The following is a 115,343-nucleotide window of genomic DNA, read 5'->3' on the forward strand; positions in this document are numbered from 1 at the left end:
CGGGAAACACCGCGCTGTCTTTGATGGCACGAATATCCGCCAAACTACACTCCAAGCTTGGACCGGCGTCAAAAATATCGACATACCCTTGGTAACGAAAGCCTTCCGACTCCAGCAAAGCGCGTGCCGGTTCAGTGGCCGGGTGCACATGCCCCAAAGCGGCTCTGGCCTCATCGGATAAAAAGCAGGTATAGATCGGATGCTTAGGCATCAATTCTGCAATAAACGATTTACTACCGACGTAAGAGAGAAAATCTGCTTTAGCAAAATCCATCGTAAAGAAATGCCGACCTAAGCTTTCCCAAAATGGCGAACGACCGGTTTCATCCGAAACTCCGCGCATTTCAGCAATCACGCGCTCAGAAAATCGATCGGGAAACTCAGCCATAAACAAAAACCGACTTTTCGACAGCAAAGCACCATTACCATTGCGGCGATAGCTTGGCTTTAAAAACAAAGAGCACAGCTCGCTTGAGCCGGTTAAATCGGAAGTTAAAAATAGCGTCGGCAGTTGCTTATAGATTTGCATTTCACGCGAAGCGTGCACCGAAAGCCCTACTCGGTAGTTGTACCAAGTGTCATGCATCCCCAAAGCAGCTTCTACGCCACAAATACCGACGATTTGTTGGCAATCATCGTCTTCAAGCACGAATAAATAGCTGGCATCGGCCAAGTCAAGTTGGCCATCAAGGCTTAAATTACTGGTTTGAATGCGCGCACTTAAGCGCTCAGGATTGGGCTGTAACGTTGTAACGCCTACACCCGCGGTCGCTGCCAAAGCAAGGAGCGCCTCTAGATCTGCGGGGACGATCGGGCGTATTAACATGGTCTTCAACTAAAAATGGAATATAACCAATGTAGCAAAGTGTAGAAAAACCGCGTATCGGTACTATCCCCATTGAATACTTAGGCAGAGTAAGCACTCACTGATTGGCCAACATCAAGGTACGCGCGCCTTCAAAGCGCGGTGCAAAGTAAACATTTTTTAGTGATTCAATCCGAACCCGACCATTACTCGATGGCGCATGGATAAATTTTTCATCGCCAAGGTAAATACCAACGTGTGAATACGAGCGGTCGGTGGTTTTAAAAAACACCAAATCACCCGCCCGCATTTCAGACTGACTCACCGGCCTAGCCGCTGCAGCCATTGCCGCGGCAGTGCGCGGCAAGGTAACGCCTAAAGCATTTTTATACACCAGCAAGACCAATCCGCTGCAATCTAAACCCGCTTCGGGATTGGTGCCGCCAAACTGGTATTGTGTTTCGAGTAAACCCAAGGCATACATCACCACTTCGCGCCCGGCCCCTTCCACTTGAATATTAGCCAGCGAGGGTATTGGCTTGGCGGGCTTATTTTTTGCTGGTTTGGTGGAGGTACACCCAGTCAGTATTAAAAAACCACACAGCAAAGTAATCGCATATTTAATCATCCACAAGCACTCGAACATGCTCGGTCACACTGCGCGCCAACGCCGACAAATCATAGCCACCTTCGAGCATCGACACGATGCGCTGCTCACTGTAGCGCGCGGCGACTTTCATTAACTGCTGCGTTACCCATGCATAATCGGCCTCAACCAAACCCATCAAGCCCATTTCATCTTCCAGATGCGCATCAAACCCCGCTGAAATCAAAATCAATTGCGGCTTAAATTCGTTCAACAAAGGTAGCCATTGCTGGGAGACCACTTCACGAAACTCGGCGCTTTTGGTCGCTCTTGGCATCGCAATATTGTGCATATTCTCCGCCATCGGCACATCGCCTGAGTACGGAAAAAACGGATGCTGAAAAATACTCACCATCAAAGCGCGAGGCTCATCCCATAAGCAATCTTCAGTACCATTGCCGTGGTGCACATCAAAATCCACAATCGCCACCCGCTCCAAACCATACACGGCCATTGCATGCTTGGCGGCAATCGCGACATTACTTAAAAAGCAAAACCCAAAGGCTTTTTCTTTTTCTGCATGATGTCCCGGTGGACGAATCGCACAAAATACATTTTGCGCCTTACCTTGCATCACCAAGTCAACCGCCTGAATCCCCGCCCCCGCGCCATGATAAGCGGCGTTCAAGGTATAGGGATTTAACACCGTATCGGGTTCTAAATGCACATGGCCTTGCGCTGGGCTGGCTACGGCTAAACGATCTAAATACGCCGCCGGATGCACCCGCAACAACTGCTCACGCGTCGCCGCTTGCGCGGTCACATGCAATAAATAATCCCAAATTCCCGCCGCGATTAAGCGATCTTGAATCGCCGCCAAACGCTCAGGACATTCAGGATGACCTTGCCCCATTTCATGCATCACACACGATGGATGACTAATATATGCAGTTGCACCACAGGAACCGACCACAGTAATTGCCTCTTGCTCAATAGACATGTTTATTGTTAAGTTTACGCTGCACAGCATAAGAGGGAAAGAATGTCGCCACCAACACCGCACCGCCTGTTGCAACAGCTCCACGCCGCAGAACAGCAATTGAATCAAATTATCGTTGGCAAACCCCAAGCGATTCGACTCGCATTAGCGTGTATTTTGGCCCAAGGGCACTTATTAATTGAAGACATTCCTGGCGTAGGGAAAACCACATTAGCCCATGCTTTAGCACAGGTTTTGGGCTTGGCATTTGCGCGAATTCAATTTACCAGTGACTTACTACCGGCCGATTTACTCGGCGTCTCAGTGTACGAGCGCAATGAAGCGCGCTTTCATTTTCATCCCGGCCCGATTTTTACTCAAATCTTGTTAGCCGATGAAATCAACCGCGCCACCGCCAAAACGCAATCGGCCTTACTCGAAGCCATGGCCGAACGCCAAGTTACGCTCGATGGGCAAACGCATTTACTCCCCACGCCTTTCTTTGTGATTGCAACACAAAATCCACAACAGCAAATCGGTACTTTCCCTTTACCTGAATCGCAACTCGATCGATTTTTGTTACGTATTGAGCTGGGCTACCCTAGCCCCGCCGCCGAGCGAGCCCTTCTCGAAGGGATTGACCGACAAGTTTTACTCCAACAAACAACCGCATTACTCGACGCAGAACAACTCATCGCCGCACAAGCCGCAATACTGCAAGTCACCGTTTCATCAGCACTGCTCGATTATATTCAGGCCCTGATTGCCCACACCCGACGCGACACGCAATTTGTATACGGTCTATCGCCGCGCGCCGCTTTAGGCTTGGTTCACGCCAGCAAAGCTTGGGCATGGCTCAATGGGCGCAGCATGGTGCTACCCGATGATGTGCAATCTGTTTTTGTCGCCGTGGCTGGCCATCGTTTAATCTCCAAACAAAGCCATCGCAATGACTTTATTGCGGCGCAGCAAATTTTGACGCAGGTCGCCATTCCTTGATTAAGTCCACGATCAATCGGCCATGGCAACGCTGGATGAATCGCCGCCACCCGGCACGCAGCGGTCCACAAGCTATTCGCCATCAGCAACTCTATATCTTGCCGACGCGCTATGGCTTCGCTTACAGCATCATGGTGCTGACACTGCTCGTTGGGGCGTTAAACTACCAATTAAACTTAGGTTTACTGTTTGCCTTTTTGCTGATTGGCATTGGCCAAACCGTCATGTTTAAATCGTACGCCAATCTACTTGGCCTGCGATTGGAAGTACTTCCAATATCTGCCGTTTTTGCCGGTGAACACGCGGCGGTGTTAATTCGTATTGAAAATACAAAAAATATCTCGCGCAGCCAATTGCAAGTCTCTTGCCGCCACAGCCCCATCGCTTGGCTGGCCAACCTGCCACCTTGGGAGACACAAGACGTCACTTTACGGCTGTCATGCCCGCAGCGCGGCCTAGTCACGTTGCCGCGTTTACGGCTGGAATCAACGCAACCGCTGGCCTTGTTTTGTTGCTGGAGCTACCTAAACAGCCCGCAATCGCTGTGGGTTTATCCCGCACCAGAACAAAATCCACCGCCACCACCGTCCCCCATCGGACGTGATCCATCGATTGGACCAACGCTGTCTAACACCAACGGCCAAGATGAATTTAATGGTTTGCGTTTATTTCAACGCGGCGACGCCAAACATGCCATTGCGTGGAAACACAGCGCACATGGTGAGCAACTACTGGTGAAACAGTTTCAATCCCCGGCCGGGCAAAGCATTTATTTTCACTGGGAGGATGTGCGAGATTTAGCGCTTGAACCGGCTTTAAGTCGATTGTGTGCGTGGATTTTAGCCGCCCACGAACGAGACCAAGACTATGGACTTGAGCTGCCCAATGCACACTTTGCCCCAGCATCTGGCGCAATCCATCAGCAACACTGCTTGATGGCACTCGCGCAATTTAGCCCCACACAATGAGTATGAGCCGTCAACTGAGCCCTCAAGAACAACAGCAACTCGGTGTGCTGATGCTTTTAGTTTGCCTGCCGCATCTGATTATGCAAACCCCTTGGTTATCCGGTCTGCTAGGCTTGCTACTATTAACTTATTGTGGCTTAAGCCCCCAATGGCGCACGCAAATCCCCCGTCACTTGAGTTTATTACTGGCCATCCTTAGCTTGCTACTCGTGAATCAAGCCTATCAAACCCTGATCGGGCGCGAAGGTGGGGTGGCCGTATTGATTGCGCTATGCATCAGTAAATTGTATGAAACACGCTCAATTCGCGATGCACATGCCATGCTATTGCTGGCATTTTTCACCACAGGGATCAGCTTTTTACACGGACAAGCGCCTTGGCAAGCGGCGCTGGCGGGCTTGGCATTACTTGCCACGGTGAGCATTGCACTGCGTTTAGAACACAAGGTACTAACCCTAGGTATATCCATCAAGGCAGCATTCATAATTTGCTTGCAAGCAATACCCCTTGCTATTTTATTGTTTGTTTTATTCCCTCGACTACCGGCCCCACTCTGGAGTTTGCCCAACGAAAAGGCGGCTCGCACCGGTCTATCTGGGGACAAAATGTCGCCAGGCAGCTTAAATCAATTAATCCAAGATGATCGCATCGCCTTTCGGGCTGAATTTAACGGCACCGCGCCAGCGCAAAGTCAACTGTACTGGCGCGGCCCAGTGTTCAATCAATTCGATGGCCAATCCTGGTTACCTGCCACGGCAAACTCAAGCACCCCACCGCCAATCATCGCACGCGGCCCGCAAGTCAACTACAGCATTACCTTAGAGCCACATCAACAAAACTGGTTACTGGCACTGGATCTACCCACTCAGTTCCCACAATCGGCGATACTAAATTCGCAATTGCAATTAATCTATCGCAACCCGATCAATCAAAGGCTGCGTTACACCGCCAGCAGCACCTTGCACTGGCAAACCTTGGGGGATACTGGCATTGCAGCGGACCTACAACTGCCACCGTCACTGAACCCAAAAACAATCTCTCTCGCGCAAAGCTGGCGACAGCAATCCCCAGCACACCGCGTTCAATCGGGCTTGCAATGGCTAAAAACCCAGCATTTCAGTTACACACTAACCCCGCCCTTGCTACAAAAACCAGACCGAATTGATGAATTTTTATTTGAATCAAAACAAGGCTATTGCGAGCATTACGCCAGTGCGTTCGCCGTGCTCATGCGCGCCGCCAACGTGCCAGCACGCATCGTGACTGGCTATCAAGGTGGGCAGTTCAATCCCAATGGCAACTACTACATGATTCGACAAGCGGATGCCCACGCTTGGGTTGAGGTTTGGCTGCCAGAGCAAGGCTGGCAGCGCGTCGATCCGACCTTTGTGGTGGCACCATCACGCATCGAAAATGGCTTTGACAATAGTTTTGCCTATCGCGGGCAAAATGATGCGCTGCCAAGTCTATTGAGTCGCAACGCAACATTCATCAAAGCCATGCGACTGCGTCTTGATGCGTGGGTGAATCATTGGAATCAGTGGGTCATTGCTTACGATAGTCAGCGTCAACTGAATTTACTCCAGCGCCTAGGCATTAATGACTTTCTGTCTTGGACCTTTTTGCTCTATTTCGGTGGCGGATTACTCATCATCCTTGGTGGATTTTTACTTTATTTTTTAAGCAACAATCGCGCGCCGCCCACCGACATGGCCAGTCAATTATTTGCGCGTTATTGCAAAAAATTACACCGCTATCAACTTTATAAAGCACCGCATGAAACCGCCAGCCAGTTTGCCGCACGCTGCCAAATAGCGCGCCCCGAATTGGCGGCCAGCATGATTGAGATCACCAATCTCTATTTGGCGGCACGTTATGCGCAAGACAGCAGTGCATTAGCGCAATTAAAAATCGCCATTAAACGTTTTGCTTAATTCAAACAGATCGATTTATGATGACCGAACCCTCTTTCACTCTTTTCCATTTAAAACTATGGCTCGCTATTTAACTGAACCGCAATTCGCACATCAAAATCCAGCCAAAATTGGCGTACTTTTAATCAACCTAGGCACACCAGAAGCACCCACCGCCCAAGCGGTACGCCCTTACTTAAGACAGTTTCTATCTGATCCCCGCGTGGTTGAGATTCCCAAAGCCATTTGGTGGCTCATACTCAACGGCATTATTTTGACGGTACGGCCAAAAAAAAGTGCCGAAAAATACGCCAGCATTTGGACCAAAGAAGGCTCACCACTCAAAGTCTGGACCATCAAACAAGCCAAGCTCCTTAAGGGTCAACTGGGCGAAGCATTTCCAGGGCAATTGGTGGTTGACTATGCCATGCGCTACGGCTCGCCTTCCATCGAAAGTCAAATCAGCCAATTAAAGGCACTCAATTGCAATAAAATTATTATTGTGCCGATGTATCCACAATATGCCGCCAGCACCACCGCCAGTGTGAATGATGAGGTTTACCGTGTATTACAAAAAACACGTTTTCAACCGGCCATCCGCACCGTGGCACCTTATTACGACCATCCTCACTATATCGCCGCCTTGGCTGCGCAAGTTCGCCAGCACTGGCAAGCCAATGGCAAAGGCGAGCACTTACTGATGAGCTTTCACGGCGTGCCGCGTTATACGCTGGAAAAAGGCGACCCATATCATTGCCATGCACTTAAAACCGGCCGTCTTTTGGCCGAAGCGCTTGATCTGACCCCCGCCCAATATACCGTTTCATTTCAATCTCGCTTTGGCAAAGCTGAATGGCTTAAACCTTATACCAGTCAGGTATTGCAACAGCTTGGCCAACAGCAACTATCACAGCTGGATGTGATCTGCCCCGGTTTTGTTGCCGACTGCTTAGAAACACTGGAAGAAATTGCCATTGAAGGCCAGCATGATTACTTAAAAGCTGGCGGAAAAAGCTATCAGTTTATTCCTTGCCTGAACGACCATGCCAAGTGGATTTCTGCGCTCGAAGAATTGGTTCGTACCGAGCTGACAGGCTGGCTGACAAACGGCAAAGCTGAAAAAAGAAATATAGACGAATTAAATCAATCACTTAATCGATGTAAGACCATAAACGCAACAAATTGAACTTGGGGATTTTAGAAATTAACGCTACACTCTGCGGTAAGCTTAATCTTACAAAAGGGGATATACCCAATGGCCACTAAACTATTCTTAGCTGAAGACGACCTGATCTTAGCCGACGCGCTAAAATCAAGTCTTTCGCAAGCAGACTTTCAATGCGATTGCGTCAATGATGGCGCATTAGCATTACAAATTTTACTCCACAACGACTACGATGCCGTTGTTTTGGATATCGGCCTACCAAATATGGACGGCCTGACTGTATTGCGTAATGTTCGTCAGCATAAGCCTTCTTTGCCGATTTTGATTCTAACCGCATTGGATGGTTTGGATGAACGCGTCGCAGGTTTGGATGCGGGTGCGGATGATTATTTGGCAAAACCATTTGAATTCTCTGAACTCGAAGCGCGTTTGCGTGCCCTGTTACGCCGCAGCCAAATCTTGCCACAATCAGTACAGCAGCTTGGCAATTTACGTCTTGACCGCGCCGGTCAACGTGCATGGTGCAATGACACACCGCTGGACCTATCGGCTCGTGAATTGACTGTACTCGAAATTTTGATGTCAAACATCGATCGCGTTGTCACTAAAGAGCAAATCGTCAGCGAATTAGGCAATGAGAACGCTGAAGTTGGCCTGAATGCAATTGAAGTGTACGTGCATCGCTTACGTAAAAAATTAGATCCAGCAGGCGTGGTGATTCGTACCATTCGTGGTTTGGGTTATTTACTTGAAAAGCAGCAAGTCATTCCTACTGATGCGACTAACTAAAACTTCGCTACGACAACAATTATTGTTGTGGCTTTTACTGCCCCAGCTGGTCTTTTGCCTTGCTGGGGCAGCACTTTTTTTATCAATTACTTTGCATTATGCCGACAATGCCATTGATAAACGTCTAATCAAATCGGCCAATGCCGTCTCCAAACTCGTTCAACACCAAACGCAGATTAGCCCAGAACTCAACAGCAAAATTATCGCAACGATTGATTCGCTGGACGATCTTGAAATTTTTTCTATCCACGATAACAATCAGCGCTTAATCGCCGGCAGAGCTGATTTAGTTATGCCTCAACTATATCAACCGCAAAGCGATCCATTTTTTTATTACCAAAAAATTGACGGTCAAGAATATCGTGTATTGATGCAAAGTGACGTAGCGCAATCAAACAAAATCATACAAATCGCCTTCAATCTGCATGAACGTGACATTTACACCCGCAATATTTTTCTATCTACCGCAATCCCCTTACTCTTACTCATCATCATCACCATTTTCTTTGTTTGGTGGGGTATAGGGCGTGGTCTACGGCCGTTAGCCCAATTGCAATCCATGATGGAATTACGTAAGCCACAAGATTTATCGCCACTGGCCTTACAAGATGCACCTCGTGAACTGAATGCACTCTCGGCAGCACTGAATCATTTATTGGCGACCACCGAAGCCAGTATTGACCGGCAACGTCGATTTATTGCCGATGCAGCACACCAATTACGTACACCACTCGCAGGACTAAAATCGCAAACTGAATTGGCCATGCGAGAAAACTCACCTGAAGGGCTGCGCGAACGGCTCAATATGGTGCATACCAGTGCCACGCGAAGTATCCATTTGGTCAATCAACTATTGACCTTGGCCCGCTCTGAACCGGGTAGCCAAACCAGCATCCCTAAAGTACATATGGATTTGGCCAAAATCATTCGCGACTTAACCGCTGAACTCGTGCCAAGGGCTTTAGCAGCGCGGATCGATCTGGGTTGCGATTGCTTTGTGCAAGATGCGCCACTGCATGGTAACTCAGCACTCCTGAGAGAAATGTTTATTAACTTGGTTGAAAACGCCATTAAATACATTCCTCGTGATGGCAGCGTGACCGTTCGACTGACAGAAGACGAAAAAAACTACATTGTCGACGTTGAAGACAATGGCCCGGGCATTCCGGATAGTGATAAAGATCGGGTATTTGAGCGTTTTTATCGCCGCGAGCAAACTGGTAATGGCTGCGGTCTAGGAATGGCCATTGTGCGTGAAATTGCAGAACGTCACGCCGGGAGCGTGCAATTACGCGATGCCGACCCGCATGGCTTAATTGTGCATGTGGTATTGCCAAAAACAGAACTAAATAGCTAGGCCCTGTTGACGTTGAGTTTGCCGCCGCGCGGGCGTGATGTTCGCGACGAATCAAGGCGTAGTCAGCAATAAAAAAGTCCCGCTTTTAGATGCGGGACTTTTTTTGCCTAAAACACAAGCAACAAACACAAGCAATATGCAGTCATCAATCAAAAATAACCGTTTTATTTGAATACACCAAAACACGATGTTGTAAATGCCAACGCACTGCACGCGACAAGACCACGCGCTCTAAATCACGACCTTGTTGAATCAATGCTTCAACATCATCTCGATGCGAAATTCGGTTCACATCTTGTTCAATAATTGGGCCATCATCGAGTACTTCGGTCACATAATGGCTGGTTGCACCAATTAATTTAACCCCGCGGGCAAACGCACGATGGTAAGGCTTAGCGCCATCAAAAGCGGGCAAAAAGCTATGATGAATATTGATAATGCGCTGCGGGAATTGCGCAGTAAATTCATGGCTTAACACTTGCATATATCGCGCCAACACAATCAAATCGATTTCTTTTTCATGCAGCAATGCCGTTTGCGCTGCCTCTGCAGCCGCTTTATTGTCTTTACCGACAGTAATAACGTGATATTCAATCCCATAAAAATCGGCCAATGCACGGCAATCTTCGTGATTAGAAATAATTAACGGAATTTCACAATTAAACTCGCCACTTTTATGTCGATGCAATAAATCAACTAAGCAATGATCATATTTCGAAACAAAAATAGCGACTTTTTGTGGCCGATTCGACAAGGAGACTTTCCATGTCATTTGAAAACGATCCGCAATCGGCTGAAAAGCCGCAGCAAATGCGTTCATATCCAAAGTAAAATCAGCCAAATCCCATTCGATACGCATCAAAAACAAGCTATCGGCATTGTCTTGGTGTTGATCGGAATGAACGATATTGGCGTTATAGGTATACAAAAAATTAGCAATCGCGGCAGACAAGCCTTTTCGATCTGGGCAACTGATCAGTAGTGTCGCGGTATGAGTCATTCGGCATCATCTTGAATAAAGTTATAATCTTATTCTAACAGCACCCAACATCAGATAACAGTCGCGCTGTTACAAGTATTGCTCTTAATCCGCCGCGAAGCGTACTTTTCACCTTCATACCCCACATCAGCGATGGTGAGCGCCCTCAGCCAAAATAAATCAGCAGATCAAAATACAATCTTGGGTTTTGAATGCATGAAAAAACCAAACGACAAAACCATCCGCGATTCAAGTGATAAACTAGCTACTTTTGTTATTCATTCATCAGCGACATCATGTTCAATATCGTTTTATTCCAACCTGAAATCCCGCCCAATACGGGCAATGTCATTCGATTGGCCGCCAACACCGGTTGCATTTTGCATCTGGTCAAACCGCTGGGCTTTCCTTTGGATGACACCAAAATGAAACGCGCCGGACTCGACTACCATGAATATGCCAATATGTTGGTCCATGAAGACTGGGATGCCTGTGTCGCGCACTTAGCGGGTCAGCGTTTTTTTGCTGCCACCACCAAAGGCTCGCAACGCTTTGACTTATTACAGTACGAACCGGGCGATGTGTTTGTATTTGGACCAGAAACGCGGGGCTTGCCCGCCGATTTATTGCAAACTTTTGCCGCCGATCGGCGCATCCGCGTCCCGATGCAGCCTGATAATCGCAGCTTAAATTTATCCAATACGGTGGCAATCACCATTTATGAAGCATGGCGTCAAAACGACTTTATGGGTGGTACATAAAGTAATACCACTTAAAACAGCACACGCATGAACTGGGCTTGTTCGCGATCGAGAATCGTCATTCGACACCACCGCGGACAAGCGCTGATTGACCCACCAAAAATCCATTTTTCTTTTTAAATCAGCATGGCAACCCCAAATCAGCCCACTCAAACACCCCCACACCAATGACCGGCCGAAATAGTCGCCCCCTCTCAAGTCTAATACCACTAGCCCTAAATCTGAGTTAAGCCCAAGGGGATTTACCTAGTGCTGTTGTACCCAATACGGATTTCCCCAGCTTTCATCAATAGGATCGCGGGTCTATTCTTGCATCGCCTAAGGGTGAACTCGACATTCAGGCCCCTACCCCGACTAGCGATATTGGCTTAACCGTGCAGATGCATTCAGTTGAACGCCTCTAGCATCGAATTGGTCGCTGATAACAGAAACAATCAATGACGAGCCCATCCCTCTGATTGATGCCCCGAAGGAGTCCGATATGCTTTGGAATACCGCACCACACAACCGCCAAAAATTAACCCTTGCGCGCCGTAATAAACTCGTCGTCGCCAACTGGAAAATGCATGGCAGTCTTGCGCTGTGTCGAGAAACCATCAATCAACTCAATCACATCGTCCAGCCTGGCGCCGACCTGATTATCAGCCCGCCAGCGCCGTATTTAAGTGAACTGGGGCGCCTCGCGCAACAAACCGGCATTCATTGCTGCGGACAAGACGTTGCCGCACAGCAAAATGGCGCGCGCACGGGCGAATGGTCTGCCACCATGCTGGCAGAACTGGGCTGCCATCATGCGATTGTCGGCCACTCCGAGCGTCGCCAGCATCACCGCGAAGACAACTTACTGATTGCGGCAAAAGCTCAAGCCTGTATTGATGCGGGCATTACACCGATTGTCTGTATTGGTGAAACCTTGGACGAGCGCAACGCTGGGCAACTCGAGCATATTCTCGGCCAGCAACTGGACGCACTACTGGCCACATCAGGCTGGCGACAAGCCATTATTGCCTATGAGCCGGTTTGGGCAATTGGCACTGGCAAAGTCGCCACCCCGGCGATTGCCCAAGCAGCGCATCAATTTATCCGTGAATACCTCGCCAAAACCGATGCCGATGCCGCCGATGAAATGATGTTACTGTATGGTGGCAGCGTCAAAGCCGACAATGCCACCGCTTTATTTGCCATGCCCGATATTGACGGCGGCTTAATTGGCAGCGCCTCATTAGAAGTTCATTCTTTAGTCCGCATTTATCAAGCGGCCAGTTTCACTAGCCGTGCCGCAGCACAAATGACTTTATAAGGAATCCCCATGACCGTGCCACTCTCCACTTGCTTGCAAACACAGCCTAGCGACATGCGCCAGATGCTTGATCATATTGCTAGTGCTTGTAAAGTGATTAGCAATGCGGTCGCCCGCGCGGCTTTATCTGGCACGCAAGGCGATGCGGGCAGTGGCAATATCCAAGGGGAAGAACAAAAAAAACTCGACATTATCAGCAATGACATCATGCTCAACTGGGCAGGCGCTTGCGGACATTTTGCCGCCATGGCCTCCGAAGAGCTCGACAGCATCGTGCAATGCAATCCACAGGGCCGATATTTGCTGGTATTTGATCCGCTGGACGGCTCATCCAATGTCGACGTCAATATTTCAGTTGGCAGCATTTTCTCTATTTTACTCGCGCCCGAGCAAACCCCAACCGAGTCTGATTTTTTGCAAGCGGGTCGCCAACAAATCGCCGCAGGCTACGCCTTATATGGTTCGTCCACCATGCTGGTCATTACCACAGGTACGGGTGTGCAAGGGTTTACTTTAGACCGTGAGATTGGCGAGTTTGTTTTAACCCATCCTGAATTAACCATTCCCAACGACACCCGAGAATTTGCCATTAACGCCTCCAATTCACGTTTTTGGGAAGCGCCCATCGCGCGGTATATTGATGAGTGTGTTGCTGGCAAATCAGGGCCGCGTGGCGAAAACTTCAATATGCGCTGGGTGGCCTCAATGGCCGCCGAAGTGCATCGCATTTTGATTCGTGGCGGGGTATTTTTATACCCGAAAGACAGCGCCAAACCGAACGGAAAACTACGCCTACTTTACGAAGCCAACCCCATGGCGATGATTGTTGAGCAAGCGGGTGGTGCCAGTAGCACCGGACAACAACTGACCTTAGACGTGCAACCGAGCCAGCTGCATCAACGCGTGCCGGTGATGCTCGGTTCTAAAAATGAAGTAGCCCGCTTAATTCGATACCACGAATAAACAAGGCAAGGGTATTTAACTGCAGAGCATATAAAATAAAGGCCGCAGTTAAATACCCGCAAAACTTACTGATTACGCATAAAATCAGCGGTTTTCATAAATGCCTCTTCCAAATGTTCGCGTAAATCGTTACTCATCGGCACCTCGGCCAAAGCTTGCAACATACACAGCATCCATTGATCGCGCTCGGCCTCACCAATGGCAAACGGCATATGCCGCCCACGCAAACGTGGGTGGCCATATTTTTCAATAAATAATTGCGGCCCACCGAGCCAGCCCGACAAAAAATCATAAAATCGTTCACGAATCTGCGTGGTATCGGCATGATGCATCGCATGCACTCCCGCCGCACGAGGATCGCTCGCCATAATGTCGTAAAACCGATCAACCAGTTGCCGCAAAATTGCCGAACCACCAAGTAACTCATACGGCGTCATCGCCTGCACTGCTGCGCTGTCAGTCATGATTCACCTCAACTGGCTGCACACAACTAGCGGCTAATTTAGCGCGCTGCCGCGCTTGCGCAACATCCACGCCACTGGCCAGCGCCACGCCCATTCTGCGGCGGACAAAGGCTTCAGGCTTGCCAAACAAACGCACATCAGCGGTCGGTACGGCCATAGCCTGCGCCACACCATCAAACGCAACGCCAACCGCATCTACGCCACCGTAGATCACGGCACTCGCGGCTGGCGAGCGCAAACTCACATCCACTGGCAGGCCTAAAATCGCCCGCGCGTGCAATTCAAATTCTGAATATTGCTGGCTTTGTAACGTCACTAAGCCGGTATCATGCGGTCGCGGGCTGACTTCACTGAACCACACCGCATCGCCTTTCACAAAAAGCTCAACCCCAAACACCCCGCGCCCACCCAAGGCGGTGGTTACTTTTTCGGCGATGTCTTGCGCTCGAGACAGCGCCAAAGCCGACATCGCTTGTGGCTGCCAGCTTTCAACATAATCACCACTCACTTGCACATGGCCAATCGGCTGGCAAAACTGCGTTTCAATCTCGCCATTAACGGCGATTGCGCGCACCGTCAACAGCGTAATTTCATAATCAAAGTCCACAAAGCCCTCAACAATCACGCGGCCATTTTTAACTCGCCCCCCACTGGCGGCATAATCCCAAGCCGTCACGATATCTGCTGGCGTTTTGAGTAACGACTGCCCTTTACCACTGGACGACATAACGGGTTTAACCAAGCAAGGAAAGCCAATTTCAGCCACTGCGATTTGCAACTGCGCCAAGCTGTCGGCAAATCGGTATGACGACGTCGCCAAGCCTAAATCTTCTGCCGCCAAGCGGCGAATGCCTTCGCGATTCATCGTCAGATGCGTCGCCCGCGCCGTTGGAATCACCGTCGCCAAACCTTCCGCCTCAATCGCCAACAAAGCGTCCGTCGCAATCGCTTCGATTTCCGGCACAATCCAGTGCGGCCGCTCTAACGCCACCACGGCACGCAGCGCTTGGCCATCGGTCATATCGATCACATGACTGCGATGCGCCACTTGCATGCCGGGTGCATTGGCATAGCGATCCACCGCAATGACTTCAACCCCTAAGCGCTGAAATGCAATAATCACTTCCTTACCCAATTCACCCGCACCCAATAACATGACCTTGCTGGCGCTAGGCGTTAATGCCGTACCCATTCTCATCTCATTCCCTTTTTTTGCTGCGCGAACAGATCGCTAGATTAAATTCAGTTTTTTGCTGGCGACTCACCCTGCGAGCTTACCATCACCGCGACATTCGGTTTTAACCAAGCACACTATTTACGTTCATTCCCCAAGCCCACTCGCTATCGGCAACTGTGCTACACCAGACCTGCTAAGCATAGGTATCGATCTCTAGCCTAATCAATTAAAGGCTTACCGATCAATACCTACTGGCAATAAAAAATCCCAGCCGTAGCTGGGATTGATTCAAAACTCATTCAACACATTATTCACCAAGATACGCTTGCTGAACTTTTTCATTGGCGAGTAAAGCGGCGGCATCATCGCTAAAAGTCACTTTACCCGATTCCATCACATAGCCACGATTGGCGGTTTGCAATGCCAACTTGGCATTTTGTTCCACCAGCAACATCGTCACGCCTTCAGCCGCTACCATGCGAATAATCTCAAAGATCTTTTGCACAATAATCGGCGCCAAACCCATCGACGGCTCATCGAGCAACAACAACTTAGGTCGGCTCATTAAAGCGCGCCCCATCGCGACCATTTGCTGCTCACCACCAGAAAGCGTGCCTGCCAGCTGCTTATAACGCTCTTTCACCCGTGGAAACAATTGATACACGCGGGCTAAATCATTGGCTATTTCCGCCTTATCATCGCGCCAATACGCCCCCATCAACAGGTTTTCTTCAACCGTCAAGCGGCCAAAAATACCTCGCCCTTCTGGCACCATCACCAAGCCATGCCGCACATAATCATGCGCTTCGATTTTAGCTGTCGATTGATTTTTAAATAAAATCTCACCTGCGGCCGGCTTAACCATGCCCATTAAAGTTTTTAAGGTGGTGGTTTTACCCGCGCCATTAGCGCCAATTAAAGCCACCAATTCGCCTTCTTTAACTTCAAGATTAATGCCTTTAACCGCATGAATCCCACCATAAGCGACCTTTAAATCTTTAACTTGTAATAATGTGTTCGCTGACGCTGTCATTCTGGTGCCACCCCTAAATACGCTTCGATCACTTTTGGATCGTTTTTAACTAACTCAGGAATCCCCTCAGCAATTTTTTTGCCGTAATCGAGCACCGCAATCCGATCGCACAAGCCCATCATTAATTTCACATCATGCTCAATCAATAAAATGGTCACGCCATCATCACGGATTTTTTCCATGAGTTTTTTTAAATCATCGGTCTCTTTCGGATTCATCCCCGCCGCTGGCTCATCGAGCGCCAACAACTGCGGATTGGTCGCCAAGGCGCGTGCAATCTCCAATCGACGTTGATCGCCATACGACAAATTACGCGCCAACTCCTCGGCTCTATCGGCAATACCAACATAAGCGAGCAAGGTTTCGGCTTTAAGCGTAATCGCCGCCTCTTCAGCACGCGCTTTGGGTGGCCGAAACACCGCGCCAATCACGCCGGTATGGGTTCGAACATGTTGACCCACCATAACGTTTTCTAAGGCGGTCATATTGGCAAACAAACGAATATTCTGGAAAGTCCGCGCAATCCCAGCCTCAACCACGACATTGGGTTTTTTGCGAAATAAATCCTTGCCGTTAAAAGTGAACTGCCCTTCATCAGGCTGATACAAACCCGTTAGCACATTAAATAGCGTAGTTTTACCCGCGCCATTGGGGCCAATCAAACCGTAAATCTCACCTTTATTAATCGACAAAGCAACGCCAGATAATGCATGCAATCCACCAAAGCGCTTATTGATGCCACTGATACTTAATAAAACCTCAGTCATGATTGCGCTCCGCGTCTTGCAAACTGTCTTTTTCTTGTTGCGAAATGGTTTTCGTTTTTGGGGCCAACTCAGCTCGGCGCTGCTTAGATGGCCACAGGCCAGCGGGTCTCACCAGCATAATCACAATCATGGCCAAACCAAAAATCAACATCCGTAAGTTTTCTGGGTCAACCACCTTGCGTCCCACCAAAGCGTGCTGCAATGGATTAATCACGTCACGCAAAATTTCTGGCGTAATCGAAACAATCACCGCGCCTAAAATCACCCCAGGAATATTGCCCATCCCGCCCAATACCACCATCGCCAACACCATGATCGATTCCATCAAGGTAAATGACTCGGGGGACACAAAACCTTGGAAGCTGGCAAATAAAGCACCCGCTACACCACCAAAGCTAGCACCCATGGCAAACGCCAAGAGTTTGACATTGCGGGTATTAATGCCCATCGCATTCGCCGCAATTTCATCTTCACGAATCGCCACCCATGCACGGCCAATACGCGAGCGCTGCAGACGCATCGAAACAAAAATAATAAAAAAGCACATTGCGAGAATCAGGTAGTAATACAAATGAATTTTCTCAAAACTAATACCAAAAAATTCAATTGGCCGACCCAAATCGTAACCGGCAAATTGCACGGCAGGAATATTATTAATCCCTTGTGGGCCATTGGTGATATTGATCGGACGATCTAAGTTATTCATGAAAATCCGAATAATCTCACCAAAACCCAAAGTCACAATGGCTAAATAATCACCGCGTAATTTCAATGTTGGCGAACCCAACATCACGCCAAATATCCCCGCAACCAACGCCGCAATCAGCATCATGACAAAGAAATTAGGTTGAAATAGCCATTCTGGGATCACCGCCTGCAAATGCGGTGAATTAAGTAAGGCGAAGGTATAAGCGCCTACAGCATAAAACGCGATATAACCCAGATCCAGTAAGCCAGCGTAGCCCACCACAATATTGAGCCCTAAAGCCAACATAATGTAGAGCAAAGCAAAGTCCACAGCCCTGAGCCATGAATTGCCACTTTCAAAAAAGTGGCCCAATACCCAAGGCAAAATGGCTAACACCACGGCCAGAACGCCCAGCACCAGCGTGGTTTTTAAATTATTGGCACGAAATTCGGCGCTATTTATTGTATTTGTCATATTCACCTCGGCTTAAGCACGTTCTGCAACGCGTTCACCCATCAAACCCGAAGGACGGAACACCAAGACGAGAATCAACACCACAAAAGCTAAAATATCTTTGTAATTACTGCCGAGCACGCCGCCAGTTAAATCGCCCAGATAACCAGCACCCAAGCTTTCAATCACACCCAGCAATAAGCCACCCAATACCGCGCCGCCCAAATTACCAATCCCACCGAGCACTGCCGCGGTAAAGGCTTTCAAGCCGATCATAAAGCCCATATACGCATGCGCTTGATCATAATTGGCCGCAACCATCACGCCCGCCATTGCGCCCAAAGCCGAACCAATTACGAATGTCATTGAAATAATATGATTGACATTCACCCCCATTAATTTGGCTACTTCGGGGTTTTGTGCTGTGGCACGCATCGCGCGGCCCATTTTGGTTTTTTCAATCAGAAAATACATGCCCGCCATCAGCAGCAACGTCAAAACCACAATCGCCACTTGCACTTGCGTAATCGAAGCGCCACCAATGCTATACACCTCGGTTGGCAAAATCGCAGGGAACGGCCGGTAATTACGGCCCCAAATCAGCATCGCCAATTGTTGCAACACAATCGACACACCAATCGCAGTAATCAACGGCGCCAGACGGGGGGCACGGCGTAAAGGCCGATAGGCTACTTTTTCAATGGTATAACCGAGCACCATCGACACCGGTATCGCCATGAGTAAGCCCACCAACAACAGGGCAGGCCCAGATAAATTAAAATGATGACCCAATAAGAAATTGATGCAGGTGATCGTGACCATTGCGCCGATCATCACCACTTCACCATGCGCGAAATTAATCAACTGCATGATGCCGTACACCATGGTGTACCCCAAAGCGATCAGCGCATAAATGCTGCCGATCACCAACCCATTAATAATTTGTTGGAGAAAAATATCCACTGCAGACCCGTCCCTAAAAAGACTATTCGTACAACGAAACCATTGTTTCGCCGTTTTATTTATCCATGCTACGTATCAGTAACTACCAAATTCTACCGTAACAGTTTAGATAACGTGAAAATTACCTGTTTGTGGTGATGCGGAATACTGCGGTTTTCCCTAGCTCGCCACACTTACAAATTATTACATATTCGTTATTAATGACGTCATCATCTCAATAGGATATGCATTCACAACGTCTAAGGGGTATATTCATCTAGCCCAATACTCATATGATCTACAGCGACATACATCGTCAATAGCCCCAGCACCAATCACAATCAATCCGCATAAAAAAACCGCCCATCGGGCGGTTGCGTATTGATCTAGCGATGGCGTGCTATGCAACAAACTGTGCAATCGCCATTTCAAGTCGAGACAAGCCGGTTGCAATCTCTTCATCACTCACCACCAATGAAGGCGCAAAGCGAATCACATTCGGCCCTGCCATTAACACCATCACGCCATGTTGCGCAGCGATATTCAAAATCTCTTTCGCCCGATCTTGATAGGCGGCAGATAAAACCGCGCCAATTAATAAGCCAAGACCACGCACTTGACTAAACACGGGGTACTTCGCATTGATCGCGTGAATGCCGTCAACAAACTGTGCGTGCTTGGTTTTAACGCCAGCGAGGACTTCAGGCGTGTTAATTACATCAATCACCGCGCCTGCAACAGCACAAGCCAATGGATTACCACCATAAGTGGTGCCGTGTGTGCCGGCAACGAGGTATTTGGCAATCTCGGCCGTAGTCAGCATTGCACCAATTGGAAAGCCGCCACCTAAGCTTTTCGCGCTACTCAAAATATCGGGCACGACGCCGTATTCTTGATACGCAAACAAACTCCCCGAACGCCCCATTCCTGACTGCACTTCATCAAAAATCAAATACGCGTTGTGCTGAGTACATAAATCACGCACGCCTTGCAAAAAGGCCGCATCGGCAGGCACCACACCGCCCTCGCCTTGAATTGGCTCTAAAATCACGCAAGCGGTATCGTCGTCAATCAAGGCTTTGAATGCTTCTAAATTATTGTATTCAAAGTATTCAATGCCAGCAGGCTTAGGGCCAAAACCGTCCGAATATTTAGGCTGACCGCCAACACACACGGTAAAAAAGGTTCGGCCGTGAAAGCTGCTGAGCGCCGAAATCACTTTATGTTTTTGCTCACCAAATTGCTCAATTGCGGCGCGGCGCGCTAATTTAAGCGCCGCCTCATTGGCCTCGGCACCCGAATTGCAAAAAAACACTTTATCGGCAAATGTGGCATCGACTAATTTTTGCGCCAATGCCAGCGCCGGCTCATTGGTAAACACGTTCGAGACATGCCACAGTTGATTGGCCTGCTTGGTTAAAGCACCAACTAATGCCGGGTGACAATGGCCCAAAGAGTTCACGGCAATACCACCAGCAAAGTCGATGTATTCTTTACCCGATTGATCCCAAACACGGCTGGCCTCGCCACGAACAGGTATAAATGCAGCAGGCGCATAATTGGGCACCATGTACTGATCAAATGCAGCGCGGGTCAAAGCCATAGCAGTCTTCCTCTAAAAATCAAATCAACGATGGCTCGATAATAAACTAAGACGATGGCAGCAGCCTATTCGGGGTAAACACTTAATCAGAAATACTGTGTTTTTATCTGAGTACAATCACACTGAATGCGTCATTCATCAATGGCCTCGCGTTTTAATCACGATGGTAGGGTCCGTGCAATGGCTCACTTTTGCACCCCGTATTCGGGATGCCAAACAATGACTCGCTCAATTGATTCAACGAAAAATACACCGCCGGAGAGGCCCCCGTTGCCGCACACCAAACGACTTTTCTTTTTTGAATTTCAGACAAGAGCGCAGGACAAAAACGCTGCGCTTTAGGGCTATTTTTCTCGGTAAACACTTCTAAAATACCGCTCCACTGTTGCCGTGGCAGCGCAGCATTCACCGCCTTTAAATAAGCCGCAGTCGCCGGTTGCGGTTTACGCAATACGCCTTGCCCCCCTTGCACCATCCATTGAATCCCGGTTTGCTGCTGCAATGAGCGCAGCATTGCAGCGTATTCTTTTGGCGTGCTAAATCCGCCAAAAAAAGAACTCGCATACACCGGCAAATCGGGACGCAAAACCTTTAAATCACGCGAAATGGCTTGATAATGCCGTACCAACATCGCTTGTCTTTCGGGTGTTCGCCAATTTAAATCATCAATTTCTTCGGGCAAATACCAGCCAACGATTGTCACCTTCGATTGCGTAATGATTTTTTTGGCCTCAGCAAGGCTAAATTCACGCAAAACCGACAAATAAGCATCTAACTCATTGTCGGGTAAGTGAAGCGCTTTAAAAAAACCAGGGTCGGAGTATAAGCCCATGATGTAGCTGCGACGCCCATCTCGTAGCAAGCGATTTTGCAACCAGCCCGAGCCATCACTAGGCCAAAACTCAGCCTGACCATTACGACTCCATTGCAAAAGCACAATCCCAAAACCCTGCGCATCCAACTGCCGATTAATTCGGCGGGCATTGGCCGGCGTGACTTCGGACTGACTTTGCCAAGGTTGCAAAATAATGGTTTTAAGCTGCGGTTCTTGGCAAACGCTCGCCAATAGCCCTGTTGAGCTCAAGACAAAAACTAATCCAGCGACTGACCATTTCAATGTGAGATGCTCCAATGAAATAAAACAGAAAAACGGTCATCGCTATTGCCACCAATAGCCTGCCGAACCTCAAGTGCAATTCTTTGCTGTAAATCAGGGGCTCGCCATGGATCTCCCCCCAACCAACTCACCAAAGCCAAGCCAACGCCGATATCGAATCGACTCACCGTCGCATGCTGCTCATTATCAGTATTCATCGCGACCATACTATTGATGTAGGGCATTAAAGTTGTTTTCCCTGCATCGGCCAATCGATAATGCTCACCCACCTCGGCCAAAGCGGTCAAATAATAGCTATTGGCACGAATCAACCCGGCCGCATCACCATACACTGTCACAGAAGTCCATTGTGACTTGGCCGGTTGCCAATCGGTATTGATCGAGTGCGAACCCGACAATCGCAACATCACATCTTGGGTATAAGGCGCGCCCTGCCGGTAAATCCACTCCGCCGAGCCCATTAAAACATAGTCGGTTAATAAACGCTGCCGAACGCCAACGCCAAAATTAGCATGGTGATTTAGCAAGCGGACCGATTGATCTTGCAAACTGGCATCAGTACGGGCAAACACGGTCGTTGGTCTGGCTATATCCAACAAGGGATCCAGTTGATAGGCCACCTCTGCGTTTAATGCACCACCATATTGCGCAAATTGCACTGGGCTACTCAGTAGACGAGCATCAGGCCCCTGATTTAACCGAACCTGACTACTCAACGACCAATGCCATCGGTCTTCTAAGGTTTGCACATTGCGTTGCCAGCCAAACAGCTGCGTTTGCATCGCCGCCGCATCCAAGCCCCAACGAGTTTGAATCTCGGCCTGATGATCAATACTTAGGCGTAAATCGGCAATGGCCAATTCAGTTTTCCCCAAAGCCATTTCAAGCTGCGCAATTTCTGGGTTTAATTCTTTCCGGTTAGCATCCTGCGCTAAAGCCGCACGAAACAAGCCCAAAGCTTGCTCAACTTTGCCTTGACCTTTCAACCAAAAACCATATTCGGCCAAAATCTGCGGGTTGTTCGGCGCCAGTTGGGCCGCTTGCGCCAATGCCGCACCTTGTTGTTCATGGCGCTGCAATTGCTGCAAAAACCCAGCATATTCATACCACAACAAACCACTAGAATTTGCGGCTAAGGCTTGCTGATAAGCCGTATCCGCCGCTGCGCTATCACCATCTTGCTTGGCTTTGCGTGCCGCTTGTAACGCCAACTCGCCAGCCGGAAAATAATCAGGATAATGCGCCGCAACATCCGCACTGACCGCCAAATCAAGATGCTGCAAAGCCAGCTTGGCCAAAGCGCGCGCTTGTGTTTCATCCATTTCCAACTGCAGCCTTTGGTCTAAGCGCTGCATGCCACGCTCGGTTTCCCCCATCGCCAATAACGCTTCGCCTTCACCTTGCAAGGCTTGAACGGAAGCGTGTCCTTTACGCTGACTCAACTGATTGGCCGCGGCAAAATAAGCCGCAGCGCGTTGGTAATTTTCTCGGCTGCAATAAGCCGCCGCCATTTGGCTGCGCTCGGTCGTTTGACTGGGCAAGTCAGACACCGGCGTCACTTTCACTAACAAAGGACAGTTTTTCCCTTGCAAGAGGTTGCTCACCAGCTCACCCAGCGCGGGGGTCCATAAATTCGCTTGCCTTAACTGGGCAAGCTTACGCTGGAGTTCCACGTATTGATGCGTGGCAATTAAAGCCGAAAATTCAGCACTGATTTGCGCTTCGCGCTGCGCGGCAGGTAATTCTGCGTAAGGAAAAAGCACTACCGCTTGCAATGCACTCGACGGGGTCGGTAGATCGCGCTGAACGACGTGCGGCGATTTTTTAGGCTTGATCGTTGCAGCGATCGACGACATTGCCGAAGGTAATAATTTGGCGGAGAAAGTCGGATTAGACTTGGCCGACTGCAGCACTGCTTCCACCTGAGCCAACAAGGCATGGGGCAAAACAATTCGATATTGCGCGATTTGGGCCAAAGTCTTTTGAATTTGCGTCACGCTACCTTGTCGTATCGCGGCATTCATCCAAACATCCGCCACTTTAGTGCGCGCCAAAGGCGTTAAGCCCGAACGCGTTAAGGCTTCAGGTGCAAGCTGCAAGACACGGGCATCATCGTGACTTAAATAAGCGCTCCACGCTTGCAATAAGTAGCCCATGCCATCATTGGGCGCGCGGTGCAGCCAATCTTTCCCCAAACGACTCAAGCACTGCGCATCTTGTTGCCGCGAACACACCTCGGCCAATGCCAACGTCGCCTTCCTTTGGCGAGGATCAATGTTATAAGCCTCTTCAAGCCATTGCCGAGCACCCGCGTAATCACCTTTATCTAAGCGCTGATAGGCTTTTTCCATGCGCGGATACGTTCTAAACTCACGCCACTCATCCCCCAGCCAACTGGCCTTTACGGGCGAACTCAAACCCAATGCCACGCATACAAAGGACACATAGTTGATTGGTTTATTTTTTCTCATCCGGTTCTCCCGCGTGCAAATCAGGAAAGTCATGGCTGGTTTTATCCCACTGCACCGCTCGGCCCGTTTTATTACTATTTCTTACCTGAGAAAACGCCCGAAAAAATGCGAAAATATTAATCACATTACCGACAATCATTCGCGGCACCGATTGCAATCCCTGCCAAAAACCAAAATAACGCCGAGTAAAAATAAACCGTTGCATTACGCGATTTAACATAAACGCAAAATTAATCGCCACCAAAACCCACAGACTACTATTGGCCCCAATCAGCTCAGGAAAAGTCCACCACTCGGGATTGACTACATGGTGTAGCCATGCTTGCAAAACCGTCAGCACAATCACATAGCCCATGAGTAAAGAAGGAAAAGCGACCACGCTTTTTCGATCTCGCGCCAACATATATTTCATTAGGGGTTTACCGCTCCAGCCTAAGTTTTTTGTGCCTTGGAAGACAATACCCACAATCCATCTGGATTTTTGCCGCACCGCCGGCCAAAAGTGATTTGGAAAAAATTCTTGCACACAAATCATATCGTGCACACCACGACGACCAAACCACGCAGGCGCTTCGCCTTTAAATTGGACGTGATAATGCAGCATCATTTCCCGCGCACCCACTTCATGCAATCGAAAACCGATCTCATAATCTTCGGTTAACGTGCCGGTATCAAACACCACCCCGCCATTGATTTCGGACAGCAAACCCAAGGCTTTACGGCTAAATGCAGTCCCCACGCCCGCGCTAGGCACTTGCCCTGTGAGCAGCTCACGAACCCAGATATCTTTGCCGTGGCATTCAGCAAATTCATCCACATAATGATTGCCAACGACGTTTTGCCAAGGGCGCGCCAATGGCATTACCGGCAACTGAACCAAGTCAAATTGAGGTACTAAACGATTAAACGCGCGCAATTCCAAGGGGTGAATCATGTCTTCGGCATCGTGATAGGCCAAGCACGTGAAGTGAATTCCTTCTCGCTGTTCCATTGCGGCAATAAAAGCAACCACATGATTTAAGCAATCGGCCTTGGTCGTGGGCCCTGGATCGCGAGTAACGACTTTATGCACATTGGGGTATTTTTTGGCGACTCGATCCACCTCGGCCTGCGTCTCTGGATCATTGGGATAGGTGCCAACAAAAATATGATAATTGTCGTAGTCAAACGTACTCGCCGCATAATCGGCCATCCGCTGTATCACCGGCGCTTCATGCCAAGCTGGAATCATAATGGCAATGGCTTGCTGCTCATCTTGATACAAATCGTCGGCAAACTCAGGGAGGTATTGACTTCTACGCCATGATTTTCTTTGCTTAAAGCGCCATACCCAATAGCGACAATCAATAAAAAAATCATCGAGCGAGCTCAAAAAAATCACCACAATCCCCAACTTCAACAGCAAGGAGATCAAAAACCAATACGCCGCCAACACATCAAGCCAACTCACTGCGCCACCTGCCAAGCACAAATTAAATCAACAATCCGCTTGGCCGCATGACCATCACCATACGGATTGCCGGCCTGAGCCATCGCCCGATACACCGCAGGATCGTCAAGCAACTGACTGACGGCCTGCACGATACGCTCGCCATCGGTACCGACAAGTTTGGCAGTGCCGGCAGCAACCGCTTCTGGGCGCTCGGTGGTTTCACGCATCACCAACACCGGCTTACCTAAAGTTGGCGCTTCTTCTTGAATGCCACCACTATCGGTGAGCACCAAAAAACAACGCTTTAATAAATACACAAAGGGTAAATAGGTCTGCGGCGCAATCAAGTGCACGTTGGTGCATGATTGCAGAATCTCATTCACCGGCGCTTGCACCTGTGGATTTAAATGCACTGGATACACGATTTGCACATCATCACGCATGGCTAACTGGCGCAATGCTTGGCAGATGTGTACAAAACCATCGCCAAAATTTTCGCGCCGATGGCCGGTGACTAAAATCAGTTTTTTGCTTGGGTCTAAAAAAGGAAACGCAGCGGCAAGCGACAAAGCCAAATCGGCATCAGTATCAATCTGCTGACTCACTTGCAACAAAGCATCGAGCACCGTATTGCCGGTCACAAACACCGACTCTGGCGCAACACCCGCTCGCAATAAATTATTGGCTGCCGTTGCTGTCGGCGCAAAATGCAGCGCGGCAAATAAACCCACCACCGAGCGATTGAGCTCTTCAGGCCACGGCGCATATAAATTACCCGTTCTCAGGCCTGCTTCAACATGGCCAACGGGAATATGCTGATAAAACGCGGCAAGACCCGCCGCCAATGTGGTCGTGGTATCGCCATGCACCAACACTAAATCCGGCTGATAAGCCACCAACACATCGCGCACGGCCTGCAAGGCCCGCGCGGTTAAGTCGGTCAAATTTTGCCCGGGCTGCATTAAGTTCAAATCATAATCGGCCTCCAGGCCAAACAAACGCATGACTTGGTCGAGCATTTCACGATGCTGTGCGGTCACACACACTCGGCATTCAATCTCGACGTTAGCCTGCAAAGCCAAAACCAGCGGCGCCATTTTAATCGCCTCAGGCCGAGTGCCAAAAACACACAGCACTTTTTTCTGCGGTTTGGCTGGCGCAATCGATAAGCTCATACTTAAATCACTTCAATAAATTAAACTTATTTATTTTAGTTCAAGCAATGCTTGTAATTTAATTAAATTCACCAAAACAATTAACAATCTCCGCAAACCTTAAAACAAAAAAATACCGGCAGTCTATACCGGTATTTTTCTGCTGTAGAACTACAAAAACGCTAAGCTTTACCGCCATTAGCCAAGAAGAGCCAAGTTTCAATCACGGTGTCCGGATTAAGTGAAATCGTTTCAATCCCTTCTTCAACCAACCATTGGGCAAAGTCAGGATGATCTGACGGGCCTTGGCCACAAATCCCAACGTATTTACCCAATTTACGGCAAGCTTTAATCGACATCGACAACATCGCTTTCACCGCCTCATTGCGCTCGTCAAAGCTAGTTGAAACTGGGCCACCTGAATCGCGATCAATCCCTAAGGTCAATTGCGTCATATCGTTAGAACCAATCGAGAAGCCATCAAAGTACTGCAAAAATTGCTCAGCTAAGACGGCATTGGCCGGAATTTCACACATCATAATCACGCGTAAACCGTTTTCGCCGCGTTTCAAACCATTGCGTTCCAGCAACTCAATCACACACTCGGCTTCGTTTAGCGTGCGCACGAATGGAATCATCACTTCAACATTGGTCAGCCCCATCACATCGCGGACTTTTTTCACCGCGCGGCATTCCAATTCAAAACAATCACGGAACGATTTATCGACATAACGGGCTGCACCGCGAAAGCCAATCATTGGATTTTCTTCGTGTGGCTCATACTCAGTACCGCCGAGCAAATTGGCATATTCATTTGATTTAAAATCAGACAAGCGCACAATGACTTTTTTCGGATAAAACGCCGCACCTAAAGTTGCAATCCCTTCAGCAATCTTATCGATATAAAAATCAATCGCCGAGCGATAGCCTGCGATGCGCTCTTCAACCTGTGATTTCAGCGGTTCGGCCAAATTAGGGTAAGCCAGCAACGCTTTGGGATGAATCCCGATCATGCGATTAATAATGAATTCCAAACGCGCTAAACCCACACCTTCATTTGGCAGCTGGCAAAAATCAAATGCCAGCTCAGGATTACCCACATTCATCATGATTTTAACCGGCGCTTCAGGCAAGCTTTGTAGCGCCACGTCTAGTCGTTCAAACTTCAATAAGCCTTCATACACAAAACCGGCATCGCCTTCCGAGCAAGAGACGGTCACTTCATCGCCTTCTTTAAGCATGTGCGTGGCGTCACCACAACCCACCACCGCCGGAATACCCAACTCACGCGCAATAATGGCCGCGTGGCAAGTGCGGCCACCCCGGTTGGTCACAATCGCCGCCGCCCGCTTCATCACCGGCTCCCAATCCGGATCGGTCATATCCGACACCAACACGTCGCCAGCCTGCACCCGATCCATCTCGGACACATCGCGAATAATCCGCACTTTGCCTTGGCCGATTTTTTGACCAATAGCCCGACCCTCGGTCATGATGCGGCTGGTTTCTAGCATCCGAAACTTGGTGAGCTTATCTGAGCTCGACTCTTGAGATTTAACGGTCTCTGGACGTGCTTGCAAGATATACAGCTGGCCATCAATTCCATCACGGCCCCATTCCACATCCATTGGCCGACCGTAATGCTGCTCGATTATCACTGCGTAACGCGCTAATTCTTCCACTTCGGCATCGGTAATTGAGAATTGATGGCGCAGCTCTTTAGATACCGGCACAGTGCGCACGGACTTGCCCGCCACCGATTCGGTATCAAATTCCATTTTGAGTGCCTTGCCGCCCAAATGACGGCGCACAATCGCCGGGCGACCAGCCGCTAAGGTCGGTTTATGCACAAAAAACTCATCGGGATTAACTGCGCCTTGCACCACGGTTTCACCCAAACCATACGACGCGGTAACAAACACCACTTGATCAAAACCCGATTCGGTATCAATGGTAAACAGCACCCCTGCCGCGCCTTTATCCGAGCGCACCATGCGCTGAATACCCGCCGATAGCGCCACAATTTTGTGATCAAAGCCTTTATGCACCCGATACGCAATCGCTCTATCGTTATATAAAGAAGCAAACACATGCTTCATCGCATCCACTACATTTTGGTAGCCGACGATATTTAAAAAGGTTTCTTGCTGACCGGCAAAAGACGCATCCGGTAAATCTTCGGCCGTGGCCGACGAGCGCACTGCGACGGTGACATTGTCACCCAAACGCGCGTAATGCTCGGCCATTTCAGCTTCAAGTTGGGCTGGCAACGGGGTCGCCATAATCCACTCCCGGATTTGCTTACCCACCACGGCCAATTGCTTGACATCATCCACGTCTAGCGTACTGAGGATTTCATCAATCTGTTCAGCCAAACCGTTTTGCGCCAGAAAGACCCGATAAGCTTCGGCTGAGGTGGCAAACCCGCCGGGAACGCGTACGCCTTTTTCGCTAAGCTGCGAAATCATTTCGCCCAACGAGGCGTTTTTCCCACCCACTTTTTCTACGTCATTCATGCGTAGCTGAGCAAAATCGAGTACGTATTTTTCAGTCATCTGGCGTGGCCCTTAACAATTAAAGAATGCTGCATTGCAAAAATCCCCTCAAGTTTAGCTTTTTAGTCGCGAAAGCCAAGTCAGGAAATACCTTTACTGGTTTTCCTGATGATTGCACGTTATCCTGCTGCAAAGGGGGGTATATGCGCCGAACAGCTTTTTTTGTCTCTGATCGAACAGGGATTACTGCCGAAATTTTAGGGCATTCATTGCTATCACAGTTTGAAGATGTTGACTTCAACCGAATCACCTTGCCATTTGTTGACACCATGGCCAAAGCCGAGCAAGTGGCCTTGGACATCCGCCGCCACGCGGTAGTTGATGGCTGTCGACCTTTGGTTTTTAGCACCATTGTCGACCCGATCTTACGCGAAAAAATCCACGTCGAAGACGCTTTAACCGTTGATTTTTTAGAACAATTTATCGGCCCACTCGAAGAAGAGCTGGGTATTGAATCCACCCACACCATCGGCCGCTCGCATTCAATCGGCAATTTTGAAGAGTATAAAAATCGAATAGACGCGGTTAATTTTTCAATTAATCACGATGACGGCATCATGCCGCGCGACTTAGCCGAAGCCGATTTAATTTTGGTTGGCGTCTCTCGCTCTGGCAAAACCCCCACTTGCCTATATCTGGCCTTACAGTTCGGCATCAAGGCGGCCAACTATCCACTCACACCAGAAGACTTCGGCCAACACACTTTGCCGCGCCTTTTGTTGCCATATCGACACAAATTATTCGGCCTTACAATTGAGCCAGAACGCTTACAACAGATTCGCGAAGAAAGAAAACCCGATAGTCGTTACTGTTCAATTGAAACTTGTCAGTTTGAAGTCGCCGAAGCCGAAGCACTCTTGCGTCACGTGGGCGTTCCCTATCTCAATACCACGCGCATGTCGATTGAAGAGCTGTCAACCACCATCATGCACCGCACGGGCATCAAGCGTCGAACCTTCTAAAACCACATCAATGCACCTCAGATTCAGCTTAAAATCAGCTTTTTTCCTGAATTTGCGGTGCATTGATTACAGAAGTCGCAAACTGAGCTTCCTTGTGTTGCACTGAAACGGTAAACTGCGATCTTTCGCTGTTGTGACCCTAGCACCATGACCAGTTTTGCTTACGCCGATGATCCGGCGCCTGTCTTTGAGTTTAAAAGCACCACCACCAAACTCACCGCGTTTGTGCCCAGCACGCTCGAGCCAGAAAAATTAATTCTCGCCCTCCAAGAGCAGCTCGGTGACGGCGAACATTTTCTATCCAACGAGCAAATCGCCGTTGACTTTAGTCAGCTCAAATCGATTCCATCGGCAATAGAGATCGCGGCATTGGTCAATGTGTTACGCCAATTCCAGCTCAAGCCGATTGCAGCCCAAGGCGGCTCAATCGATCAACAAGTCGCCGCCCAAGAAGCCGGGCTGGTCGTACTGCAAGACAGCAGCATCACGCACACGACGCCCGTTGTTGAGCCCATCGCAACACCATCAGCAATGATTATTCATCGCCCGGTCAGAACCGGACAACAGGTGTACGCCAAAGGCTGCGACTTAATCGTATTGGCCTTGGTGTCTCACGGCGCGGAGGTCATTGCTGATGGCAATATCCATGTTTACGCGCCACTGCGTGGCCGCGCTTTAGCTGGTGCGCGAGGCGACACGCAGGCGAGAATTTTCACCACCTGCATGGAAGCTGAATTGGTTTCTATTGCCGGTATTTATCGCTCACTGGACGCAGACCTGCCGGACGCCATTGCAGGCAAACCGAGCCAAATCTACCTCGATCAAGACAAGCTCTCGATCGAAGCACTCACTCAAACCAATTAAACTTATTTTATTTGCAGGGGATTTCCGTGGCAAAAATCGTAGTAATAACATCCGGCAAAGGTGGCGTTGGCAAAACAACAACCAGCGCTAGCTTCGCCTCGGGCCTCGCCTTACGTGGTTTTAAAACCGCTGTCATCGACTTTGATGTAGGCTTACGCAACCTAGACCTGATCATGGGTTGCGAGCGACGTGTGGTGTACGACTTTGTTAACGTTGTTCAAGGCGAAGCCAATCTGCGCCAAGCGCTGATTAAAGACAAAAACTGCGACAATCTGTATGTATTACCCGCTTCACAAACGCGTGACAAAGACGCGCTTTCCAAAGAAGGCGTCGAAAAGGTCCTCAAAGAACTCGAGCATGATGGTTTTGATTACATCATTTGCGATAGCCCCGCTGGCATCGAAACCGGCGCGTTTTTGGCCTTGTACTTTGCCGACGAAGCGATTGTGGTGACCAATCCAGAAGTATCCTCGGTGCGTGACTCGGATCGGATTATTGGTATTTTGGATGCCAAATCAAAGCGCGCTGAAGACGGCGGCTCAGTCAAAACGCATTTACTGATTACCCGCTACAGCCCCGCTCGCGTAGAAAGCGGCGAAATGCTGTCGCTGGACGACGTGCAGCATCTATTGCGCATTCCATTAATCGGCATCGTGCCAGAATCTGAAACCGTGTTACAAGCTTCCAACTCGGGCACGCCAGCGATTCACAACACCGGCTCGGATGTATCAGAAGCGTATAAAGACGTGGTGGCCCGCTTTCTGGGTGAAACCAAGCCGATGCGTTTTGTTGAAGTACCGAAGGCGCCGTTCTGGAAACGGTTGTTTGGGGGTTAATTGATGTCTATTTTGAGTTATTTTTTTGGCGAAAAGAAAAAAACCGCCAGCGTTGCCCGTGAACGTTTACAAATTATTCTGGCGCACGAGCGCAGCAGCACCAACAGTACGCCAGATTATTTGCCGCAATTGCAGCGCGAACTATTAGAAGTCATTTCTAAATACGTGGCGATCAATCCAGAAGACATTCAAATTCAACTCGAACGCAAAGATGATTTTGAAGTGCTTGAATTGAACATCGTATTGCCTGAGCACAAAGTAAAATAACGGCTTGGATCAAAACGCGGCGAGCAGTCCACGGCCAGCCCATACCAAGCCCAGCGTATTTTTCTGCACCCTATCAAACCCAGCCTGCGCTGGGTTTTTTTATCCTTGCTGCGCCAATGCCGAGCTTGAGCGGCGCGGCACGGCGGGTCTTCAATCCGCTACGGCGCGGGCAATGTTATACTTGCGTTAAATCAAACTCATCGCGCGCGGCGTTAGCGGCGCGCAGCAACTCAAGGCTTGTATGACAATTACCATTAAAACTGCCGAAGAAATAGAAAAAATGCGCATTGCGGGCCGTCTTGGCAGCGAAGTGCTCGACTACATCACCCCGTTTATTCAACCGGGCGTTACCACCGAAGAAATTGATCGTTTATGCTATGAATACATGGTCAATGTGCAGGGTACTATCCCCGCGCCTTTAAATTACTGCCCGCCTGGCTATATACCCTACCCGAAATCAATTTGCACTTCGGTGAATAATGTCATCTGCCACGGCATTCCAAACAGCAAGCCACTTAAAAATGGCGACGTGGTCAATCTAGACATTACCGTGATCAAAGACGGCTACCACGGCGACAATAGCCGCATGTATATGGTCGGCGACAATGTCGCTACGCATGCTAAGCGTTTGTCACAAATTACTTTTGACTGCATGTGGATTGGCATTGATCAAGTCAAACCCGGCGCGCGCTTAGGCGACATTGGCGCGGCGATTCAAAAATACGCTGAAAAAGCCGGTTATTCGGTAGTACGTGAATTTTGTGGCCACGGCATTGGCGCGGTGTTTCATGAAGAGCCGCAAGTATTGCATTACGGCAAGGCTGGCACCGGCGTTGAACTCAAAGCCGGTATGATTTTCACCATCGAACCGATGATTAACGCGGGAAAACGTGAAATCAAACAAATGAGCGATGGCTGGACGATTGTGACTAAAGATCGTAGCTTGTCCGCGCAATGGGAACACACCGTATTGGTTACCGAAACCGGTTACGAGGTATTGACCGTATCGGCAGGCACCCCGCCGCGCCCAGAGAAATACCTACTCGCTTAACACTAAACGCCCTCGATTGAGGGCGTTTTTAAATCAAAAAACATCCTGATTCAACGCCAACACCGGCCCACAGCGGTTGACGTTGAACTTGCCCGCCGTACTGATGCAGATTGGAATCTAAGGCAAGACACGAAGCGTACGCAGGATTTGAATGTCTACGCCCACCTGTCACGCCGCCCAGCTCCATCCTCGCAACACGGCAGTCTGGCGAGCACAGGCTTACAGCTTATTGTCGTTTGGAGTTATCGTCATGCGTTCGGTCAGTGCGATTCGTGAATCTTATGCCCTTGCTAAACTCGCGCTGCGCGAGCGTTTTTCTGAACCTAGCAAAGCCGCACCCTTACTCAATTCCTTATCGAACCTCACCGATGCCACCTTGATCGAACTGTGGGATAGGCATGAATTCACTAGCGATGTATTGCTCTGCGCCGTAGGTGGTTACGGGCGTGGCGAGCTATACCCTTATTCAGACATCGATTTATTGATTTTACTGCCTGAGCAGCCCAGCGCTGGCCTACTGGAAAAACTCGAAGTCTTGGTTGGCGAGCTATGGGATATTGGCATCGAGGTCGGCCATTCGGTACGCACCACCACCGACTGCCTGTATGAAGCCGAGCGCGACATCACCGTACAAACCGCCCTACTTGAAACTCGGCCACTCACAGGCGATCTGCAGCGTTTTCATGATTTTATGGATACGGTGCATCGCCACATCGACCCAAAAGAATTTTTTGAAGCCAAACTGATCGAACAACAAGCGCGCTACGGCCGCTTTCAAAACGCCACTTACAAACTCGAACCGAACATCAAAGAAGCCCCTGGCGGCCTGCGTGATTTACACCTAATTGGCTGGATTGCCGCCAGCCAACGCCTTGGCCGCGACTGGCATGCCTTGGCGGCGCTCAGCATGCTCACGCCTGAAGAAAACCGCAAACTATGCGAAGCCGAGCGCGTGCTACGCACCTATCGCATTGCCCTGCACTGGCGCGCCAAACGCCGCGAAGATCGGATTTTATTTGATTACCAGCATGCGCTGGCCAAAGACTTTGGCTTTGATGACGTCTCCACCGCCGGCCGAATCACTCAGCGCGCCAGCGAAGCCTTTATGGCCGAATACTATTTGGCGGCCCGCATCATCACCCAGTTAGTGCCGGTATTGGTGCATGCTTTACGGCAAAGAATCTATTCCTACCTCAGTAATACCACGCCGATCAATGCGGATTTTTATATTCGCGATGGCTTGCTGGCGATTTACGACCCCGAATTATTTAGCAAAAATCCATCGGCAATTTTGGCGCTATTTTTGCATCTAGAACAACGCCGCGAAGCAAGCGATATTGCGCCAGAAACCTTGCGCGCACTGTGGCATGCACGCGACTTGATTAACGATAATTTTTTGTGCAATCCGCACAATAAGCAACTATTTATCGCGCTATTTAGAGAACCGCGCGGCTTAACCCGCGTACTGCGGCGCATGAATCAATACGGCGTTTTGGGCCGCTATATTCCCGAATTTGGCGATATTGTTGGCCGCATGCAACATGATTTATTTCATGTGTATACCGTCGACGAGCATATTTTGATGGTGCTGCGTAATATGCGCCGTTTTGCCGTTCCGGCTTTTACCCACGAATACCCGCTGTGCTCGCGGCTGATCGAAGAATTTGCCCACCCTGAAGTGCTGTATTTAGCCGCGCTATTTCATGATATTGGCAAAGGCCGTGGGGGCGACCATTCGCAACTGGGCGAAACCATTACCCGCGAATGGTGCGAGCGCCACCCCTTGCCCGCCGCCGACACCGATTTGATTGTGTGGCTGGTGCGACACCACCTAACCATGTCGTCAGTCGCGCAAAAACAAGACGTGTACGACCCTGACGTGATCACCGAATTTGCCGCCTTAGTCGGCAACGAGCGCTATCTAAATGCACTGTATTTGCTGACGGTGGCTGATATTCGCGGCACCAGCCCTAAAGTTTGGAACGCATGGAAAGCCAAATTACTCGAAGATTTATTTAAAGGCACGCAGCGCTTTTTAAACCAGCAAAGTGGCCATTCATGGCTCAGCGAGCGGCAAGAAGAAGCATTGCGGCTGTTGCGACTATATGGTTTACGCAATGACGCGCACGATCCATTCTGGCGCTTACTCGACACGGTGTATTTCTTACGCCACGACGCACGCGATATTGCTTGGCACACCCGCATGCTGTTTGCGCGAACGCATTGCGATGACATTCAAGTGCGCGCCAAACTCTCCGAATCGGGCGAAGGCTTGCAAGTCTTGGTCTACGGTCCCGACCAAGCCGATTTATTTGTGCATATTTGCAGCTTTTTTGAACGCGCTGGCTATTCGATTTTTGACGCACAAATCCACACCACACATCACGGCTATGCACTTGATACGTTCTACGTGTTCATTCCCGATAGTCAGCATATTTCGTATCGCGATTTAATTAATTATGTTGAGTTTGAACTCAGCGAAGTGCTCAACCGACGCAAGCCCGCGCCGGCTCAACTGAGCGGCCGGATTTCACGCCAGCAAAAACACTTTCCGGTGAAAACGCATGTGCAAATTCGCCCCGATGAAAAAGGCAAATACTCGATTTTGTCGGTGGTGGCTGGTGATCGACCGGGCCTGCTCTCGACCATTGCGCGCATTTTGGCGGCCAATCGCATCGAGATTCAATCAGCCAAAATCATGACCTTGGGCGAGCGCGCCGAAGATAATTTTTTAATCTCCGGCCGCGTGCTTAACGATGCTAAGTTTGTGTTGCAGCTAGAAAGTGAACTACTACAAACGCTGAACGAAAAATAAGGGTATTGCCACGCAATCAACATAAAATATTGATTACGTGGCAATACCCATTAATTTTGGCTTTGTTTGGATTTGGTGTTGATATTTTAAATTGCACGTATTTAAACAGATCGACTGCAGCCCCTTCCCCCTTGATGGGGGAAGGTTGGGATGGGGGTGTTGAGCTTAAAATACACTCCGTAGTATCACCCTAACCCTCTCCCATCAAGGGAGAGGGAATGCCGCGAAACTTTCATCATGAACAACACGCAATCTGAACATCGCCAAGCTTAACCGTCTGTTGCTACGCCAGATCGCTCATCAGCAAGCTAGCGACTTACGCCGCATGGCAATTAACGTGACGGGGTCTTTTTAATGACTCGGCCCAATGGATTGGGTTGATTGCGTTTTTTTGCCAACTCAATTTGCTTTTGCCGCTCTTGCGCGCCGCTGCGGGTTTTTTCGCTGAGATTATCAAAGCAATGTGGGCAGCTCACGCCAGCCACATAATGCGGCGATAGGCGCTCTTCTTTCGACACCGGCTGACGGCAAGCGTGGCACAACTCAAAATCACCCTCGCTCAAATCGTGGCGCACCGTCACACGGTTGTCGAACACAAAGCAATCGCCTTTCCATAGTGTTTCTTCCTGCGGTACTTCTTCGAGGTATTTCAAAATCCCACCTTTTAAGTGGTATACCTCTGCAAAACCCTCACCCAGCATATAGCTCGATGCTTTCTCGCAGCGAATGCCGCCAGTGCAAAACATCGCCACTTTTTTATGGACTGCCGGATCAAAATGCTCTTTCACGTAATCAGGAAACTCGCGGAATGTTTCGGTTTTCGGATCAATCGCCCGCTCGAACGTGCCAATCGCCACTTCGTAATCATTACGTGTATCAATCACCAGCACTTCGGGATCGGAAATAATGGCATTCCAATCTTTGGGCTCAATATACGTGCCGACGGCTTTGTTTGGATCAACACCCGGCACGCCCAACGTGACGATTTCTTTTTTTAGTTTTACTTTGGTACGCAAAAAGGGCTGCTCAGCGCAGAACGATTCTTTGTGATCCACAGCCACCAAGCGCGGATCAGAGCGCAACCACGCCAGCAAGCCATCAATCCCCGCGCGCGTACCCGCCACCGTGCCGTTAATCCCTTCATCGGCCAGCAGCAGCGTACCGTGCACGTTTAAATCGAGCATCGTTTGCAACAGTGGCTCGCGCAATTGAACGTAATCGCTGAGCGTGACAAATTGATACAGCGCCGCAACAACAATCGCGCCTTCGGTTTGATTCGACATGTTTTCTCCAAGTGGTCACCCGCGTAAAGGGCGGACCGGATTTTTATTCTGGGAGCGGATTTTACCTGAGGCGTAACATCATAAACCGCTGAATAAGAGATATTTTTTTCAAAATTACACGATACATTTACTGTCGGCATCAGTTATTGATCGTTACATTTAAGCGGCAAACCCCTAAATGATTTGAGCCATCACTCGTTTGACCGCAAACTGCGAGTTACTGACAACGTTATTCCTCGCCAGCGAGGGCAACCCAGAAAAGGAAATAAAGATGAGCGAAGTAAAAATGGGTTATACCGCTATGGCGTCAACAGTACTGTTGGTTGTTACAGTCAGCGTCTGGGCTGGATTTAACATGGGAAAAACTGAAGCATTGCGAGTCCAAGAGCAAACTCATCCGCAAAAAGCCCCTGAGCCCTCAGAGTCCATGCATCGAGCAATGGTGGGTGGTTGCCGCGCAAACCTTATTGCAATTGAATCCGCGGACCAAGGGATAACTCCCGGAGCTTACGTTGAGATTCCTAGTTCTCTTGAGCGACTTCGTCTTACAAAACTTTATCCACTCTGCGAGAGCAATCCAGGGCAAACTCAGGAGCTATTAGCAGACATTTACGCGCAATATATTAAAGAAATCCACAAAGAAAATACAAAACTCGGGCGCGAACGCTAGCCCCCCTCCCACACACCAGCCAAATATTTATCGCGATTGTTGGGCTTCGCAGACTCACCACGTACGGCGCAATGCTGTAGGGTGCTGATGAGCGTAGCGAATCGCGCCGCTGTGATGTTTATTTGCGGCTGATTCGGCGCAATTCGCTACGCTCATTGTCGCCCTACGGCAGATTTAACTCGGCGTAATCCAGCGTAATCGGAGGAATGGCATGAGTGCGATTACGCTGCGCTAATCGCACCTACGACGTTTTGGCATGGGGTATTTCCATCAAGAAATTAAAATCAAACACCCCAAAAGCAATACCCCGTAGGGTGTGAAAATGCCGCCGGCGTTTGCGCACCGAGTCGCGATGCGAGCCATCACAACGCACCTATCCGCGTGCGCAAATGCGCACCAACAAAAAAGCCGCTTTTCAGCGGCTTTTTAACAATCAAAATCCCAACAATTAAAACAAGCGTGCCAGCAAAGCATTGGCGTATTTGGCATCGAGCGGGATGGCGGCTTTGGCGCCGCTGCCGAGAGCGGATTCCACCAAAGCGCCGTTTTTACCACGGATTTGCTCGAGTTTAACGATGATATTGCCGCTTGGATGAATGATTTCCAGCGAATCGCCAACTGAGAATTTGTTTTTCACTTCAATCTCAGCCCAGCCGTCTTGGATATTGAGCACTTCGCCGACGTATTGGCTGCGGTGTGCTTTGGAATGACCATCTAGGTAGTTTTGCGCTTCGTGCGTGGTGTGACGCTGGTAAAAGCCGTCGGTATAGCCGCGATTAGCCAAACCATCCAAATCAGCAAGCAAGGCGGGGTTAAATGGCCGGCCAGCCACCGCGTCGTCAATCGCTTGACGATACACTTGGGCGGTGCGCGCCACGTAATACAGCGATTTGGTACGGCCTTCGATTTTGAGTGAATCGATACCCATTTTCACCAGACGCTCGATATGCTGCACCGCGCGCAAGTCTTTGCTGTTCATGATGTACGTGCCGTGTTCGTCTTCGACAATTGGCATTAGCTCGCCCGGACGATTGGCTTCTTCGATCAAATAGGTTTTGTCGGCCAATGGATGGCGCTCTTGGCCACCACAGGCGGAGAACACTTGATTGGCGTCGTTCATGGCTTTATTAAAATCAAACTGAATGACTTGTTCTTTCAGCTGAACATCACCGGCGTCATCTGGATTGGTGTCGTGCGTTTTGTAGTCCCAACGGCAGGCATTGGTACAGGTACCTTGATTTGGGTCGCGGTGGTTGAAATACCCCGACAATAGGCAACGGCCTGAGTAGGCAATACACAGCGCGCCGTGGACAAACACTTCGATTTCCATATCTGGGCACAGCTGGCGAATTTCTTCGATTTCATCCAAGGACAATTCACGCGACAAAATCACGCGCTCTAAGCCCATTGATTTCCAGAATTTCACGCCGGCGTAATTCACCGTATTGGCCTGTACCGACAAATGAATCACTTGTTCTGGCCATTTTTCACGCACCATCATAATCAAGCCCGGATCAGCCATGATCAGCGCATCTGGTTTCATCGCAATCACCGGTTCCATGTCGGCCAAATAGGTTTTTACTTTGGCGTTGTGCGGCAAGATATTGCTGGCAACAAAGAATTTTTTGCCACGGGCGTGGGCTTCTTCAATCCCTTGACCAATTTGCTCCAATTTAAAATCATTATTGCGCGCGCGCAGGCTGTAGCGCGGTTGACCGGCGTAGACCGCGTCGGCACCAAAGTCATAAGCGGCACTCATTTTTTCGAGTGTACCGGCGGGCAATAAGAGTTCAGGTGCTTTTAAGGTCATGGTGGGGGCGTGTGTTCAAACTAAGAAAGGCGCGCATTATACCGCAAATACGCTGCACAAAAAACAGGCAATATTAAATAAACGAACCAAATCAGTAGCTTGCCGATATTACCCACAGCTAACTCACACGCTATGCTTTTTTTACGGGGATAAACTGGCAAATAGCGGGATAAGTGCTAAATACAACAAAATTTGCCGAATTCAAGCTGTGATTTGAATTTTTTTGCCTATTTTTTAATCGGCAAACAAAATCAGCAACAAAACAGTCACTTAGACCCGCTATCCACAGCCTGTGCACATGACTATCCATTCAGCCTGTGAATGAGTAGCCCAGACTGATTAAAATTTAATCATCCAGTATTTTCCCTATGCTTTCAAACACCTAAGCCACTTACTCACAGCTAGCACACAGGCTGAGCCCAGCAGCATGGGGAAAACCACGATGGCCGCCGTGGATAACAAAAAACCGAGCTTTTAGCTCGGTTTAGTCAAGGTGGCTTTGCTGAACGGGGATGGCTTTATGCAAAGCCCAAACCCGACAACGGCACATGTTGCTGCTCGGCCTGTTCAGCAAGTGCTTCTTTTAACACTTGTTTGGCGCAGCGCGCACATTTGCCGCAACAGGTAGCGACATCGGTCACCTGCCGCAATTGGATAAAGGTGCGAACCCCTTGCTGCGCGACAGCGCGATTAATCGCTTTATCACTCACATTGTTGCAGACACAAACAATCATAATGAGAACCTTATCAATAACTATTCTCATTATCATAAAAATTTTTCCCTCTGCCAAGTGTTTTTTTCAGTCATGACCAATTTCACGGTTTGAGCAGCAATCAGAGCCCGCTTCCACCATAAAAAAAGCCGCCCATTCGGGCGGCAATTCATTGAAACAACGACTTTTGGCACTTAAAGCGTAGCCAGTCGCCGCTCAATACTGGCCAAAATACCAGCACAATCCAAGCCACAGTCCGCCAGAATTTGTTTTTGCTCGCCATGCTCTACATAGCTATCGGGCAAGCCCAATTGCAATACGGCACGTGAAACGCCTTGCGCGGCCAAGCACTCTAACACCGCACTACCCGCGCCGCCCATAATGGCATTGTCTTCCACCGTTACCAGCAGATCATGCGACGCGGCCAGCGCCAGAAGCAACTCGGTATCGAGCGGTTTAATAAAGCGCATATTGGCCACCGTTGCATCCAATGCTTCAGCGGCAGCCAGCGCAGGCTGCAGCACTGCACCAAACGCCAAAATGGCCACTCGGCGACCCGTTACTACTGGCTCACGCGCCGTGCAGCGAATTTCGCCCTTACCCCAAGGCAGCAAGCTCATTTCAGCCGCGATTGTCGCCCCCAAACCACTGCCGCGCGGATAGCGCACGGCGGCTGGGCCAGCATATTGATACGCGGTATAGAGCATTTGCCGACATTCGTTTTCATCGCCGGGCGCTAAAATCGCCAGATTTGGAATGCAGCGCATAAATGACAAATCAAAACTACCGGCATGCGTTGGTCCATCGGCCCCGACTAAACCGGCGCGATCAATCGCAAAAGTAACATCTAAATTTTGCAATGCCACATCATGAATCAATTGATCATAAGCGCGCTGCAAAAAGGTCGAATAAATCGCCACCACCGGCTTTAAGCCCTCACAGGCTAAACCCGCGGCAAAAGTAACGGCGTGTTGCTCAGCAATACCCACATCAAAATAGCGACTTGGATACTCAGCATGAAAGCGAACCATGCCCGAGCCTTCGCGCATTGCCGGTGTAATCCCCACCAGTTGCTCGTCTTGCGCCGCCATATCGCACAGCCAGTCGCCAAACACTTGGGTAAACGTGGGTTGACTTACCTTGCTGCTACAAACGCCATCTTGCTGATTAAACGGCGCCACGGCGTGATATTTCACCGGATCGGCCACTGCCAATTTGTAACCATTGCCTTTTTTGGTCACCACATGCAAAAACTGCGGGCCTTTAAGCTGCTTGATGTTGGACAAGGTGGCAACCAGCGTTTCCATATCATGGCCATCAATTGGGCCGATATAATTAAAGCCAATTTCCTCAAATAAAGTGCCGGGCGTTAAAAAGCCCTTGACGCTTTCTTCGCCTTTTTTGGCAAATTCTTTCAGCGGCGGCACGGCATCGAGCACTTTGCCAGACGCATTGCGAATGCCGTTATAAAACTTACCCGACAATAATTTGGCTAAATAATTATTAAACGCGCCCACATTGGGTGAAATCGACATTTCGTTGTCATTTAAAATCACCAATAAATCGACGTCGTCGCGATGACCCGCATTAAACAAGGCCTCAATCGCCTGCCCAGCCGTCATCGAACCGTCGCCAATGACCGCAATCGCTTTGCGTTTTTCGCCTTTAATCAACGCCGCTTCGGCCATGCCCAGCGCAGCACCAATCGAGGTTGAAGAATGCCCAACACCAAATGTGTCGTATTCGCTTTCTTCGCGCTTAGGAAACCCTGCCAAGCCGCCTTTTTGCCGCATGGTGAGCATGCGGTTTTTGCGCCCAGTCAAGATTTTATGCGGATAGCTTTGGTGACCAACGTCCCACACCAAACGATCATGCGGGGTGTCAAACACATAATGCAGCGCAACGGTTAACTCCACCGCGCCTAAATTGGATGCAAAATGCCCACCGGTATGGCTAACCGAATCGAGTAAATAGCTGCGCAATTGCTGAGCGAGCGCAGGCAACTCTTTGCGATCAAGTTGGCGTAAGTCTGCGGGTATTTCTATGGTATCAAGCAAAGGATAATTCATGTGTACCTTGCTTTGCAGGGGTATCCCCCTACAAGCCCTGTTAGTATTTTCTATCAACAATATACCCAGCAAGGGCACTTAATATATTGGCTCTTTCCCCAAAGGGTGCTAATGCGGCCAAGGCCGAAGCTTTGAGCTCACTGGCTTTTTCTTTTGCGCCTTTTAGTCCCAGCAAAGCCACATAAGTGGGCTTATTATTGGCGGCGTCTTTCCCTGCGGTTTTACCCAGGGTGGCCGAGTCCGCTTCACAATCCAAAATATCGTCAACCACTTGAAATGCCAAGCCGATGCATTTGGCATAATGATCGAGCGCTTCGCGCTGCTCGCTCGTCAATGGCGTACCGCAGTAAGCGCCCAACAACACCGCCGCGCGAATCAAAGCGCCGGTTTTCAAAATATGCATCAGCTCCAGCTGCGGCAAAGTCAACGTTTGGCCAACACTATACAAATCAATCCCTTGCCCACCACACATTCCCAAACTACCCGATGCACTGGCCAAGATTCGAATCATTTGTAACTGATCCGCCGGATTATCGGCCAAGGGATGATTGGCTAACACTTCAAACGCCGCGGCTTGCAAGGCGTCGCCCGCCAATAGCGCAGTAGCCTCACCGTAAGCCACGTGCACCGTTGGCTTACCTCGGCGCAACACGTCGTTATCCATTGCCGGCATATCGTCATGCACTAAAGAATATGCATGAATAAACTCCAAGGCACAGCCCGCATACTGCAAACGTTCAGCCGGCGCATCAACCAGCGAACCGGCGGCAAAAACCAATAAAGGCCGCACCCGCTTGCCGCCGTCAAGCACACTGTAACGCATCGCGTCGTGTAAGCGTTCGGGCAAATGATTGCTCGATGGCAATACTTGCGATAGCGCGCGCTCCATTTGCGCCTGAACGTCTTCCATCCAGAGTTTAAAATCAGTCGCTGGCGTTTTGCTCATTATTCTGCCCCCATCTTTGGCATCGACTTGAGCTCGCCACCTTCTAAGAGGCGAACTTGCTGCTCTGCCGCGCTTAATTTGCTTTCGCAAAAGCGCAATAATTCAGTGCCACGGCTAAACGCCAATAAACTGGCGTCCAGCGCTTGTCCTCCCGCTTCCATTTGGGCAATGAGAGCCTCTAACTCGGCCAAGCCTTGTTCAAAGTTGTCGGGTAAATTCGCCGATTTCGCTGCTGCTTTTGCCATAAAGTTTGCGCCCAAAATAAAAGTTCTTCACAAAAACACACCAATGAGCGCAGCCCTCTGCCCCATTCGCGCAAGGGGCTTATTGTACCCTTGCCATCGCACTGAAAACAGTCATTAAAGCCGCAAAACCGCAGTCAGCAGCGCCCAACAGGCCAAGACTGTTAGAATAGAGACACTTTAAACCGTGTTTTTGCGTAAAAAATGACCACCATTGCTTACTTTATTCTGGCCCACGCCCATCCCGAACAAATTTCACGCTTGGTTCAGCAGCTCCACACCCCGCATTCACGGTTTTATATTCACATCGACGCCAATACCCCAGATGCAACATTCACGGCATTGCAAAGCCAACTCTCGGCGCTAGAGAATATTCACTTTATTGAACGCCAAGCCTGCCGCTGGGGGGGCTTTTCATTGGTCGAGGCCAGCCTAAAACTGATGGCGGCTGCCAGCAAAGACGGTTTTGACTGGGGGGTATTGCTCTCTGGGCAAGACTACCCAATTCATAGCAATCAATACATCGAAGAAACCTTAGCACGTAGCCCCTACCTTGGCTTGATTGATATCAAGCCGGCGCCAGAGTTTGACATTGCTTACCGCTATCGCGCTTGGCACTTTGAAACCCTCAACGGCACGCGGCTCAATAAAGCACTGCAAAAATTACAGCGTTTGACTCGCACAATGGGGATTGAACGCGCTTTGCCGGCACCGATTTCGCAAATTTATGCCGGTTCGCAATGGTGGACACTCAGCCATACCGCCTGCCAAACCGTGCTCGACTTTGTGGCAAAGCAGCCGCAGGTGGTGGATTTTTTCCGCCAAACGCTAATCCCTGACGAGATGTTTTTCCAAACCATTTTGATGAATAGCCCACTGGCCGAGCAGCTATCTAGCGATGCGCGGCGTTATTTAGAATGGGATGAAGGGGCATGGTCGCCCCGCCTACTCAAGCCTGAAAATATCAGCCAACTTCGGCACAGCAACGCCTTATTCGCCCGCAAATTTGCCGCAGATGCCGCCAGCACCCAAGCACTGATTGCGCTGCACCACCAATAAGACACACCAATGATCGGTGCGTTCACTAAGATAAAGACTCCAGTACCGCACAAAGTACGCCATGCCGATCACCACCCGCGATTTAAATCAGCCTCACCACTACACCGCTGAGCGCAACTGGATCTACCAAGCCATTAACGATCAAGCCGCGCTCTGCGCCAATCTGATTGCAAGCGCCAAAGCCAAAACCCTCGCGCCTTGGCTACACGAACCTGAGCGCTTTGCTGACATCCAAGCGGTTTTGCTGATTGCCAGCGGCTCGAGTTTTCATGCCGCACAAGTCGCTCGATTTTGGATAGAAAGCCTCGCTAGGCTTCCCGCGCAAGTTGAATTAGCCAGCGAATTTTGCCATCAACCGTTACACGTTCATACCAACACGCTGGTGATTATCCTAGCCGAATCGGGCGAAGCCCCCGACACCTTAGCCGCGCTCACACACGCACAGCAACTGGCGCATCGCTCGATTGCCATTGGCCACCATGCCGACAGCACGCTGATGCAGCGAGTCCAATGGCCACTGGTACTGGATGTCGGCGAGCAACACGGCCGCATTGCCACCAAAACATTTTGCGCTCAGCTACTGGGCTTATTTTTAATCACGCAAACACTCGCCCAATCGCAAAATCAACCGAGTAATTTCGACACCGAGCTTGCCGCGCTGCCTGACGCAATCGCGCAAATTTTAAACCTCGCGCCACAGTTCAAACAATGGGCGCAATGCTTGCACGCCGAAGCCGCTATTTTCATCACCGCACGGCAGATCTACAGCCCCATTGCCAGCGAAGGCGCGCTTAAATTCAAAGCCATTGCGCATCGCTTTGCCGAGGCCTGCCCTTGCAGCGAGTTAAAACACGGCATTGAGCACCTCGCAAAACAAAAAATCGCCCTCATTACTTGCCTACCTTGGGATGCCTTGACCGAAAAGACCTTAGCCGACTTGCGTCAGTTCCATCACCACGACTGCGCTATTTTTGTTTTAAGCGACGCCCCGCTCGCCAAAATTAGCGGCCTTAACACCATCCAAATGCCTGACAAACTCAAGCACCTCAATCCACTGCTGTACGCCATCGCCTTACAAGGACTCGCCTACTACACCAGCACGATGCGGACTCATTGAACACAGCATAAAAAAAGCCACATCAAAAGATGTGGCTTGATCGGCAGAGTTCAGCTAATTATTTTGACGCATTGATCATATACAAAGCAGCAGCATTAAATTCAGCATCTGAACCGCTATAACCGCCCTTCGGTGGCATCGCACCCAAACCCTTGGTGGCAATGGCAATTGCATTATCAATGCCATCTTTCAAACGGGGCGCCCAAGCGGCTTTATCGCCAAATTTAGGCGCGCCCGCCACACCCGTGTCATGGCAAGCCATACAAACACTCGCGTAAATTTCTTTGCCTTTGACGTTTGGATCAATCGTTGCTGCAGCACCCGCAGCGACTTTCGGTTCTTCAAACTTAGCGCCACCAGCATTTGCCATAAAGGCCACGGCACGCGCCACTTCTTCATCGGTTAACGCCGGATCACCACCCTTCGCTGGCATGGCATTAAACCCACCCACTGCATGCTTGACCAAAGTCGCAAAACCTTGACCAATTCGCGTAGACCAAGCGGCGGCATCTGCAAATTTAGGTGCGCCAGCCAAGCCAGCGCCATGACAGGAAATACAAACGGCCTCATAAACAGCCTTGCCTGAGCGAGAACCAATCGGCGTACTATCGACAATCTTGACAACGCCGACAGGTTGTAAGCGTGCGGCAACAGCCTCATTGGTCATCGTTGAGCTTGCCATATTCATCGCCATACCCGAAGTAAACAGCTTGATTACCAAGTAAACAAACAGAGGTACGCCAATTAAAGCCGCCAGAATCATTCCGACAACGCTTTTAGACGCAGATGCGTTGGAACCGCTCATGCTGTCATCCCTTTCTTGAAATTGTTAAATTAATTGGCTGTATCGCCTTTATGGCTGACAATTATACCGACAACATCGAAACAACAAAACACTATTCACCAACTGACTAGACGCGAACGCAAATAGCCGTTATCATCGCTCCCCTAATCAAAGCGCCCGTAGCTCAGTTGGATAGAGTATCAGTTTCCGAAACTGAGGGTCACAGGTTCGATTCCTGTCGGGCGCACCAATAAAATCAACGACTTAGCCAAAAACAAGCAACAAAAACACCACACTAAGTCCGTCCACAGCACCCGCTTAAAACCAATCTTAAAGTTTTTTTTCAGCGCACCAAAAAGAGACAACCACGCTCAATAAGCAGTTACTATTGGCTTTTTGAGCTGTTTTCTAGCCACTTAGACTCAAATACAACAACATCCAATCGGCATCACGCACGATTTAGCGCCGGGTTCTTCCGCAGCAATCGATTTACTTCGCACAGATAAAACCGCCTTAATCGCTCTTTTCTGGCGTTTTTTGCGCCAAATACAGCCCCAGCAGCATCATGGCAAAGCCCAACACCACGCTTAATACTAAATACGCGCAGGCCAGCAGCCACTCTCCCGGCGTTTTGAGCATAGTGACTGAGCCATAGATATAGCTAGAAAACGTCGACATTCCGCCCATAATGCCGGTGCCGACCATGGTATGTACGTGATGGTGAATCATGACGCGGCGATGAAAACTAGTAGAAAGCCCAAGCAAAAAACTGGCCAACATATTGGCGATAAAAATATCTAAAGGAAAGCCGCCAGCGACCGGCGGGATCAGCAACATAATAAATTCTCGGCACATTGCGCCAAAAGCGCCGCCGACAAAAATCAAAATAATCCAATTGGCCACGGTCACACTCCTAGCGGGACAACAGCGCCAGCCAAGCGCCCAATATGGCGGCCAACAACCCAGCCAATACCGATAACATCAAATAAAAAACCGCCATTTTGCCTCGGCCCGAGTCGGTCAACTTCGCCGCATCCAATTGCATGCTACTGAACGTGGTAAACCCACCCAAAGCGCCCGTCAGCACCCCCGCATTGAGTGGCGTACCAAAACGCTCACGCCAATCAATCGAGAACAAAATCGACAAGTAAGCAATCACAAAAGCGCCGCTGACATTAATCAACAAAGTCCCCAAAGGAAAATCGCCGTGATAGCGCTCACCCACCCAGAGCCCGACACGCCAACGCGCTAGCGAGCCCAAACCGCCACCCAAGCCCACCCACATCACATCCAATGCCGAGACCATCGCCCACCTCCCGATTCGCATTTCGCGTAGGCTTTAACATAGCCGATATTACTCACGCCCTTAACGGCCATTAACGCGGGCAGAGATAAAACCCGCGCACAAAAAAACAGCACTTCAAGTCAAAGCCTAGCGACTCCAACTTAAAATGCTGTCTATTGGTTTACTTATATAGCTACATCAATCAACAAGGGCACTTGTTGACATTGCCCGCACTCGGAAAACGCGCATCAAGGCAATAGCGATAAAAAGCGTCTCGACTTAATGGTTCAGCCCCCGGATGCTGGCGGCGCATATGATCATAATAATATTCATAATCATGAATCCCTACCATCAACCGGCAGGTTTGCACCACTTTTTGTGCGGTATCTTTCAACCCTGTCAACCAGTTAGAGCCCAAACTAAAGCGGCGAAAATCTTCTGCCGACATCAACACACCGTAGGGATTGGTTAACCGCTGTTCGGCCACGTAGCGGTCATACTCATCCTGAAGCACCTCATCACTCACCAGCGGTGTTTTGGCACTGGGCAATAAAAAACTGAGGTCAAGCACGACCGGCCTCGACACTAACATCAGCACCAATTTCATTCACCGTCGGTTTAGCCTGGCCAAGTGCTTTGCGAGCGTGAATAATCGTTGAAACCAGCATCGTCAACGCCACCAACATAAAGAAGGCACACAAACCGGCGTTAATTTGGTTATTGAAAATAATGCGTTCCATATCGGCGATGCTTTTTGCTGGGGCCAATAAGGTACCGTCAGCAATCGCCCCTTTAAAGCGGTTGGCTTGTGCCAAGAAACCGATTTTTGGGTTTTCATGGAATATTTTTTGCCAACCTGCCGTCATCGACGTAATAAACAACCACGTTGTCGGTAGCAAAGTCACCCAGATATAGCGCTCTTTTTTCATCTTAAACAGCACCACTGTCCCCAATAACAAGGCCATCGACGCGAGCATTTGATTACCAATCCCAAACAATGGCCAGAGGGTATTAATCCCACCCAATGGATCCGTCACCCCTTGGTAGACAAAAAAGCCCCAGCCGGACACTGCAACCGCCGTACCCAACACATTGCCAACCCAAGAGTTGCTTTTTGCTACGCCCGGAATAAACACGCCAACGGTGTCTTGCACCATAAAACGACAAGCCCGCGTACCGGCATCCACGGCAGTCAAAATAAACAGCGCTTCAAACAAGATGGCGAAGTGATACCAGAACGACATCATGGCTTTACTGCCAAAAATATCGGAAATAATGTGCGCCATCCCAACCGCAAACGTCGGTGCCCCACCCGCACGTGACAAGATGGAATGCTCGCCCACATCTTTGGCGATTTGCGTCAAAACCTCGGGCGTAATCAAAAAGCCCCAGCTATTAATCGCCGTTGATGCCGACTCCACCGTCGTACCAATTAAGGCCGCCGGTGAATTCAGCGCAAAATACACCCCAGGCTCTAGCACCGAAGCGCAAATCAACGCCATCATCGCCACGAACGACTCGCACAACATTGAGCCATAACCAATCACGCGCATATGGCTTTCTTTTTCGATCAACTTGGGCGTCGTGCCCGATGCGACCAAGGCGTGAAAACCCGAAATCGCCCCGCAAGCAATGGTAATAAACAAGAACGGGAACAAAGAACCCGAGAACACCGGACCTGAACCATCAATAAACTGAGTCACCGCCGGCATTTTTAGCTCAGGCGCAGCAAAAATAATCCCCACGGCCAAACCGGCAATCACACCAATTTTTAAGAACGTCGACAAATAATCGCGTGGTGCTAACAGCAACCAAACTGGCAATGCCGACGCCACAAAACCATAAATCACTAAGGCAACCGTCAGTTGCGGGCCAGTCATGGTAAAAAATGGACCCCAGAAAGCATGCGCGGCAATATTTTCACCGAACACAATCGCCGCCATCATCAACACAAAACCCACCACCGAAATCTCACCAATACGCCCCGGACGTAGATAGCGCATATACACGCCCATAAACAAGGCGATCGGAATCGTTGCCGCGATTGAGAACACCCCCCATGGGCTTTCTGCTAGAGCTTTAATCACCACCAAGGCCAAAGCCGACAAGATGATAATCATCACGCCCAAAGCGCCGACCATCACAATAAAGCCTGGCACTACACCCAGCTCTTGCTTCGCCATTTCGCCCAGCGAGCGGCCATCGCGGCGCGTTGAAATAAACAAAATCAAGAAGTCTTGCACTGCACCCGCCAGCATCACCCCGACCAAGATCCAAATCGTACCCGGCAAGAAGCCCATTTGCGCCGCCAAAATAGGCCCCACCAAAGGCCCCGCGCCCGCGATCGCGGCAAAATGGTGACCAAACAGCACCCATTTATTGGTTGGCACATAATCCAAACCATCGTTATGCCGCACCGCCGGCGTTAAACGACGATCATCCAACTCAAAAACCTGCTCGGCGATGAATTTAGAATAAAACCGATAGGCAATGCTGTAACAAGAGATAGCGACCAGCACCAGCCAAACTGCGTTGACGTGCTCTCCGCGTGATAAGGCCAACATGGCAAAAGAGAATGCGCCCACCAGCGCAACCGCCACCCATACCCCCCACTGCTTGATTGAGTTCATTTCGATCTCATTAATTGGTTTATGACACGCCAATGCTAAAACAGCCCTTACCGCCAGTGGCACTCAAACTCAGCGAGTGGTCACTGGCAGAATTAAGCGGCGTAAATATTTACTTTAGTGGCGGCATGGTGATGGTGATGGTGATGGTGATGGGGATTGGGGATTGGGGATTGGGGATTGGGGATTGGGGATTGGGAGGTATATCGCCAAGCGTTTTGTTTATCAAGGCTTAGCGATATATACCCATAAAACAGCTATTGATACCGTGCCGCGCCCGCCGGTCTTCAAGCTAAAACAAAACGCCCAGCTGCGCTTTCAGTGGTTTTAAAAACCGTCGGCTCACTGGCACATTGAGTCCGGCACGCGTAATGACCTCGCCACCACCCGTTTCGCCCAACACAATTTGCGCGACTTTTTCGGGATGCACCAGATATTGCCGATGGCAACGCAGCAAGCCGGTTTTTTCTTCCAGCACTTTCAACGTCAGCTCAGTAAAATGCTCTGTGCCGTCTTGCGTCACCAAATACACACCAGACAACCGCGCCACCACGTAATCAACCTCATCGAGCGGCAATAATAAAATCCGATCATGCCGATGACACGGCAACTGCCTGAGTGCTTGGCGCGGGGCAATTAATTGGTAATCGGGTACCGCGCCATTTTGCTTACTCAAGCGCACCAAGGTTTTATTCAAGCGGCTAGCTAGCACCGGTTTCAGCAAATAATCAAAAGCGTGCTCTTCAAATGCTTTCACGGCATGTTCATCAAACGCCGTCACAAACACGATCTGCGGTATTTTATCGGGATCGAGCATGCCGACCAATTCCAAGCCAGAAATCCGCGGCATTTGAATATCCAAAAACACCACCTCCGGGCGCAAACGATAAATCATTTGCATCGCCTCGATGGCATTACTCGCCTCACCCACCACATCAATGCCAGCGTCCTCAAGTAAACAGCGCAATTCATCGCGCGCCAACGGTTCATCATCCACCAATAAAGCCTGCATCACGACTCCTCCACCAACAGTTCCTCAACCACCCACGGCAGACTTAAACTAATGCGGGTAAATTGCTCGGGCTCATGCGCTACGCTCAAGCCATACTCTGGACCAAACTGCGCTTTTAAGCGCCGATCGACCAAGCTCATCCCCATGCCATCACTACTTTTTCGCAAGGCATTAAACAGGCCCGCATTGTCCTCAACGTGTAGCAGCAAGGTGTTGCTCTTACTCGCGGGTTCAGCATACAGCCGTATTTTCCCGGTACCCAGCAATTGCGAAGTGCCGTGTTTAATCGCATTCTCGACCAAGGGTTGCAATGAAAACGCCGGCAAGCCCACTTGACTAAATTGCGGGGCGATATCGACCTCAACCTGCAAACGCTCGGCAAAGCGCGCCAATTCAATTTGCAGATAGGCATTCACATGTTCGATTTCATCGGCCAATGTGGCAGTACCATCGGGGCGTTTGAGATTTTTGCGAAAAAAAGTCGATAAATGCTGCACCAAAATTCGCGCGCGCGCTGGGTCAATCCGAATCACTGCATTTAAGGTGTTGAGGGCATTAAATAAAAAATGCGGATTGACTTGCGCATGCAGTAGTTTAATTTCGGTCTGCGCCAGCAAAGCGCGCTGCGCCTCGATCCGGCCAGTGAGAATCTGCCGCGACAATAGCTTGGCAATGCCCTCGCCCAAGGTTCGATTGAGCTTGGCAAATAAACGCCCCTTGGGCTCATACAACTTAATCGTACCGATGACTTGATCATCCGCATCTTGCAATGGAATCACCAAGGTCGAGCCTAAGCGGCATTCGGGATGAATCGAGCATTTATACGCAACCTCATTGCCATCGGCGTACACCACCCGATTATCACGAATCGCATCTTGCGTATGTTTGGAAGTAATAGGCGTGCCGGGCAAATGATGGTCAGAGCCGGTACCAGTAAACGCCAGCAATTTTTCTCTATCGGTAATCGCCACCGCGCCCACGCCGGTTTCCTCCGAGATAATCTGCGCCACGCGCATTGAATTGGCTTCATTAAAGCTGGTCCGAAATAAACCCTCAGTTCTGGCCGCAATGCGCAGAGCACGCGCTGAAAAAGCGCTCGAATACTGCTCGGCCATCGCCCGCCGATCGAGCAATAAGCGCATAAACATCGCCGCACCCACGCTATTGGCAATCAGCATCGGCAAAGCCACGCTATTGACCACGCCATACGCCACCGAATACGGCCTTGTTGCCGCGAGGATCACCCCCATCTGCAGCATTTCAGCCAGCAAAGTCACAATCCCGACCAGCATGGGCTGAAACAACAAATCCACTCGCCCACGACGGATCAAGGCGCGATGCACCAAGCCGCCGAACAAGCCTTCGCAAATCGTTGAAATCATACAAGCTACATCCGTCGGCCCACCGAGGGAGTAGCGATGCAGCCCACCGGTAAAGCCCACCGCCAAACCCACTGAAGGCCCGCCCAACAAGCCACCCAACACGGCACCGATGGCGCGAATATTGGCAATCGAGTCATCCACCTTGAGTCCCAAATACGTGCCAAGGACACAAAACCCAGAAAAAACCAAATAACACGTCAGTTTATGCGGCAAGCGAATGGTCACTTGCATCAAAGGCGTAAACAAGGGCGTGCGCGCCAATAGCCAAGCGATAACCATGAAAATGCAAGTTTGCTGCAGTAATTGCAAAACCAAAGAAAGTTGCTGCGTCAGCATGGCGGCGTAAAAAACCAAGGGGAGATTGCTGCTTATAACGGATTGAATGCGCGGTGCCTATTGAAGCTTTCCCGATCTAGGCAACACCAACAACACTCGCTAGTTTGTCAGCGACGGCGATAAAATCCGCCAGTCAACCGATATACACGCGCCAAGCAAAGAGAAAACCATGCCCATCTACGCCTATCGCTGTGCCGCCTGCGCGCACTATGGTGAACACTTACAAAAACTCAGCGACCCCGCGCTCACCCAATGTCCCGCGTGTGCCGCAACCGAATATCAAAAGCAACTCAGCGCCGTTGGCGTACACATTAAAGGCGCAGCGGCAACCCACTCCGTCGCCCCCACGCCACATCACTGCGGGCCGGACTGCCAGCACTAAACACGCACCACGGCATCTCGGCACTGCCAGCACGCCAAGCCGACTTTATTACTTTTAATGCCCGATGCGCTGCACTACCATGCCGATTCTTGCCAAATTGACTGAATCGGATTCACACACATGCCTGCCCGCCTAGCTATTCGCGCCACCCTTTGGGGCGTGAAATTACGCCGCCAAAGTGCCGCGCATTTTGCCGCCTTGGTGGCGGCTTTGACTTTGTGTACTGGGCTCGCGCAAGCGCAAACCTTGATCACGCCACAAGCATCGGGCTTTGAAGAAAACAGCCAAATCGCCGCCATCTTTGCCAAACAGCAAATCCAAGGCAGCATCGTCATTTTTGATGTCAGTCAGCAGCGACGCATTGGCCACAATTATGCGCGGGCCGCAACGCGCTTTTTTCCGGCATCCACCTTTAAAATCGCCAATAGCTTAATTGGCCTGAGTCGCAAAGCGGTCAGCAGTGTGGATGAGGTGTTTTACCATTACGATGGCCAGCCCGTGTATTTAGCCAGTTGGGCGCACGATATGGGTTTACGCGAAGCGCTGCGCGTGTCCAACGTGCCAGCCTACCAACAACTGGCCAAAAAAATCGGCCTGAGCGCCATGCAAAGTGACGTGGGTAAGCTCAACTACGGCAATGCCGATATTGGTTCACAAGTTGAGCAATTTTGGCTCAAAGGGCCACTCAAAATCAGCCCGATAGAGCAAAGCCAATTTTTAGCTCGTCTGGCACAAACCCAGCTCCCGCTACCTCAATCAGCCCAAATCGCGGTGCGCGACATTATGCAACTTGAATCGGGCAAAGGCTGGACGCTCTACGGTAAAACTGGGCTCTACCGCGCCAGCCCAGCAGACATTGGCTGGTTTGTCGGCTGGTTAGAACAAGACGGTAAAATCTATAGCTTTGCGCTCAATATGGATCAAGCCAAAGAAACACCGCTCAGCCAGCGCATTCAATTAAGTAAAGACAGCTTACAGGCGCTAGGGTTAATGAAAAATTAAGTTTTACGCCATTTCGCAGCAGGGTCATACACTGCAATGCCCCTGCTTAATCCCACTAACCACCCTGCAAAGCGAAATTAAGCCCTTGTGCCAAACGCATAAAATTGACTTTGTCATAGCAAACTATGGCAAAATCGCCCCCGGCATGCATTAAACCCATCCCATACTGCGCCTTACTTTTAGTCTTGATTCTCTGGTTTACCTCGTCATGCTCTCGCCCTACTGGTCCATTCAAATCCATCTTTCACGCCTTAGTAGTTGGCATGAAACGCGCAACGACAAACCCAAGCTGGACTTCATTGCACCGCTGCAACGCCGCCGCTTATCGCCGCTAGCGCGAATTAATTTGCAATTGGCACACGACACCCATCCAGAACAAACCGCGCTGCGCTGTGTTTTTGCCTCACGCCATGGCGAAATCGCACAAACAACGCAGATGCTGCAAGCCTTAGCCAACCATGAGTTATTGTCGCCCGCGCGCTTTAGCCACTCAGTGCACAATGCCATTCAAGGTTTATGGAGCATTCAAGCGCAACAAACCGCAGAATGCAGCGCCATCAGCGCCGGTATCGATACGCTAGCGATGGGCGTGCTCGAGGCGGCCACACTGCTAGCCGATCAGGCCAACCCCGCCGTATTACTGATGTGCACCGATGAAGCTGTGCCTGCGATCTTTCGGCCCGATGCATCAGAAAGCACGATTCCTTTTGCGCTGGCCATGCTAATCGATGGCCAAGCGGCGAATTTAAAATTAAGCGCCATCCCCCAAAGCCATGCGCTCACGGCGGACCCCACGCATTTAGATTTTTTGCAATGGTGGCATAGCCATGCGCCGCAACTGATTACCGCCGGAGCCCGATGCAATTGGCTATGGACTCGCTTATGAGTCTGGCGCAAAAAATAAACACCCTTTGGCGACAAATAGCGACCGTAATCGCCTTTAGCTGCTTTGGTATTGGCGGTGCACTATTGGGCTTGTTGTTTCCCGTACTGAATCAACTCACGCCCACAGCGCAAAGGCAGACGCGCGCGCGCCAAATTATTCATCGCATCTTTAGCTACTTTATGCGTTGGATGCGGTTTTTAGGCATTCTGCACTGGCAGATTGAAGGCCAAGAACGGCTCGGCCGCCCCGGCCAGCTGATCATTGCCAATCATCCGTCTTTGCTCGACGTGGTGTTTATCATGGCGCAGATCGATGCGCCCAATTGCGTGGTCAAAGGCAGTTTATGGCGTAATCCTTGCGTGGCTGGCCCCGTTGCTGCCGCCGGGTTTATACCCAACGACAGTAATGAGCACATGATTCAAGCCAGCGTGGCCGCACTGGCGCAAGGCGACTGCCTGATTGTTTTCCCCGAAGGCACGCGCAGCACGCCCGGCCAAAGCCTGCAATTACACCGCGGCGCAGCGACCATTGCCATCAAAGGGGCTGCGGTGTTAACCCCGGTGGTGATTACCATTAGCCCAAGCACTTTGACCAAGCAAGAAAAGTGGTACAAGATACCGCCCCGCCGTTTTGTCATGACATTACGGGTACTCGACGACATCGACCCCAGCGCGTATCGCCGCAGCCGTAGCGACCCGATTGCTGCACGTTGCCTCAATCGTGACCTTATCGACCTTTACACGCAGGAATTAAACCGTGGATAACCCGCTGATTAACGAAATCAAACTGTTTGTTATTGAAACGCTGAACTTAGAAGACATCAGCATCGATGACATCGACGCTGAAGCACCCTTATTTAATGAAGGCTTAGGTCTGGACTCGATTGATGCGCTGGAATTGGGCGTGGGTTTACAAAAACGCTACCACATCAAACTGCACCAAGATTCAGCCGAAAACTACCGGCATTTTGCCTCAATTCGCGCCTTGGCCAAGCTAGTGAGCGCACAACGCGCAGTTTAAGCCACTTAAAACCAGAGAACCTTTATGGACAAAACAGCCATTCACAACGCGGTCGTCAACATTATCGCCACGTTATTTGAAATTAACCCTGCACGCATTACCCCTGATGCCCAGTTGTATACCGACTTAGAAATCGACAGCATCGATGCCGTCGATATGGCGGCAGAACTCAAAACGCTGGTGGGCAAAAAAATCAGCCCCGCCGATTTCAAGCAAGTTCGCACCGTGCAAGACGTTGTCGACACGGTGGATAAACTGCTGCATGCCTAGGGTCTGTTGACGTTTGGTTTTCGGTCGCGCTGGAGCGATTTTCGCGGCAGATCAAGGCATTTTATGCGACCAATAACCCGCTATTCGAGCATGAAATAACGCAGAGATGCCGCGAAAAGCGCCCAGCCCTTAGGGTTTGGCTGATTTTGGCCTGACACTGCGTTGAAAAACGCTTGCATAGAATGACTATGCCACGCATTTTTCGCCTTGTTTCAGGCCAAAATCAGCACAAACGCGATCCGCAAACCAAATGTCAACAGACCCTAGTGCTCATTCCACCGCGCAATGAAAAAAACCCTCACCCTCATCAGCGGGCTATTGATGCTGCTTTACCCGCTCTTGGTGTATTTTTCATTGGGGCAGGTGTCACCCAGCACCTTGGCGTTTGGCTTGGTGTTACTGGCGCTGATTCGGGGCGCGAGTGCGATTAAGACGCCAGGTATGCCACTGCAAGTCGCTATTTTATTGGCGCTGGCGGGTATACTCTACATTCAAGGCAATGTGGCGTGGCTGCGCTATTACCCCGTTTTAATCAACCTGACCATGTTGACCGTGTTTGCCTACAGCCTTTGGCGCGGACCGAGCGTGATTGAACGCCTAGCCAGACTGAGCGAGCCCAACTTACCGGCCGCTGGCGTGGCGTACACCCGCAAAGTGACGCAAGTCTGGTGTGGGTTTTTTATGCTCAACGGCAGCATCGCACTGTGGACGGCGCGCTTTGCCAGTTGGGATCACTGGACTTTATATAATGGCGGCATTGCCTATCTACTCATGGGCACCCTAATGGCTGGAGAATGGATACTGCGCCAGCGTATTCGCACCAAACAATGATAAATAAATGGCTTGATTGCAATACCCCTGCTTATGACTTTGCGTTACAACAAGGTCGACTCATCCGCAGCAGCGAATTTAGCGCGCACGTGGCGGCGCTGGCGCACACGCTGGCGATGCAAAACGAGCGCGAAATCAGCCTATTTTGCCGTGACGCGTATTGGTTTGCCGTGGCCCTGTATGCCGCATGGCAAACCGACAAAATCGTCCATCTGCCCGGGGATGAAACGCGAATCAATGCCACACCAGCAACGTTGCGTCTGGCCGACGAGCCGCAATGGGGCTTAGTCATTGCGGCACTGTGCGAACCGAGCGCGCTCAAGCCTCGTGCACTACAACCCTACGCGCCGCACACTTGTCAGTTGGTGATTTACACCTCGGGCTCCAGTGGTGAACCCAAGGCAATTCATAAAACGCTCCAACAGCTGCTCACTGAAGTGCGCGCATTAGAATCGTTATTTGGCGCACAAGTCGCCGACTCGCTGCTGCTGGCAACCGTCAGCCAGCAGCATCTGTATGGTTTATTGTTTCGGATCATTTGGCCGGTGAGCTTTGGCCGTGTATTTGCGGCCGAGGCGGCGTTTTTCCCTGAGCAACTGTTTGCGATGAGTCTGGCGGCGAACAAAGTTAGCTGGATTGCCAGCCCCGCGCATTACAAGCGACTCACTGAACAACAACCGTGGGCTGCAACTCGGCCGCATCTGGCGGCGCTGTTTTCATCCGCTGGCGTACTCAATGCCGAAGTCGCGCAGCGAATTGCCCAATCGAGTGGCATACCCATCAGCGAGATTTTTGGTTCATCCGAAACCGGCGGCGTCGCTTGGCGGCAACAGCCTAACGCGTGGCAAGCGCTACCCAATGTGGCGCTACGCATTAACGCTACTGGCGCGCTGGAAATTTGCTCAGCGCATTTATTTCCCCAGCAATGGACCACGATGGATGACGCCGCCAATATCAGCGCCGATGGCACATTCACCCTACTTGGACGGCTCGATCGCATTGCTAAAATCGAAGAACAACGCATTGCACTGGCCACTGTCGAGCACGCCCTACAGCATTTGCCCGAAGTGACGGACGCGGCGGTTTTTGCTGCAGAAACTGAGGGCCGGCAAGGCTTAAATGCCGTTGTCGTACTCAATGCCGCTGGGATTACATTACTGGCGCAACGGGGAAAAACCGCGCTCATCAAGCAGCTTAAACAACACCTGATCGGCGACATCGAGCGCGTTGCCATCCCCCGCCACTGGCGCTTTGCAGCGGCGTTACCGATCAATGCACAAGGCAAAACCACACCCGCCGCTTTACAGCCTTTATTTGCGTCGCCCAGCTTGCTGCCGCAAACGCTCGCGTTCAAGCAAGAAGGCGAACAGTGCCAATTGCAACTGCTGATCACCGCCGATATTGCGTATTTTGCTGGGCACTTCCCCAATCTGCCGATTTTGCCCGGCGTAGCGCAAATTCATTGGGCCGCTCAATTTGCACGCGAATACTTTGCCATTCAGGGCGTATTTAGCCATATGGAAGTGATTAAATTTCAGCAAATCATCCGCCCCAATACATTGCTCACGCTACAGCTCACTTGGGATGAAGCGCGGCAACGGGTGACGTTTGCTTTTACGTCTGAGCAAGGCAGCCACTCTTCAGGCCGACTGGTTTTTAGCGCATGAGCGATTTTAAGCCGTGTATTTTGATTCCGGTTTACAACCACCAACACGCCATTGGCGCGGTGCTTGACGCATTACGTCCGTTTAATCTGCCTTGCTTACTGATTGACGACGGTAGCAACGCCGCTTGTCGCCACACGCTCAGCACCTTAGCGACTGAGCAGGCCGATTGGCTGCAAGTACAGCACTTGCCGCACAATTTGGGCAAAGGCGGCGCAGTTATGGCGGGATTATGCTGGGCTAAGCAGCTTGGGTATAGCCACGCAATCCAGATTGACGCTGATGGTCAGCATCATACCCCTGATATTTTGCAGTTTATCCATGCGGCACAGACGCAACCGAATGCGCTGATTGCGGGGCGACCGATTTACGATGCCTCCGTGCCCAAAGGGCGTTTGTATGGACGCTATGCCACCCACATTTGGGTGTGGATTAACACCTTGTCATTGCAAATTCAAGACGCCATGTGCGGCTTTCGCGTCTACCCGCTGGCCACCAGCTGTGCCCTTATCGAGCGCGAAGCACTTGGCCGCCGCATGGAGTTTGATATTGAAGTGATGGTGCGGCTGCACTGGGCCGACGTGCCCATCGTGCAATTGGCCACGCCAGTGCAATATCCACTCGATGGCGTGTCGCATTTTGCGCTATGGCGCGACAATCTATTAATTTCACGCCTACACGCCAAACTGTTTTTTGGCATGCTGTGGCGCAGTCCGCGTTTAATCGCGCGTTGGTTTCGCGCATGAATCCAGTACAGCACTTGATCGCCCCTTGGTTTCGCGCATGAGTAAATCGAGCTGGAGCGCGCAAAGGGAGCGCGGGGGGCGTATTGCCTATTGGGGAATGAAAAGCATGTTCGCCGCCTACCGTCTTGGCGGTCGGCCGCTGTTTGCGCTGATGCTTTACCCGATACTGGCTTGGTTTTTTGTCTTTGGCCCGTCAGCTCGCCGCGCTTCATTACACTATTTGCGGCAATTAAAGCGGGCCGCACCAGCGCTGGATCTCACGCCATCGCTACGATTGAGTTGGCAACATTATTTAAGCTTTGCCGACACCACGCTCGACAAGTTGCGCGTTTGGTCGGGGCAATTTAATCCAAGCCAAGTGCATATGCATGGTCAAGCCATGATGCACGCCCGATTGGCGCAGCGCCAAGGCGGCATTATGCTCACGGCGCATTTAGGTAATACCGAAGCGATGCAGGCCTTGTCAGAACACATCAGCGAGCTCACGCTCAATGTCTTGGTGCATACGCAACACGCCCAGCAATTTAACCGTATTTTGGCGGCACAAGCCGGGACTCGCTCGGTGCGGCTAATTCAAGTTGAGGATCTCAACGCCGCCTTGGCCGCTGATTTATCCGAACGGGTGGCACGCGGGGAATGGCTGGTGATTGCCGCCGATCGCGTACCGGTCAACGCACATACTGCGGCCCGCACGCTCAACGTCGATTTTCTGGGCGCGACCGCCCCATTGCCGCTGGGTCCGCATTTGCTGGCACTGATGATGCAATGCCCGCTGGTGTTTGCGGTTTGTCTAAAAGCGGCCGATGGCCTGCATGTTTATCTGGAAACGCTCAGCGAAGCGCAAACTATTGCCCGAGCAGAGCGGCAACCGTGGTTGCAACAATCGGCACAGCGTTACGCCGACCGACTGGCTTATTACTGCCAGCTTGCGCCTTTGCAGTGGTCTAACTTTTACTCTTTTTGGCTTCCCCATGCATAGCTCTGCTCCTCGCATCGAATTTGGCGCGACACGCCTCACTATTGAAGACATCCTCGCTGTCGCGGCCGGCCACAATGTGCAATTAGCCAACGACGCGGCATTCATCCGCCGCGTGCATGCCGGCAGCCAGTTTCTCGAGCAGTTGCTCGCTGAGCACGGCGAAATTTATGGCGTCACCACCGGTTACGGCGATTCATGCACCGTCGCCATTCCCGCGCATTTGGTCGCCGAATTACCGCGCCAACTGTATACCTATCACGGTTGTGGTTTAGGGGCGTTTTTTGATGAGTTTACCGGCCGCGCGATTTTGGCGGTTCGACTGCTGTCTTTGGCGCAAGGTTATTCTGGCGTGCGCTGGATTTTGCTGGAACAACTGGCGACATTGATTAACCAAAATCTCGTGCCGGTGATTCCCGAAGAAGGCTCAGTCGGCGCCAGTGGCGATTTAACGCCGCTGTCTTACGTAGCTGCGGTATTGGCTGGGGAACGAGATATTTACCGCAATGGCCAGCCATACCCCACTCAAAAAGCATTCGCAGAACTGAATATCAGCCCACTCACGCTAGCCCCCAAAGAAGGCTTGGCGTTAATGAATGGCACGGCAGTGATGACCGCGCTGGCGTGTATTGCCTATCGCCGCGCGGAATATCTGGTGAAATTATGCGCCCGCCTTACGGCGCTCACTTCGCTGGCCACCGATGGCAATAGCTATCATTTTGACGCCAAGCTGTTTTCAGTCAAACCGCATCCGGGGCAAAACGCAGTCGCCGCGTGGATTCATGATGACTTACTTGCCGGTGAAGCGCCGCGTGAAGGCCTGCGGCTACAAGATCGCTATTCAATCCGCTGTGCGCCGCACGTCATTGGTGTACTGGCTGACGTGTTGCCGATGTTGCGCCAATTCATCGAAAACGAGCTCAATAGCGCCAACGACAACCCGATTATCGACGGCGAAGGTGAGCACGTTTTGCATGGCGGACATTTTTATGGCGGGCATATTGCTTTTGCGATGGACAGCTTAAAAAACTGCGTCGCCAACTTAGCCGACTTAATGGATCGCCAACTGGCACTGTTAGTCGATACCCGCTACAACCATGGCTTGCCGAGCAATCTATCGGGGGCCAGCGGCGAGCGACGCGCCATTAATCATGGCTTTAAAGCCGTACAAATCGGCGCTTCAGCATGGACCGCCGAGGCGCTCAAACTCACCATGCCGGCCAGCGTATTTAGCCGCTCCACCGAATGCCACAACCAAGACAAAGTCAGCATGGGCACCATTGCCGCGCGCGATGCATTGCGGGTATTGCAATTGACCGAACAAGTCATCGCCGCCCATGCCTTGGCTGCAGTCCAAGGCGTTGAACTGCGCATCGCCCAAGGCGAGCTTAGCGCCGCGCAATGCGCGCCGGGGGTCAACGCCTTGATGGCTGAAGTTCGCACTTTCTCGGCGCATTTAGTTGAAGATCGGGCACTTGACACCGATTTGCGGGCGGTAATTGCGGCAATTCAAGCGCAAAATCTCAGCGTTCCCGGAGCCGTCTAATGCACGCCATGCACTCGCACAGTATTGAAATTACCCCCGCGTTTCATGATATCGACGTGATGGAAGTCGTTTGGCACGGCCATTACATTAAATATTTTGAGCTCGCCCGCAGCGCGCTATTGCGCCAATTTGATTATGACTATCCCGGCATGCGAGCATCCGGCTACGCGTGGCCGGTGATTGATTTGCATGTTCGCTATTCGCGCCCAGCCCGCTTTGAGCAAGCGCTGCGCGTGACCGCCAGCATTGTCGAATGGGAAAACCGCTTAAAAATCAGCTATCGCATTCACGATGTGGCCAGCGGCCAATTGCTCACCAAGGGCGAGACCACACAAGTGGCGGTTGATCTAAGTAGCGGTGAAATGTGCTTTGTTTCGCCAGAGATCCTGAGAGAGAAATTAGGACTGCAGAAATTAGGGCGAGCCCAACCATGAACCTGCAATCACTCGCTCTGGCCTTACTGTTTATCGTTGCGCCTGCGCACAGCGCTTTACTCGACGACGTGAAAGCCCGCGTTAGCGTTAAAGACACCTTGCGCGGTGAATTTCGCCAAGAAAAACGCATCGCCAATTTAGCCAAACCCTTACTCGCCAGCGGCCAATTTGTTTATCGCAAACAGCAAGGTTTGCTGTGGCAAATTGAAAAACCCTATGCCTCGGACAGCATCATCACCGCCGATACGCTGATTCAAAGCGTCAATGGCAAAATCATTGTCCGCGTCGATGCCAAATCGCAACCGGCGTATAGCGCCGTTTCACGTATTTTTATGGCGCTGGTGGCTGGTGATTGGGCGGCTTTAGAAGCGGACTTTGTCATCACTGGCTACGTGGATGCCCAGCGCTGGCAGCTGACGCTCAAACCCAAAGCCGGACTTTTTGCCAGCTTTGCCAAAACGCTGACGCTCACTGGCGCGAGTGCGCTACAGCAAATCGACATTGCCGAAAAAAACGGTGACAGCACACATTACACACTCAGCCAAGTGCGCCCCGCTGGCGCGCTGTCCGCCGCTGAAGAAAATCAGTTCTTACGCCAATGAAGCTAGGTATATCAGAGAAATCAAGATTTTATATATGGTGCAGCGGCATACTGATACTGGGTATTTTGCTAGCAACCCTGTTGCAACGCGGCTTGCCCTTGCAAACCAATTTGATGGCGATGCTACCGGCTGGCGAGAGCGATCCGGTGGTGCTGGCCGCTGTGCAGCAACTGGAGCAGCAATTGGGCGAGCGCAATGTACTGCTGATCGGCGCGCCTACCCGCGAAGCGGCCATGGCCGCCGCCGAGCAAGCGGCCAATAGCTTGACGCAATCGAGGGCTTTTGCCAGCGTGGTGCTGCGCCAACCGCGCAATGATGCATTGGCCAGCGCCACGGCGTTTCGCTACGCACTGGCGAGCCCAGCCACCATTGCGCAATTGCAACACGGTACGCTGGACGCTTATTTACAAGCACAAGCGGCGCAACTCTACGGGCCACTGGGCAATTTACGCAGCGCGCTACTGGCGCGCGATCCGCTGTTTTTGGCGGGCGATTTAATCGGCCGCCAAGTCGCCGGCGGCGTTGATTTTGACCCGGCCAGCGGCATGGTATTGCTGCGCGGTGAAAACAAATTTTGGGTACTGATCCAAGCCAAAAGCAACACCCGCGCCTTTGACGACAGCGCGTCAGATGAAAGCGGGCCACAAAAAACCGGCCCAGCGCCAACCGCGAAAGCGATAAATGCCGCCATCCATAGCGCCAAAATGGCCAGCGGCGTGGATGCCATTGCCGCTGGCGTGGCGCTGCATAGCGATCTGGCCAGCAAAAAAGCCAAAGCAGAAATCAGCCGCATTGGCGTCGGTTCATGGATCGGCTCGATTTTGCTGATGTGGCTGGCGTTTCGGCGCGTTTGGGCGATTGCGCTGTGCTTACTGCCCTTACTGATTGCCACTGGCGTAGCGATTGTTAGTACGGTGTCGATCATGGGCAGCTTGCATGTGATGACCTTGGTGTTTGGTGCCAGCTTGATTGGTGTGGCCATTGATTACGGCACGCATTGCTTTGCCGATAGTCTGGGCGCTGACCAAGATTGGACCATCGCCCAAGCCGTCCAGCAATTACGCCCAGCGCTGTTTTACGGCATGTTAACCAGCATCACGGGCTATCTGGCGCTGGCCATCGCGCCTTTTCCGGGCTTGCGAGAAATTGCCGTTTTTTCTGCCAGTGGATTAATCGCCGCCTATTTAACCGTGGTGCTGGCTTTTCCGACTTTGCTAAAAAACTACCGCCCCAATACCAAGGGTATGCGTCTGACTAATTTATTGCTTAAAGCCTATACGCGTATACCCAGCAAAAAATACCTTATTCTGTTGCTCATTCCCCTGCTCTATGGCTTAAGCCAATTACGCGCCGATGATCATCTACAGCGTTTTTACACCGTTGATCCAGCGCTGGGCCAAATGGAGCTGCGCATCAAAACCTTGTTTCGCCATGCGCCCGAGAGTCAATTTTTCTTGATTGAAGGCCGCAGCGCAGACCAAGTTTTGCAACGTGAACAAGCGCTACTAACCCAACTCAGCCCATTGCTGGCCAATAACACCATCAGCGCCACCCGCTCGTTGTCGCAGCATTTGCCCGATATCGCCAGCCAAGCGCGGCATCTGCACGTTTTAAAAACGGCGCTTTCGGCACCGCAATACAGCGCTTGGCTACGTGAATTGGGCTTATCTGAGGCAGCCATTGCCGCCGATCAAATCGCATTAGCACAAGCACAGCCGGTCAATATCGAGCAATGGCTTAAGAGCGATTTGGGCCGTGCCGATGCGATGCTCTGGCTGGGGCAAACTGAACGCGGTTTTGCCTCTTTGCTCTTGGTGTCCAATATCCAAAATAAAGCCGCGCTGGCGGGTATTTCACTCGATGGCGTGCGCTTTGTCGATCGAGTGAACGATTTATCCGAGCTCATGGCGCGTTACCGCAATATTGCCTTGCTGCTCACCGCGTTGTCTTTGTTACTGATGGCGGCGTTAATGACGCCACGGCATGGCTGGCGCGGGGCAGTGCTGATTATTTTACCGTCGGTTTTGGCGGCACTGGGCGCGTTGGCGCTGTTTGGCATACTGGGTATTGCCTTAAACATCTTTTCTGCCTTTGCCTTGCTGATCGTACTGGCACTGGGTATTGATTACGCGATTTTCTTTCGCGAGTCCGGCGAAGAAGCGCATCAAGCGATGCTCGGCGTCACGCTCGATTCAAGCACCACCTTGCTGTCGTTTGGGCTGCTGGCCATGTCTAGCCTACCGGCTGCGCAATCGTTTGGCATGATGGTGTTATTCGGCATTACGCTGGCGTTTATTTTTGCGCCAATGGCCAGACTGGCCCCAGCGGCCAATCATCCGGATGAACGACCGTTGCAGAGTGAGAAGCAGCATGCTGTTTAATAGTGATCTACCGTCTGCGTCAGCCCAAAACGCTCGGTTCATGCCGTGGTTGTATCGGCTGAGCATCGCTTTGCTCTGCAGTTTGTTACTGGCGTGCAGTCACGCGCCTTTGCTGCCAGTGGCGCAATTTACGCCGCTGGCGCAAAGCGAGTTACTGACCATCAACAGCGGCGAGCACACATTGGCCTTTACCGCCCGAGTCGAAAGTGACGGCCAAACCTTGCGCGTAGTGGCCATTAGCCCAACCGGACAACGCTTATTTAGCCTGACCCGTGTTGGCGATCAACTCATCACCGAGGCTGGCCCTTGGTGGCCCAAACTAATTCCACTGGACGCGGTCTGGCGTGATTTTGAAATCACCCACGCGCCGCTTGATGCGGTACTGCCAGCGCACTGGCAACGTCACCGTGAAAACGGCGTTACGCATTGGTGGTATCGCGGCAAAAAATACGCCGAGGTCAGCCATAGCGCCGGTAAAATTGAGCTGAAGCGCCCCGAGTATGGGTTAAGTATTGAGGTATTGCCCGAATGAGCACGTATTTAAACAGCCTTGGGCTGATATCCCCCCTCGGTATCGGCCACGCCGCAACGATGGCCGCACTGCTAGCTGGTCAACATGGCTTGACGCCAGCGCCGAGTACGCTGATTGATCGCCCGACTATGATTGGCGCGGTGACGGCGCAATTACCCAAGTTGCCGCCGCAATGGGCGCAATTTCACAGTCGCAACAATCAACTACTCTACGCCGCCAGCCAACAAATTGACGCCGAAATTCGCGCTGCCATTACGCGCTTTGGCGCGGCGCGCGTGGCGATTATTTTAGGCAGCAGCACCTCGGGCGTAGCCGAAAGCGAAGCGGCGATGGCCGCGCTTGCGCGTGGCGAAGCTGCGCCCGAAAACTACAGTTATTTACGCCAAGAAATGGCCGATCCGGCGCGGTTTTTGGCCGAGCTGTATCAGATTCAAGGCCCAGCGTATGTGATTTCGACGGCCTGCTCCAGCAGTGGCCGAGCCTTTATGGCCGCGCGCCGACTGCTTCAAATGAATCTGGTCGATGTAGTGATTTGCGGCGGAGTGGATAGCTTGTGCCAACTCACCCTCAATGGTTTTGCAGCACTAGCGTCCATCAGTGCAACGCAATGCCAGCCGTTTCATGCTAAGCGCGATGGCATTAATATCGGCGAAGCAGCCGCGCTGATGCTGATGAGCCGAGAACCCGGTCCTGTGCAGCTCATCGGTTGCGGCGCCAGTAGCGACGCGCATCATATTTCAGCCCCCCATCCGCAAGGACATGGCGCAGTCGCGGCGATGCGTGCCGCGCTCAACGATGCGGCATTGGCGGCCAAACACATCGATTACCTGAATCTACATGGCACAGCAACGCCATTAAATGACGCAATGGAAAGCCTGGCAGTTCACGATGTATTTGCTGGGTATTTGCCGCCAAGCAGCAGTACCAAATCGCTCACAGGACATACCCTTGGGGCAGCCGGTGCCATTGAAGCGGCATTTTGCTGGCTGCTGTTGCAGCCCGCACTCAACCCTTTGCAGCAACTGCCCGCGCCCCTGAACGATAACGGTTGCGATGACGGATTTGACCCCGCCTTACCCAAACTCAACTGGGCGCAAGCGGGACAACGCTATCCGCTGCACACCGCAATGAGTAATTCTTTTGCCTTTGGCGGCAATAATGTCAGCCTGATCTTGCAGCGAGTTCCGACATGACCCACCCACACTACTTACCGCATGAGGTCTTGCCCCATGCTGCGCCGATGATTTTGCTCGATCGCATCCTTGAATTTGATGCACACAGCCTGACTGCAGCGCTCACCGTGCCAGCCAATGGCCTATTTAATGATCCAGCGCTCGGCGGTGCTGTGCCGGCCTATGTGGCGATTGAATACATGGCCCAAGCCATTGCCGCCCTTGATGGCTGTCATGCGCGGCGTAGCGGCCAAGCGCCCAAAATTGGTTTTTTGTTGGGCACGCGCCGCTTTGAGAGCAATGTGCCCTGCTTTCAACCCGGTACACAGCTCACCGTTCACGTCAACGAAGTCATCAAGGGCGATAATGGCATGGTCGTGTTTGCCGCGGCCGTGAGCGGCGTGGCAAGGGATGAATCAGCCATTGAAGTTACGGCGCGGATTAATGGCTTTCAACCCGAAAACCCGAGCGACTTTTTAAGCAATTAAGCGAAAAACCATGCATACAATTTTAATTACCGGCGCCAGCGGTGGCCTTGGCCGCGCCATGGCGCTCAAATTAGCCAGCGATGGTTTTGATTTGATTTTGCATTACCACCGCAATCAAAGCAGCGTGCTTGCGCTGCAACAACAGATTATCGCGCTAGGCCGGCAAGCGCGATTGATCTGCTTTGACGTAACCGATCGCGCGCAAACCCGAGCGGCAATTGAAGACGATGTGGCCGCACATGGCGCGCCATACGGCGTGATTATCAACGCTGGCATTACGCGGGATACGGCGTTTCCGGCGATGACAGATGACGATTGGGATCGGGTGCTCAGTACCAATTTGGATGGCTTTTATAATGTGCTGCACCCCCTATCCATGCCCATGATACGCCGGCGGCAACCTGGGCGGATTGTGGCGATTGCTTCGGTATCGGGCATGATTGGCAATCGCGGGCAAGTCAATTACAGCGCCGCTAAAGCCGGTTTAATCGGCGCGTGTAAGGCATTAGCACTCGAATTGGCCAGCCGAAAAATCACCGTCAACTGCGTCGCCCCAGGACTGATCGAAACCGAGATGATTCAAGATTTGCCAGCACTAGAAGACATTAAAAAAATGATCCCTATGGGGCGAATGGGCCAGCCCGCAGAAGTTGCGGCGGCGGTGAGTTATTTGATGAGCGAGGGTGCAGCGTATACCACGCGGCAAGTGATTGCAGTGAATGGCGGATTATGTTGATTCGTTGATTCGTTGATACAAAAGTTTTATGGCAGATGTATTTTTGGCTAATGTATTTTTGGCTAATGTAGCAAAAACTTTTGTTTAACTACCTAGGTAAAGACGTAAATGAAACGAGTTGTTGTTACCGGCATGGCCGGCATCTCTTCTTTGGGCAGTGATTGGCCAACCATTGCCGCTGCGATGCGCGCAGGGAAGACCGGCATCCGCCGCATGGATGACTGGGCGCAGTACCAAGATCTTAACACCTTGTTGGCAGGCCCTATTCCTGATTTTGCGCTGCCAGCGCACTATACCCGTAAGCAAACCCGTTCAATGGGCCGCGTGGCCAAAATGTCAGTACTGGCATCCGAATACGCGCTGGCGGATGCTGGCTTACTGGGCAATCCGCTGATTCAAAATGGCAGCATGGGCGTGGCCTATGGCTCGTCCATTGGCAGTACCGATGCGGTGCGCGAATTTGGTTATGCGCTGATCGAAAAAGATGTTAATGGCCTAAGCGCCAACTCTTACCTCAGGATGATGAGTCATACTTCGGCGGTCAATATTGGGGTGTATTTTGGATTAAAAGGTCGTGTCATCCCCACATCGAGCGCCTGCACTTCGGGCAGCCAAGGCATTGGTTACGCCTATGAGGCGATCAAATATGGTCAGCAACTGATGATGATTGCCGGTGGCGCTGAAGCGCTATGCCCCACCGAGGCCATGGTGTTTGATACGCTTTATGCCACCAGCACCCAAAACGATGCGCCACACACCACGCCGCGCCCGTTTGATGCGCATCGTGATGGGCTGGTCATTGGCGAAGGCGCAGGTACGCTGATTTTAGAAGAACTCGAACATGCGCTGGCGCGCGGCGCGCGGATTCATGCCGAGATTGTCGGTTTTGCCTGTAACTCAGACGGCGCGCATGTGACTCGGCCTGAAACCGCCACCATGGAAGTGGCAATGCGACTAGCGCTGGCCAATGCAGGACTCAATGCCAGCGACATCGGCTATGTAAATGCACATGGCACCGCCACTGATCAAGGTGATATTGCGGAAAGCCAAGCGACTTACCGCGTTTTTGGTGAGCAAATCCCCTTTAGTTCACTCAAGGGATATTTTGGCCACACACTGGGCGCATGCGGCGCACTAGAGGCATGGATGACCATCGAAATGCTCAATCGGGGCTGGTACGCAGGTAATGTCAACCTAGATACCGTTGACCCCGCTTGCGGTGCACTCGATTATCTACCAGTGGCTGGGCGTGAACTCAATTGCCAATATGCCATGAGCAATAATTTTGCCTTTGGCGGCATCAATACTTCTTTGATTTTGCGCCGAGGACAAGACGTCCTCGCAACAACCCCACATCTTAATGCAACGTGAGGTCGAGACGAATTACAGCCTTAGACCTCACCATCTACGTACGCCAACCAAAGTTCAATCCAGAGGGGTTGCTGCGGCACAATATGTTGCGTGAGGGCGAGGTTTTCTAGTTCGTGATGTGACATGATGCACTCCAAAAAGATAAAGACAAGTTCGTCAAGATCCTCTTTATGTTGCACTGCAGCATTGATAAAAATCAATGCTCACGCCATCTACCTCGCTATTTCCAACAAAATAACACGCCTGAATAGCACAAAAATTACTACGTAATTGCAGCGTAATACTTAGCAAGTTGCACCACCAAATACTCCGCAATAATGATTACCATCCCAACAAAGCTGCTTGCAGATTTTCGGCAAATTAATTTTTATCCCGAGCAAGGTAAAGGCAAAACGCTGATTGAGCCGCATTCTAAATATAAAAAAACCGCGTCAAGCCTTAAGCCGAACGCGGTTTTTTATACGCTAAAAAATTACTTAACGTACCCAGCAGCCATCGCCGTCGCAGCGGCGGCTTTACCCCAAGCCGTGTGCCCAGCAACCGAAGGATGAACGCCATCGGCAAACAGATAATTTATATCTGCATTCACTGCCACCAAGGTTTTAGGATTACATGTCAGTGCAGAGACTTTGCTTGGATCGACACTCGGCGGTAAAGGCGTCGCGGATGGCGTTGCATCGTTATTACACGCCATGGCGCTGGTATTGACCAAACCAAAACTTGCCGGGCTAGAAATGGCCGTAGCCACGAGTCCTGCGGTGTTATAAACCAGCACTTGCTTCGCGGCGATTTCGTTCGCTAAACCCGCTGCAACCGCTTGGTTGTAAGCCGTCGAAATCGAAGTGGCCAAGCCTTTTAATGGCGTCGATGCAAACTGTGGCGTTACCCCCAAATCGGGCATATTGGCATACACCACTTTGGTCGCGCCCATCGCAACCAGTGTTTTCACTTGAGTGACCATGGCCAATGCATTCTTGCTAATTTCAGTTTGAGCCGTCGCGGGGTCGATCTTACCTTCGGCAACCCCTCCTAAGAAAGCAAAGAAATCATTTGGACCGCCTTGAATCAATACCAGCTGGCTCGGATTAAAGCTGGTACGCGCCGCTTTGTATTTGGCGATTTGGCCTTTGATTGATAATGCCGTTGCCGATTGATATGTAACGCCAGGTGCCACTGTAATCAGGCCATTATTAATCGGCTGACCTTTGGCATTGACCGTGAGCTCAGTTTCAATTCTTGCACCACCCTCAGCATAAGCGGTGCCACCAAAATCATAAATTTTACCCATAGAGCCAGCAGTGCCGACAGGTGCGCCAGTCGCTGGGTTAATGCCACTAAAATTAACTAAACGATTTGGAATGAGATATAAACCATATTCATTTGCCAGCACTTCAGTCCAAACAACCCCCGGAGTGGGCTGATCTGGCTTACCGTCGACTTTGAGGATGGGCTTAGTGGTAAATCGCAGACCCAGTGGCTGATCATTCGTCGTATCGGCATCGGCTGTCGTCGGGTTATACGTGCCCACATCACTGAGGCTATCACCAAAGGAAACAACTTCTTTAATATTGCGGGTGTCCGGTGGGATGCTGACATCACCTCCGCCACCACATGCGGCGAGTAAAGAGGTCAGCAGCAAAACAGCAAGTGGACAACTAGCCCGTGGCAGCGAAATATTCATCTAAATCTCCCGTCTTGTTATGGTTCACCACAACCCAAAGCCCGATGCTCTGTCGTTGAGAAACAAACTTCATGCTACGAATCAAACTCATGTTTAACAAGCCTAGGGCTATCCCTAGGTCAGCTCAGTACCAACTCAATAGTCGGCAAAAGTCAGCTAAACGTAAGCAATGGGCGCTCTATTATGCCAATGGCAAATCAGCGCAAGATTGGCCTATTTAGCCAGTTCATATCTTTTATAGAGAACATTTCACTTCTACAGCATCTTACTAATCCAGACGTAAACTTACGCCTACCGACAAGAAACCACAAAAACTTCAGCTCACCCAAGGGCTAGAATGCGCGGCAATGCTGTATTTAAAAAACGACACACAAGTCAACTCGACCACTTAAAGTGGCTCCAGATTAAATAAATACAATTTTTATACCGAGTTAAAGCGATACACGTCCTTCAAGGGCCGATGACAGAATGACGTGCTCTATTTTGCCGAATCACAGAAAAAGCAGGTAAAAAAAATGGGCTACAACAGTGAAGTTGTAACCCATTGATTTGATTGGTCGGAATAGCGGGATTCGAACTCGCGACCCCTTGGACCCCATCCAAGTGCGCTACCAGGCTGCGCTATATTCCGAGAGGCCGTATATTAACTCAAACAAACTTACTGTTCAAGCCATGCTAGCAAATCCTCTAACTCATGACGAACTTCGGTCAAACTGACTTCACCGCAACCATAGTCGCCAACTTCAGCCATCGACACACCCAATTGATTACGCGCCCCACTAATGGTAAATCCTTGCTCATAAAGCAAAGAGCGAATTCGTCGAACTAGCAGCACCTCATGGTGCTGATAGTAGCGTCGATTACCACGCCGTTTCACCGGTTTAAGTTGCGTAAACTCTTGCTCCCAATACCGCAAAACATGGGGTTTTACACCACATAATTCGCTAACTTCACCAATGGTGAAGTAGCGTTTTGCTGGGATTGATGGCAAATCACTGGTTGGAATAACGCTGCTGGAGCTTTGCATAGTGGATTTCGACCATTCCCTTCAGCTTTTGACTTGCATGAAATGTAACCACGCGGCGCGCAGAAATTGGGATTTCTTCGCCGGTTTTAGGGTTACGTCCTGGACGTTGCGGTTTATCACGGAGTTGAAAATTGCCAAAGCCAGATAATTTGACGGTATCGCCTTCTGATAATGAAGCACGAACTTCATCAAAAAAAGACTCCACCATATCTTTGGCTTCGCGTTTATTCAAACCCACCTTGTCGAATAACATATCGGCAAGATCTGCTTTTGTCAGTGTTAATGTGCTTGTTTCGTACTGCATTATGCTCTCAAGATCGCGCCGCATTCCTCTGCCTTCTGGAGTAATTTTGCTACTGCTATATCGATTTCTTCGTCGGTCAAAGTTTTTAAAGTATCTTGCAGCAAGATTTTGAATGCAAGACTCTTTTTGCCATCTGGCAAACCCTTACCGCGATAAACATCGAAAACTTCTACTGATGAAATAATAGGTAATTTTAAACTTTCAAATGCTAACAGCAAGCTTCCTACTGCGAGCGACTCATCCATTAGCAATGCTAAATCACGACGTACAATTTGAAATTTAGCGATTGGTTCCGCTTGCAACTTCGTCACTTGCGTCAATGCTGCAACTGAAAGTTCAAAAACAACCGGTGCAAAAGCCAAACCATACGACTGAACCCACTGCGGATGTACTTCACCCAACACACCGATTACTTCGCCATCTAGCACCACTTCAGCGGAACGACCAGGATGAAGCGCCGGATGATTGACTCGACGATACTCAGCAACCCGTGGCGAAAGTAACGCTTCAACATCGGCTTTTATATCATAAAAATCAACACGTTCTTTGGCTACACCCCATTGCTCGGCAAAACGATTACCCCATGCTAACGCAGCAATTCGTTCAGGTTGTTGATGTGCCGCAACGCCTTGAAAGACGCGAGCGACTTCAAACAAACGAACACGGTCTTGTTTTCGATTTAAATTGTGTTGCAATCCGGCGACTAAACCACCAATCAAGGTTGAGCGCATCACGCTCATTTGACTGGCAATTGGATTCATCAAGCGAATGGGTGCACTATTTGCTGCAAAATCTGTTTCCCATTTTTCTTCCACAAAAGCGTAAGAAATGGTTTCTTGATAATTACGCGAAGCTAGAATCGATTTTAGAACATTCTTGCTACGGCGATCACCAGCTTGCGGCAACATGCTCATCCGCGCTAGCGATGGACTCACTGGAATATTGTCATACCCAAAAACACGCGCTACTTCTTCGATCAGATCTTCTTCGATTTCAATATCAAAGCGATATGATGGCGGCGTTACAGTAATCACGTCTGCAGACAATTCACATACTAAACCAAGGCCTTGTAACATCGCCATAATTTCAGCGGCAGGCAAGCTAATGCCAAGCACTTTAGCCACACGGCTCACGCGCAATGCAACGGGTAGGCGAGCTGGTAACGTGGTTAATTGTTCCGTCACTGGGCCAACTTGACCGCCACAAATTTCGACGACCAATTGCGTAGCACGCTCCAGCGCTTCGCGCACATTGCCAAAATCGATGCCACGCTCAAAACGGTGGCTCGAATCCGAAGAAAAGCCAAAGCGACGCGCTTTACCGGCAATGACGTCTGGCGCAAAAAAGGCTGATTCTAAGAAAATATCTTGAGTGCTTTCCGTTACGCTCGACGCCAATCCGCCCATGATGCCGGCCAGAGCCAACACTTCATGATCATCGGCAATAACGAGCAAGTCGTCAGTCAGCATCAATTCTTTTTCATTTAGCAAGGTGATGGACTCACCCGCTTTAGCAAAACGCACTTGTACGCCACCTGACAACTTAGCCGCGTCAAACGCGTGCATTGGCTGACCAAGCTCAAGCAAAACGTAATTTGTAATATCCACAATCGCCGAGATCGAACGAATACCCGAACGCTCCAACCGTTGCTTCATCCAATCGGGTGTTGTCGCAGCCTGGTTGATGCCTTGAATAAGACGGCCCGCATAACGAGGGCAAGCCGTTTGTGCGTTCAATGCAACAGCAATTGCAGCATCGGTACTCATCGCTGCTGTTTCAATTACAACAGGGCTTAAGCTTGATTGGGTTAATGCTGCGACTTCACGTGCAATACCACGAATCGATAAGCAATCTGTACGATTAGGCGTGAGCTTTAAGGTCAACAAACGATCATCAAGCGCCAAAAATTCGCGAATCGACATACCCACAGGGGCATTGCTCGGCAGCACATATAAACCATCGATGTCTGAAGCAATACCCATCTCGTCACCCGAGCACAGCATGCCTGATGATTCAATACCGCGAACTTTGGCTTTTTTAATTTTAAAGTTGCCAGGTAAAACCGCACCGATACGAGCACACGGCACTTTTAAGCCTGCGGCCACATTCGGTGCGCCGCAAACGATTTGTAGTGGCTCAGCTTCACCCACATTGACGCTACATACATTTAAGCGATCGGCATCAGGATGCTTGGTAACACTTAGTACTTCAGCGACAAAAACATCAGAAAATGCAGGTGCTGCGGCTTCATTTTCTTCGACTTCCAAACCGGCCATTGTCAACAAATGCGCAAGTTCATCTGAATTAAGCGCTGGATTAACCCAGCTACGCAGCCATTGTTCTGAAAATTGCATGATTGATGCTCCGCTTATTTGAATTGGGACAAGAAAGACACGTCGTTTTCAAAAAACAACCGCAAATCATTCACGCCGTAGTACAGCATCGCAAATCGATCCAAACCAATGCCAAAAGCAAAACCGGTATATTTTTCTGAATCAATATTCACACTTTTTAAAACATTCGGATGCACCATGCCGCAACCGCCCACTTCCATCCAGCCTTTCGACCATTTCACGTCGATTTCAGCTGATGGCTCAGTAAATGGAAAGAACGAAGGACGGAAACGAACTTCCAAATCATCACGCTCGAAAAAGCGCCGCAAAAAGTCAACGATGACACTTTTTAAATCAGCAAAAGACACGCCCTCTTCTACCCACAAACCTTCCATTTGATGGAACATCGGTGAATGGGTCGCGTCAGAATCGACACGATAAACACGGCCTGGCGCGATAATTTTAATGGGCGGCTCGTTATCCAGCATATAGCGAACTTGAATCGGGCTGGTATGCGTGCGCAATACCAAAGGCTCGCCTTCACTTTCAATATAAAAAGTGTCTTGCATCGCGCGTGCAGGATGATTTTTTGGAATGTTGAGTGCTTCGAAATTATGAAAGTCATTTTCAATTTCGGGGCCATCTGCAACCGCAAAACCCATGCTACCGAACAAAGCCTCAATCCGTTGCTGTACTAACGTGACTGGATGTAAGCCACCTTTCGCATGCCCACGGCCGGGCAACGAGACATCCAAAGCTTCGGCGGCGAGTTGTGCTGCCAATTTTTCTGCAGCAATACCATCACGCTTGGCGTTCAGTGCGGCTTCAAAAGCTTGCTTGGTTTGATTGACTTGAGCGCCAAACGCTTTTTTTTCATCAGCAGGCATTGCAGCCAGCAGTTTCATCAAGGCGGTGATCTGACCTTGCTTTCCGATGTAATGCGCTTTGACAATTTCGAGTTCAACTGGATCATTTGTCGCATCAAGTGCGGCCAAACCAGCGTCAAGCAAGGCTTGCATATTTGCAACCATGTTTTAGGCCCGATAAGTAGTGAGGAGAGAAAAAGCTAAATTAAATAAGCGATGCAGCCCATTTAATTTAAATTTTTCACGAAAAAACAAGTGAATAAAAAAGGGAGGCTGAAAGCCTCCCTCATTACCGGCAGTACCGATTAAGCAGTCAGGCTTGCTTTAGCTTGTTCAACAAACGCAGCAAAAGCTGGCTTGTCAAAGATTGCCATGTCGGCCAAAACTTTACGGTCAACTTCAATACCGGCTTTTTTCAAGCCATTCATGAAGCGGCTGTATGCCAGACCACACTCACGGGAAGCAGCGTTGATACGTGCAATCCAGAGTTGACGGAACTGACGTTTTTTCTGACGACGATCACGGTATGCATATTGACCTGCCTTCATTACCGCTTGTTTAGCGACACGATAGACATTTTTACGACGACCACGATAGCCTTTAGCCAGGGCTAAGACTTTCTTATGACGAGCTCGAGCGGTGACACCACGTTTAACGCGAGGCATATTTTATCTCCTAGGGTTAAGCGTAAGGCATCATTGCACGAACGGACTTCATATTGGTTGCATCAACCATAGAAGTGCCGCGCAATTGGCGCTTAGTTTTAGTCGTTTTCTTGGTCAAGATGTGGCGTTTGAAAGCGTGACTACGCTTTACACCACCACCGCCAAGTACTTTGAAGCGCTTTTTAGCACTACTCTTGGTTTTCATTTTAGGCATTACTTACTCCAACTAGCCTTAGCTCAAATGAGCTTATTAGATTAGGCAAAAGGGCGTCTATTGTTGCCAATCGAACTTAATACCCGCCACCCCACCGCGACTACCAGCCAATAACTACATTGGCTTTAACAGGTGTAGTCGCCAACCCGTTATACTTTTTTCTTAGGTCCAAGCATCATCACCATCTGGCGACCTTCGAGCTTCGGATATTGCTCAACTACAGCCAATTCAGCTAAGTCAGCCTCAACTCGTTTGAGCTGTGCCATACCAATCTCTTGGTGAGCCATCTCACGACCACGGAAACGTAATGTAAATTTGCATTTATCGCCCTCATTTAAGAAGCGAATTGCACCACGTAATTTAACTTGGTAATCGTTTTCATCCGTGCTCGGGCGCAGCTTAATTTCTTTAACCTGTACCTGCTTTTGCTTGAGCTTGGCAGCGTGCTTTTTCTTAGCCTCTTCGTACCGGAATTTACCGTAATCCATTAATCGGCAAACCGGAGGCTGAGCATTCGGCGCGATCTCTACCAGATCTACCTCTGCCTCTTCAGCCAGTTGAAGGGCTTGATTCAGGGAGACGATACCGAGTTGTTCGCCTTCCACACCTTGCAAACGAATTTCACGCGCGGTGATTTCACCATTAATACGCGGGCCTTTATCTTGAGCAGCTATTGTTATTACTCCAAGTCATTCAAAAACAAAACCGTGCACCTGCAAGCGTTAAACCTTAGGCAAATCAGCTTTTACCAGCGCAATCAGCGCTTCCACTGTCATTTGCCCTAAGTCTTCACCACTGCGGTTACGCACGGCCACCAAACCTGCTTCACGTTCCTTATCCCCTACAATGAGCTGATAAGGAAGACGTTGCAAGCTATGTTCGCGGATTTTATAGGTAATCTTCTCATTTCTCAAGTCCACTGATGCACGAAGTCCGCTTTGATTCAATAAATCAGCCGTTTTTTGCGCATATTCACGTTGAGACTCAGAAATATTCATCACCACCAGCTGTACTGGCGCTAACCAAGCAGGGAACGCACCCGCATGGTTTTCGATCAAAATACCAATAAAACGCTCTAAAGAGCCCAGCACAGCGCGATGCAACATAATCGGGTGATGCTTGGCATTATCCTCACCAACATACTCAGCACCTAAGCGCTCTGGCAAGTTGGGGTCGATTTGCAAAGTACCACATTGCCACAATCGGCCCAAGCAATCCTTTAATGTAAATTCAATTTTAGGACCGTAAAATGCGCCTTCACCAGGCAGGTACTCAAAGGCCAGGCCTTTTGAGTCTAAAGCAGCAGCCAAAGCCGCCTCTGCGCGATCCCAAGACGCCTCAGTACCAATGCGTTTTTCAGGTCGAGTTGAAAGCTTAACCAAAATATCATCAAAGCCAAAGTCAGCATAAACTTCTTTGAGCAAATCAATAAATGCAGCTGCTTCTTGCTGAACTTGATCTTCAGTACAGAAAATATGCGCATCATCTTGCACAAAACCACGCACCCGCATAATGCCATGCAAAGAGCCTGAGGGTTCATTGCGATGGCAAGAACCAAACTCAGCATAGCGCAACGGCAAATCACGGTACGAACGCAAACCTTGATTAAAGACTTGTACGTGACCAGGACAATTCATCGGTTTAATCGCGTAGTCGCGCTTTTCGGACTCGGTAGTAAACATGCCGTCGTGATAATTTTCCCAATGCCCTGATTTTTCCCACAAAGTACGATCCATCACCATCGGCGTACGAATTTCTTGATAACCATGGCGATTTAATTTAGCACGCATGTACTGCTCAATAATTTGCCAAAGCGTCCAACCTTTAGGATGCCAAAATACCATACCCGGCGCTTCATCTTGCATATGAAATAAATCAAGCAATTTACCTAATTTGCGATGATCACGCTTCTCCGCCTCCTCAAGCATATGGAGGTATTGCGCCAGATCTTCCTTCTTAGCAAAGGCTGTGCCATATACCCGTGTCAGCATTTCATTTTTACTATCACCGCGCCAATAAGCACCGGCCACTTTCATCAACTTAAATACTTTGAGCTTTCCGGTTGATGGCACGTGAGGCCCACGGCAAAGATCAGTAAAATCCCCCTCGCGATACAAGCTCAACACTTGATCCGCAGGAATAGATTCAATAATTTCAGCCTTGTAGTTTTCGCCAATGCCCTTGAAATAAGCAATCGCATCATCGCGACTTAACTCATAACGCTCAACTTGAATATCTTTTTTGACCAACTCGGTCATTTTCTTTTCAATTGCAGCCAAATCATCCAACGTAAATGGACGCTCATAGGCAAAGTCATAATAAAAGCCGTTTTCAATCACAGGACCAATAGTAACTTGTGCGGTTGGATAAAGCTGCTTCACAGCATATGCCAACAAATGCGCAGTTGAGTGGCGAATGACCTCAAGCCCTTCTGCGTCTTTATCCGTAATGATATTGAGCGACGCGTCTTGCGCCATCACATAACGCGTATCAACCAATTGACCATTGACCTTACCAGCCAGTGCCGCGCGAGCCAAACCGGGGGAAATGCTATGGGCCACATCATATACAGATACTGCTGCATCATATTGACGCACTGAACCATCGGGAAGTGTAATCGCTGGCATATTCATCGCCTAAATCAGTTACTCGGCAAGCCGAGACAATATTCATTCAAAAAAATCAAAAAAAAAGTGCGGCCTAGCCGCACTTTTATATCCAATCTACGTACGGCTACCCAACTATAAAACAGGGTGTCGTGGTAACTAACTGCATAGATTTGATCTCGAATTATTGGTAGGCACGATTGGATTCGAACCAACTACCTCTTCCATGTCAAGGAAGCGCTCTAACCAGATGAGCTACGCGCCTAAAGAAGCAACATAATAAATATCATTTAACGTTTTGGCAAGCAAAGAACCATATTATTTATGACTAAATGCCTGGTTTTCGCCAAAAATAGCGCCAAACAAAGCCCGGCCAAGCAAAAACCACAAACAGCGCAAAGGTGCTCACATAAAACGGCCAGTTTTGCGAATGGACCGGACTGATACGCGACTCAAAAAAATAAGCAAAGCCAGCCAATAAAGCATAAAGAACACCAAGCTCCAATAGACGCAAGCTAAAGGGCTTAGTAGCAGCCTTCATTTTCCAAAAACAAAACATTTTTTCAGAAAAAAAAGGCAGGTTAGCTGCCAAAGCAGCCAACCCAACAATTAACAAAAAATTTTGCATTACATTAGTGAGGTAGCGAAGTAAATGATTGTGACACAGCATCAGAAAGTAAGTTCATCAAACCGTCAGGCATAAACCCAAGCACGAGAAGTAACAAACAATTGATCGACAATACGAGCTTGGCATCATTCCCAGCAATCAATGGCGATGAATCAACAGCATCATCAAAGTACATTACTTTAACAATGCGTAGATAATAAAACGCACCAATCAGAGAAAATACCACCGCAATCACAGCCAACGGAACCAAGCCCATATCCACAACAACTTTCAAGATGGCTAACTTAGCAAAGAAGCCCAAGAAAATAGGAATGCCAGCCATAGAAAACATGGTAAACAACATCATTGCAGCAAACCACGGGCTACGCTGATTTAAGCCTTTTAAATCATCAATTTGATCCGCCTCAAAACCTTGCCGAGACAGCAGCATAATGATACCAAACGCTGCAGCACTCATTAATATATAGGAAACGATATAGAAAAATGACGCCGAATAACCTAAAGGGTTAGCGACCAACAGACCCAACAAGACAAAGCCCATATGCGAAATGGTTGAATAACCAAGCATCCGTTTAATGTTGGTTTGAGAGATGGCCGTAATATTACCTAAGCCCATCGACAATACCGCCAACACCATCAGCATGCCACGCCAATCAGGCGCAAAGCCCTCTAAAGCCTGCGCTAAAATACGCAAAGAAAACACAAACACAGCCGCTTTTGGTGCAGACGCAATGAGTTGCGTAATCGGCGTTGGCGCCCCTTGATAAACATCAGGAACCCACATATGAAATGGGACAGCGCCAAACTTAAAGCCCAAGCCCGTAACAATAAATACGATGGCAAAAACAGCCAATAGATTATTTGCTTGACCTGCTTGAATTGCATGCGACACGGCAAAAATATCGAGTGAACCGGTAGAGCCATACAACATCGATACACCATACAACAGCATACCCGAAGCCAAAGCACCCAAAACGAAGTATTTCATCGCAGCTTCTGTCGAGGCAAATGACTCACGGTTTAAAGCCACCAAGGCATACACCGACAAAGACATTAATTCTAGGCCTACATACAACGCCAAGAAATTGACCGATGACGCCATCACCATCATTCCCAATAATGAGAACAAGGTCAGGGTAAATAACTCACCACGAAATAACCCACGAGCCATTGCATAGCTACGACCATAGATCAGCACTAAAGCCACACCGACAATCATTGCCAACTTAGCAAAATCTGCAATTGGATCTACCAAATACAAGCCATTAAATGCGAAACGCAAATGCGGTTCATGCCCCATGAGCACCAAAGCGAAAGTGATCGCCAAAGTAGCCAAGGTCATTACATAAGTCAGATGCCGTTTAGCATCACTAATAAAAAGGTCAAGCAAAAGAATGGCGCAAGTTGCACACAGAAGGAAAATTTCTGGTGCCGCCACCCATGCATTAAGACTGGTCCAGGTCATGGTTCTAGCCTATTTCTTATAATAAGGATTAATTAAGCTTGGTCTGTGAAGCTTGCCAAATCAGATCATTCACTGACTGGTGCATCACCTCGGTAAACGGTGCTGGATATAAACCCATTCCTAAAACTGCGATGGCTAACACCGCTAGAATTAAAAATTCACGTTTATTGACATCCTTAAGCTCAGCAACATTTTGATTTGCAACTTCGCCAAAAATCACGCGCTTATACATCCAAAGTGTGTACGCTGCGCCAAAAATCAGCGTCGTTGCACCAGCCAACGCGTACCAGAAATTAATCTGAACCGCACCCAGCACGACCATAAACTCACCAACAAAACCAGATGTAGCAGGCAAGCCGGAATTGGCCATAGCAAACAGCATCATGAACGAGGCGAAAATTGGCATTTTATTCGCAACACCACCATAATCGGCGATTTTCCGGCTATGTACACGGTCGTACATCACACCGATACAAAAGAACATCGCAGCAGAAACAAAGCCGTGTGAAATCATCTGGACTAAAGCGCCTTCAACGGCCCAAGAGTTTAATTCACGACCACTTACTCCACCAAACATAAAGAAGCCGAGCGTTACAAACCCCATATGAGAGATCGATGAGTAAGCAACCAACTTCTTCATGTCAGTCTGAACCAAAGCCACCATACCGATGTATACGACTGCAACCAGTGATAGCGCAACCATTAGCCACGCATACTCCCGTGAAGCATCAGGCAGAATCGGCAATACAAACCGCAAGAAACCATAAGCCCCCAGCTTCAAAGTAATGGCAGCTAATACCATCGAACCACCTGTTGGTGCTTCAACGTGAGCATCTGGCAACCAAGTATGCACTGGCCACATTGGCACTTTCACCGCAAAGGCAAAAAAGAATGCAATCAGCAGCATGGTTTGCGCGCCCATTGTCAACGGCAAGCGTTGGAATGCAGCAATCTCAAAACTACCACCGCTTTGATAATACAAATAAACAAACGCGACCAAGGTCAACAAAGAGCCAAGCAAGGTATACAAGAAGAACTTAACCGATGCATACACACGACGAGCACCACCCCAGACACCAATAATCAAGTACATTGGGATCAGCATGGCCTCAAAGAAGGCGTAAAACAAAATGGCATCCATGGCCGCAAATGCGCCATTGATCAAGCCAGACATGATCAAAAATGCAGCCATGTATTGCGCCACACGCTTTTGAATCACTTGCCAGCCAGCCAATACCACCAATAAAGTGGTAAAACTATTCAAAATCACAAACAGCATAGATAAACCATCTACGCCGAGGTGATAATTAATATTCAAGCTTTCAACCCACGGCTTCATTTCCGTGAATTGCATGCCACCGTGAAACGTATCAAAGCCAGTGTAAAGCGGAATCGTAACCAAAAAAGAAACCAAAGCGCCCATCAGCGCCAGCCAGCGCGCTGCAGGAGCATTTTTATCGCTACCCGTAGCAAGCACAATCAAACCTGCCACAATGGGCAGCCAGATTGCAAGGCTGAGGAGATTACCCGTCATATTTAACCTACTTATTATGTATTAAATCTGTCGTCATCAAAAAAAGCGAAACAACACCAATCACGGCAAAGTGAGTACGCCACCCAACCACCAAGTCATCAGCAGCAAGGCGCCAATAATCATTGCAAAAGCGTAATGGTAGATGTATCCAGTTTGCAGGCGACGAATAAGACCGGAAAACACGCCAACAAGCTTTGCAGTTCCATTCACCAACAGACCATCAATCAGCAATGTATCACCCACTTTCCAAAGCACCGTACCCAGCGCACGGGCACCTGCAGTAAATACATTGATATACAAATGATCCATGTAATACTTTTCTTCAAGCAGTTTTCTAACACCAATTGCAGTAAAGAATCGATCACATGCTGCAGGAAGTTGTGGTGCCTTCATATAGAACAACCATGCAGTGGCAACACCAGCAAAAGCCAACCAAAATGGCAATGTGACAAACGCATGAGTGGCCATACCCATCGCATCATGCGCATGGTGAACCACTGCTTCCATTGCTGGATGAGCCTCAAGATTAACCGTCAACACATCTTTAAAGAACTCACCGGCTAACATCGGGCTGATTGCGATATAACCCACAAGTACCGAAGGAATTGCCAGCAAAATCAATGGCAACGTAACAACCCATGGCGACTCGTGCGGCTTGTCATTCGGTCCCAAGCCATGATGATGGTCGTGATCATCATGGGCATCATGGCCATGGTGCGTATCTTTCTTTTGCATCCACTGCTCTTTGCCGTGGAAAACCAAGAAATACATCCGGAATGAATAAAATGCCGTAACAAACACGCCTGCGACAACAGCAAAATACGCAAACCCAGCGCCAGGTAATTTAGAAGCTTCAACCGCAAGAATAATTGAATCTTTTGAATAGAAACCCGAGAAAAATGGAGTCCCAATCAAAGCCAAAGAACCAATCAACGACGTGATCCACGTAATCGGCATGTATTTGCGCAAGCCACCCATATTGCGGATATTTTGATCATGATGCATCCCCATAATCACCGACCCCGCGGCAAGGAAGAGCAACGCCTTAAAGAAAGCGTGCGTCATCAAGTGCATCAATGCTACTGAATATGCAGACACACCCAATGCCACCGTCATATAGCCCAGCTGCGACAAAGTCGAATATGCAACAACTCGCTTAATGTCGTTTTGGATAATCCCAAGGAAACCCATAAATAGCGCGGTAATCGCCCCAATCACCAACACAAAATTGAGCGCGGTATCTGACATCTCAAACAACGGCGACATCCGTGAAACCATAAAGATACCGGCAGTCACCATTGTTGCTGCATGGATCAATGCTGAAATTGGTGTTGGGCCTTCCATTGAATCAGGCAACCAAACATGCAAAGGAAATTGCGCTGATTTACCCATTGCGCCAATAAACAGCAAGATGCAAGTCACAGTCATCAATGACCATGGCGTACCAGCAAACAAGCTAATCGTCGCATCTTTAAGTTCAGGCGCTTTTGCAAACACTTCGGCGTAATCGAGTGTACCAAAATGAGCCAATACCAAACCAATCCCAAGCAAGAAACCTAAGTCTCCGACACGGTTAACCAAAAAGGCCTTCAAGTTTGCAAATGTTGCAGTTGGGCGTTTAAACCAAAAACCGATCAACAAGTACGACACCAAGCCCACCGCTTCCCAGCCAAAAAACAGCTGTACGAAGTTATTACTCATCACGAGCATTAACATCGAGAAGGTAAACAATGAGATATAACTAAAAAAGCGCTGATAACCAGGGTCATCTTGCATATAGCCAATCGTGTAGATATGCACCATCAGCGATACAAAGGTGACAACACACATCATCATTGCAGTGAGGTTATCGACTAAAAAGCCGATATTCAAATCCACGCCATTGACTGATAGCCATGTGTAGAGATTGCCATTAAACGAGTCGCCGCCATTGAGCAAATAATTTAAGGTGTAGGCCGACAAAGCAAACGATGCTGCAACGCCTGCAATCGTTGCAATATGTGCCGCTCGACGGCTAATCGCCCAGCCAAACAAACCAGCGATTAGCGAACCCAATAATGGCGCTAGCGGTATAAGCAAATAAATCGATTTCATATCCATTGGTATTCTTGTCCGATTCTATGTTGTCCGGTTTAACCCTTCAGGCTATCCAAATCTTCGACGTTGATCGACCGTAAATTACGGAAGAGCACCACCAAGATAGCGAGGCCAATAGCCGATTCGGCTGCAGCAACGGTTAGGATAAAGAAGACGAAAATCTGGCCACCGGTATCGCCTAAAAACTGCGAAAACGCGATGAAATTCATATTCACGGACAACAGCATCAATTCGATTGCCATTAGCAATACGATTAGATTTTTGCGGTTCATGAAAATGCCAAACACGCTGGTCGCAAACATAATTGCGCCCAGTACAAGGTAATGAGTCAGTGTAAGCACATATCCTCCCTAAACTCTTATCTAGGCCAATTAGGCTGCAGGTTGATCGGTAGACTGGGCATCACTTGCCGAATCTTTTGGCTCAGACGCCATTTTTACAATCCGTAAGCGATCGTCGCGTTTTACACGAACTTGCTCACCTGGATTGATATACTTGGTATTCTTGCGCTTGCGTAATGTCAGTGCAATCGCCGCAATCATCCCAACCAGCAGCAACACGGCCGACAACTGGAACGGTAAGAAATACTGGGTATAAATTAACATACCCAATGTTTCAGCTGAAGCCGTATTAAAACTTGGCTCAAGCAAGCGGGACTCATCAATTTGCGCTGCGCGATGTGACAGAATCATCACCATTTCAATCAACATAATGATTGCAACGGTGCCTGCCACCGGTAAAAACTTCCAAAAGCTCTTGCGTAACGCTTCGAAGTTAATATCCAGCATCATCACCACAAACAAGAACAACACCATTACCGCACCGACATAAATCACAATCAGTGAAACGGCTAAGAACTCAGCTTTAATCAGCATCCACAATACGGCGCTATTAAAGAACGACAAGACCAAATAGAGCACGGCATGGACTGGATTCTTAGCTGTAATCACACGAAATGCGGCAAAAATCAGCACTGCCGCAAAGACATAAAAAAGCGCTAAAGTCATATTTTATTCCTAGCGATACTTAGCATCAGCAGCTTTGCGTTCAGCGATTTCAGCTTCGTATTTATCACCGACTGCCAACAACATTGGCTTGGTGTAATACAAATCGCCACGTTTTTCACCGTGATATTCATAAATATGCGTTTCTACAATCGCATCAACCGGACAGGCTTCTTCACAAAAACCGCAAAAAATACACTTAGTCAGGTCAATATCATAACGGCTGGTACGACGAGTTTTATCGTCAGGACGCGCCTCTGATTCAATCGTAATCGCCATAGCCGGGCAAACCGCTTCACACAATTTGCAAGCAATACAACGCTCTTCGCCATTGGCGTAGCGGCGCTGGGCATGTAAACCACGAAAACGCGGGCTATACGGTGTTTTTTCCTCAGGAAATTGCACTGTAATCTTCCGCTGGAAAAAGTGACGGCCCGTTAACAACAAGCCCTTCACCAATTCAACCAGCAAGAAGGTTTTAAAGAAATATAAAATTTTATCCATGGCGTAAGTCCTTTTCCATTACCAGATCGACCAAGGGGTCTGCATCCAAGCACCCACCAAGACAATCCAAACCAAAGTTACTGGAATAAAGATCTTCCAACCTAGGCGCATTAATTGATCGTAACGATAGCGCGGAAATGTTGCGCGGAACCACAAGAAGCAGAACAGCAAGAATGCAACTTTCAACACCCACCACAGCGGGCTCGCCGCGCCAAGCACAGGAATCGACGCAGGGAATGGTGATAACCAGCCACCCAAGAACATCACCGAAGCCATGGCTGAAATCAAAATCATATTGGCGTATTCAGCCAAGAAGAACAGTGCAAAACCCATGCCTGAATACTCAACCATGTGTCCAGCAACAATCTCAGACTCACCTTCAGTCACGTCAAATGGTGCACGGTTAGTTTCAGCAACACCCGCGATGAAATACACAACAAACAGTGGTAACAGCGGGATCAGATTCCAAGATAAAATCGAACCACCAGCCACGCCCTGACCTTGCTGCTCAACAATTGCGGTGAGGTTCAAACTACCTGAAACCATAATCACGCCAACCAGCGCAAAACCCATTGCCAACTCGTAAGAGATCACTTGAGCAGCTGCACGCATACCACCCAAGAAAGCATATTTCGAATTAGACGCCCATCCTGCCAAGATCACACCGTAAACACCCATTGAAGTAATAGCCATCACGTAGAGCAAACCTACGTTGACATCAGCCAATACATACCCAGGGTAAAACGGTACAACCGCCCATGCGCCTAGCGCAGGAACCAATACCATGATGGGTGCTAAAAAGAACAGCTTCTTATCAGCAGCGCTAGGTGCAATAATTTCTTTTAACAATAGCTTTACGCCATCAGCAACCGGTTGCAGCAAACCGAAAGGACCAACCCGATTAGGGCCAATCCGAATTTGCATAAAACCGATTACTTTGCGCTCTGCCAGCGTTAAATAAGCCACAGCTCCCATAATGGGCGCCACAATCAAAACAATCTTGAGTAGCGTCCAAACGACAAAAGCAATGTCATAACCCAAATAACTTTGTAGAAATTCCATGTTTTGCCCCTTAAGCCTTCAGCACTTCAACAGCGCCAACCATATCACCCAAATTACGAGTTAATGGATGCGAAGCAGCAACGCGAATTACATCGTCAAGTAAGCCATCATCGAGCGCCACCAACAATGTGGCGCTGCCCTGTTCTTGCTGAACAATGGCTTGACCATCAACCGCCAAGCCCAATTTAGCCAGCGTCGCAGTATTTGCACGTAAAGTACTGGCGAGCACAGCGTCTTGAGTGGCTTGTAAACTTGGTGCACGGCGAACGATAGAATCAACCTGATACAAAGGCACTTCGCCTAAGCGAACCAAGCCTTGTGCAGCTTGTGCACGCACAGCGTGCTTACTCACTACGGCATTACTTAAACGTGGCGCAATTTCACCTGCCATGGCTTCATCACGGATTTCTTCTGATGAATTGTATTCAAAACCAGAGAATCCAAATAAATTACCTAGGACACGGAATACTTTCCAAGCCGGACGGGTCTCACCCAATGGACGCACTACACCATTAAAGCTTTGCGCTTTTCCTTCCATATTCACGAACGTTCCTGATGTTTCGCTAAATGGAGAAATTGGCAAAATCACATCGGCATAGTCCATTGCACAGCTTTGAAATGGCGACATCACAACCACCATCTCGGCATTTTTTGCTGCGGCCAAAGCATGAGCACCGTTGTGTGCATCATATTCAGGCTCAACACCTAAAAATACATAGGCTTTTTTAGCAGCAGCCAATGATCCTGCACCAAACACATCCGCACCAAGATCCGCACCCACCAATTGCGCACCAACACTATTGGCCGCCATCGCTGGAACACCTAATGTCGCACCGGTCAGCAATGCTAACGCAGTGGCAGCAGTATAAATTTCTGCATAACGCGCATTCGTTTGAGCCACATTACCCAATAAAATGGCGGTTTTGGCTTTGCCATCAAAACTCAAAGCAATTACACGTGCCGCATCAGAAACTTGCACACTAGACAAATCAATATCATTCGGTACTGGCAACGATTTCAATTCAACAAATGCTTGAATCACTTGCAACAAGCCTTCAACCAATTGGTCAGGGCGGACAACAACTTCGCCAACCAGTTTGGTCAACATTTCATCTGAGTGCGCATTGACAGCCGACAGCTGCAAACCTTTTTTCACCGATTGACGTAAACGTTGTGCCAACAATGGCTGCTCTTTACGCAATGTGGAACCCACTAACAAAATGGCTTCATTTTGTGACAGCTCAAGCAAAGATTGCCCTAACCATTGAGCACCTTGCGTTTTTAGCGAGAAATCAGCACTACGTGCAAACGCCTGCACCGACTCCACGCCCAAACCAGCCATCACTTTGCGTAACGCAAATAACTCTTCAACTGTAGAGTTGGGCGACGCAACAGCAGCAACACTATTTGTGCCATGCTCCGCAATCACTTGCTTTAAGCCATTAGCAACATATTCAAGTGCAGTTTGCCAATCGGTTTCTTGCCAAACACCGCCTTGCTTGAGCATCGGCTTGGTCAGGCGCTCTTCAGAATTTAATGCTTCATATGAATAACGATCGCGATCCGATAACCAGCACTCATTGATCGCTTCATTGTCCAACGGCAAAACACGCATTACTTTGTTGTTCTTAACTTGTACGATCAAGTTAGAACCCAAGCCATCGTGTGCACTCACAGATTTACGGCGAGACAATTCCCATGTGCGCGCAGTGTAACGGAATGGTTTACTAGTTAAAGCACCAACCGGACATAGATCGATCACATTGCCGGAAATCTCTGAATTCACTGTTTTGCCAATAAATGGCATAACTTCGGTAAATTCTCCACGATTGGCCATACCCAATTCTTGGAAACCGGCGATTTCTTCAGTGAAACGAACGCAACGACTGCAATGAATGCAGCGCGTCATATCCGTTGAAATCAAAGGCCCAAGATCTTTATTGGCAACGACACGCTTTTCTTCTGCATACTCAGAGCCCGTTTGGCCATAGCCAACAGCCAGATCTTGCAAAGAGCATTCACCGCCTTGATCACAAATTGGACAATCCAATGGATGATTAATCAGCAAAAATTCCATTACCCCTTTCTGTGCGGTAACCGCTTGATCAGAATGGGTCCAAACTTTCATGCCATCAGTAACAGGTGTTGCACAGGCCGGCAAAGGCTTAGGTGCTTTTTCAACCTGGACTAGACACATACGGCAGCTTGCGGCAATTGAGAGTTTCTTGTGATAGCAAAAATGTGGAATGTGCACACCAATTGAATTGGCTGCGTCCATCACAGTGCTACCACCAGGGACTGTCAATTTTTTACCGTCGATTTCGATTTCCAACATGCTCGACTCGATTCAAAGGCAATAATTCAAAAGAAAACTCGACTAATTTCAGACGAACCAATTACAAAGGCTTGGATGACTGAGATTGATTAATCAAATCCTCGAATTCATGGCGGAAGTGTTTCAACATTCCACGCACAGGGAAAACTGCAGCATCACCTAACGCACAAATTGTGCGGCCAGCGATGTTATCACCAACACGCGATAGCAAATCGAGGTCTTCCATACGACCTTCGCCATGCGCGATGCGATGCACCACACGATACAACCAACCAGTACCTTCACGGCAAGGCGTACATTGACCACATGATTCTTCGTGATAGAAATACGACAACCGCTCTAGTGCGCTCACCATACTGACTGTTTCATCCATCACAATCACGGCACCAGAGCCCAGCATCGAGCCTGCTTTAGCAATAGAATCGTAATCCATCGTACATTGCATCATGATGTCAGCAGGTAATACGGGTGCAGACGAGCCCCCAGGAATCACCGCTTTCAATTTCTTGCCATCACGCATGCCGCCACACATTTCCAATAATTCAGAAAATGGCGTGCCGAGTGGGATCTCATAATTACCCGGACGATTAACATGACCAGAAACCGAGAATAATTTAGTGCCACCGTTATTAGGTTTACCTAGCTCAAGGAATTTCTGACCGCCTTCGCGGATAATGTAAGGTACCGAGGCAAACGTCTCAGTATTATTGATCGTAGTTGGCTTGCCATAGAGACCATAAGAAGCAGGGAAAGGTGGCTTAAAGCGCGGCTGTCCTTTTTTGCCTTCTAATGATTCAAGCAATGCAGTTTCTTCACCACAGATATAGGCACCATAGCCATGATGCGCATGCAGCTGGAAACTAAAGTCAGAGCCTAAAATGTTATCGCCTAAAAAGCCTGCAGCACGCGCTTGCTCAAGTGCGATTTCAAAACGCTCATAGGCTTCAAAGATTTCGCCATGGATATAGTTATACCCAACAGAAATACCCATAGCGTAAGCACCAATAATCATGCCTTCAATCAAAGCATGTGGGTTATACACTTGAATATCGAGATCTTTAAAGGTACCAGGCTCACCTTCATCGGTATTGCATACCAAATATTTTTGGCCTGGAAAACTGCGCGGCATGAAAGACCACTTCAGCCCCGTAGGGAAACCTGCACCGCCACGGCCGCGCAAACCTGAAGTTTTCATCTCAGCAATGACTTCATCTTGAGTGATTTTGTCATTAATAATTTTTTTCAACGCCGCATAACCGCCACGCTTAACATATTCGTCAAGATGCCAGCAATTTGGATCTTCAAATTCGACGCCCTCGAACACGACGCCTTTTACATAGACGGTCATTATTCGAGCTCCGCCAGTTTTTTATCAATGGCCTCTGGCGTCATGTGATTACACATGCTGTGGTTATTCACCAACATTACAGGTGCATAACCACAGGCTCCCATGCATTCACCTTCTTTCAAAGTGAATTTTCCATCGGCAGTTGTTTCGTTAAAACCAATACCCAGCTTTTGCTTCAAATAATTAGCCGTGGTATAGCCCCCTGACAAAGCACAGGGCAGATTAGTACAAACCGTCAGCTTGTACTTACCAACCGGCTTCATGTCGTACATATTATAAAAAGTAGCGACTTCATAAGCGGCTAGCGGTGCAATATTTAAATAAATCGCAATCGCTTCAACCAACTCATTCGATAAAGAGCGCTTTTCAACTTGAGCAATTCGCAACGCGCCCATCACAGCAGAGCGAGATTGTTCTGCTGGATATTTAGCCACTTCACGATCAATTTGCTCAATTGAATCTACTGACAGAAGATTGTGTAAAGACATTAGCGATCAATCTCCCCAAATACGATATCTTGCGTACCAATAATTGCAACAACGTCAGAAATCATATGCCCGCGTGACATTTCATCTAAAGCAGATAAATGAACATAACCAGGCGCTCTAATTTTCATTCGGTATGGTTTATTTGCGCCATCGGAAACCATATAAATACCAAACTCACCTTTCGGATGCTCAATGGCGGCATACGCCTCACCTTCAGGTACATGCATACCTTCAGTAAACAATTTAAAGTGGTGAATCAAGTCTTCCATATTCGACTTCATCCCTTCTCTCGAAGGTGGCGCGACTTTATGATTAGTCGTAATGACCGGACCTGGATTTTCTTTCAACCATTGCACGCACTGCTTAATGATGCGGTTTGATTGACGCATTTCTTCAACACGGACCAAATAACGATCGTAGCAATCACCGTTTTTGCCGACAGGGATATCAAAATCCATCTTGTCGTAGACTTCATACGGTTGTTTTTTACGCAAGTCCCATTCCACACCGGAACCACGCAACATCGCACCAGTAAAGCCCAATGCCAATGCACGCTCAGGGGAAACAACACCGATACCTACCGTACGTTGTTTCCAAATACGATTGTCTGTTAGTAGCGTTTCGTACTCATCAACATATTTCGGGAATCGATTAGTAAAGTCTTCGATAAAATCAAGCAAGCTGCCTTCACGATTCGAATTCATACGCTTGATTGCAGCAGCATTGCGAATTTTTGAAGCTTCATACTTTGGCATTTCATCTGGCAAGTCGCGATAAACGCCGCCCGGGCGATAATATGCCGCATGCATACGCGCACCAGAAACAGCTTCGTAACAATCCATTAAGTCTTCACGCTCACGGAAAGCGTAAAGGAAAATAGTCATTGCGCCACAATCAATACCATGTGCACCAATCCACAACAAATGATTCAAAATCCGCGTAATTTCATCAAACATAACGCGAATATATTGAGCCCGAATTGGCACATCCAAATTGAGTAGTTTCTCAATCGCCATACAGTAGGCATGCTCATTGGACATCATTGACACATAGTCAAGACGATCCATATAAGGCAGAGACTGGATATAGGTTTTACTTTCGGCTAATTTTTCTGTGCCGCGATGCAAAAGGCCAATGTGCGGATCAGCACGCTCAACCACTTCACCATCCAACTCGAGCACCAAACGCAATACACCATGCGCTGCTGGATGTTGTGGACCAAAATTTAATGTGTAATTACGGATTTCAGCTGCCACCGTAGTTCTCCTCGCGGATAATGCGCGGTGTTATTTCACGCGGCTCGATGGTTACGGGCTGATAGATTACACGTGCCTGTTCAGCGTCATAACGCATTTCAACAAAGCCAGACAGTGGAAAATCTTTACGGAATGGATGACCAACAAAGCCGTAATCTGTCAGCAAGCGTCGCAGGTCCGGATGGCCTTGATAAATGATGCCGTATAAGTCGAACGACTCACGCTCAAACCAATTGATCGCAGGCCAAACATCAACCACGGAATTAACCACGGGAAAGGCATCATCAATACTAAACACCCTTACACGTAAGCGCACATTGTATTTGTAAGAAAGAAAATGATAAACCGTCGCAAAGCGAGCGCCCTCCCATACCCCATCTTTATACGTACTATAATCAACACCACAGGCATCAATTAATTGCTCAAATTGCAACAGTGCATCATCGCGTAGCAATAAAGCCACCTCAGACCACTCGCTTGCCGGTACTTCTAGCGTCACTTCATCCAGGGCGTTTTTTAGAGAAGCAATTTTTGCCTCACCTAAAACAGTCCGCAGACTATCCATGAGCGTTTCTAGCTTATTCGCCACAGTTCACCTCACGAGCGCGCAATGGTATTGGTACGCTTAATCTTGTTTTGCAACTGAATAATGCCGTACAAGAGCGCTTCAGCTGTCGGAGGACAGCCAGGAACATAAATATCTACTGGAACAATGCGATCACAACCACGCACAACAGAATACGAGTAATGGTAATACCCCCCTCCATTGGCACAGGACCCCATCGAAATAACCCAGCGAGGCTCTGGCATCTGATCGTAAACTTTACGTAAAGCAGGTGCCATTTTATTACACAAGGTCCCCGCAACAATCATTAAGTCCGATTGCCGTGGAGAAGGTCGAAACACAACACCAAAGCGATCCAAATCATAACGTGCAGCACCTGCGTGCATCATCTCAACAGCACAGCAAGCCAAACCAAATGTCATTGGCCACAAAGAGCCCGTACGAGCACTATTGATGACCATATCCACCGTGGTGGTAACAAAACCTTTTTCTTGCGATTCCATTTGTCTCACTCCCACTCTAGAGCGCCCTTCATCCATTCGTAGACGAAGCCGACCACCAGAATGGCCAAGAAAATCATCATCGACAAAAAGCCGAACATTCCCAGTTCTTTAAGCACAACGGCCCAAGGAACTAAAAATGCAACTTCCAAATCAAACAAGATAAACAAAATGGCCACCAAGTAATAACGCACATCAAATTGCATACGTGCATCTTCGAATGCTTCAAAACCACATTCGTAAGGTGAATTTTTTGCCGTATCTGGCCGAGCCGTTCCCAAAACCTTACTCACCCCGTAGCCGAGCACCAGTGGAACAACACCCACGAGTAAACCAACCAACAGAAAAAGCAGGATGGGGAAATAGTTTTGCAGCATGAAAATCCCCAGTTCAGAGTATTACAAAAATGCTAGACAGCTTATTGTTATTTTTATTACATAGAAACGCTGGGATTTCCCAGCGTATTTGAAGCTCCAAGTCAGCAAATCCACAGCTATGCGGTCACTATACTTAGATATACCGATAAAATCATATGCAATCGCATGGATTTAATCAGGAATTTTTTGCCCTTCAACTTGAGATGCGACTGCAGTAGGTTGAACCGTTGACATAATTGAGGCAGTTTGTTTTGGTGCTGTCAACAAAACCAAGGCCATCGACGTCACAAAAAAAACTGTTGCACAAACGCCAGTAGTACGGCTTAAAAAATTTGCCGAGCCACTCGAGCCAAACACACTACCGGCCGATCCGCTACCAAATGCAGCCCCCATATCGGCACCTTTACCATGCTGCATCAACACCAACACAATGACAGCGATAGCAGAAATCACATTTACGGTAAGCACTAAACTAGTGATAAAGTCCATTATTTTCTCATCTCAAGAGCGGCGTGAATTGTACCATCAGCGCGCTGCTTTGCAAATCTCTACAAATTCGAAGGCGGAGAGTGCTGCACCCCCCACCAACACCCCATCGACATGCTGCACAGCCAAAATTGACTCTGCATTATTCGACTTCACGCTGCCGCCATAGAGAACTTTAACTCGTTCATCTAATTGATTTTTAATCAATGCATGCATCGGAGAAATCTGCTCACTGGAGGCAACCATGCCACTACCTACAGCCCAAGATGGCTCATACGCCACAGCATACAAACCAACTGGTAAATTTTGTAATACCTGTAACTGAGCCGCAACAACTTCTTCTGCGCGACCTTCACGTCGCTGCTCTGCGGACTCACCAACACAGTAAATACCAAACAAACCGGCATCTAGAGCAGCGCGCATTTTAACACCTGCTTGCTCTGTCGTCTCACCAAATAATCGCCGACGCTCAGAATGACCAACAATCACCATTTCACAACCGATATCGGCGAGCATCCCTGATGACACCTCACCCGTATATGCGCCAATGTGATACTGACTAACGTCTTGAGCGCCACACTGCACATGGGTATTGTGCAGAATTTGCCTTGCCAGCATCACATATGGATACGGCACACAAACCCCCACATTGGCCTGCAACTTGGCTTGAGCGATCTCACCCAAAACCGATTTAACCTGACCAATACTGCCATGCAGCTTCCAATTACCCACTACAAGTTGCTTTGCCATATTTACTTTATCCCTATCAACAGTAGAAATGGTAACGTCCTCAGTCGAGCAACGTCAAACGCTAAAGCCCAAACTCTATAAACTTTGCAAACACCTCTACGCTCAAACCAGCAGCCCAAACTCATAGCAGAGCCCCAATCTGCCACGTATTTTCAGCGCCACTGCAAAAGCCAAGCGACCGCAAACATCAAATTCAAGGCAACACGCCAGTACATTGTTTTTTGTAATAATTCGGAAACATTAAACGATTACGATGCGCCTTGTTCAATACATACATACACACTCAGACAAACCCAAGGGATTTAACTGATTATGACTTTAGTTCACAAAATGCTCGTTACCGCAGGTTTGACTGCGGGTCTTTTTAGCCAAGCAATCGCAGCAGACATCACTGGCGCAGGTGCAACCTTTCCGTACCCGCTCTATGCAAAATGGGCCGAGATGTATAAAGCAAAAACGGGCACCGGCATGAACTACCAATCCATTGGCTCTGGTGGCGGCATTAAACAAATCCAAGCTAAAACCGTTGATTTTGGTGCCTCAGATATGCCGCTTAAACCAGCAGATCTGGATAAAGATGGATTGATTCAATTCCCAACCGTTTTGGGTGGCGTGGTTCCTGTTGTCAACATTACAGGAATCACACCAGGTCAACTCAAACTATCGGCAGCCTTATTGAGCGACATCTATTTAGGCAAAGTAAAAAAATGGAATGACCCCGCTGTTGCAGCGCTCAATCCTGGCGTTGTCTTGCCAGCACAAAACATCACTGTTGTTCGCCGCTCTGACGGCTCTGGCACCACCTTCCTCTTTACAAACTATCTGTCGCAAGTGTCGCCAGAGTGGAAAGAAAAAGTCGGCTCAAATAGCTCAGTGCAATGGCCGGCCGGTGTGGGCGGCAAGGGCAATGAAGGCGTAGCCAATTACGTACAACGTATTAAAGGTGCAATCGGTTACGTTGAATTTGTTTACGCCAAGCAAAACAAACTGTCACATACTCAGCTGGCCAATAGCTCAGGCGCATTCGTTCAACCGTCAGAAGAATCATTCAAAGCGGCAGCAGCTAGCGCAGACTGGAAAAACGCACTGGGCATGTTCCTTGTTACGACCAATGCACCTGGCAAAGAAGCATGGCCTATTGCCAGCCCAACGTTCATTCTGATGCACAAAAAACAAGACAAACCAACTCAAGGCGCAGAAGTACTTAAATTCTTCGACTGGGCTTATGGCGCTGACGCAGACAAAGTCGCTCTTGAACTTGACTACATCCCAATGCCAGACAGTGTGGTTGCAATGATCAAGTCCAACTGGAAAACACAACTGAGTGATGGCAAAAATCCAATCTGGAAATAATTTCCCCGATTGAATTGCGCAGAGATACAATTCGCGCGCAGAAAACAAGCACACTGCCCCATAAGTAGTGTGCTTGTTAGTTTCTAAGTTTTGGAGGACCGGAGAATTACTGATGTCTAATATGTCGCAACGGATGAAAACACAACGATTGCAAGATGCATTCTTTGTCAATAGCACCCGTTTCTTTGCCTTTTTTGTGCTTGCTCTATTGAGCGGCATTATTATTTCTTTGCTCTATGGCGCCCTGCCTAGCATCAAAGCCTTTGGCCTTGGCTTTATCTCTTCAAGCGACTGGAACCCTGTTACCGATCAATTTGGTGCTTGGCCATCGATTCGAGGCACGCTGATTTCTTCAATGATCGCACTCGTTGTTGCTGTGCCGATCAGCTTTGGTATCGCAATCTTTCTGACTGAACTCTCACCCGTTTGGCTGCGTCGCCCACTGGGTATTTGCATCGAACTCCTCGCAGGGGTCCCATCGATTATTTACGGCATGTGGGGTCTGTTTGTTTTTGCACCTTTATTTGCCGATCATGTGCAACCTTGGATTACCGAGGTCACCGCTGGTGTTCCTATCTTAGGCCCTTTATTTGACGGCCCTCCAATGGGTATTGGTATGTTTACTGGTGGCTTAATCTTATCAATTATGGTCATCCCCTTTGTGACCTCGGTAATGCGTGACGTCTTTGAAGTGGTACCGCCGCTACTCAAAGAATCCGCTTACGGCCTTGGCGGCACCACCTGGGAAGTCGTTTGGAATATCGTCGTCCCCTATACCAAAACCGGGATTATTGGCGGCATTATGCTCGGCCTAGGCCGTGCACTGGGCGAAACAATGGCGATTACTTTTGTGATTGGCAACTCAATGAATGACATGAATTCATTGTTTGACCCTGCCACCACGATTTCAGCCACACTGGCCAATGAATTCACCGAAGCACACGGCGAGCTTTACACCTCGTCACTGATTGAACTGGGCCTCTTACTGTTCTTTATTACCTTTGTCGTTTTGGTCCTTTCTAAACTGCTCCTCTTGCGCCTAAACCGCAATGAAGGCTCACATTCTTAAGGATCGGTCATGAACAATTTAAACCCTAGCCTTTATCTACGCCGCCGCCTCATCAACCACATCAGCCTGATCCTCTCAATGATCGCCATGGCATTTGGTTTGTTTTGGCTGTTTTGGATTATGTACACGCTGTTTTCCAACGGGATTGCCGGCTTAACATTACAAACATTCACCCAAACAACCCCTGCCCCAGGCAGTCAAGGTGGTTTGGCGAATGCGATTTTGGGTAGTTTGCAGATGTCTGCAGTGGGCGTGTTGATTGGTACGCCAATCGGCATTTTGGCTGGCACCTATCTGGCCGAATTTGGTAACAAAGGCTGGTTAGCACCAACAACTCGTTTTATCAACGACATCTTGCTGTCTGCACCATCGATTGTAATTGGCCTGTTTGTATTTGAAATTTACGTCACGCAAGTCGGGCATTTTTCAGGCTGGGCCGGTTCGTTTGCTTTGGCTATTTTGGTGATTCCTGTCGTACTACGAACCACAGAAAACATGCTGCTTTTAGTGCCGACTGCCATGCGCGAGGCGGCCTACGCCCTTGGTGCACCACAATGGAAAATGGTGTTATTTGTCACGCTCAAAGCAGCAAAATCGGGCGTAGCCACCGGCATCTTGCTGGCAGTTGCTCGCATCTTGGGTGAAACCGCCCCGCTATTATTTACTGCGTTAAACAATCAGTTCTACTCAAACATGAATCAACCCATGGCGAACTTGCCCGTGGTGATTTTCCAATTTGCGATGAGCCCTTACGCAGAATGGCATCAATTAGCTTGGGCAGGCGCACTCTTAATTGGCTTGTTTGTTCTCGGCATGAATATTATTGCCCGCGTCATGCTTCGCCAACCCAAACAACACTAATTTAGACTTTGAACGGACAATCATTCATGAGCACTCAACACAAAGCTGGCTTGACAGTCAAAAATTTGAACTTTTACTACGGCAATTTTCACGCACTTAAAAACATCAATCTGGAAATTTTAGCCGGCAAAGTAACCGCCTTTATCGGCCCTTCTGGCTGCGGCAAGTCGACCTTGCTGCGTACTTTCAACCGGATGTATGACCTTTATCCCAAATTGCGCGCCGAAGGCGAAATCATTCTTAATGGACAAAATATTTTAGAGTCTAGCGTTGACTTGAACATGCTACGCGCCAAAGTCGGCATGGTTTTTCAAAAACCAACGCCATTTCCAATGTCGATTTATGACAATGTGGCATTCGGTGTAAAGCTCTATGAAACACTGAGCAAATCAGAAATGGATGATCGGATTGAGTGGGCACTCACGAAAGCTGCATTGTGGAATGAAGTCAAAGACAAGCTCAAGCAATCGGGTTTAGGTCTTTCTGGCGGTCAACAACAACGTCTGTGCATCGCCCGCGCCGTTGCCGTAAAACCAGAGATTCTCTTGCTCGACGAACCGACTTCGGCGCTCGACCCAATCTCAACTGCGCACGTTGAAGAGCTCATCCATGAGCTCAAAAAAGACTACACCATCGCCATTGTGACGCACAATATGCAACAAGCGGCACGGATTTCTGACTACACCGCGTATATGTATTTGGGCGAAATGATCGAAATGGGCGAAACCGATACGATCTTTACCGCACCCAAAGTAAAAGCGACTGAAGACTACATTACAGGTAAGTTCGGTTAAGTCATCATTACTCATAAAAAAGGCCGCTTATGCGGCCTTTTTTATTGGGTATATGAATACAGCACTTTATATATAAGGGCTACATGCAAATACCCATGGATTAGCTACGCATTTGTCATTTCAATGTAACACAAGCGACTTATGCTACGGACCCTCACGCCAGAACACCGAAGCCCGTTACATGAAGATTGCCACACAACTTAAATATGTTAGCACCATCACCTTGGTCGCACTGCTCGCTGCGGCACTGATTTGCAGTTGGAAACTGCACATTCTTAGATTGCATTTTATAGAAAACCAACAAAAACAAACCAGCATTGCTCAATTAGCCCAAATGAAATCAAGCATGCTGACGCTCTCTCGTCTCGACGTGATGTCGCCCGATGCCGCACAGCAATTACAGCAAGCCGAACAGCAAATCCACAACACACACAAAACATTATCCCCAACACTCACACCGACTCAACAACAGCCTTTACAACAAGCACTCAGCCAAAATTGGCAACGCTATATCACTCAATTTCACAGCGCGATTAAAATCGCCGAAACCAGTCCCGAAGATGCAATTACGATTCCAGAACAATTATATCGCATTGATTTAGCCCCCTTAATTGAACAAATCAGCCAATTAATGCATCAGATTGCCAGTGACGCACAGCGCAGTGAAACCACCATTGAGCAAGACATTCAGCAACTCATCTGGGGCGTATTAATTCCAATTGGCTGCGCCGGATTCATTATCATTATTTCTCAGCTTGGTTTTGCCAAGCGCCTACAGACCTCTTTACACAAAATGGGATTGATTGCACAGCGATTGCACGAAGGTGAAATCACGTTGCGCATGCCTGAAAGTCGTGATGAGCTTGGTGAGTTAAGCTTTGCCATTAACCGATTTTTACAGCAACTCCAGCAAGTCCTCACGCAAGCGAGCATTGCGGCCACGGCAACTCGAGCAGACACACAGCGAATTAGCGATCTATCGAATGCAGTTAGCCTAAACACACGCGATCAGTCGCTGCAATTGGATGATATCCGCCACGCCAGCGCGACATTAAGTTGTGCAATTGCCCATGTTGGCACGTTGGCCGCGCAAGCAGCAAGCACCGCACAATCGTCTTCGGCAGCAACGAGCAATGCCGATCAGGCGGGACAAATTACACTCAAAAACCTATCGGCCCTATCGTCACACTTTGCACAGGTCGAATCTGAAATGCAGACACTCACACATTCATTTGCCGAAATAGTCGATGTCAGCGCCACGATCAAAGATATTGCCGATCAAACCAATTTATTGGCACTCAATGCCGCCATTGAAGCGGCACGTGCCGGTGAATCGGGTCGCGGATTTGCCGTCGTTGCCGATGAAGTTCGCAAATTAGCGCAGCACACCACCGAATCAACGCGCAATATCCAAGACATTCTAAAAAAAACGCAAACCAATACCCGCGTCACAAGCCATGCAATCAGTGCGGCGAGTGTGTATTTAGGGCAATTTAATGATCACGGGCAGACCGTCTCACGCTCCTTATCGCAAATTCGCAGCGAAAGCGAAGGCGTCGCGGACATGATGGCGTCAATTGCAGCCGCGGTTGATCAACAAACGGCAGCGGCACAGGCGATTGCCGAACAAGTCAGCACAATCAGCAGCGGGCTCAATCACACGCACAATGACAATCAAGCAATCAAACAGGAAATGAAAGAACTTGCTGATGTGGCCAACGATCTTGAACGATCAATGGCCACATTTCGGACAGAGAATAATTACTCTTGCGCTTCAGCCTGAACGACTGCAGCGATTTTATCGGCCCACTCATGCGCCACCGCGGGGTCGATATGCTCAACCATGACACGCACCACCGGCTCGGTCCCCGATGGGCGCAGCAATACGCGTCCATCACTGCCCATCTCAGCTTCGGCAACAGCAACGGCTTCGGCAATACTTTGTGATGCGTGGCAATCAAAACCTTTCGCAATCCGAACGTTTTTCAACACTTGTTTGGACAGCGACAAATCTTTACAGAATCCTGCCAAGGTTTGATTGCTTTCTTGCAGCGCCTGCAAAACTTGCAACGCAGAAACAATGCCATCACCCGTTGAATGCTTATCCAAACACAATAAATGCCCAGAGCCTTCACCACCGACCAGCCAATTATTGCGCTTTAATTGCTCCATCACGTAGCGATCACCCACTTTAGCCCGCACAAAATCGATTCCCTTGGCTTTAAGTGCATTTTCAACGCCTAAATTTGTCATCAAGGTGCCGACAACACCAGCACCCAGAGTACCTTTTTGCTGACGATGGCACGCCAAAACATACAACAACTGATCGCCATCGACGATCGTACCATCTCGATCAACCATAATCAGTCGATCGCCATCACCATCGAGTGCAATACCAAAATCAGCGCCTTCGGCAAGTACTTTCAAACGCAATGCTTCAGGATGAGTGGCCCCAACTTCGGCATTAATATTAAAGCCATCCGGTTTCACGCCAATACTGATCACTTCAGCGCCCAATTCATGAAACACATGCGGCGCAATATGATAAGTCGCGCCATGTGCGCAATCGACCACCAACCTGAGTCCATGCAAATCGAGCTCATTTGGAAAGGTTGATTTACAAAACTCAATATAACGGCCTGCGGCATCATCAATTCGTTTTGACTTACCAATTTGCTTTGACTGCACACAATGCTGGATCTCTTCAATTGCAGTCTCAATCGCGATTTCAATTTCATCGGACAACTTTTGACCATTCGCACCAAAAAACTTAATCCCATTATCGTGATAGGGATTATGTGATGCTGAAATAACCACCCCTGCCGACAAGCGTAATGCGCGCGTTAAATAAGCAATACCTGGCGTTGGCAAGGGCCCTGTTAAATACACATCAACGCCTGCCGCATTAAACCCTGCCTGCAAAGCTGCCTCAAGCATATAACCAGAAACGCGCGTATCTTTTCCGATCAAGACGACGGCATGCTCACTGTTTTTACGCGCACTATTTGCGGCAAATACCTTACCAGCCGCAAACCCAAGTTTCATCGCAAAATCAGGCGTAATCGGATATTCACCGACCAAGCCTCGCACTCCATCAGTACCAAAAAATTTACGCGCCATAATGACCCACCTATTTTGTAATGAGATTATTTTAAAGCTTTCCACAATTTCAAGGCATCCACCGTTTCCCTTACATCATGCACACGCACAATGGCAGCGCCTTTTTGTACGGCAAGCAAGGCCGCAACCACACTCGCTTGTACACGACCAGAAACAGCATAGCCGGTAATTTCGCCCAACATTTTTTTCCGCGAAACCCCAACCAGTAACGGCAGTGATAACTGCGCACACAATACATCTAGCGACTGGAAAAGTGCCACATTATGCGCCAAGCTCTTACCAAAACCAAAACCGGGATCAAAAACGATGCGCTCAGCAGCAATCCCCGCTTGTACCGCCAAAGCAATTCGCTGCTGTAAATAAAGCCCAACTTCAGCAACAACATCCTGATAAACCGGCGCATTTTGCATGGTCTGTGGCTCACCTTGCTTGTGCATTAAACACACACCAACCTGGCTTGCTGCCAAGATGTCCATCGCGCCATCCCCTTCTAGGGCGCTAATATCGTTAACTAAATCCACGCCGGCATCAATTGCGGCTCGCATCACTTCAGGCTTACGGGTATCAATGGACAGCGGCACATTCAAACTGCTCAGCGCTTGCAAGACCGGAATAACTCGGCGAATTTCGTCTTCAACAGAAACCAGCACAGCCCCCGGCCGCGTTGATTCCCCCCCAATATCTAAAATATCGGCACCGTCTTTCAATAGACGCTCAGCATGCGCCACCGCATGGACCAAAGTATCATACTGACCACCATCGGCAAATGAATCGGGGGTCACATTCACAATACCCATCACCCAAGGTCGATCTAAGGCCAACCGAAAACGGCCACAGGAAAAATATTTCATTACCATTCCTAATTAACAAAAAAAAGGCGACCAAGGCCGCCTTTTAAAATCACACATCAAATCAGTTTCAGCATTAAGCTTCCGTGACTGGCGCTGTAGATACGTCTTGATCACCCGGCGTTGCATCACCACCTGCTACAGCCACCGTCACGCGGGGTGGCGGTAAAACTTTAGGTGGGCGAGGCTCACGACCAGCCATAATATCCAACACCTGTTCGCGATCAATGGTTTCCCACTCCATCAAAGCATTGGTCATTGCTTCAACTTTATCGCGATTTTCTTCAAGAATTTTTTCTGCTACCGCGTATTGCTCATCAATAATACGGCGAATTTCGGCATCAACCTGCTGCATCGTAGCTTCTGACATATTTTTATGTGTCGTCACTGAACGGCCTAAAAATACTTCACCTTCATTGTCGCCATAAACCATTGGACCTAGTTTTTCAGTCATCCCATAGCGAGTCACCATATCACGCGCCATACCGGTAGCACGCTCAAAGTCATTAGACGCACCCGTCGAAATACGATGAATAAACAAGTCTTCCGCAACACGACCACCAAACAAAATCGCCAAACGATTCAGCATTTGATCTTTATACAGAGAAAAACTATCGCGCTCAGGCAATTGCCAAGTCAAACCTAAAGCTCGACCGCGTGGCATGATGGTGACTTTATGCACTGGATCAGTACCCGGCAGCATTTCAGCCACTACGGCATGACCTGATTCGTGATACGCCGTTGCACGACGATCTTCTTCAGTCATAACCATGCTACGACGCTCAGGACCCATGTAAATTTTGTCTTTTGCTGACTCAAAGTCGGCCATATCGACTAAACGTTTTGCGCGTCGTGCCGCAAACAGCGCAGCCTCATTCACCAAATTAGCCAAGTCCGCGCCCGACATACCTGGTGTGCCACGAGCAATAATCGATGCATCAACGTCATTAGCGATCGGCACTTTACGCATATGAACCGCAAGAATCTGTTCACGGCCGCGAATATCAGGCAATGACACGGTAACTTGACGGTCAAAACGACCTGGGCGCAACAAAGCCGGATCAAGCACATCAGGACGATTGGTTGCTGCAATCACGATAATGCCGGAATTGCCTTCAAAGCCATCCATTTCAACTAGCATTTGGTTCAATGTTTGCTCACGCTCATCATTGCCGCCGCCCATGCCAGCACCGCGCTGACGACCTACGGCATCAATTTCATCGATAAAGATGATACACGGTGCGTTTTTCTTAGCGTTTTCAAACATATCGCGAACGCGCGCCGCACCGACACCGACAAACATCTCAACGAAATCAGAACCCGAAATCGAGAAAAATGGCACTTTTGCTTCGCCAGCAATCGCTTTTGCCAGCAAGGTTTTACCCGTACCAGGTGAGCCCACAAGTAAGATCCCGCAAGGCATGCGGCCACCTAAACTTTGATATTTACTTGGATCACGCAAATAATCCACAATTTCTGAAACTTCTTCTTTGGCTTCATCACAACCAGCGACATCAGCAAAGGTGACTGAATTATTATTTTCATCCAGCATTTTGGCTTTTGATTTACCAAAACTAAATGCACCGCCTTTACCGCCGCCTTGCATCTTATTCATAAAGAAGATCCAAACACCAATCAGCAACAACATCGGCGCCCAATTGACAAGCAAGCTCATCAACAGACCTTGCTCTTCTTCGGCCTTAGCAGAAAACTTCACATTATATTTGATGAGCGTATCAACCAAACGGTAGTCAAATGGCGCCAGTGTGGAATAACCAGCTCCGTCGGATTTTTTACCGCGAATCAACTGGCCACGTAAAGGATTGCCTTCGATTTCAGCATTTGCAATACGCCCTTGCTCAACATCCGTCATAAACTGCGAATACGGTATTTGAGTCGAGCCATCTTGATGCTTAGAAAATTGATTAAATACCGTCATCAGCACTAAGCCAACGACGAGCCAAATGGCGATATTCTTGCCGAGATTATTCAAGGCTTTGCTCCTGAGTTTCCCAAAACGAGGGATGATGAAAACATTTTACCTGTTTAGGACTTTTTTTGTTTACCCAATAAATAGACTTCGGGACTACGATCACGTGAAGCCTTTGGTTTTCGAGTCACAACCGACGCAAAAGTTTCACGCATCGCACTCATATACTCGGTAAATCCATAACCTTGAAACACTTTAACGACAAAGTGGCCACCGGGTTTTAATTGCTCACGTGCAAATTCCAAAGCGAGCTCGCACAAATACATACTACGAGCCTGATCCGTATCGGCATTACCCGTTATATTGGGGGCAATATCACAAATGACAAGGTCTAACTGGCGACCATTTAGTAAAGCACTAAACTCAGCCAAAACTTCTTCTTCACGAAAATCGCCTTGCACAAATTCAACGCCACGAATCGGATCCATTTCTAAAATATCAAGCGCAAAAACACGCCCATGCGGTCCGACTTTTTTTGCTGCCACTTGACACCAGCTGCCTGGTGCCGCACCCAAGTCGGCCACCCAAATCCCAGGCTTAAGTAATTTATCTTTCTCATCAATTTCGATGAGCTTATAAGCAGCACGTGCACGATAGCCATCTTTTTTGGCCATCTGTACATAGTGGTCATTAACATGCTCTTGTAGCCATACATTACTGGAATTAGAACGAGCCATCAGGTAAACTATCCGGTTATTTCAAGGTTTTTAAGGTTAATCTCATGCTACAACTCACTGCAGATCAATGCCGACATTTGCGTAGCTTAGCGCACCATCTCAATCCGGTCGTGATGATTGGTAGCTCAGGCTTGACCGAAGCTGTGATGCGCGAAATTGCGGTCAATTTAGATGCGCACGAACTCATCAAGGTTCGTGTACTGGGCGACGATCGCGAAGCGCGGGTTCAATTTATGGAAAAAATCTGTGCAGATCTTGGCGCCAGCCCAGTTCAACACTTGGGCAAACTGCTGCTTATTTTCCGCCCCAACAACACCGACAAGCCAAAAATCTTACTGCCTAAGCCAAAAAAGGTAGCAAAATAAAACAGGGGCGGCTTAGCCGCCCTTTTTAATGCTCACTGGACCAAATATACACCAGCCCAAAAATACTCTGCATTAAATAAATCAAACTTGAAATCGTATGCCACTGCGCCAAGCCGCCGCCAAACATACCTTCTGCCGCATTACTTACAACAGGCTTTAATTCGGCGATTAACGGAAAAATTGCAAACTGATTAATCAGCGTACACAGCAGCATACTCAAGATTAGCCACAAACGCAGGCTTTTAAACGCGCTTAAGCCATTAAACCAAATCTGCCAGACCGCCAAAAACACCCCCGCAACAATTCCGATCCAGCCAATGACATAAAACAACTTCCCGGCCACCATTCCGGCAACCGCTTTATCTAAACTCGTGAATAAGGCGGGCGCAACGACCATGCCGATAATCCACATCCCACCAATCCAAAGGGTGGTCAGTACATTCTTTAGTCCATTAGCCATAACGTATATGAATGGCGCATCGGTGTGCAATAAGCCTCACACATATACCCACCCTATCTCCGCTTAGTTTAGATGTATTGTACCGCTAAAATTTCATACTCACGAATACCACCCGGCGCCATCACTTCGGCAACATCTTCGGCATACTTCCCGATCAAAGCACGTGCAATCGGACTAGATACCGAGATCTTACCCGCCTTAATATCGGCCTCATCTTCACCAACGATCTGGTAAGTGACTTCGACTTCGGTATCCAAATCTTGCAACAAAATCGTCGCGCCAAACACAATGCGTCCTTCGGCGGTTTCTTCCAAATCTTTAGGGTTAATAATTTGTCCATTTGACAATTTACTTTCCAAATCAGCGATTCGACCCTCAACAAAACCTTGCTTTTCTTTTGCCGCATCGTATTCAGCATTTTCTGACAAGTCGCCATGCGAGCGTGCCTCAGCAATCGCAGCAATCACGGAAGGACGTTCTACACTTTTTAAATGCGCCAACTCAACTTTAAGTCTTTCAGCACCAACCACTGTGAGTGGGACCTTAACCATACTTTTTCTCCGCTTAGCAATGACAACGCCACCGCCAATAAAAACAAGAGCCGCCATCCCTGTTTGGAACGGCGGCTTCACTTGAAGTGCAATACGTTATCAGTTATTTAACTGCAGATGCAAGTCTTGCAAACTATATACGTTCAATTCCTTCATATCACGAATCCCCACGCAGGCCGCTTTTGCACCGGCAATGGTCGTGAATACCGGCAACTTGGCTTTCAGTGCTTCATGACGAATCGAATAGCTATCTTGAATCGCCTGACGACGCTCATCCACAGTATTAAAAATCATGCCAATTTGGCCATTGACAATCATATCCACCACATGCGGACGACCTTCAGTCACTTTGTTCACCGCAGTCACCGCCACACCAGCGGCAGCAATCGCAGCAGCAGTGCCCTTGGTCGCCAAGACTTTAAAGCCCAGTTGCGCCAAAATCATCGCACACTCAATCGCTGCGGGTTTATCCCCTTCGCGCACTGAAATAAACACACTACCTTGTGTCGGCAATACCACACCAGCGGCCAATTGTGATTTCACAAATGCTTCGGCAAAAGTCGTGCCCACGCCCATGACTTCGCCGGTTGATTTCATTTCTGGGCCGAGAATTGAATCCACACCAGGGAATTTTGCGAATGGGAACACCGCTTCTTTCACCGAGTAGTAGGGTGGAATCACCTCTACCGTCACGCCTTGCGACACCAAAGATTGACCCACCATACAGCGTGCAGCGACTTTCGCCAAGGCCACGCTGGTGGCTTTAGACACATAAGGCACGGTACGTGAAGCACGCGGATTCACTTCCAGCACAAACACCTTGGCTTCATCGCCTTTGCCTTGAATTGCAAACTGCACATTCATCAAGCCAATCACGTTCAAGCCTTTGGCCATCAACACCGTTTGACGGCGCAACTCGTCTTGCAACTCTTTAGAGAGTGAATACGGTGGCAATGAGCACGCCGAATCGCCCGAGTGAACACCCGCTTGCTCAATGTGCTCCATGATGCCGCCGATGATGACATCAGTACCATCCGAAATCGCATCTACATCCACTTCAATCGCATCATTCAAGAAACGATCAAGCAGCACCGGAGAATCATTCGATACTTTCACCGCTTCGCGCATATAGCGCTCAAGGTCTTTATCCGAATGCACGATTTCCATCGCGCGGCCGCCCAATACATACGATGGACGAACCACCAGCGGGTAGCCCAACTCACGCGCCAAATGCAAGGCATCTTGCTCAGTGCGCGCTGTCGCGTTAGGTGGTTGACGCAATTGCAAGTCTTGCAATAGTTTTTGGAAACGCTCGCGATCTTCCGCTGCGTCGATCATGTCTGGGCTCGTGCCGACGATTGGCACACCGTTCGCTTCTAAAGCGCGCGCCAATTTCAATGGCGTTTGACCACCGTATTGCACAATCACGCCAAATGGCTTTTCAACCGCAACGATTTCAAGCACGTCTTCCAGCGTTAATGGCTCGAAATACAAACGATCAGACGTATCGTAATCGGTTGAAACGGTTTCTGGATTGCAATTGACCATAATGGTTTCGTAACCATCTTCGCGCAAAGCCAATGCCGCGTGCACGCAGCAATAATCGAACTCAATCCCTTGACCAATCCGGTTCGGGCCACCGCCCAAAATCATGACTTTTTTATTGTTGGTCGGAGCCGCTTCGCATTCTTCTTCGTAAGTCGAATACATATACGCCGTATCGCTCGCAAACTCAGCAGCACAAGTATCTACACGCTTATACACTGGGCGAACGCCAAATGCATGCCGCGCTTTACGTACCGCATTTTGATCACAACCGAGCAATGTACCCAAACGACGATCCGAGAAACCTTTGCGTTTTAATTTGCGGAATTCAGCTTTAGTCAGGCTATCCACCGAACGACCACGCAAGGCGGCTTCATCATTGAGCAAATCTTCGATTTGCACCAAAAACCATGGATCAATTTTTGAAATTTCATGAATTTCAGTCATCGACAAACCAACACGGAAGGCATCCGCCACATACCACAGGCGCTCTGGACCTGGCGTTGCGATTTCTGACTCGATCTTCGCGCGATCCGTGCAAATTTCATCAAAGCCCGACATGCCAGTTTCAAGACCGCGCAGAGCTTTTTGCAATGACTCTTGTTGAGTGCGGCCAATCGCCATCACCTCACCCACCGACTTCATTTGCGTCGTGAGGCGATCATTGGCTTGCGGGAATTTCTCGAATGCGAAACGTGGGATTTTAGTCACCACGTAATCGATCGAAGGCTCAAACGACGCTGGGGTTTTGCCGCCAGTAATTTCGTTTTTAAGCTCGTCCAGCGTATAACCCACGGCCAATTTAGCGGCGACTTTCGCAATCGGGAAGCCGGTGGCTTTTGACGCCAACGCGCTTGAGCGCGATACACGCGGGTTCATTTCGATGACGATTAAACGGCCATCGGCAGGATTGACCGAGAACTGCACGTTCGAACCGCCCGTATCCACGCCGATTTCACGCAATACCGCAATCGATGCATTCCGCATGATTTGGTATTCTTTGTCGGTCAGTGTTTGCGCTGGCGCAACCGTGATCGAGTCACCGGTATGCACCCCCATTGGGTCTAAGTTTTCAATCGAGCAGATGATGATGCAGTTGTCGTTCTTATCACGAACCACTTCCATCTCGTACTCTTTCCAGCCCAAGAGCGATTCTTCAATCAACAATTCTTTGGTTGGCGAGAGGTCAAGACCGCGAGTACAGATCTCGATAAATTCTTGCATATTGTAGGCAATACCACCGCCCGAGCCACCCATCGTGAACGATGGACGAATAATCGTCGGAAAGCCCACTTGCGCTTGCACCGCCAATGATTCTTCTAAGCTATGCGCAATCCCTGAACGCGCCGAACCCAGACCAATCTTATCCATCGCCACTTTAAATTTTTGACGATCTTCAGCCTTGTCGATGGCTTCTGGCGTTGCGCCAATTAATTCAACATTGTATTTGTCGAGCACGCCGTGGTGCCACAAATCGAGCGCACAGTTGAGCGCAGTTTGGCCACCCATCGTCGGCAAGATCGCATCTGGGCGCTCTTTGTCGATGATTTTTTCCACAACTTGCCATGTAATTGGCTCGATGTAAGTCACATCGGCCATATTCGGGTCGGTCATGATGGTGGCAGGGTTGCTGTTCACCAAAATCACTTTATAACCCTCTTCACGCAGCGCTTTACACGCCTGCGCGCCAGAGTAGTCAAATTCACACGCTTGGCCGATGACAATCGGGCCAGCACCAATAATCAATATGCTTTTTAGGTCGGTACGTTTTGGCATTATTCTGTTCGGGTTTGCGGATTTCAACGGTGGTTTTCACCTCAACGCTGACTCACGCAAACCTCGCTCCTTTATTAACTACGTGGATTAATCCGTTCGATTGAGCAGGCTTATTCAGCACAGCCAACTTAGGCCTGATGCTCTGCCATTTGCGCAATGAACTTATCAAACAAGTACGCCACATCGTGCGGGCCTGGGCTCGCTTCTGGGTGACCTTGGAATGAAAATGCTGGGGCATCGGTCATCTCAATTCCTTGCACCGTACCATCAAATAATGAGCGATGCGTGATGCGCACGTTACCCGGCAAGCTGGTTTCATCCACTTGAAAGCCATGGTTCTGACTGGTGATCATCACATGCTTGCTATCTAAGTCTTGCACCGGATGGTTGGCACCGTGATGGCCGAATTTCATTTTGCTGGTTTTACCGCCAGCAGCCAGACCCAGCAACTGATGACCCAAACAGATCCCAAACAGAGGTACTTTTTTAGCCAACAACGTTTGAATCGCAGTAATTGCATAATCACATGGCTCAGGATCGCCAGGACCGTTCGACAGAAACACACCATCCGGATTGAGCGCCAACACGTCAGCAGCCGACGTTTGTGCTGGTACAACGGTCAATTTGCAACCGCGCTCGGCCAACATACGCAAAATATTGAACTTCACACCGTAATCGTAAGCGACCACATGAAAACGTGGATTCGATTGCACGGTATAACCAACACCTAATTGCCACTCGGCGGTTGTCCACTCAAAGGCTTTCTCGCACGAAACCACTTTGGCCAAGTCTTGACCGGCCATCGAACCAAACGATTTGGCTTTCGCGATGGCCGTAGCCTCGTCAATGTTTTCGCCCGTCATAATGCAGCCGGGCTGTGCACCTTTCTCACGCAAAATACGCGTTAACTTGCGGGTATCGATATCAGCAATAGCCACGACGTTGTTTTGCTTGAGATACTCCCCAAGGCTCATTGTCGCGCGAAAGTTAGAATACAGCAGAGGCAAATCACGAATAATCAAGCCTTCAGCAAAAACAGCGCGGCTTTCGGCGTCTTCGGGATTGACACCATAATTACCGACATGCGGATAAGTCAGCGTCACAATCTGCTTGGTATAAGAAGGATCGGTTAAGATTTCTTGATAACCCGTCATTGAGGTATTAAATACCACCTCACCAAGGGTTTCACCATCAGAACCAATAGAAATACCATGAAAAATAGTGCCATCGGCAAGGGCCAAAATGGCAGGGCTAGCGGCGGGCGTGGGAACTGTCGTAGACACGGGGCGGCTCCAGGGCATTGCGCCCAATAAGTCAAAATCGGTGGCGTAGGCGTAGAAAAACGGGATAAGGTTGCCCCACCCCGTTTCACACATACAAAATTGGCCGAATTCTACCCTAAAAACCCTTTCCCATCAATGCCAATCCGTACGCTAGCCACTTAATTCAAAGTAAACTTTCAACTTGCGCCACCAAAGCGCCGACTTTTTGATACGGCGCAAATCGCCCAACCACACGCCCTTCTCGATCGACTAAAAACTTGGTGAAATTCCAGTGAATCCGACCTAAACCCAAAAACCCAGCTTGCTGTTGCTTCAAGTAAGTAAACAAGGGTTCAGCCCGAGCACCATTCACCTCAATCTTGGCAAACATCGGAAAATCGGCCGCAAAGCGCAATTGGCAAAACTGGGCAATCTCAGTGGCACTACCGGGCTCTTGGCCGCCAAACTGATTGCACGGAAAGCCCAGCACCTGTAAACCGCGCTCACGATACTGCTGATAAAGCTGCTGCAAATCGGCGTATTGCGGCGTCAACCCACAGGCACTGGCCACATTCACAATCAGCAACACTTGGCCACGAAAATCTGCCATCGGCTGCACTTGACCTGACAACGTTGTGACAGAAAAATCATAAATACTTTGCATGGCTTACTCGTTTATTCTGATTGCGTGTATTGTCGCCGGATTTAAACTCAGCCTCTACCCATATCGCCACCAAGGACCACCTATGCACATCGCCAGTGGCTACGCTCACGGCCCACGGCCCACGCCGCAAGTGGCGATTGCCGCTGTGAGCGCTGCGATGGCGCGCGGCGGACTCAGCCAAGCCGGTTCAATTTATTTGTTTTTATCGATGCACTTTCAGCACGATATCAGCAATTGCTTACGGGCGGTCACGCAAGTGACTGGCAGCTTTGATATTTTTGGTGCCAGTGCCGCCGGCGTATTTAGCGATCAAGATTGGTCGCTCGACGCCCCCGCTGCTGCCGCACTGGTGCTGCCCGCGCAAATGCAGCGCCCGAGCAGTAGCGATTATTTTTCACTGGCCGCGCCCAACGCCATCAATTCGCAATGGCTCAATCAAGGTGGTCGGCGCTTTGGCGGCATTGCCGGGGACGCCACTGGGCAAGGCGCTTACGCCATCTGGCAACAAGGCCGACCGCACACTGGATTTATCCAAACCCCGCTCACCCCTTGCGACATTATCGTCTCACAAGGCTTTCAAGCGCTCAGCCCGTTTTACACCATCACCGCCAGCAACGGCCTGATGCTCGATCGTCTTGAGCAGCAACCCGCTTATCTCACGCTCAAACCTTGGCTCAAGCAATACCCGTTACACCATTTGATGGCCGGCCTGAACGACGGCACTCACACCACATGGATTCCGGTGATTGGGGTGGATGAGCACAAACAATCGGTGATGCTCGCGCATGCCGCACCAGCCGCGATGCAATTGTGTTGGGGGCACTTTGACAGCCCATCGGCCAGCCATGACCTAGGGCTGCAACTGATGCAACGCCTTGCGGGCAAACCACAACCCAAATGGGCCTTAGTTATTTCAGGACACCGCCGGGTGATTGCCGGCAATGGTTTACACGAGCCCGATTGGTCGGCGATTCGCAGCGCCTTACCGGGCGTACCGTTTGCTGGATTTTATGGCAATGGCCAGATTGTACCGCTCGCCAAAAGCAATCAAATCGTTGACAATAGCGTGGTCATTGCACTTTTTGACTAAGCAAAATCCAACCCACAATGCAAAGCAGCATTGGGCCAAGCCAATTGGCCATCAGCGACCAGCCGTCAGTTAAGCCGTATCGCTAAGCCTGCTTTGCCATTGCAAACATAAAGACCCAGATCGACGCTATGTTATTTAATCCCAGCCGCGATGAAGCGCGCCGTTTTTTTATTCAAACCTGGCAAAAACACCGACAAAACCACGCACTCGCTGATTTAGAAGCCGTGCTGGTGG

Annotated in this window: 110 protein-coding genes and 3 tRNA genes (2 of these 113 cut by a window edge); 47 read left to right on the forward strand and 66 right to left on the reverse strand. The window is 49.3% G+C overall.

Annotated features, from left to right (window positions below; genetic code table 11):
- The 3 genes from astA to LG219_RS03130 form a co-directional block, all read right to left on the reverse strand.
- Positions 1-826, reverse strand: the 5' portion of a protein-coding gene (gene astA / locus LG219_RS03120; RefSeq protein ID WP_226763078.1) for an arginine N-succinyltransferase. It extends 197 nt beyond the left edge of the window; the window shows 826 of its 1,023 coding nt (coding positions 1-826); it begins with the start codon at positions 824-826; the stop codon falls past the left edge of the window.
- 97 nt (positions 827-923) lie between these two features.
- The gene (locus LG219_RS03125) at positions 924-1,433 is read right to left on the reverse strand and encodes a C40 family peptidase (protein ID WP_226763079.1); all 510 of its coding nucleotides are present in this window, start codon (positions 1,431-1,433) and stop codon (positions 924-926) included.
- A complete protein-coding gene (locus tag LG219_RS03130; RefSeq protein WP_226763080.1) occupies positions 1,426-2,391 on the reverse strand; it encodes a histone deacetylase family protein in 966 nt (321 codons plus the stop codon). Before LG219_RS03130 ends, LG219_RS03125 begins: the two co-directional genes overlap by 8 nt.
- A 42-nt stretch (positions 2,392-2,433) precedes the next feature.
- On the opposite strand from LG219_RS03130, the gene LG219_RS03135 reads away from it, so the two are divergent.
- The 6 genes from LG219_RS03135 (at position 2,434) to LG219_RS03160 (ending at position 9,561) form a co-directional block, all read left to right on the forward strand.
- The gene (locus LG219_RS03135) at positions 2,434-3,369 is read left to right on the forward strand and encodes an AAA family ATPase (RefSeq protein ID WP_226763081.1); all 936 of its coding nucleotides are present in this window, start codon (positions 2,434-2,436) and stop codon (positions 3,367-3,369) included.
- A 35-nt stretch (positions 3,370-3,404) separates the two neighbouring features.
- Complete coding sequence (locus LG219_RS03140; RefSeq protein ID WP_226763082.1) at positions 3,405-4,337, forward strand: DUF58 domain-containing protein; 933 nt, start codon at positions 3,405-3,407, stop codon at positions 4,335-4,337.
- A gap of 2 nt (positions 4,338-4,339) precedes the next feature.
- A complete protein-coding gene (locus LG219_RS03145; protein WP_226763083.1) occupies positions 4,340-6,271 on the forward strand; it encodes a transglutaminase TgpA family protein in 1,932 nt (643 codons plus the stop codon).
- Between the two features lie 58 nt (positions 6,272-6,329).
- Entirely contained in the window at positions 6,330-7,436 is a 1,107-nt protein-coding gene (gene hemH / locus LG219_RS03150) for a ferrochelatase (protein ID WP_226763084.1), read from the forward strand.
- Between the two features lie 69 nt (positions 7,437-7,505).
- On the forward strand, positions 7,506-8,204 hold the full coding sequence (locus LG219_RS03155; protein ID WP_173533858.1) for a response regulator transcription factor: 699 nt from the start codon (positions 7,506-7,508) through the stop codon (positions 8,202-8,204).
- Complete coding sequence (locus tag LG219_RS03160; RefSeq protein ID WP_226763085.1) at positions 8,191-9,561, forward strand: sensor histidine kinase; 1,371 nt, start codon at positions 8,191-8,193, stop codon at positions 9,559-9,561. Before LG219_RS03155 ends, LG219_RS03160 begins: the two co-directional genes overlap by 14 nt.
- A gap of 145 nt (positions 9,562-9,706) precedes the next feature.
- Here LG219_RS03160 and purU read toward each other — a convergent pair whose 3' ends face one another.
- The gene (gene purU, locus LG219_RS03165) at positions 9,707-10,561 is read right to left on the reverse strand and encodes a formyltetrahydrofolate deformylase (protein ID WP_226763086.1); all 855 of its coding nucleotides are present in this window, start codon (positions 10,559-10,561) and stop codon (positions 9,707-9,709) included.
- A gap of 275 nt (positions 10,562-10,836) precedes the next feature.
- On the opposite strand from purU, the gene trmL reads away from it, so the two are divergent.
- The 3 genes from trmL (at position 10,837) to LG219_RS03180 (ending at position 13,564) form a co-directional block, all read left to right on the forward strand.
- Positions 10,837-11,301, forward strand: coding sequence for a tRNA (uridine(34)/cytosine(34)/5-carboxymethylaminomethyluridine(34)-2'-O)-methyltransferase TrmL (gene trmL / locus LG219_RS03170; protein ID WP_226763087.1), 465 nt, complete (start codon positions 10,837-10,839; stop codon positions 11,299-11,301).
- Positions 11,302-11,782: 481 nt separating this feature from the next.
- Positions 11,783-12,601, forward strand: coding sequence for a triose-phosphate isomerase (tpiA, locus tag LG219_RS03175; RefSeq protein ID WP_226763088.1), 819 nt, complete (start codon positions 11,783-11,785; stop codon positions 12,599-12,601).
- Positions 12,602-12,610: 9 nt separating this feature from the next.
- On the forward strand, positions 12,611-13,564 hold the full coding sequence (locus LG219_RS03180; RefSeq protein ID WP_226763089.1) for a class 1 fructose-bisphosphatase: 954 nt from the start codon (positions 12,611-12,613) through the stop codon (positions 13,562-13,564).
- Between the two features lie 65 nt (positions 13,565-13,629).
- On the opposite strand, the gene LG219_RS03185 is transcribed toward LG219_RS03180, so the two are convergent.
- The 12 genes from LG219_RS03185 to ppsA form a co-directional block, all read right to left on the reverse strand.
- Entirely contained in the window at positions 13,630-14,028 is a 399-nt protein-coding gene (locus LG219_RS03185; RefSeq protein WP_226763090.1) for a group II truncated hemoglobin, read from the reverse strand.
- Positions 14,021-15,220 (reverse strand): formate-dependent phosphoribosylglycinamide formyltransferase, encoded by a 1,200-nt coding sequence (gene purT / locus LG219_RS03190; RefSeq protein WP_250647137.1) that lies wholly within the window; start codon positions 15,218-15,220, stop codon positions 14,021-14,023. Before purT ends, LG219_RS03185 begins: the two co-directional genes overlap by 8 nt.
- Before the next feature lie 292 nt (positions 15,221-15,512).
- Positions 15,513-16,238, reverse strand: coding sequence for an ABC transporter ATP-binding protein (locus LG219_RS03195; RefSeq protein WP_226763092.1), 726 nt, complete (start codon positions 16,236-16,238; stop codon positions 15,513-15,515).
- Positions 16,235-17,005: an ABC transporter ATP-binding protein gene (locus tag LG219_RS03200; RefSeq protein ID WP_226763093.1), complete on the reverse strand. Its 771-nt coding sequence runs from the start codon at positions 17,003-17,005 to the stop codon at positions 16,235-16,237. Before LG219_RS03200 ends, LG219_RS03195 begins: the two co-directional genes overlap by 4 nt.
- Positions 16,998-18,167, reverse strand: coding sequence for an ABC transporter permease subunit (locus tag LG219_RS03205; RefSeq protein WP_226763094.1), 1,170 nt, complete (start codon positions 18,165-18,167; stop codon positions 16,998-17,000). Before LG219_RS03205 ends, LG219_RS03200 begins: the two co-directional genes overlap by 8 nt.
- Positions 18,168-18,179: 12 nt before the next feature.
- On the reverse strand, positions 18,180-19,109 hold the full coding sequence (locus tag LG219_RS03210; RefSeq protein WP_182075037.1) for a branched-chain amino acid ABC transporter permease: 930 nt from the start codon (positions 19,107-19,109) through the stop codon (positions 18,180-18,182).
- Between the two features lie 379 nt (positions 19,110-19,488).
- On the reverse strand, positions 19,489-20,691 hold the full coding sequence (locus LG219_RS03215; RefSeq protein ID WP_226763095.1) for an aspartate aminotransferase family protein: 1,203 nt from the start codon (positions 20,689-20,691) through the stop codon (positions 19,489-19,491).
- A 154-nt stretch (positions 20,692-20,845) separates the two neighbouring features.
- A complete protein-coding gene (locus tag LG219_RS03220; RefSeq protein ID WP_226763096.1) occupies positions 20,846-21,808 on the reverse strand; it encodes a DUF4434 domain-containing protein in 963 nt (320 codons plus the stop codon).
- Positions 21,805-24,225, reverse strand: a complete 2,421-nt coding sequence (locus tag LG219_RS03225; RefSeq protein WP_226763097.1) for an NfrA family protein — start codon at positions 24,223-24,225, stop codon at positions 21,805-21,807. Before LG219_RS03225 ends, LG219_RS03220 begins: the two co-directional genes overlap by 4 nt.
- A 40-nt stretch (positions 24,226-24,265) precedes the next feature.
- Positions 24,266-25,729: a glycosyl transferase family protein gene (locus tag LG219_RS03230; protein ID WP_226763098.1), complete on the reverse strand. Its 1,464-nt coding sequence runs from the start codon at positions 25,727-25,729 to the stop codon at positions 24,266-24,268.
- Positions 25,726-26,886, reverse strand: a complete 1,161-nt coding sequence (gene wecB / locus LG219_RS03235; protein ID WP_226763099.1) for a non-hydrolyzing UDP-N-acetylglucosamine 2-epimerase — start codon at positions 26,884-26,886, stop codon at positions 25,726-25,728. Before wecB ends, LG219_RS03230 begins: the two co-directional genes overlap by 4 nt.
- Positions 26,887-27,047: 161 nt before the next feature.
- Positions 27,048-29,420, reverse strand: a complete 2,373-nt coding sequence (gene ppsA, locus LG219_RS03240; RefSeq protein WP_226763100.1) for a phosphoenolpyruvate synthase — start codon at positions 29,418-29,420, stop codon at positions 27,048-27,050.
- Positions 29,421-29,563: 143 nt separating this feature from the next.
- On the opposite strand from ppsA, the gene ppsR reads away from it, so the two are divergent.
- The 6 genes from ppsR (at position 29,564) to LG219_RS03270 (ending at position 36,215) form a co-directional block, all read left to right on the forward strand.
- The gene (ppsR, locus tag LG219_RS03245; RefSeq protein WP_182075044.1) at positions 29,564-30,382 is read left to right on the forward strand and encodes a posphoenolpyruvate synthetase regulatory kinase/phosphorylase PpsR; all 819 of its coding nucleotides are present in this window, start codon (positions 29,564-29,566) and stop codon (positions 30,380-30,382) included.
- Between the two features lie 147 nt (positions 30,383-30,529).
- A complete protein-coding gene (gene minC, locus LG219_RS03250) occupies positions 30,530-31,246 on the forward strand; it encodes a septum site-determining protein MinC (RefSeq protein ID WP_226763101.1) in 717 nt (238 codons plus the stop codon).
- A 26-nt stretch (positions 31,247-31,272) separates the two neighbouring features.
- Entirely contained in the window at positions 31,273-32,082 is an 810-nt protein-coding gene (gene minD / locus LG219_RS03255) for a septum site-determining protein MinD (RefSeq protein WP_226763102.1), read from the forward strand.
- A 3-nt stretch (positions 32,083-32,085) separates the two neighbouring features.
- A complete protein-coding gene (minE, locus tag LG219_RS03260; protein ID WP_226763103.1) occupies positions 32,086-32,349 on the forward strand; it encodes a cell division topological specificity factor MinE in 264 nt (87 codons plus the stop codon).
- A 241-nt stretch (positions 32,350-32,590) separates the two neighbouring features.
- Complete coding sequence (gene map / locus LG219_RS03265; protein WP_226763104.1) at positions 32,591-33,400, forward strand: type I methionyl aminopeptidase; 810 nt, start codon at positions 32,591-32,593, stop codon at positions 33,398-33,400.
- Between the two features lie 250 nt (positions 33,401-33,650).
- Entirely contained in the window at positions 33,651-36,215 is a 2,565-nt protein-coding gene (locus tag LG219_RS03270; protein WP_226763105.1) for a [protein-PII] uridylyltransferase, read from the forward strand.
- 332 nt (positions 36,216-36,547) lie between these two features.
- Here the strand turns inward: LG219_RS03270 and trhO are convergent, their stop codons facing one another.
- Positions 36,548-37,498, reverse strand: a complete 951-nt coding sequence (gene trhO / locus LG219_RS03275; protein ID WP_226763106.1) for an oxygen-dependent tRNA uridine(34) hydroxylase TrhO — start codon at positions 37,496-37,498, stop codon at positions 36,548-36,550.
- Between the two features lie 271 nt (positions 37,499-37,769).
- On the opposite strand from trhO, the gene LG219_RS03280 reads away from it, so the two are divergent.
- Entirely contained in the window at positions 37,770-38,168 is a 399-nt protein-coding gene (locus LG219_RS03280; RefSeq protein WP_226763107.1) for a hypothetical protein, read from the forward strand.
- Positions 38,169-38,616: 448 nt separating this feature from the next.
- Here LG219_RS03280 and trhP read toward each other — a convergent pair whose 3' ends face one another.
- The 5 genes from trhP to xseB form a co-directional block, all read right to left on the reverse strand.
- A complete protein-coding gene (gene trhP / locus LG219_RS03285) occupies positions 38,617-39,978 on the reverse strand; it encodes a prephenate-dependent tRNA uridine(34) hydroxylase TrhP (RefSeq protein ID WP_226763108.1) in 1,362 nt (453 codons plus the stop codon).
- 518 nt (positions 39,979-40,496) lie between these two features.
- Positions 40,497-40,712 (reverse strand): (2Fe-2S)-binding protein, encoded by a 216-nt coding sequence (locus LG219_RS03290; protein WP_226763109.1) that lies wholly within the window; start codon positions 40,710-40,712, stop codon positions 40,497-40,499.
- Between the two features lie 173 nt (positions 40,713-40,885).
- Positions 40,886-42,760 carry a 1-deoxy-D-xylulose-5-phosphate synthase gene (gene dxs / locus LG219_RS03295; RefSeq protein WP_226763110.1) on the reverse strand — a complete coding sequence of 625 codons (1,875 nt, stop codon included), beginning with the start codon at positions 42,758-42,760 and terminating at the stop codon, positions 40,886-40,888.
- Positions 42,761-42,800: 40 nt separating this feature from the next.
- Positions 42,801-43,706: a polyprenyl synthetase family protein gene (locus tag LG219_RS03300; RefSeq protein WP_226763111.1), complete on the reverse strand. Its 906-nt coding sequence runs from the start codon at positions 43,704-43,706 to the stop codon at positions 42,801-42,803.
- Positions 43,706-43,951, reverse strand: coding sequence for an exodeoxyribonuclease VII small subunit (xseB, locus tag LG219_RS03305; protein WP_226763112.1), 246 nt, complete (start codon positions 43,949-43,951; stop codon positions 43,706-43,708). The genes LG219_RS03300 and xseB overlap by 1 nt, the downstream gene beginning before the upstream one ends.
- A 201-nt stretch (positions 43,952-44,152) precedes the next feature.
- Here xseB and LG219_RS03310 point away from each other — a divergent pair, with 201 nt between their 5' ends.
- Complete coding sequence (locus LG219_RS03310) at positions 44,153-45,007, forward strand: beta-1,6-N-acetylglucosaminyltransferase (protein ID WP_226763113.1); 855 nt, start codon at positions 44,153-44,155, stop codon at positions 45,005-45,007.
- Between the two features lie 61 nt (positions 45,008-45,068).
- Positions 45,069-46,124 carry an SIS domain-containing protein gene (locus tag LG219_RS03315; RefSeq protein WP_226763114.1) on the forward strand — a complete coding sequence of 352 codons (1,056 nt, stop codon included), beginning with the start codon at positions 45,069-45,071 and terminating at the stop codon, positions 46,122-46,124.
- Between the two features lie 58 nt (positions 46,125-46,182).
- Here the strand turns inward: LG219_RS03315 and LG219_RS03320 are convergent, their stop codons facing one another.
- On the reverse strand, positions 46,183-46,929 hold the full coding sequence (locus tag LG219_RS03320) for a c-type cytochrome (protein WP_226763115.1): 747 nt from the start codon (positions 46,927-46,929) through the stop codon (positions 46,183-46,185).
- Positions 46,930-47,081: 152 nt separating this feature from the next.
- On the opposite strand from LG219_RS03320, the gene LG219_RS03325 reads away from it, so the two are divergent.
- Positions 47,082-47,158: transfer RNA gene (locus LG219_RS03325), tRNA-Arg, on the forward strand.
- A gap of 263 nt (positions 47,159-47,421) precedes the next feature.
- On the opposite strand, the gene crcB is transcribed toward LG219_RS03325, so the two are convergent.
- The 4 genes from crcB to LG219_RS03345 all read right to left on the reverse strand — a co-directional run bounded on the left by crcB (position 47,422) and on the right by LG219_RS03345 (position 50,823).
- Complete coding sequence (gene crcB, locus LG219_RS03330) at positions 47,422-47,811, reverse strand: fluoride efflux transporter CrcB (RefSeq protein ID WP_226763116.1); 390 nt, start codon at positions 47,809-47,811, stop codon at positions 47,422-47,424.
- Between the two features lie 10 nt (positions 47,812-47,821).
- Positions 47,822-48,214 (reverse strand): fluoride efflux transporter FluC, encoded by a 393-nt coding sequence (locus tag LG219_RS03335; RefSeq protein WP_226763117.1) that lies wholly within the window; start codon positions 48,212-48,214, stop codon positions 47,822-47,824.
- A 181-nt stretch (positions 48,215-48,395) separates the two neighbouring features.
- A complete protein-coding gene (locus LG219_RS03340) occupies positions 48,396-48,764 on the reverse strand; it encodes a YbdD/YjiX family protein (protein WP_226763118.1) in 369 nt (122 codons plus the stop codon).
- Positions 48,757-50,823, reverse strand: coding sequence for a carbon starvation CstA family protein (locus LG219_RS03345; protein WP_226763119.1), 2,067 nt, complete (start codon positions 50,821-50,823; stop codon positions 48,757-48,759). The genes LG219_RS03340 and LG219_RS03345 overlap by 8 nt, the downstream gene beginning before the upstream one ends.
- Positions 50,824-50,855: 32 nt before the next feature.
- Here LG219_RS03345 and LG219_RS03350 point away from each other — a divergent pair, with 32 nt between their 5' ends.
- On the forward strand, positions 50,856-51,056 hold the full coding sequence (locus LG219_RS03350; protein WP_226763120.1) for a hypothetical protein: 201 nt from the start codon (positions 50,856-50,858) through the stop codon (positions 51,054-51,056).
- A 56-nt stretch (positions 51,057-51,112) separates the two neighbouring features.
- Here the strand turns inward: LG219_RS03350 and btsR are convergent, their stop codons facing one another.
- Positions 51,113-51,832 (reverse strand): two-component system response regulator BtsR, encoded by a 720-nt coding sequence (btsR, locus tag LG219_RS03355; protein ID WP_226763121.1) that lies wholly within the window; start codon positions 51,830-51,832, stop codon positions 51,113-51,115.
- Positions 51,832-53,550, reverse strand: coding sequence for a sensor histidine kinase (locus LG219_RS03360; RefSeq protein ID WP_226763122.1), 1,719 nt, complete (start codon positions 53,548-53,550; stop codon positions 51,832-51,834). Before LG219_RS03360 ends, btsR begins: the two co-directional genes overlap by 1 nt.
- A 169-nt stretch (positions 53,551-53,719) precedes the next feature.
- Between LG219_RS03360 and LG219_RS03365 the strand changes: the two genes are divergently transcribed.
- The 19 genes from LG219_RS03365 to LG219_RS03455 all read left to right on the forward strand — a co-directional run bounded on the left by LG219_RS03365 (position 53,720) and on the right by LG219_RS03455 (position 70,589).
- Positions 53,720-53,932, forward strand: a complete 213-nt coding sequence (locus tag LG219_RS03365) for an FmdB family zinc ribbon protein (protein ID WP_226763123.1) — start codon at positions 53,720-53,722, stop codon at positions 53,930-53,932.
- A 120-nt stretch (positions 53,933-54,052) separates the two neighbouring features.
- On the forward strand, positions 54,053-54,934 hold the full coding sequence (gene blaOXA, locus LG219_RS03370; RefSeq protein WP_226763124.1) for a class D beta-lactamase: 882 nt from the start codon (positions 54,053-54,055) through the stop codon (positions 54,932-54,934).
- A gap of 208 nt (positions 54,935-55,142) precedes the next feature.
- A complete protein-coding gene (locus LG219_RS03375) occupies positions 55,143-55,820 on the forward strand; it encodes a beta-ketoacyl synthase chain length factor (RefSeq protein WP_226763125.1) in 678 nt (225 codons plus the stop codon).
- Entirely contained in the window at positions 55,817-56,584 is a 768-nt protein-coding gene (locus tag LG219_RS03380) for a lysophospholipid acyltransferase family protein (RefSeq protein ID WP_226763126.1), read from the forward strand. The genes LG219_RS03375 and LG219_RS03380 overlap by 4 nt, the downstream gene beginning before the upstream one ends.
- Positions 56,577-56,840, forward strand: a complete 264-nt coding sequence (locus LG219_RS03385; RefSeq protein ID WP_226763127.1) for a phosphopantetheine-binding protein — start codon at positions 56,577-56,579, stop codon at positions 56,838-56,840. The genes LG219_RS03380 and LG219_RS03385 overlap by 8 nt, the downstream gene beginning before the upstream one ends.
- Positions 56,841-56,864: 24 nt before the next feature.
- A complete protein-coding gene (locus LG219_RS03390; protein ID WP_226763128.1) occupies positions 56,865-57,110 on the forward strand; it encodes an acyl carrier protein in 246 nt (81 codons plus the stop codon).
- A 285-nt stretch (positions 57,111-57,395) separates the two neighbouring features.
- Complete coding sequence (locus tag LG219_RS03395; protein WP_226763129.1) at positions 57,396-57,941, forward strand: COG4648 family protein; 546 nt, start codon at positions 57,396-57,398, stop codon at positions 57,939-57,941.
- On the forward strand, positions 57,905-59,608 hold the full coding sequence (locus tag LG219_RS03400) for an ApeI family dehydratase (protein ID WP_226763130.1): 1,704 nt from the start codon (positions 57,905-57,907) through the stop codon (positions 59,606-59,608). The genes LG219_RS03395 and LG219_RS03400 overlap by 37 nt, the downstream gene beginning before the upstream one ends.
- A complete protein-coding gene (locus tag LG219_RS03405) occupies positions 59,605-60,351 on the forward strand; it encodes a glycosyltransferase family 2 protein (protein ID WP_226763131.1) in 747 nt (248 codons plus the stop codon). Before LG219_RS03400 ends, LG219_RS03405 begins: the two co-directional genes overlap by 4 nt.
- 37 nt (positions 60,352-60,388) lie before the next feature.
- Positions 60,389-61,330, forward strand: coding sequence for a lysophospholipid acyltransferase family protein (locus LG219_RS03410; protein ID WP_226763132.1), 942 nt, complete (start codon positions 60,389-60,391; stop codon positions 61,328-61,330).
- The gene (locus tag LG219_RS03415) at positions 61,323-62,873 is read left to right on the forward strand and encodes an HAL/PAL/TAL family ammonia-lyase (protein ID WP_226763133.1); all 1,551 of its coding nucleotides are present in this window, start codon (positions 61,323-61,325) and stop codon (positions 62,871-62,873) included. Before LG219_RS03410 ends, LG219_RS03415 begins: the two co-directional genes overlap by 8 nt.
- On the forward strand, positions 62,873-63,307 hold the full coding sequence (locus LG219_RS03420) for an acyl-CoA thioesterase (protein ID WP_226763134.1): 435 nt from the start codon (positions 62,873-62,875) through the stop codon (positions 63,305-63,307). Before LG219_RS03415 ends, LG219_RS03420 begins: the two co-directional genes overlap by 1 nt.
- Positions 63,304-63,909 carry an outer membrane lipoprotein carrier protein LolA gene (locus tag LG219_RS03425; protein ID WP_226763135.1) on the forward strand — a complete coding sequence of 202 codons (606 nt, stop codon included), beginning with the start codon at positions 63,304-63,306 and terminating at the stop codon, positions 63,907-63,909. Before LG219_RS03420 ends, LG219_RS03425 begins: the two co-directional genes overlap by 4 nt.
- Before the next feature lie 65 nt (positions 63,910-63,974).
- On the forward strand, positions 63,975-66,290 hold the full coding sequence (locus LG219_RS03430) for an MMPL family transporter (RefSeq protein ID WP_226763136.1): 2,316 nt from the start codon (positions 63,975-63,977) through the stop codon (positions 66,288-66,290).
- A gap of 40 nt (positions 66,291-66,330) precedes the next feature.
- A complete protein-coding gene (locus LG219_RS03435; RefSeq protein WP_226763137.1) occupies positions 66,331-66,822 on the forward strand; it encodes a DUF3261 domain-containing protein in 492 nt (163 codons plus the stop codon).
- Positions 66,819-68,015 carry a beta-ketoacyl-[acyl-carrier-protein] synthase family protein gene (locus LG219_RS03440; protein ID WP_226763138.1) on the forward strand — a complete coding sequence of 399 codons (1,197 nt, stop codon included), beginning with the start codon at positions 66,819-66,821 and terminating at the stop codon, positions 68,013-68,015. Before LG219_RS03435 ends, LG219_RS03440 begins: the two co-directional genes overlap by 4 nt.
- The gene (locus LG219_RS03445) at positions 68,012-68,482 is read left to right on the forward strand and encodes a hotdog family protein (RefSeq protein ID WP_226763139.1); all 471 of its coding nucleotides are present in this window, start codon (positions 68,012-68,014) and stop codon (positions 68,480-68,482) included. Before LG219_RS03440 ends, LG219_RS03445 begins: the two co-directional genes overlap by 4 nt.
- A 10-nt stretch (positions 68,483-68,492) precedes the next feature.
- Positions 68,493-69,218 carry a 3-oxoacyl-ACP reductase FabG gene (fabG, locus tag LG219_RS03450; protein ID WP_226763140.1) on the forward strand — a complete coding sequence of 242 codons (726 nt, stop codon included), beginning with the start codon at positions 68,493-68,495 and terminating at the stop codon, positions 69,216-69,218.
- 108 nt (positions 69,219-69,326) lie between these two features.
- Complete coding sequence (locus LG219_RS03455; RefSeq protein WP_226763141.1) at positions 69,327-70,589, forward strand: beta-ketoacyl-ACP synthase; 1,263 nt, start codon at positions 69,327-69,329, stop codon at positions 70,587-70,589.
- A gap of 472 nt (positions 70,590-71,061) precedes the next feature.
- On the opposite strand, the gene LG219_RS03460 is transcribed toward LG219_RS03455, so the two are convergent.
- From LG219_RS03460 to tpiA (LG219_RS03595), 28 genes are all read right to left on the reverse strand, one after another.
- Entirely contained in the window at positions 71,062-72,270 is a 1,209-nt protein-coding gene (locus LG219_RS03460; RefSeq protein WP_226763142.1) for an SGNH/GDSL hydrolase family protein, read from the reverse strand.
- Positions 72,271-72,824: 554 nt separating this feature from the next.
- Positions 72,825-72,901: transfer RNA gene (locus tag LG219_RS03465), tRNA-Pro, on the reverse strand.
- A 27-nt stretch (positions 72,902-72,928) separates the two neighbouring features.
- Positions 72,929-73,297, reverse strand: coding sequence for a MerR family transcriptional regulator (locus tag LG219_RS03470; protein ID WP_226763143.1), 369 nt, complete (start codon positions 73,295-73,297; stop codon positions 72,929-72,931).
- A complete protein-coding gene (locus LG219_RS03475) occupies positions 73,263-73,601 on the reverse strand; it encodes an integration host factor subunit alpha (protein WP_182075091.1) in 339 nt (112 codons plus the stop codon). Before LG219_RS03475 ends, LG219_RS03470 begins: the two co-directional genes overlap by 35 nt.
- Positions 73,601-75,955, reverse strand: a complete 2,355-nt coding sequence (gene pheT, locus LG219_RS03480) for a phenylalanine--tRNA ligase subunit beta (RefSeq protein WP_226763144.1) — start codon at positions 75,953-75,955, stop codon at positions 73,601-73,603. Before pheT ends, LG219_RS03475 begins: the two co-directional genes overlap by 1 nt.
- A gap of 14 nt (positions 75,956-75,969) precedes the next feature.
- A complete protein-coding gene (gene pheS / locus LG219_RS03485) occupies positions 75,970-76,965 on the reverse strand; it encodes a phenylalanine--tRNA ligase subunit alpha (RefSeq protein ID WP_182075092.1) in 996 nt (331 codons plus the stop codon).
- A 140-nt stretch (positions 76,966-77,105) separates the two neighbouring features.
- Positions 77,106-77,465: a 50S ribosomal protein L20 gene (gene rplT, locus LG219_RS03490; protein WP_226763146.1), complete on the reverse strand. Its 360-nt coding sequence runs from the start codon at positions 77,463-77,465 to the stop codon at positions 77,106-77,108.
- Positions 77,466-77,481: 16 nt separating this feature from the next.
- Positions 77,482-77,679, reverse strand: a complete 198-nt coding sequence (gene rpmI / locus LG219_RS03495; RefSeq protein WP_173533778.1) for a 50S ribosomal protein L35 — start codon at positions 77,677-77,679, stop codon at positions 77,482-77,484.
- A gap of 149 nt (positions 77,680-77,828) precedes the next feature.
- Positions 77,829-78,359, reverse strand: coding sequence for a translation initiation factor IF-3 (gene infC / locus LG219_RS03500; RefSeq protein ID WP_173534697.1), 531 nt, complete (start codon positions 78,357-78,359; stop codon positions 77,829-77,831).
- A gap of 42 nt (positions 78,360-78,401) precedes the next feature.
- The gene (gene thrS / locus LG219_RS03505) at positions 78,402-80,306 is read right to left on the reverse strand and encodes a threonine--tRNA ligase (protein WP_226763147.1); all 1,905 of its coding nucleotides are present in this window, start codon (positions 80,304-80,306) and stop codon (positions 78,402-78,404) included.
- 167 nt (positions 80,307-80,473) lie between these two features.
- Positions 80,474-80,550 (reverse strand) — tRNA-Val (locus LG219_RS03510).
- 63 nt (positions 80,551-80,613) lie between these two features.
- Positions 80,614-80,955 carry a DUF2818 family protein gene (locus tag LG219_RS03515; protein ID WP_308444065.1) on the reverse strand — a complete coding sequence of 114 codons (342 nt, stop codon included), beginning with the start codon at positions 80,953-80,955 and terminating at the stop codon, positions 80,614-80,616.
- The gene (gene nuoN / locus LG219_RS03520; RefSeq protein ID WP_226763149.1) at positions 80,918-82,378 is read right to left on the reverse strand and encodes an NADH-quinone oxidoreductase subunit NuoN; all 1,461 of its coding nucleotides are present in this window, start codon (positions 82,376-82,378) and stop codon (positions 80,918-80,920) included. Before nuoN ends, LG219_RS03515 begins: the two co-directional genes overlap by 38 nt.
- A gap of 28 nt (positions 82,379-82,406) precedes the next feature.
- Positions 82,407-83,912, reverse strand: coding sequence for an NADH-quinone oxidoreductase subunit M (locus LG219_RS03525; protein ID WP_226763150.1), 1,506 nt, complete (start codon positions 83,910-83,912; stop codon positions 82,407-82,409).
- A gap of 60 nt (positions 83,913-83,972) precedes the next feature.
- Complete coding sequence (gene nuoL / locus LG219_RS03530; RefSeq protein WP_226763151.1) at positions 83,973-86,012, reverse strand: NADH-quinone oxidoreductase subunit L; 2,040 nt, start codon at positions 86,010-86,012, stop codon at positions 83,973-83,975.
- A gap of 32 nt (positions 86,013-86,044) precedes the next feature.
- The gene (gene nuoK / locus LG219_RS03535; RefSeq protein ID WP_226763152.1) at positions 86,045-86,350 is read right to left on the reverse strand and encodes an NADH-quinone oxidoreductase subunit NuoK; all 306 of its coding nucleotides are present in this window, start codon (positions 86,348-86,350) and stop codon (positions 86,045-86,047) included.
- A gap of 30 nt (positions 86,351-86,380) precedes the next feature.
- Complete coding sequence (locus tag LG219_RS03540) at positions 86,381-87,016, reverse strand: NADH-quinone oxidoreductase subunit J (protein ID WP_226763153.1); 636 nt, start codon at positions 87,014-87,016, stop codon at positions 86,381-86,383.
- A 9-nt stretch (positions 87,017-87,025) separates the two neighbouring features.
- On the reverse strand, positions 87,026-87,517 hold the full coding sequence (nuoI, locus tag LG219_RS03545) for an NADH-quinone oxidoreductase subunit NuoI (RefSeq protein ID WP_173533770.1): 492 nt from the start codon (positions 87,515-87,517) through the stop codon (positions 87,026-87,028).
- 18 nt (positions 87,518-87,535) lie between these two features.
- Positions 87,536-88,579: an NADH-quinone oxidoreductase subunit NuoH gene (gene nuoH, locus LG219_RS03550; RefSeq protein WP_226763154.1), complete on the reverse strand. Its 1,044-nt coding sequence runs from the start codon at positions 88,577-88,579 to the stop codon at positions 87,536-87,538.
- Positions 88,580-88,589: 10 nt separating this feature from the next.
- The gene (gene nuoG / locus LG219_RS03555) at positions 88,590-90,914 is read right to left on the reverse strand and encodes an NADH-quinone oxidoreductase subunit NuoG (RefSeq protein WP_226763155.1); all 2,325 of its coding nucleotides are present in this window, start codon (positions 90,912-90,914) and stop codon (positions 88,590-88,592) included.
- Positions 90,915-90,975: 61 nt separating this feature from the next.
- Positions 90,976-92,262 carry an NADH-quinone oxidoreductase subunit NuoF gene (gene nuoF / locus LG219_RS03560; RefSeq protein ID WP_203564289.1) on the reverse strand — a complete coding sequence of 429 codons (1,287 nt, stop codon included), beginning with the start codon at positions 92,260-92,262 and terminating at the stop codon, positions 90,976-90,978.
- Positions 92,262-92,750, reverse strand: a complete 489-nt coding sequence (nuoE, locus tag LG219_RS03565) for an NADH-quinone oxidoreductase subunit NuoE (RefSeq protein WP_226763156.1) — start codon at positions 92,748-92,750, stop codon at positions 92,262-92,264. Before nuoE ends, nuoF begins: the two co-directional genes overlap by 1 nt.
- Entirely contained in the window at positions 92,750-94,006 is a 1,257-nt protein-coding gene (locus tag LG219_RS03570) for an NADH-quinone oxidoreductase subunit D (protein ID WP_226763157.1), read from the reverse strand. Before LG219_RS03570 ends, nuoE begins: the two co-directional genes overlap by 1 nt.
- Positions 93,996-94,571 carry an NADH-quinone oxidoreductase subunit C gene (locus tag LG219_RS03575; protein WP_250647140.1) on the reverse strand — a complete coding sequence of 192 codons (576 nt, stop codon included), beginning with the start codon at positions 94,569-94,571 and terminating at the stop codon, positions 93,996-93,998. Before LG219_RS03575 ends, LG219_RS03570 begins: the two co-directional genes overlap by 11 nt.
- 32 nt (positions 94,572-94,603) lie before the next feature.
- Positions 94,604-95,074, reverse strand: coding sequence for a NuoB/complex I 20 kDa subunit family protein (locus LG219_RS03580; protein WP_226763159.1), 471 nt, complete (start codon positions 95,072-95,074; stop codon positions 94,604-94,606).
- Positions 95,075-95,079: 5 nt separating this feature from the next.
- Positions 95,080-95,448, reverse strand: a complete 369-nt coding sequence (ndhC, locus tag LG219_RS03585) for an NADH-quinone oxidoreductase subunit A (protein WP_173533762.1) — start codon at positions 95,446-95,448, stop codon at positions 95,080-95,082.
- Between the two features lie 171 nt (positions 95,449-95,619).
- Positions 95,620-95,937, reverse strand: a complete 318-nt coding sequence (gene secG, locus LG219_RS03590) for a preprotein translocase subunit SecG (RefSeq protein ID WP_226763160.1) — start codon at positions 95,935-95,937, stop codon at positions 95,620-95,622.
- A gap of 36 nt (positions 95,938-95,973) precedes the next feature.
- Positions 95,974-96,684 (reverse strand): triose-phosphate isomerase, encoded by a 711-nt coding sequence (tpiA, locus tag LG219_RS03595; protein WP_173533760.1) that lies wholly within the window; start codon positions 96,682-96,684, stop codon positions 95,974-95,976.
- Positions 96,685-96,996: 312 nt separating this feature from the next.
- On the opposite strand from tpiA (LG219_RS03595), the gene pstS reads away from it, so the two are divergent.
- The 5 genes from pstS to LG219_RS03620 all read left to right on the forward strand — a co-directional run bounded on the left by pstS (position 96,997) and on the right by LG219_RS03620 (position 102,544).
- A complete protein-coding gene (pstS, locus tag LG219_RS03600; RefSeq protein ID WP_226763161.1) occupies positions 96,997-98,037 on the forward strand; it encodes a phosphate ABC transporter substrate-binding protein PstS in 1,041 nt (346 codons plus the stop codon).
- A gap of 112 nt (positions 98,038-98,149) precedes the next feature.
- Positions 98,150-99,106, forward strand: a complete 957-nt coding sequence (gene pstC, locus LG219_RS03605; protein ID WP_226763162.1) for a phosphate ABC transporter permease subunit PstC — start codon at positions 98,150-98,152, stop codon at positions 99,104-99,106.
- A 9-nt stretch (positions 99,107-99,115) separates the two neighbouring features.
- The gene (gene pstA, locus LG219_RS03610) at positions 99,116-99,967 is read left to right on the forward strand and encodes a phosphate ABC transporter permease PstA (protein WP_226763163.1); all 852 of its coding nucleotides are present in this window, start codon (positions 99,116-99,118) and stop codon (positions 99,965-99,967) included.
- 26 nt (positions 99,968-99,993) lie between these two features.
- The gene (gene pstB, locus LG219_RS03615) at positions 99,994-100,761 is read left to right on the forward strand and encodes a phosphate ABC transporter ATP-binding protein PstB (protein WP_221022725.1); all 768 of its coding nucleotides are present in this window, start codon (positions 99,994-99,996) and stop codon (positions 100,759-100,761) included.
- Positions 100,762-100,942: 181 nt separating this feature from the next.
- Positions 100,943-102,544 carry a methyl-accepting chemotaxis protein gene (locus tag LG219_RS03620; protein ID WP_226763164.1) on the forward strand — a complete coding sequence of 534 codons (1,602 nt, stop codon included), beginning with the start codon at positions 100,943-100,945 and terminating at the stop codon, positions 102,542-102,544.
- On the opposite strand, the gene glmM is transcribed toward LG219_RS03620, so the two are convergent.
- From glmM to rlmE, 4 genes are all read right to left on the reverse strand, one after another.
- Positions 102,523-103,881 carry a phosphoglucosamine mutase gene (gene glmM, locus LG219_RS03625; RefSeq protein ID WP_226763165.1) on the reverse strand — a complete coding sequence of 453 codons (1,359 nt, stop codon included), beginning with the start codon at positions 103,879-103,881 and terminating at the stop codon, positions 102,523-102,525. The two genes, LG219_RS03620 and glmM, sit on opposite strands and share 22 nt — an antisense overlap.
- Positions 103,882-103,907: 26 nt before the next feature.
- The gene (gene folP, locus LG219_RS03630) at positions 103,908-104,738 is read right to left on the reverse strand and encodes a dihydropteroate synthase (protein ID WP_373314806.1); all 831 of its coding nucleotides are present in this window, start codon (positions 104,736-104,738) and stop codon (positions 103,908-103,910) included.
- A 67-nt stretch (positions 104,739-104,805) separates the two neighbouring features.
- Positions 104,806-106,722, reverse strand: coding sequence for an ATP-dependent zinc metalloprotease FtsH (ftsH, locus tag LG219_RS03635; protein WP_226763167.1), 1,917 nt, complete (start codon positions 106,720-106,722; stop codon positions 104,806-104,808).
- A 53-nt stretch (positions 106,723-106,775) separates the two neighbouring features.
- Entirely contained in the window at positions 106,776-107,399 is a 624-nt protein-coding gene (gene rlmE, locus LG219_RS03640; protein WP_226763202.1) for a 23S rRNA (uridine(2552)-2'-O)-methyltransferase RlmE, read from the reverse strand.
- Between the two features lie 41 nt (positions 107,400-107,440).
- On the opposite strand from rlmE, the gene yhbY reads away from it, so the two are divergent.
- Entirely contained in the window at positions 107,441-107,761 is a 321-nt protein-coding gene (gene yhbY / locus LG219_RS03645) for a ribosome assembly RNA-binding protein YhbY (protein WP_226763168.1), read from the forward strand.
- Between the two features lie 25 nt (positions 107,762-107,786).
- Here yhbY and LG219_RS03650 read toward each other — a convergent pair whose 3' ends face one another.
- The 5 genes from LG219_RS03650 to LG219_RS03670 form a co-directional block, all read right to left on the reverse strand.
- Complete coding sequence (locus tag LG219_RS03650; protein WP_226763169.1) at positions 107,787-108,221, reverse strand: DUF4149 domain-containing protein; 435 nt, start codon at positions 108,219-108,221, stop codon at positions 107,787-107,789.
- A 68-nt stretch (positions 108,222-108,289) separates the two neighbouring features.
- Entirely contained in the window at positions 108,290-108,772 is a 483-nt protein-coding gene (gene greA / locus LG219_RS03655; RefSeq protein ID WP_226763170.1) for a transcription elongation factor GreA, read from the reverse strand.
- Between the two features lie 99 nt (positions 108,773-108,871).
- The gene (gene carB / locus LG219_RS03660) at positions 108,872-112,093 is read right to left on the reverse strand and encodes a carbamoyl-phosphate synthase large subunit (RefSeq protein WP_226763171.1); all 3,222 of its coding nucleotides are present in this window, start codon (positions 112,091-112,093) and stop codon (positions 108,872-108,874) included.
- A gap of 128 nt (positions 112,094-112,221) precedes the next feature.
- Positions 112,222-113,376, reverse strand: coding sequence for a glutamine-hydrolyzing carbamoyl-phosphate synthase small subunit (carA, locus tag LG219_RS03665; protein ID WP_226763172.1), 1,155 nt, complete (start codon positions 113,374-113,376; stop codon positions 112,222-112,224).
- A gap of 163 nt (positions 113,377-113,539) precedes the next feature.
- Positions 113,540-114,019, reverse strand: a complete 480-nt coding sequence (locus tag LG219_RS03670) for a glutathione peroxidase (protein WP_226763173.1) — start codon at positions 114,017-114,019, stop codon at positions 113,540-113,542.
- Between LG219_RS03670 and LG219_RS03675 the strand changes: the two genes are divergently transcribed.
- Together LG219_RS03675 and LG219_RS03680 are read left to right on the forward strand one after the other, a co-directional pair.
- The gene (locus LG219_RS03675; RefSeq protein ID WP_226763174.1) at positions 114,018-115,109 is read left to right on the forward strand and encodes an FIST N-terminal domain-containing protein; all 1,092 of its coding nucleotides are present in this window, start codon (positions 114,018-114,020) and stop codon (positions 115,107-115,109) included. The two genes, LG219_RS03670 and LG219_RS03675, sit on opposite strands and share 2 nt — an antisense overlap.
- 128 nt (positions 115,110-115,237) lie before the next feature.
- On the forward strand, positions 115,238-115,343 hold the 5' portion of the coding sequence (locus tag LG219_RS03680; protein WP_226763175.1) for a DUF1841 family protein. 329 nt of this gene lie beyond the right edge of the window; only the first 106 of its 435 coding nucleotides appear in the window; the start codon lies at positions 115,238-115,240; its stop codon lies off the right edge, out of view.

Source organism: Deefgea salmonis, assembly GCF_020531905.1.
Classification (GTDB): domain Bacteria; phylum Pseudomonadota; class Gammaproteobacteria; order Burkholderiales; family Chitinibacteraceae; genus Deefgea; species Deefgea salmonis.

Excerpts from the sequence above, each read along its gene's own strand:
- LG219_RS03125 (WP_226763079.1), bottom strand. The coding sequence starts at position 1,433 with ATGATTAAATATGCGATTACTTTGCTGTGTGGTTTTTTAATACTGACT.
- LG219_RS03130 (WP_226763080.1), bottom strand. The coding sequence starts at position 2,391 with ATGTCTATTGAGCAAGAGGCAATTACTGTGGTCGGTTCCTGTGGTGCA.
- LG219_RS03135 (WP_226763081.1), top strand. The coding sequence starts at position 2,434 with ATGTCGCCACCAACACCGCACCGCCTGTTGCAACAGCTCCACGCCGCA.
- LG219_RS03140 (WP_226763082.1), top strand. The coding sequence starts at position 3,405 with ATGAATCGCCGCCACCCGGCACGCAGCGGTCCACAAGCTATTCGCCAT.
- LG219_RS03145 (WP_226763083.1), top strand. The coding sequence starts at position 4,340 with ATGAGCCGTCAACTGAGCCCTCAAGAACAACAGCAACTCGGTGTGCTG.
- hemH (WP_226763084.1), top strand. The coding sequence starts at position 6,330 with ATGGCTCGCTATTTAACTGAACCGCAATTCGCACATCAAAATCCAGCC.
- LG219_RS03155 (WP_173533858.1), top strand. The coding sequence starts at position 7,506 with ATGGCCACTAAACTATTCTTAGCTGAAGACGACCTGATCTTAGCCGAC.
- LG219_RS03160 (WP_226763085.1), top strand. The coding sequence starts at position 8,191 with ATGCGACTAACTAAAACTTCGCTACGACAACAATTATTGTTGTGGCTT.
- purU (WP_226763086.1), bottom strand. The coding sequence starts at position 10,561 with ATGACTCATACCGCGACACTACTGATCAGTTGCCCAGATCGAAAAGGC.
- trmL (WP_226763087.1), top strand. The coding sequence starts at position 10,837 with ATGTTCAATATCGTTTTATTCCAACCTGAAATCCCGCCCAATACGGGC.
- tpiA (WP_226763088.1), top strand. The coding sequence starts at position 11,783 with ATGCTTTGGAATACCGCACCACACAACCGCCAAAAATTAACCCTTGCG.
- LG219_RS03180 (WP_226763089.1), top strand. The coding sequence starts at position 12,611 with ATGACCGTGCCACTCTCCACTTGCTTGCAAACACAGCCTAGCGACATG.
- LG219_RS03185 (WP_226763090.1), bottom strand. The coding sequence starts at position 14,028 with ATGACTGACAGCGCAGCAGTGCAGGCGATGACGCCGTATGAGTTACTT.
- purT (WP_250647137.1), bottom strand. The coding sequence starts at position 15,220 with ATGGGTACGGCATTAACGCCTAGCGCCAGCAAGGTCATGTTATTGGGT.
- LG219_RS03195 (WP_226763092.1), bottom strand. The coding sequence starts at position 16,238 with ATGACAGCGTCAGCGAACACATTATTACAAGTTAAAGATTTAAAGGTC.
- LG219_RS03200 (WP_226763093.1), bottom strand. The coding sequence starts at position 17,005 with ATGACTGAGGTTTTATTAAGTATCAGTGGCATCAATAAGCGCTTTGGT.
- LG219_RS03205 (WP_226763094.1), bottom strand. The coding sequence starts at position 18,167 with ATGACAAATACAATAAATAGCGCCGAATTTCGTGCCAATAATTTAAAA.
- LG219_RS03215 (WP_226763095.1), bottom strand. The coding sequence starts at position 20,691 with ATGGCTTTGACCCGCGCTGCATTTGATCAGTACATGGTGCCCAATTAT.
- wecB (WP_226763099.1), bottom strand. The coding sequence starts at position 26,886 with ATGAGCTTATCGATTGCGCCAGCCAAACCGCAGAAAAAAGTGCTGTGT.
- ppsA (WP_226763100.1), bottom strand. The coding sequence starts at position 29,420 with ATGACTGAAAAATACGTACTCGATTTTGCTCAGCTACGCATGAATGAC.
- ppsR (WP_182075044.1), top strand. The coding sequence starts at position 29,564 with ATGCGCCGAACAGCTTTTTTTGTCTCTGATCGAACAGGGATTACTGCC.
- minC (WP_226763101.1), top strand. The coding sequence starts at position 30,530 with ATGACCAGTTTTGCTTACGCCGATGATCCGGCGCCTGTCTTTGAGTTT.
- minE (WP_226763103.1), top strand. The coding sequence starts at position 32,086 with ATGTCTATTTTGAGTTATTTTTTTGGCGAAAAGAAAAAAACCGCCAGC.
- map (WP_226763104.1), top strand. The coding sequence starts at position 32,591 with ATGACAATTACCATTAAAACTGCCGAAGAAATAGAAAAAATGCGCATT.
- LG219_RS03270 (WP_226763105.1), top strand. The coding sequence starts at position 33,651 with ATGCGTTCGGTCAGTGCGATTCGTGAATCTTATGCCCTTGCTAAACTC.
- trhO (WP_226763106.1), bottom strand. The coding sequence starts at position 37,498 with ATGTCGAATCAAACCGAAGGCGCGATTGTTGTTGCGGCGCTGTATCAA.
- LG219_RS03280 (WP_226763107.1), top strand. The coding sequence starts at position 37,770 with ATGAGCGAAGTAAAAATGGGTTATACCGCTATGGCGTCAACAGTACTG.
- trhP (WP_226763108.1), bottom strand. The coding sequence starts at position 39,978 with ATGACCTTAAAAGCACCTGAACTCTTATTGCCCGCCGGTACACTCGAA.
- LG219_RS03290 (WP_226763109.1), bottom strand. The coding sequence starts at position 40,712 with ATGATTGTTTGTGTCTGCAACAATGTGAGTGATAAAGCGATTAATCGC.
- dxs (WP_226763110.1), bottom strand. The coding sequence starts at position 42,760 with ATGAATTATCCTTTGCTTGATACCATAGAAATACCCGCAGACTTACGC.
- LG219_RS03300 (WP_226763111.1), bottom strand. The coding sequence starts at position 43,706 with ATGAGCAAAACGCCAGCGACTGATTTTAAACTCTGGATGGAAGACGTT.
- xseB (WP_226763112.1), bottom strand. The coding sequence starts at position 43,951 with ATGGCAAAAGCAGCAGCGAAATCGGCGAATTTACCCGACAACTTTGAA.
- LG219_RS03310 (WP_226763113.1), top strand. The coding sequence starts at position 44,153 with ATGACCACCATTGCTTACTTTATTCTGGCCCACGCCCATCCCGAACAA.
- LG219_RS03315 (WP_226763114.1), top strand. The coding sequence starts at position 45,069 with ATGCCGATCACCACCCGCGATTTAAATCAGCCTCACCACTACACCGCT.
- LG219_RS03320 (WP_226763115.1), bottom strand. The coding sequence starts at position 46,929 with ATGAGCGGTTCCAACGCATCTGCGTCTAAAAGCGTTGTCGGAATGATT.
- LG219_RS03335 (WP_226763117.1), bottom strand. The coding sequence starts at position 48,214 with ATGGTCTCGGCATTGGATGTGATGTGGGTGGGCTTGGGTGGCGGTTTG.
- LG219_RS03345 (WP_226763119.1), bottom strand. The coding sequence starts at position 50,823 with ATGAACTCAATCAAGCAGTGGGGGGTATGGGTGGCGGTTGCGCTGGTG.
- LG219_RS03350 (WP_226763120.1), top strand. The coding sequence starts at position 50,856 with ATGCTAAAACAGCCCTTACCGCCAGTGGCACTCAAACTCAGCGAGTGG.
- btsR (WP_226763121.1), bottom strand. The coding sequence starts at position 51,832 with ATGCAGGCTTTATTGGTGGATGATGAACCGTTGGCGCGCGATGAATTG.
- LG219_RS03360 (WP_226763122.1), bottom strand. The coding sequence starts at position 53,550 with ATGCTGACGCAGCAACTTTCTTTGGTTTTGCAATTACTGCAGCAAACT.
- LG219_RS03365 (WP_226763123.1), top strand. The coding sequence starts at position 53,720 with ATGCCCATCTACGCCTATCGCTGTGCCGCCTGCGCGCACTATGGTGAA.
- blaOXA (WP_226763124.1), top strand. The coding sequence starts at position 54,053 with ATGCCTGCCCGCCTAGCTATTCGCGCCACCCTTTGGGGCGTGAAATTA.
- LG219_RS03375 (WP_226763125.1), top strand. The coding sequence starts at position 55,143 with ATGCTCTCGCCCTACTGGTCCATTCAAATCCATCTTTCACGCCTTAGT.
- LG219_RS03380 (WP_226763126.1), top strand. The coding sequence starts at position 55,817 with ATGAGTCTGGCGCAAAAAATAAACACCCTTTGGCGACAAATAGCGACC.
- LG219_RS03390 (WP_226763128.1), top strand. The coding sequence starts at position 56,865 with ATGGACAAAACAGCCATTCACAACGCGGTCGTCAACATTATCGCCACG.
- LG219_RS03395 (WP_226763129.1), top strand. The coding sequence starts at position 57,396 with ATGAAAAAAACCCTCACCCTCATCAGCGGGCTATTGATGCTGCTTTAC.
- LG219_RS03400 (WP_226763130.1), top strand. The coding sequence starts at position 57,905 with ATGGATACTGCGCCAGCGTATTCGCACCAAACAATGATAAATAAATGG.
- LG219_RS03405 (WP_226763131.1), top strand. The coding sequence starts at position 59,605 with ATGAGCGATTTTAAGCCGTGTATTTTGATTCCGGTTTACAACCACCAA.
- LG219_RS03410 (WP_226763132.1), top strand. The coding sequence starts at position 60,389 with ATGAGTAAATCGAGCTGGAGCGCGCAAAGGGAGCGCGGGGGGCGTATT.
- LG219_RS03415 (WP_226763133.1), top strand. The coding sequence starts at position 61,323 with ATGCATAGCTCTGCTCCTCGCATCGAATTTGGCGCGACACGCCTCACT.
- LG219_RS03420 (WP_226763134.1), top strand. The coding sequence starts at position 62,873 with ATGCACGCCATGCACTCGCACAGTATTGAAATTACCCCCGCGTTTCAT.
- LG219_RS03425 (WP_226763135.1), top strand. The coding sequence starts at position 63,304 with ATGAACCTGCAATCACTCGCTCTGGCCTTACTGTTTATCGTTGCGCCT.
- LG219_RS03435 (WP_226763137.1), top strand. The coding sequence starts at position 66,331 with ATGCCGTGGTTGTATCGGCTGAGCATCGCTTTGCTCTGCAGTTTGTTA.
- LG219_RS03440 (WP_226763138.1), top strand. The coding sequence starts at position 66,819 with ATGAGCACGTATTTAAACAGCCTTGGGCTGATATCCCCCCTCGGTATC.
- LG219_RS03445 (WP_226763139.1), top strand. The coding sequence starts at position 68,012 with ATGACCCACCCACACTACTTACCGCATGAGGTCTTGCCCCATGCTGCG.
- fabG (WP_226763140.1), top strand. The coding sequence starts at position 68,493 with ATGCATACAATTTTAATTACCGGCGCCAGCGGTGGCCTTGGCCGCGCC.
- LG219_RS03455 (WP_226763141.1), top strand. The coding sequence starts at position 69,327 with ATGAAACGAGTTGTTGTTACCGGCATGGCCGGCATCTCTTCTTTGGGC.
- LG219_RS03460 (WP_226763142.1), bottom strand. The coding sequence starts at position 72,270 with ATGAATATTTCGCTGCCACGGGCTAGTTGTCCACTTGCTGTTTTGCTG.
- LG219_RS03470 (WP_226763143.1), bottom strand. The coding sequence starts at position 73,297 with ATGCAAAGCTCCAGCAGCGTTATTCCAACCAGTGATTTGCCATCAATC.
- LG219_RS03475 (WP_182075091.1), bottom strand. The coding sequence starts at position 73,601 with ATGCAGTACGAAACAAGCACATTAACACTGACAAAAGCAGATCTTGCC.
- pheT (WP_226763144.1), bottom strand. The coding sequence starts at position 75,955 with ATGCAATTTTCAGAACAATGGCTGCGTAGCTGGGTTAATCCAGCGCTT.
- pheS (WP_182075092.1), bottom strand. The coding sequence starts at position 76,965 with ATGGTTGCAAATATGCAAGCCTTGCTTGACGCTGGTTTGGCCGCACTT.
- rplT (WP_226763146.1), bottom strand. The coding sequence starts at position 77,465 with ATGCCTCGCGTTAAACGTGGTGTCACCGCTCGAGCTCGTCATAAGAAA.
- rpmI (WP_173533778.1), bottom strand. The coding sequence starts at position 77,679 with ATGCCTAAAATGAAAACCAAGAGTAGTGCTAAAAAGCGCTTCAAAGTA.
- thrS (WP_226763147.1), bottom strand. The coding sequence starts at position 80,306 with ATGCCAGCGATTACACTTCCCGATGGTTCAGTGCGTCAATATGATGCA.
- LG219_RS03515 (WP_308444065.1), bottom strand. The coding sequence starts at position 80,955 with ATGCTGTGTCACAATCATTTACTTCGCTACCTCACTAATGTAATGCAA.
- nuoN (WP_226763149.1), bottom strand. The coding sequence starts at position 82,378 with ATGACCTGGACCAGTCTTAATGCATGGGTGGCGGCACCAGAAATTTTC.
- LG219_RS03525 (WP_226763150.1), bottom strand. The coding sequence starts at position 83,912 with ATGACGGGTAATCTCCTCAGCCTTGCAATCTGGCTGCCCATTGTGGCA.
- nuoL (WP_226763151.1), bottom strand. The coding sequence starts at position 86,012 with ATGGATATGAAATCGATTTATTTGCTTATACCGCTAGCGCCATTATTG.
- LG219_RS03540 (WP_226763153.1), bottom strand. The coding sequence starts at position 87,016 with ATGACTTTAGCGCTTTTTTATGTCTTTGCGGCAGTGCTGATTTTTGCC.
- nuoI (WP_173533770.1), bottom strand. The coding sequence starts at position 87,517 with ATGGATAAAATTTTATATTTCTTTAAAACCTTCTTGCTGGTTGAATTG.
- nuoH (WP_226763154.1), bottom strand. The coding sequence starts at position 88,579 with ATGGAATTTCTACAAAGTTATTTGGGTTATGACATTGCTTTTGTCGTT.
- nuoG (WP_226763155.1), bottom strand. The coding sequence starts at position 90,914 with ATGTTGGAAATCGAAATCGACGGTAAAAAATTGACAGTCCCTGGTGGT.
- nuoF (WP_203564289.1), bottom strand. The coding sequence starts at position 92,262 with ATGACCGTCTATGTAAAAGGCGTCGTGTTCGAGGGCGTCGAATTTGAA.
- nuoE (WP_226763156.1), bottom strand. The coding sequence starts at position 92,750 with ATGTCTTTACACAATCTTCTGTCAGTAGATTCAATTGAGCAAATTGAT.
- LG219_RS03575 (WP_250647140.1), bottom strand. The coding sequence starts at position 94,571 with ATGGATAGTCTGCGGACTGTTTTAGGTGAGGCAAAAATTGCTTCTCTA.
- LG219_RS03580 (WP_226763159.1), bottom strand. The coding sequence starts at position 95,074 with ATGGAATCGCAAGAAAAAGGTTTTGTTACCACCACGGTGGATATGGTC.
- ndhC (WP_173533762.1), bottom strand. The coding sequence starts at position 95,448 with ATGCTGCAAAACTATTTCCCCATCCTGCTTTTTCTGTTGGTTGGTTTA.
- secG (WP_226763160.1), bottom strand. The coding sequence starts at position 95,937 with ATGGACTTTATCACTAGTTTAGTGCTTACCGTAAATGTGATTTCTGCT.
- tpiA (WP_173533760.1), bottom strand. The coding sequence starts at position 96,684 with ATGGCAAAGCAACTTGTAGTGGGTAATTGGAAGCTGCATGGCAGTATT.
- pstS (WP_226763161.1), top strand. The coding sequence starts at position 96,997 with ATGACTTTAGTTCACAAAATGCTCGTTACCGCAGGTTTGACTGCGGGT.
- pstC (WP_226763162.1), top strand. The coding sequence starts at position 98,150 with ATGTCTAATATGTCGCAACGGATGAAAACACAACGATTGCAAGATGCA.
- pstA (WP_226763163.1), top strand. The coding sequence starts at position 99,116 with ATGAACAATTTAAACCCTAGCCTTTATCTACGCCGCCGCCTCATCAAC.
- pstB (WP_221022725.1), top strand. The coding sequence starts at position 99,994 with ATGAGCACTCAACACAAAGCTGGCTTGACAGTCAAAAATTTGAACTTT.
- LG219_RS03620 (WP_226763164.1), top strand. The coding sequence starts at position 100,943 with ATGAAGATTGCCACACAACTTAAATATGTTAGCACCATCACCTTGGTC.
- glmM (WP_226763165.1), bottom strand. The coding sequence starts at position 103,881 with ATGGCGCGTAAATTTTTTGGTACTGATGGAGTGCGAGGCTTGGTCGGT.
- folP (WP_373314806.1), bottom strand. The coding sequence starts at position 104,738 with ATGGTAATGAAATATTTTTCCTGTGGCCGTTTTCGGTTGGCCTTAGAT.
- yhbY (WP_226763168.1), top strand. The coding sequence starts at position 107,441 with ATGCTACAACTCACTGCAGATCAATGCCGACATTTGCGTAGCTTAGCG.
- LG219_RS03650 (WP_226763169.1), bottom strand. The coding sequence starts at position 108,221 with ATGGCTAATGGACTAAAGAATGTACTGACCACCCTTTGGATTGGTGGG.
- greA (WP_226763170.1), bottom strand. The coding sequence starts at position 108,772 with ATGGTTAAGGTCCCACTCACAGTGGTTGGTGCTGAAAGACTTAAAGTT.
- carB (WP_226763171.1), bottom strand. The coding sequence starts at position 112,093 with ATGCCAAAACGTACCGACCTAAAAAGCATATTGATTATTGGTGCTGGC.
- LG219_RS03675 (WP_226763174.1), top strand. The coding sequence starts at position 114,018 with ATGGCTTACTCGTTTATTCTGATTGCGTGTATTGTCGCCGGATTTAAA.
- LG219_RS03670 (WP_226763173.1), bottom strand. The coding sequence starts at position 114,019 with ATGCAAAGTATTTATGATTTTTCTGTCACAACGTTGTCAGGTCAAGTG.